The sequence below is a fragment of the Raoultibacter massiliensis genome (assembly GCF_900199545.1).
Classification (GTDB): Bacteria; Actinomycetota; Coriobacteriia; order Coriobacteriales; family Eggerthellaceae; genus Raoultibacter; species Raoultibacter massiliensis.
Genome location: NZ_LT962670.1, coordinates 565,888 through 673,869 on the forward strand (window position 1 = coordinate 565,888; position 107,982 = coordinate 673,869).

The window sequence follows — 107,982 nt, forward strand, 5'->3', positions numbered from 1 at the left end:
GAGGATTCGGTGCACGGGCAGCCGTGGCCCGATTTCGATCCCGAGCAGGCGAAAGCCGATGAGGTGGAACTTGCCGTGCAGATCAACGGCAAAGTGAAGAGCCGCATCGTAGTGGCAGCCGATGCTTCCGAGGAAGCGATCAAGGAAGCTGCGCTCGGTGCCGTATCCAACGCGATGGAAGGCAAAAGCGCCGTGAAGATCATCGTGATCCCCGGCCGCCTGGTGAACATCGTCGCAAAGTAACGGCGGGCTTCTGACTCGTCCGAAGGGGGCGCGTCGGCGCGCCGCAGAAAGATCGAGCCGCCTCCCATTTCTTGGACAGCGAGAGATGGGAGGCTTTCTTATGCCAGGCGATCTGGGATTGAGGTGCGATGAACCCGCATCGGGGATACGGGGGTCCTCATTAGGGATACGGGGGTTCGCATTGGGGATACAGTGGGTTCGCATCGGGATGTGGCGGGCTCACCAGAAAAATGCGGCAGGGCGGCGTTGCCATAGAGGCAATGCCTCGCATGCGGCGTCGGGCGCCCCGTTTCGACGCTGGAAGGCGTTTTGTGTTCCTGATTCTTCCGATTTCGGCACAAAATTGGACCTGTGGCAAAATGTAATACATTGATAAACATGAATAAGCAACTTGGTTTTTTCGCCATCAGGCATTTTGTTGATAATCATTTCAGAAACAATAAAGTAATGAATTGCATAATTGCCACAGGTCCAATTTTGTGCCGAATTGTGGTAATGTGAGAACATGGATGTGGTTGTTGGATACGAATCGGCCCTTGCTTTCTGGCGAACGGTCGGCCCTTCGCTTTTGGGCGATGGCAAAGCTCGCCGGAATGCGACGCTGCGCGCGCAAAAGGCGTTGGCGGCTGAGGGCAGGCCGCGGCTCGAAGGGGGAAACCGTCGACCGGCAGGTTGCACGCTTCCCGTGCATGTGCTGGTCGGTCGGGATGCGATGCGCGTTCGAACTAAAAGCGTTGCGAGCAGCGTATGCTCCAGCTTGCCGCAACGATCAGTCGTCGATGCGGGCACGGGCTTTCTTATCTGCTCTCCCGAGTTCGTTTTCTTGCAGATGGCGGCTTCGCTGACGCTGGTGCAGCTTATTCAACTGGGATTCGAGCTGTGCGGCACGTATTCGTTGGCTGAAAACGGCCCCGCTCGCACGCGCAGGGCTCCGCTTACCGCGGTCGCCAAACTCAAGGCGTTCGTCGAGGCGAACCAAAACGTGCCGGGACGCGTGAAAGCGCTGCGAGCGTTGCGCTATTGCATGGATGGATCTGCTTCCCCCATGGAAACAACGCTCGTCTTGTTGCTTTGCTTGCCATACGGTTTGGGCGGGTACGGCATCGAGAGACCTTTCCTCAACTACCGCATCGATGCACCTCTGGGCATGAGGAAGGCGACGGACCGATCGTATTGCAAGGCCGACTTATGCTGGCCGAAAGCCAAGCTGTGCGTTGAATATGATTCGAAGGAATACCATCTTGAGCCAGAGCGCCAAGAAAGCGATTCGAGGCGACGGAACACCTTGGTTGCGCTGGGGTTTACGATGATGGTTGTATCGTGGGGGCAGATTGCGGACAGCGGCGCCTTCAATCGGTTGGCGCAACAAGTTGCGAGAAAGACAGGCAAACGCCTCCGCTATAAAGACCCCGGGTTCACGCGAAAGCACCTTGCTCTTCGCGACGAGCTGCTGGATCCGTTGCGCCCCCCTTGCTAGCTGCTGAGGTTTTCATCGTCTCTCGATGGCTGCCGAAGTTGCGGGAGGCACGGTAAGGCGACCCGATGCGGGCGCCCTACGCGTCACTGCCGTCCTCGTCGGCTGCGGCTTCCACGATATCGATGAGCTCCTGCTGGGAATGGATGCCCATCTTCGTGTAGATGTGGCGCACGTGGGTTTTCACGGTGTTGTGCGAAAGGAACAGCTTCTCCTGGATGACGGGGCTCGTGCGTCCGCGAGCCAGCAGTTCGAGCACCTCCGATTCGCGGTTTGTGAGGCCGAAGCGTTCGGCAACCGTGCGGCAGTTGTCCTCGAGGCTCGGCAAATCATCCGCACCATCGCCGTCAGCCTCGATGGCTGCGGGCACGACGGGCACGATGTCCTGCATGGTCGATTCGAAGCTGAATTTCTTCAGCACGACGAAGCTGTAGAACATGAATCCGAACGTGATGAAGGCCGAAGCCCACAGTATTCCGTCCACATCGCCCGCCGTGATCCCGCTAATGGCTTGGCCGATCAGCGCGCCGATGCCGATGCCGCACCACGAGGCTCCCATGGCGAAAGCCACGGTGGTGATGCCACCGAGCATGTTGCGAGACCCCGCAACCGCCACAAGGAAGTACATAAGCAGGGTGAACGCGCTTGCACCTGCATGAAGGAACACGCTTGAGAACTGCAATCCTCCCATTGCGCCCGATCCGATGAGGACGAGCGGTGCGGTCAAAAATCCTGCGAACACAAGCAACGTCGATGTTTGGAACAGCACATCGGCGTTGAGCCGCATGCGCCCGATCACCACCATGAGGAATACGGCGGTTACGGGGACGAACGAGAGCAGCATCTGGGCAGGCGTCTCGATGGCGGCTTGAAGGTTGAGCGCATATCCGTAGGCGGCGTTGAACAGCAGGATAGATACGAATACGGGGTGCGAAAACGGCAGGTACGACGAGGGATTCGTCACATCGAGCACGATGGGGGAGTCGACGGTGCGGATGGTTTCGACCGTGTCGATCGCGTAGCCGCGCACGAGGGCGAACGCGGCGACGATCGTGAGCGCGTAGAGAGCGAGACCGAGCTCGAACGGCACCGGTGCAAGGGAAAGCGCAAGGTTGACGGCGTAGCTTGCGACGAACGCCGTCGGTATGCAGACGGTGCAGCGGGCGGGACCGAGCTTCATGAGGGTAAGGAAGGTGAGGACCGCGAACCACACCGTGCCGATTCCCCCGAACGGGCTTCCGATAGCAAGCAGCAGCGGGGAGCGCAGGGTGATGCCGAGGTAGAGAAACGCGATGCCTGCGAACAGTGCGAGAAAAGAAATCGCCGACCATGCCTTTTCGCGAAAGACGCTCGGCTTGCGGTATGCGGCAACGCCGAGCAGGAGAAAGAAAACGACGCCGCAATACGTCGACACCTCACGCGCCCCATCGTTGATTCCGATGAAATGGGGGAACAGCAGGTTGTTGAGCAAGAATCCGTTGACGAGCAGCAGCGCGAGGGCGGCGGTGGCCCTTGCCGTCATCGTTGCAGGCGATGCCTTGTCGCTCATTGAAGTTCCTCCCAACCGATTTCGCTACAAGTGTATACGACCCGCATCGGAAAATGTAGGTATGAAATGCCATTTTAGACAGTTCACCCTCTCAGGGCGATCGGCGTTCCGGTTTGCCTTCCACTGGTTGCCGTGCCGAAAAGCTGGATTTCGCGTCCTCAGGGTGACGGCAGAGTCGGCGGGGCGGGATAAGGTTGCGCCATGCGATGCGAACGAAAGCTCGCTCGATCGAAAAGCAAACTCTGTGAAGGAGGGATTCATGGATACCATGAACGAAAAGAGAACAGGCTTGACCCGTCGCGGCTTTATCGGCCTCGGTGCGCTTGCGGCGGCAGGTTCCGTCGTCGGGCTTGCGGGGTGCTCCCCCGCGGGCGATGGCAACCTTGCGGCCGATGCGGCTCCAAGCGATACGGCCGGTGCGACAACCGATTGGCTCGGTGCGGAACCTGAGGCTGGAGATATCGCAAGCACGGAGGAGACCGACTTCCTCATCATCGGCGCGGGCACGGCGGGCATGTGCGCTGCGGGCACGGCTGCCGACCTCGGTTTGGATTTCATCCTGTGCGAAAAGAACGACAGCGTGCAGGAAACGCGCGAGTACCTCGGTGCGGTCAACAGCATGTACGCCGAACAGGCTGGTTACAAGGTGGACAAGGCGAAGCTCTTGAACGAGCTTACGCGTTACGCTTCGGGCAAATGCGACCAGGAGGTCATCAAGGTCTGGATCGACGAGAGCGCCGAGATGATCGAATGGTTCGCTCCCATGATGGAGGCGGCTGGCAAGCCGACCGTGTTCGACATGCCCCCCGAGCACCCTACCGGCGGTACCGACTATTACCTGCCCTATCTGCAGCATGTCTACCTGACTCCCTATACGCCGCCCATGCGAAACGATATTCTCGCCGAGCACATCGAGCAGTTGGGCCACGAGATCCGCTACAAGCACGAACTCGTGAAGCTTCTGCATGAGGGAGGCAAGGTGACCGGCGCCGTTTTCAAAACGCCCGATGGCAACGTGCAGATCAATGCCAAAGATACGCTCTTGGCAACCGGTGGCTACCCTGCCAACCCCTCGATGATGCGCGCGTTGCAGCCTGCCGCCCTTCAATGCTGCACCGCTTCGAGCTATGCTCCCAACAACGATGGCTACGGCCTTAAGGCGGGGCTTTGGGCGGGCGGCATCAAGGATGCCGATCCGGCTCCCATGATCTTCGACCGCGGTGCGGTCGAGCCCGGAGTTGATTGCGGGTACGTGGGCGAAGGCGAGAAGGCGATGCTTCCCGGCACCATCTTCCAGGAAAACATCGGCAGCCAGCCGTTCATGAAGGTGAATCGCGAGGGCAAGCGCTTCGTAAACGAGTCGACGCCCTACGACTTCATGTGCTTTGCGGCGAGCTACCAGCCCGGCGGCGTGTGGTGCCAGGTGTTTGACGGCAACGCCTCTGAAGATATCCTGCGCTTCTCTACGGTCGGCTGCTCGGCCTTCGCGAATCAGATGATGGCCGCGGGCATGCCCATCGACGAGTTCTGCGCCGTTGCGCTCGAGCAGGGCGTGATGGCGAAGGCCGACACGCTCGAAGAGCTTGCCGAGAAGATGCAGCTTCCCAAAGAAGAGTTCTTGGCCCAGGTCGAACGTTACAACGAGATGTTCGACAACCAGGAAGACACCGAATTCGGCAAGGAAGCGTACCGTCTTTCCGCGCTTCGCACGCCTCCGTTCTACGGATGCTGGTTCGGCGGATCGCTTCTGACTACGCTCGACGGCCTGCGCATCAACAAGGATTGCCAGGTGCTCAGCAAGGATGGCGGCGTCATCGAAGGCTTTTACGCAGCGGGCGACGTTTCGGGAAGCTTCTTCTCGGGCAACTACCCCGAATACATCGTCGGATGCGCATCGGGCCGCTCCTCGACCCAAGGGCGTCATGTTGCGCGCTACCTTGCGGGAGACCTCGCGTAGCCGATTCCCTTGCGGTCTGCGCACGGAGGTGCAAGAACTCCTGCGCGAGCGCTGCAATCCACTCCCCGAAGAAGCGCCGGCATCAACCGGCGCTTCTTCTGCGTTTCAGCTTCTGGCCAAGCCTTATGAAAGACCTGTCCCTTTTCGGTAGGGGGCGGGAGAACTTTGCGATCTGCCGCAAACCCTTTGGTATCATCGATCTCATGGCTAAGGATAGGAAACATGGATTGATTGGCACCATAGTGCTTGCCGTTGTCGGGGTGATCGTCGTTGCCGTGGCGGTGGTGGGCATCACCAATGCCGTCGTCGTGAAAACGGGCGGCGATAGGATCGTCTCGATCGAAGAGGCTGCGACCGAAAACGCAGAGTGCATCCTTGTTCTCGGCGCGTCGGTTCTTCCCGATGGAACGCCGTCGGGGATTCTGCAGGATCGCATCGACCGGGGCATCGAACTCTACTTCGCCGGCGCTGCACCCAAGATCATCATGAGCGGCGATAACGGCACGGAATCCTACAACGAAGTCCTCGCTATGAAGAACTACGCCGTTTCGCAAGGCGTTCCAAGCGAAGACATCTTCTGCGATCACGCCGGATTCTCCACCTACGAGAGCATGTATCGCGCCAAACACGTTTTCGGCGTCGATCGCATGATCGTGGTAACCCAAACCTATCACCTCTATCGCGCCCTGTACGCGGCCACGGGCTTGGGCATCGAAGCGGTCGGCGTGGAAAGCGATCTGCATGTCTACGGCGGGCAGCCGTGGTTCGATCTGCGCGAGATACCCGCCCGCACGAAGGATTTCTTCCAAACGCTCATAGCGAACCCGTCCAAGTTCGTCGGCGATCCCATCAGCCTTGCGGGTTCGGGCGACGACGTCGAATAATGCGGCGGATTTGCGCCCTGTCGGCTATCCGTAGCGTTCGATGAGGTCGATGAGATCTTGCTTGGAATGCAGCGCGGTCTTCTCGAGGATGCGGCGCGTATGCGTGCGAATCGTGCTTTCGGATACGTAAAGCGCCCCGGCGATGACTTTTGCCGAGCGGCCTTTGGCAAGATAGGGGAGCACTTCGGCCTCGCGTCGGGTCAGCCCGTAATCTTCGGCGATAAGCTCGTAAACCGATTCGGGCGAATTGGTTTCGCTCTCGGTGCTCTCGGTTCCAGGTGCTTGGGCCGATGCGCTTCCCTGCTCGGTTCCGATCGCCCGATCCGAGTATGAACCGGCCTGCTTTTGCATGTGTTCGAAAGCCGTCCCCTCGGCGTCCTTGGCCAGCGTTCTGGTTTGGCGTCTGCGATAGAGGAGGAACAGCATGCCGAGCAGATAGACGGCGCCGAGGCTGATTCCCACGATGACGAGCGGCGGGCGATCGGGAATCATCATGACGATGTAGCCGATGCCGATGCCGAGCAGCCTCGATATGATCGAGAGCGCTCTTACGAGACCCCCGATGATGAAGCCGGAAGCTGAAAAGTCGTAGGCGGTCGCCACGACCATATACCACAGGATAACGTCGAACGCGCCGAAGCAGGCACTGACGACGGCGTTGAGCAGCACCGAGTTGTCCTCCCAGAAAAAAGGCATGACCACGAACGCCGCCACGATGACGGGCACGATGATGCGGTAGGCCATCGAGATATCGATGCGCTTGCGGCCGAGCAGCGCAAGCGCCGTCAGCGTGATGGCAACGATGAAGTTGAGGAAAAGCGGCATTTGATGAGCCGCATTCACCGACCCTACGGAAAACACGGTCATCTCCCACACGAACCCGAACAGGCACGACAGGATCAATCCCGCGAGGATAAGGCTCCAAAGCGAACTCATGGCCGCAAGGTACACGGGCGATTTATCGTGTTTCGGCGCTGCGAGCGTGACTTCCTTTCTGCTGCGGGCAAGGCAGGCAAGCGCGATGAGGGGAAGCGGCACCATAAGGGCGAGGATGGGAATCCCGAGCTGCTCGTCGGCGAAGGAAACAAGAAGGAAGATCGTGGTTGTAAGCAGGAAGACGGCGGGAATGTAGAACGAGGTGCGCGAGGGATGCATCTGGCCGTACACCTGCGCCCAGCTTCCCCAGAAGTACCCGTACCCGACCCCCGTGACCACCGATCCCGCGATCAGCGTCGGCATCGTCAAATGCACATCGAGCCGTCCAGAAACGTTGAGCAGCACAATGCCGACGATGATGAATGCTGCGAATACCCATGCGGGCATCTTCTCGTAGCGTTTGGGATCGCCTTCGATGATCGACGATATGGCGAACAGCGTCGCGGCGTTCGCGGCGAACGAGACGACGATCACGAGCGTTTCGTTTTCGGGCGTTCCCAGGGCATCGCAAAGCAGAAACGTACTGCGAAACGTGAGCATGCTGCATGCCCAGAAGAAGGCGAGGCCGAGGTGCCTCAGGCGAAGGGTCTTCCAAATCATACGCATGCTGCGCTTGTCTTCGGGTGCGGTTGCCGCTGTGGCCATAAACCCGTCATCCCCCTGCCGTTAGCCATTCTATCTGCGCAAACGTAAATCATCAGAAACTGATGACGATGCTTGCTGCCTCCCAGCATACCATGATCGCACCGCAGGGAAAGGGATTTTTCGATGAAACCGATTGCAGCTGAATGTTTGGAAGCGCTGAGCATGTGCGCAGTGCTGTTCTCGCGCGTCGAGCGCTGCGAGTACTTCGAACTGAGCGATGACAGCGTGTGGGAGAGCCTTGCCAAAACGGCTCTCGCTTATTTCGACGACGTCGAGCATAGGGACGAGTGCGCCCGCTTGGCCGTGCCGCCTGCGCTCCCCGTGATCGAAACCACCCAGAACAATCTGCTCGTCTCGGGCATGCCGCTTGCGGCGCTGCCGGTGGAATCGTTGTACAAGCAGTGGTCGGCGCAAAAGGGCGGCGATCTCGCAGCATCGAAGGGCCTTTACCTCGGCGATAGCGCGCAGCATATGGCGGCGCTCTACAAGTTGCTCGAAATCGAGGTTCCCGACGAGTTCGCTGCGATGCCCGATCATCTTTCGCTGTTGCTCGAATTCATGGTGCTGCTTCTCGAGCAGGGCAACGACGAGGCTGCGCGTCAGCTTGCGGCAGACCATTTCGATTGGCTCGACGGCTACTGCGAACTGCTTGCCGAGCGCGCCCGCGATGCGGCGAGCGTAGAGGCGTATGCGGAAGAGAAGCGCCGCGATCTCGAAGAGGGCATTCTGTTCTATCGGGCGCTCGCCCTGTTGGCGGCGATCGTGATCGGGCAACTTCATTGCAGCGATCGGGTTGAGTAACCGATCGCCTGGAATCAAGAGATAAGGGAGAAAGACGAGATGACGAAGAAGGAGGCAATGCATGCTTGAGTCGAAACTATCCAGGAGGACGTTTCTGAAGGGCTCGGCAGCGGCGGCAGCACTGGCGGGAGCCGGGACGGTGTCGTTTGGGGCATGGCGGGCGCAGAAGGCGGGAGCTGCGGAAAACGCAACGATCACCGAAGCGCCGACGTTGTGCAACGGGTGTTCGAGCAAGTGCGGTTTGGTGGCGACCATGCAGGATGGTCGCTTGTGGACGGTTCGAGGCAGCGCCGCCCATCCCTATTCGAAAGGGACCATCTGCGGACGCGGGCACGGCCTTGCCCAGCTGGCGTATTCCGAAGAGCGCATCACCCAGCCCATGCGGCGCACGGAGTCGGGCGATTTCGAACCGATCAGCTGGGACGACGCGTTTTCCGAAATCGGCCAGAAGGTAAAGGACATCATCGCATCCGACGGAGCCGACGCGCTTGCGATCATCCAGGATCCGCGCCCTTCCGGCAAGTACTATTCGAAACGCTTCATGAACGCGCTCGGCTCGCCGAACGTGTACGCGCACTCGTCTTCGTGCAACTTATCGAAGGAAAGCGCCTACCAGCTGACCATCGGAGCTTCGAACTATTCGACCGACTTCGGCAATGCCAAGATGGTCGTCTTCATCGGCCGCAGTTACGGCGACGGCATCCGTCCCTCATCGGTCATGAGCATCGCCTCGGCCGCCGAATCGGCGACGCGCATCGTCTTGGTTGATCCGCGGTTGAACAACACCGCCATCTTCGCAGACGACTGGGTTCCGATCAATCCGGGAACCGATCTGGCGTTTTTGCTGGCAATATGCAACGTGCTCATCGAAGAAGACCTCTACGATCACGATTTCGTCGAGCAGTACACGACGGGCTTCGAAGAATTTGCCGCTCAGGCCAAGGAGTATACGCCCGAGTGGGCCGAAGAGATCACCGACGTTCCGGCTGAGAAGATAGTCGAGCTTGCCGAGGCTCTTGCGAAAGCGGCGCCGGCGGCCTCTATCGAAGCCGGCTGGCGTGCGGTCATCGGCTGCTCCTACTTCAACTCCTTCGACACCGCCCGCGCGGGCACTGCGGTGAACGCGCTGCTCGGCAGCTGGGGACAGAAGGGCGGGGCGCTCTTGACCTCGTCGCCGAAGGCGGGCTCTCTCTCCGATACGCGATTCGCCGATCCCCCGAAGCCCGAATCCAAGGCCATCGGTGCCAAAGAGTACCCGCTTGCCCTCGCAAGCGCCGGTACGAACATCGCTGCCCTCGAAGGCGCTCTCGATGGCAGGATCAAGGGCATGTTTTTCTACAACTCGAATGCCGCCAAAGGCTATGCTCAGCCCAAGACCTGGGCCGAAGGCCTCGAAAAGCTCGATCTTGTGGTCACCGTCGACGTGCAGATGAGCGAAACGGCCCTGCTCTCCGATTACGTGCTGCCCGAATGCACCTACATCGAGCGCCTCGAGCTGCCCGAGTGGATCGGCGGCAAGAAGCACTTCGTCGGCATGCGCACCGCCGTGCTCGATCGCGTGCATCCTGAAACCAAGACGTGCGACGAGATATTCAACGGCTTGGCCGAGGCGTGCGGCGTGGGCGAGTATTTCCAGTTTACGGCTGAGGAGCTTGCCGCAGCGCAGCTCGAAAGCGTCGGCGTTTCCATCGACACCATGAAAAAGGAAGGCGTCGTGGAGCTTGCCGATCCGAAGTTCGAGTACAAGGTTCCCGCATTCAAGACGGCTTCGGGCAAGTTCGAGTTCAAGACCGACGCCGTAGGCGAAGCGGGCCTCAACCCCGTCATCGGTTACGTGCCGCGCAAGGTATTCCCGAAAGAGGGCGAATTTGCGATCATCGGTGGCAAGCAGGGCATCCATTCCCATACGATGACGCAGAACATCCCGGCGCTGAACGCCATATCGCGCCAGTACAACATGGAGCGCCTGTGGATGAACGCGGCGGATGCTGCCGAGCTCGGCATCGAAGACGGCGACATGGTCGAAGTGTCCTCGAGCGAGCACACCGGTCAGGTAGCGGTGCGCGTGACGCAGCGTATGAAGCCGGGGGTTGTGTTCCTTCCCACGCACTACGGCGGAAGCTCTCCGTATCAGACGCGGGCATATCAGTACGGCATAGCCCTGAACGATTTCATCCCGTTCGACGCCGAACCGGGCGTCGGTTCGATGATGAGCCAGGAGGTTGCGGTAACGGTGAGGAAGGTGGAGGCATAACATGGCACGTTACGGAATGCTTATCAATACGAAGAAGTGCGTGGGCTGCTACGCCTGCCGCATCGCCTGCCAGATGAAGAACCATCTCGAGCCGACCGAATCGTTCATCCATTACGAAGAGCGGGAAACGGGGGAGTACCCGAGCGTTTACAACGAGATAATCCCCGTCCAGTGCCAGCACTGCGAGGATGCGCCCTGCCAGGCGGTCTGTCCGACGCACGCGACTTACACCACCGAATCGGGCGTCGTGCTGGTCGAGGAAGAGAAGTGCATCGGCTGCAAGTACTGCATGGCCGCGTGCCCCTACGGCGCCCGCATCCAGATCGAGGCGACCGGCGTTATCGAGAAGTGCCGTTTCTGCTGGGAAGACGGAGAGCCGGGGAACCCCCCGGCGTGCGTGGGAACCTGCATCTCGGGTGCACGCGTGTTCGGCGACCTCGACGATCCCGAGAGCGAGATCTGCAAAGCGATCGCTCGCTACAACGCCCAGCCGATTGCGGGCGATCTGACGAAAACCAAGATATTCTACGTGAGGTGATGATAATGGTTTGGGGTCCTTTGATTGCTTGGTACCTGTTTTTGGCGGGTGCCGGAGCCGGGGCGTATTTGACGGCTGCGTTCGTTGAGGCGAAATATCCGGATAACCACAAGATGCGTTTAGCGGGCAGGATCATCGCGCCGATCTTCCTCGGCATCGGGCTGCTTCTCTTGATGCTCGACGCCGAAGCGGGCCTGCACAATCCGCTGCGGTTTTTCAACCTCATCGCGAACCCGGGTTCGGTTATGACGCTCGGCGTGTATGTAATCTGCGTTTTCATGCCCGTTGCGCTGGCGGTTGCCATCCTTGACCTGCTTAAGAAGCGCGTGCCCCGCTGGCTTCTGTGGATCGGCGTCGCGGCTGCGTTCGGCGTGGCGGCCTACACCGGGTTCTTGCTCGGCGTCATCAAAACGTTCCCTTTGTGGAACAACGCCATCCTTCCGATACTGTTCGTGGTGTCGGCGCTGTCTGCCGGCCTGGCGGCGACGAGCCTTGTCGGCCTGATTGCGGATCGGGAGCAGTTCGAGCACATGTGGCTCATCAAGAAAAGCCATGTGATCCTGTCGGTGATAGAGCTGATTGTGCTCATCACGATGCTCATCATCGTGCATACGGGATCGTCTGCCGGCGCGGCGACCGTCGATTCGCTTGTGAGCGGCCAATACGCGGTGCCGTTCTGGGCCGGACTCGTGCTCTTCGGGCTGGTGATCCCGTTTTGCATCGAAGGTTATCCGGTGTTCGTCACCAAGAAAGTCGAAACGTCGACTACCTCGCTTGTCCTTTCGGTGGTAGGCGAAGCGGGCGTGCTCGTGGGCGGTTTCCTTCTCCGCTTGCTTGTGGTTCTCGCTGCTCTGCCCATCGCGTTCGTGTGACGTATCAAGTACATGCAGCGAAAGGCACCCGCTTTCCTTTGAAGGCGGGTGCCCGCGTTTCGTGCGTCGGGTTCGTTTCCCTTGCGGGCGAAAGCGGGCAAGCGCGATTGGAGGAGGCCCTTTTCCTGCCGATAAGCTCGGGCGTGCGGTGCGCGGGCTTACGAATGCGCGTAGGCGCCCGCGTGCTTGAGCATGGGGATGGTTGCATGGTCGTTCCAGAACGTGATGAGCGGGCCGGTAAAGAACGCCGAAATCACCGTGAACACCCCGATGGGCCCGCCGACGAAAAACGCGATAGCGGCGACGAGAATATCCTGGGCCATGCGCGCAGGCGTGTAGGGGGCGGGGGTTCTATCGGCGATGATAAGCGCAACGGCGTCGTAGGGAGCCACGCCCGTATCGGTGTTCATATAGGTTGATACGCCGAATGTGAACAGCCCGACGCCGATGACAAGGCAGACGCCCGCTTGGAATATGCTGCCGTCGAGGGGCAGCATCGAGGTGAGAAGCCATGTGAAGAAATCGATGAGGAACCCAACGGCGACCATGTTTATGATGGTGCCGATGCCGATCTGCTTGCGGCCGAATATGAACACGAGCACGAGAAGCGCGATGTTGACGGCCAGCTGGTAGATGCCGAGCGACAATCCGAGAAGGCCGCTGATGCCGATGTTCATGGCGGTGAAGGGGTCGACGCCGACGCCGCCGATGCGGCAGATCGTGGTGCCGAGCGAGATGATCACGATTCCGATGGTGGAGAACGCCACGCGTTTCGCAAGCGCTTTGGTTTTTTCAGAATTTCTGGGATCCATGATGCAACCCTTTCCTGCCGAGGGCGGTTCGTTGACTTCCAGTATCAGCGAATCGGCTGGCGACGGCGGGAACCGTTGTGATGCGGATGGGTTGCGGTTGCCCGAGCGTTATGTTGTTGCCGGGTGGTTATCGTCGGCGGGGTTTTCTACAGCGGCTGGCAGGCGGGGCAGAAGTACACGTTGCCGCCGAGATACGCTTTGCGGGTAATGGGTCCGCCGCAGCGCGGGCAGGGGTCATTCTTTGTCTTTGTCGAAAGAACGGTCTTGTAGCCGCCTGGGTTTCCGAAGAGATCCTTGTCGGTGTCGCGCCCGCCGCGTTCGGTCATTTCGGCCAGCGTGTTTTTGATGCTTGCGAACAGGGCATCGAAATCGCTTCGATCCATGTCGCGAAGCTTCCTTTGCGGATGGATTCCCGCATTGAAGAGGATATCCTGCAACACGCCGTTGCCGAGTCCCGGGATACGCTGCTGAGTGGCGAGCAGGGCTTTAGCCGACAGTTTGTCTTCGGTGCTCTCGACGATGCCGTCGAAGTAGCGCCTGTCGAACGCATCGGTTAGAGGCGAGGGCTTTTCGAATACGACGTTGTAGTAGGAATTGTCGGTGATGCCTTGCGGGTACACCATCATGGCTCCGTACATCTGAACCGAGCAGGTGAAGCCGCTTCCGTCGTCGAACATCATACGGAACTGGTACTTCTTCGGCGGTTTCGCATCGGCCTCGAAATGGCGGATGTTCACGCCCTCGCTTAAGGCGAGGTGCATGTCTTCGATGGTTGCATCAACTATGCCGCCCACTCCTACGCAGGCGTCGAGCGTCTTGCCCACGAGGAGACTCGGGTACTCTTCGGCATCATGGCTGTAGAATGCGAATCCGTGGGCGGTGTGCGCCGCCTCGACCAGTGAGACGGTTCGGCCGGCGAACATGTCGGTCATCTGTCGGGCAACGGTTGCGCTCTCGGGCAGTTCCAGCATGGCGGCTCCTCTTCGCGGGATGATTCGTTCATTATACAGAAGAGGATGTCGTGAATAAGGGAATGTCTTGGATTTTCTTGACAGTCGGGGATTTTCGGCATTCAGTCGAGATCGCTCGGTTCGAACGACTCGATAAGGTCGAGCAGCTCCTGTTTCTTGTGGATGGCGAGCTTCGTGTAGATGCGCTTGCTGTGCGTGCGGATGGTATTTTCGGATACCACGAGTTCCTCGGCGATGCGTGCAACGCTGTTGCCTCGGGCGATGAATTCCATGACTTCCGTTTCGCGTGCCGAAAGCCGGTAGTGGCGCTGGAGCGCGGCAGCCTGCTTGGATATACGGTCGCGGTAGGCGGGCTCTTCCTGCTGGGCGCGCCCGCGGACGCTTTTCTTCGAATCTGCAGAAGCGCCGCCGTCCGGCAAAGCTTCCGTGCCTCCGCGTGTCCGCCGATGCGTCTGCGGCCGTTCTTTGCCAGAGGCGGCCTTACCGAGACGGGGCATGAGTGCGACGAGCTCGATGCTTTCGGCGCCACTGCGGTGTGGAGAGAGGATCTGGCGAAAGCCTCCCTGCCCGATGAAGTACATGAGCCCGAGCAGGTACAGCGCCACTACGGCGACGGCCGCGAGCGGCGGGATGTTCATCATGGCGAACTGCTCTGCGAAGGTTCCTGAAACGAATCCGACATCGTGGAGGAGGTAGACGATGCCGCCGAAGAACCCGTAGATGAAAACGGGATTGATGCCGCGATCGCGCGATGCCTGGGCGCATTGGATCATCATGAGCATGATGGCGCAGCTGTACACTGCGTAGAGAGCGCTGGCGAGCGGGCCCGAAAGCCCTTCTCCGAAAACGGGGAGCAGCACAAACGCCGATATGAGAAACGGGAAGAATATGCGGTAGGCGGCCGTTACGTTGAGGCGCACGTTCTTGACTTGCCACACCAACAGCAAGGCGACTGCCGCAACGAGCGAGGAGCCCATGGAAAGGATGTTGACGAGGGGTCCGATCTGGGGATCGCCGATGGCGAGCGACCGCATGATGCCGCAGCAGAAGCCGAGCGCACCGATGGCGAGCGCGCTGCGCCAATAGTCGTGCAGGATTTGGCGGTAGATGCGCGGGTGAGCGCGGGGGATGTCTTCGAACATCGGTTGGTTGGGGTCGATGGTTCGGCTTTTCAAGACAATGCACAGTCCGAAGAGGGGAAGGAAGACGAGCGGGATCAGGTAGACGGTGACTGCGCCGGGAATCAGGTAAAGCGAGAAATAGAACAGCGAAGCGTATGCAGTGCCGAGTATGAGGTCGCGGTTGCCCGTTTCGGCTTCCTGGCTGGCGAACAGCCGCTGCCACAGCATGTAGAATCCGGCAGACCCCAGTCCGAGCAGCGCTCCGCCAATCACGACGAGCGTCAAAGCGATCTCATCGATGTAGATGGCGCCGATGAGGCAGCACCAGCCGAGGAAGTAGGGTACGCTTGCCGCAACCACGAGGAATCGGCGGGTTGGACCGGGGAAGAAGTACACGCCGAGCGCGCTGGCGAAGTAGCTGAGCGAAACGACGAGCGACTGGGCGAGGAAGAAGCCGAACACGATTTCCTGCGTTTGAAATTCCATGGGCAGAAACGGGAACACGCCGCCCCATACCCCCGCTGCGTTGATGGCGAGAAACAGGGCGTAACCCAGCGATGACACGTTGGGTTTGAGAATATGAAGCAGATGTGCGGTTCCCATGCATCTCCCCTTGTTTCCCGTCTCCTTATAGGAAAGTATAGCGATACGTAGTGGTGCGTAGAACGACGATGCGCAAAATGGAAATCATCTGAGTATCGCCTGAACAGGGATTTCTCAAAATTCGCACGTTTTATGTGACAAGGGGAGTTGGCCGCTTTCTAGAATGGCGACATCTTTCGGCAGGAAAACGGACAATGCGGAAACGGCAAAGTCCTTTTTCGGCAGGAAGGTCGATGCTTGCACGGGAGGCAAGCTATGGGGCAAGACGAGGAAGATAGAGGAAAGGGAGAGAACATGCTTGGTTCACAAAACTCCGCGCTGTCACGCCGCACCTTTGTAAAGGGCTCGGCGTTGGCCAGCCTCGGCGCCGCAGCGTTCGGGAGCGGTATGCTGTTCGGGTGCTCGCCTGAAAGCGAGGCTCCGAAAGAAGAGGCTGCAGACGACGTACTCAAGACGGGCGCGACCACGGTTGGCGCCGAGGAAACGATCACCTGGGGCCACTGCGCCATCAACTGCCCAGGGCGTTGCAGTTTGAAGTTTCACGTACAAGACGACGAGGTCGTGTGGGTGGATACCTACACGAGTTCCGATGCTGGTTTCGACGATCCGCAACCGCGTGCATGTTTGCGTGGCCGCAGTTACCGTCGCTGGATGAACAGTCCCGATCGCATCAACTACCCTATGAAGCGTGTCGGCAAACGAGGCGAAGGAAAATACGAGCAGATCAGCTGGGACGAGGCTATCGAGACGGCGACAACCAAGCTGCAGGAAGTCATCGATAAATACGGTAACGAAGCCGTGTATGTGCCTTACGCTACCGGAGTGTCTGCGACGACGTCGCGACCGTTTAACCGCCTGCTGAATCTGATGGGCGGCTACTTGAACTTCTACAACAGCTATTCAACGGCGCAAATCAGCTGCATTACCCCGTACATGTACGGTTCCAAGGGCAATGGTGGAAGCTCGTTTAGCGCTGCCGAGGATGCCAAGCTGGTGCTCATTTTCGGCTCTAGTCCCACCGAGACACGACAGGGCGGTCTGACTACGCATTACGATTGGGTGCATCTGCGCGAGCGTACGGGAGCGAAGATCTACATGATCGACTACCGTATGAACGACTCGGTTATGGGCCATTCCGAACAATGGCTACCCATCAATCCGGGTACCGATGCTGCGCTTGTTGCCGGCATTGCACATGAGCTGATCGCGAACAACCAGGTTGATTTGGACTTTCTGCACACCTATTGCGTAGGCTACGACGAAGAGACCATGCCCGAAGCCTATCAGGGTAAAAACATGTCCTACCGTGCCTACATCATGGGCGAGGGCTACGATATGGTAGAGAAGACGCCCGAGTGGGCTGCTGCCATCACTGGAATCTCGGCGGATCGCATCCGCAGTCTGGCTGAGGAGATCGCCACCACGTCTCCGCTCTACGTGAATCAAGGCTGGGGTCCGCAGCGCCGCAGCAACGGCGAGTGGACCGCCTGGTCTATCATGGCGCTGCCGTGTTTGGTCGGCCAGATTGGTCTGCCCGGAACGAGCAACGGCACACGCGAGGCGCGCAACAGCCCCTCGCTCGCTTCGATGTCCGCAGGCGAGAATCCGATAAAGACGTCGATTCCGTGCTTCCTGTTTACCGATGCCATCGACCACGGCACTGAGATGACGTCGAAAAACGCAGGGGTGAAGGGCGCCGACGCGCTGTCTGTGAACATCAAGTACATGATCAACTACGCTGGCAACTGCCTGACCAATCAGCACTCCGACATTAACAAAGCTCATGAGATTTTGGCCGATGATAGCAAGTGCGAGTTTATCTTGGGAATCGACACGGTCATGTGCGATTCTATGAACTATTCCGACATCGTGCTTCCCGACCTGTTCCGTTTCGAGCAGACTTCGCAGATTGCGACTGGGTCCGATTGGGGCTATGTCATTACGGGTACGGCGTGCACGACGCCGAAATTCGAGCGCAAAACCGCCTACGAAATGGCTTCCCTCATGGCCGAGAAGCTTGGTGTGCAAGATGAATTCACCGAGGGTAAGACAGAGGAAGACCGCATCAAGGAGCAGTACGAGGAATCGCGAGAGAAAGACGACGAGCTTCCCACGTGGGATGAGATGGTCGAGCGGGGCGTTTACACGCGCGCTTACGATCCGGTCGTATCCATGAAGAAGTTCCGCGACGATCCGGCGGGCAATGCGCTCGATACGCCATCCGGCAAGATAGAGATTTTCTCGGAGAAACTGCTGCAGTTTACAGAGGGTTGGGAGCTGGCCGAGGGCGATACGCTTCCCGGCATGGAAACCCTGCCTCCGATCCCGGCCTATATCCCCGAATGGTACGGCGTCGAGACCACTACCGACGAGTTTCCGCTCGTGTTGGCAGGCTTTCATTATCGTGGGCGAATTCACTCCTCATGGGGCTTTCTCCCCGAGCTTAAGGAGGTCAATCCGCAGGAGGCGTGGATTAACCCGGTCGATGCCGAGGGACGCGGTATCAAGCAGGGCGATACGATTCATGTGAAAAACGAGTTCGGCGAGATTGAGCTTTTGGCGAAGGTCACTCCTCGCGTTGTCCCCGGTACGGTGGCGGTTTCGCAGGGTGCATGGTATGACGGCGACGGCCTGGGCAGCGTTGACAAGGGCGGTAGCATCAACACGCTGACCACCCAGCGGCCATCCCCTTTGTCAAAGGGCAACCCGCAGCATACTAACATCTGCGAAGTAACCAAGGCGTAAGCGGCGAGTTTCGGAAAGGATTATCCATTATGTCTCAATATGCATTCTATTTTGACGGCACTCGCTGCACTGGTTGCAAAACCTGCGAGATGTCGTGCAAGGATTTCAACGATTTGAGTACAGGCATTACATTTCGCAAGGTGCTCGAGGCAACCTTGGGAGAAACGGTGCGCGACGAGAGCGGTGTTATTACGACAACGTGCATAAGCTATCCTGTGTCGCTTTCATGCAATCATTGCGATAGCCCGATCTGCATGGCGAAATGCCCGCAGGGTGCGATTTCGAAAGATCCTGATACGGGCTTTGTGTCCAACGACCTCGAGAAGTGCATCGGGTGCGGAACCTGTGCTCTCGTGTGTCCCTATGGTGCTCCGAAAATCGACGAGGAAGCAAAGAAGGCGGTTAGGTGCCACGGTTGCGCCGATCGCGTCGCCGAAGGGACGAAGCCGGTGTGCGTGGAGGCCTGCCCTGCCCGTGCACTTGATTTCGGCGTGGTCGAGGAGATGGAGAAACTCGGCGAGCGCGCAAACATCGCACCCCTTCCCGATGTGTCGGAAACCACGCCGAATCTCTTCATCAAAGGATCTGCCGACGCACAACCCGTAGGAAGCGCCGAGGTGGCGAATCCGCTTGAGGTTGCGTAAGCGAAAATGCTGAAACGAGACGCGTGGCAGGGACATGCTTTGCCGAAGGTTTGCGTAATCTGCCGTGCGTTTCTCGGTATGGATGCGGGGTGCGCTAGAATAAGCGCGCCCCGTTTTTTACCAACGGGCGCTTTCGGCAATGGCGAGAGGAGGATTGCCCATGTCACAGCAGGCGTTCTTCTTTGATGCAACGCGTTGCACCGGGTGCAAGACATGCGGGTTCGCCTGCAAAGATGCGTACGACCTCGATGCGAAAACGGCGTATCGCAGGGTGTACGAGTATGCGGGCGGCGAGACGACCCTTGCTGGCGATGGGTTTTTCACAACGTGCTTCGGCTATTTCGTATCTGTCTCCTGTTGTCATTGCGGAGATCCCGCATGCGTGCAGGTATGTCCGACCGAAGCCATGCACAAAGAGGCTGACTCGGGTTTGGTGCTCGTCGACGCTCGAAGATGCATCGGTTGCGGATATTGCCATCTGTCCTGTCCGTACAATGCGCCGAAGGTCGATCGCGCAAAAGGCCATTCCGTTAAATGTCATGGGTGCTTCGATCGCGTTATCGAAGGTAAAAAACCAGTGTGCGTGGAATCGTGCCCCGCCCGCGCGCTCGATTTCGGCCCAGTTGAGGAGATGCTGGCGATGGGTGAGCGTGCCGATTTGGCGCCCTTGCCCGATCCGTCGGAAACGATCCCGTTTTTCTATGTGAAGCCCTGCGTCGATGCGCGGCCGTCAGGGTCGAAGGAAGGGCGTATCGCCAATCCGTTGGAAGTGCGATAGCTTGTTACCTGTTTCTGAGATTTGAAGAGTATCCGAGAGGGCGTTTGACATTCATGCGAGAGCCCAAGGTGAGCTCTTTTGAAGATTTTGTTACATTGGCATGTTAAACAGAGTAGAATCATAAGTGATCTATGCGTACGAAACGGGACGAGAGCACAGAAGCGGAGTGAGGCACATGTTTGAGGTTGGAAGCACGATTCTTTACGGTAGCGACGGCGTTTGTACGATTCAGGATATCACCCACAAAGAAGTCGGCGGCATTTCGGGGGAGTACTACGTGCTCGAACCGGTATATCAGAAGAAGTCGACCGTGTTCGTTCCTCTTGACAATGCGCGGCTGATCGGCAGGATGCGATGCATCCTTTCGGCCGAGGAGCTGCTCGATCTCATCAGCGCGGCTCCGGAAGAACCCCTCATGTGGATCGATGACGAATCGGAGCGCAAGCTAACGTACAAGGAGATCATCTCGCGCGGAGATTGCACGGAGCTTATGAGGCTCGTAAGGACCTTGTACCTTCACAAGGAAAAGCAGCTCGAGCGGGGGAAGAAGCTCCATGCGAGCGACGATCGGTTTTTGAAGACGGCCGAGAAGATGATCAACGATGAATTCGCCATGGTGCTTCATATCGAGCCCGATCAGGTTCCCGCCTACATCTCCAAGCGCGCCAAATCGGCCGAGTCGGCACGTCCGTCGCGTTCCGCCCGCAGGGGATTTCTCAACAGGTAAAACGAAAAATCGCATGAATTATGTGATAGCGTCTCGGCCCGGTTCGCTATGCTTTGAGCCGTGGTGGAGCACGGTACGCGTGCGCTACAATGGATGCACGCGCGAGCGTGTTCGAGGAGGAGACCGATGCACGAGAAACTCAAGCAAGACGATTTCCGCGGCCGGGTCGCTTTCGTGGGCGAAACCCTGGGACCGCTTTTTCTGCAGGATCCGGTCAAAGGCGATGCCCAAACGGTATTTGCGGCGATAGCCGATCTCGATCCGCTTCAGGCGGGTTGCGAGTGGCCGTTCGTCGACGATGCCTCTGCGCAGCGCCTTCTTGGCCTCATGGTCGAAGGGCTCGGCAAGGGGATCGACGACGATGCTCTGGTGTGGGAATACCGTCGCCTGTTCGTAGGTCCGGCAAAAAAGCCCGCACCGCCTTGGGGATCTGTCTACACCGATCGCGAATGCGTGGTGTTCGGGGAAAGCACGCTGGCGCTTCGCCGATGGATGCGCGAAAACGGAATCGAGCGCACAACCGATGAAAAGACCCCCGAAGATCATATCGGCCTCATGCTCGTACTGTTGGCCTGGCTTGCTGCAAACAAGTCGGAGCTGATCGAGCCGTACTTGCAGGATCACGTGCTTACCTGGTCATCGCACTTTCTCGATCAGCTGGCAGAAGCAGCCGAGCATCCGTTTTACGAGGGCTTGGCCCTTTTAGCGAAGGAGAGCCTCGAGGGTTTGCAGCGCGAACTCGATCTCGAGGTCGCGTATCCGAGGTACTACCGCTAGATGATGTCTTCCGGTTTTGAAACGGCTCTGGGGGAGATCACGCTCGTTTTGTTCACGACGCTCGCGCCCTCGGGGGCGTTTGCGTTCATGATCATGGCGGGCGTTCTGGCGTGCGGAAAACTCGATGGCGCCCTTCGCCGCCGCATCGATAAGTTCCTCTGCATCCCGCTTTCGGTTTCGATGGTGGGCCTCATCGCTTCGGCGACCCACCTGGGCAATCCGGCCAACGCGCTCTACGTGTTCATGGGCGTCGGTCGCTCCCCGCTCTCGACGGAAGTGTTCTGTGCGGTCATATTCTTGTTTTTGACGGGAGTGTATTGGCTGTATTCCTTTGCCCGCAAGCCGAAGGTTGCTTTGCAGCGCGTATGGGCTGTCGGCATCGTGATTGCTGCTGCGGCGTTCATCACGGCGGTGGCGTTTGCCTACGATGCGGAGACCATCGTATCGTGGAGCACCCCGTTCGTCCCGATCGGCGTGTGGCTCAATGCGATCGTGGGAGGCCCTTTGGTCGCGCTGCTGGCTTTTCGTGCGGCTCGGGCCGAAGACATCGTAGGGCATTGCGGTTCGATGCTGTGCGGATTGTCGTTTGCGGCGGTTACCGCAAATACCGTTGTCTATGCGCTGCAGGGGTTCGGACTGCCCGGCATCGAGAATTCGTTTGGGTCCGCTGCGGAACTCGTGCCTGCGTTCGGGTTCGTTGTGGCGGCTTTTTTCGCTTGCTGTGCGGCCGCGACGGCGCTGATGCATTCGAGCGTGCGTGCTGGTAAAGATTCGGGCAGCGGCCGCTCGCTCGCTTCGTGCGCGCTCGCCTTTGCCGGCATATTCCTTATGCGATTCGTCTTCTACATGATGCATATGACGGTCGGCCTAGGCGTCTGACCGACCGTCGCGATGGATCGCGAAACGGGCTTTCCCGCGGGCCTTGGCCTCGTAAAGGGCGCTGTCGGCGCGACGATACAGCTCGGTCATCTCGGTGCCGTCTGCGGGAACCGCGGCGATTCCCGCGGTTGCGCTCAGTTCGAGCATGTCCCCATCGGGAAGTTCGATAGGCCAGCGCTCTGCGCATATCTTCTCCACCTTGCGCTGGACCGCTTCCTTTTCGACTCCCGAACAGTACACGACGAACTCGTCTCCGCCCCAGCGGCAAACGATATCGCTTGCCCTGAAGGGACGGCTGAGATGCCGGGCGCTTTCGGAAAGAGCCTTATCGCCAGCGAGGTGCCCGTAACGGTCGTTTACCTGTTTGAAATCATCGAGGTCGAAGATGATGAACGCGCCCGAAACGCCCTGATCCTTCGCCTGGGCAAGCGCTTTGCGAATGCTCCGCGTGCCAGCCGAACGGTTGCAGAGTCCCGTTAGAGCATCGCGATCCGCCTTCCTTTTGAGGTCGATCTCGCGGCGCTTCGCATCGTCGATGTCCTCGAGGTAGCCGATGGCGTGGACGGGTCGGCCGTCGCCGTCGAACAGGATTTCGCTTGAAATCTTCACCCAATGCAGCGAATCGCTTCCGAAGTTCGCGACGATTTCGCATTCCGAATTGGTGCCGCCGTCAATGTGCGCGAACATCTGGGCAACCTTTTTCCTGCTCTCTTCGGGAAGCACGTCGAGTGCAAGGATTTCATCAAGCTGGGCTTCCGCCGATCCGCTGCTGGAAATCGGTATGCCGGGGGGCAGCAGGCGTATCGCAAGGCTTTCCTCGGAAAGGTTTTTGAACGAGATCGAGTGCGTTTCGACATCGTAGAGCCAAACGTTGAGATCGGCTTGTTCGATAACGCTTTTCAGCAGCCGGTCTTCGAGTTCGAGTTCCGACTGCATGCGCACAGTTTCCGATATGTCGACGCAGACGCTGGTTATTGCGAGTCTGCCGCTTTTCGTTTTGACTACGCGACCGCGCGCCGCCACCCAGATGACGCCATCGTCTTTGCGGATCATGCGGAACTGCGTGCTGTATTCCATGCCCTCGTAGAAGAAAGCATCGATATTCGATCCGAATCGCCGGTAATCGTCGGGGTGGATCAAGTTTGCCGCGTTGCCCCCGGTTGCCTGTACAAGTTCGGCGTACGAATCGCACCCGAGCATACGGGCCATCTCGCTGTTGGCGAAAAAGAGCGGAAAGCCCTCTTCGCAGTAGCCTCCGACGAGGCCGCTGGGCGTGCTCTGGGCGAAAACCTGGGCGGCGATCCGTTGGTTTTCGTCCGTGATGTCCCCGATCCCCTGGTCTGAGGAGTGCATCCCGATGACCTCGCTCAGCATTTCTTGCGACATGCGCAGCGCATCCTCTTGCTTTTTGTCGTGGGTGATATCGAGCAGGGTCGCATAGAACAGCTTTCTGTTCTCCTCGTTTCGAAGATGGAACGCCTTGAGGCGAATCCAGACGATCTCGCCCGATTCAGAGTAGCGGCGAAACGTGCCGAGAGATCCTGATACGGTGTGTTTTTCCGCGCGTTCGAACAGGTCGAGTACGTGCGCTCTGTCGTCGGGGTGCACGTACTCGAGAACCGCCTTGCGCCGGGCTGCCATTTCGCTTGGATCGCTTTGGGTGGTACGGTAGTACTGCTTGTTGACTTGCAGCAGTTCGAACCGATCGTCCGAAAGGGCGTACACCGCCATGGCGCCGACGATGTTGTCGATGATCGTTCGGCTGGCGAGATCGTTTTTGAAAATGTCGTGGATCTCGATGATTTCGACCGGTTCGTAGTTGATGCCCCGGTAATCGACCATGCCTTCCTGCTCGATGAGCTGTTCGAGCTCGTCGGCAGGCATTGGCTTGTGGAAGAAGTATCCCTGCGCGTAGGCGCAGCCGATGTCTCTGAGGAATTCGACTTGCTCCTTCGTTTCGGCTCCCTCGGCGACAACCGACAGCTCCATGAGGTGGGTCATGCTCACGATCGATTCGAGGATGCTTTCGCTGCGGTTGAGGCTGTCGCCGATCGCATCGAGGAACTTCATGTCGATTTTCACCACGTCGGCTCTGATTTCCCGCAATATGTTGAGGGAGGAGTATCCGCTGCCGAAATCGTCGATGAACACCGAGAATCCGAGTTCTTTGAACCGGCTTACGGCCTCGATCATCTTCTCGTCTTCCGCGTATGCGCTTTCGGTTATTTCAAGATGGAGAATCGATCGGTCGAGACCGTACCTATCGACGAGGTCGGTGATCTCCCGGACGATATCGATGGAGTACAGATCGCCCCGTGAAATGTTGACGCAGGCGGGGATAGGGGTTTTTCCACGATCGATCCAGTTTTTGATCAGCCGGCAGGCTTCCTCCCATACGTAAAGATCGAGGCTTGCGATAAATCCGTTTCTTTCGAGAATGGGGATGAAATCGGCTGGATGCACGAGGCCGCGTTGGGGATGGTTCCATCGGACGAGCGCTTCGACCCCGACGATCTTTCCCGTTCGCGTGTTGCATTGCGGCTGCCAGTGCAGGATGAACTCGTGGTTTTCGAGCGCCCGCTGAACTTCGATGAGGGTCTTGGGGTCTTCTTCGAGGCGATGGGTCATACCCTCGTCGTACCATGCCGTTCGTTTCGCGTAATTGCCCTTGATCGCCAAGGCAGCGGTCATGGCGTGGTCGCAGACGGTGCGAACGGGGATCTCGCTTCCCTGCATGAGACAGGCTCCGATCGCCGGCTGGAATCCTATGCCACGGTCTGCTAACGAGGTGAGTGCCTTAAGCTCGCTTTCCAGGCTTTCGATCTCAACGGTTTCGGACGGAAGCAATGCCACGAAATCATCGCCCCCAAGATACCCCGCAAGCCCCTTATGGGCCACGGCGAGGGTTCTGAGGCAGGTTCCGATCGCCTCGAGCAGCCGATCTCCCGTCGATCGACCGAACCATTCGTTGAAAACCTTGAAGTTTTCGATATCGACATAGAAGAACGCATACGAGCACTGGGGATTTGCCGCTACGAGTTCAGTGGCTTTTCTCATGAACACGCCCGAATTGTACAGACCTGTGACGGCGTCGATTCCTTCGATGTGCTGTCGAAGGGCATCGCTTTCCATCGTGAGGCTTTCGTCCCAATCGTTCGGCGCTTCGGCGATGAAGCACATGAGCACCGGCTCGTTGCCGGCGCCGCGCTTGACCGAGACAATCGTCTGCGCCGCCCACTGCCATCCGCCTCCCACAAGCTTTTTGCGGAACCGTTCCTGCAGCGTTCCGCCCGCTCGGGAAACCCGATCGACCACTGTATCGAATTCCCAGAACTCGATGAATCGATTGCGGTCGTCGGGATGGATCATGTTCTCGACGACGTCCTCGAACATCGCATCGAGCGCGCCTGCGGGAGGAGGCATGACGAACTTTCCCTCTTCGCTGTAGAGAACCTGGTAGCTGTTCTTTTCGATGTTGATTTCGAACAGTTCATCGTAGGTGGCCTCTTGGGAAAGGGCGAAAAACAGGCTCTTGCTGGTTTCATCGATCTCTTGCGAGGAGAACAGAACGCAGGGGCCATGGCCGGGCCATTCTGTTTCCAAGCTGAGAATGTCGAACCATCGTTCGAGCCGCTGGCTGTATATGACTTCCTGATTGAGGGGTTCGTCTGATTCGGGGTGCCAGGGGCAATCGGGGCAGGGAGAATCCCTGTTGCGGAAAGCTTCGTAGCAGATATCTCCAACGTGCCCGCGAGGGAAGAGCTTCTGAGCCGCGTCGTTCATGAAAACGACGCGGTACGAATGGTCGATGACGTACGAATGCCGGTCAGTATGTTTCGATGCAGTCACAGTCAGATCGTTTCGCTCCCTGGGCAGAGGTCCCCTGTATGCGTTCGCTGGCCTTGCTGAAAAGCATACCATGACTTATACGATAATAGTTGAAAACCGGGTTGGTTGGACTGCAGATTGATTGAGAATACCCAGTTGAACGGCATTGGATGGCCGTTTTGCAGCGCTTCTCGTCAATCGTCTTTGCGAAGCGCCGCCTCTATCTTGTCTTCGACGGCATCGATCTCGGCTACGAGAGCGTTTCTTTCCGCGCGCAGCGGCAGATACTCGCTGACGATGATGCCGGCGAAGATGAGTCCGAACCCGATGAAGAGCGGACCAGTGAGCATTTCGCCGAGAAAGAGGACGGAGAACACGACTCCGAACACCGATTCGGTGGCGAGGAAAAGCGAAGCGGGGGCGGGGTCCACATGGGCGACTGCGATGTTTTGCAGCAAGAGCGCGATGCATGAAGCGAAGACGATCAGGTATCCGAGGCTTACGTATGTTTCAAGTCCGAGCTCGGCGAATGCGGGCATCGGCTCGAAGACGAGGGCGGCTGCGAAGCCGAGCAACCCTGCAACGATGAATTGGATTATCGTGAGAACCATCATGTCGCGTCCGCCTGCGTACTTCGATGTGCAAACCACGTGGAAGCTCAAGAACACGGCCGATAGAAGGGTTATTGCATCGCCGAAGCGCAGCGAGAAGTCGGTTGATCCTGCAAATGAAACGCATCCCACGCCAGCCACGCAGACCAGTGCAGCGGCGATGTTGAACTTCGTCGGGCGCGGACCTGAGAGAGCCCACATGAGAAACGGTATGATCACGCAGTACAGCGAAGTGAGAAACGCGCTGTTCGAAGCGGTTGTATCGGTGAGTCCCGTCGAGTTGCTCCAGTAGGAAAGGAAGATGAACACGCCGAGCACGGCGCCCTTTTTCAGATGGTCGAGGTCGAGCGCCTTCTTGAGTCGGGGAAAGAGCACGATGGCGAGGATCAAGCCTGCAAAGGTGAACCGGACGCCGACAAGCCATGCAGGCGGAAAGGAATCGACCGTTGCCTTGATGACGACGGTTCCCATGCCCCAGATGGCAGCGGCGATGAGAAGATAACCCTTGTAGAGCCAGAGGGGCTTTGCGCTGCGCTGATCTGTTGCTGATTCCGACATAGCTCAGCATCATAGCACGGAGCAAGCGCGTTTGCGGCCATGCTCTCGAAAGCCGGGCATTGGCATGGCGGTCTGCTGGTGGGAGGCGGCGCGTTTCGAGGCGAGCGAGCCTTCGGGAAGCCGTCTCGATCATCTTGCCTTGCGATTATCGGTGTGCGAGAATACGACTTGTTTTGAGAATCGGGGGAGATATGATAGCACCAGTCCAGGGAAGTGTCGGCCAGACCATTACGCTCGAAGGATATGCTGATGATTTCGGCAGCCACATCGTCGCAATCGAGTTTTCGCTCGATGGGGGCGCGTCGTGGGCGAGCCATTCCACCGAGGAAAGCAATCCTGATCTCATGGTGCATTGGACTTTCTCCTGGAAGCCCGAAGAGCCGGGAGTCTACCAGCTTAAAGTGCGCTCCGTTACGGAAGACGGTCGCAAAAGCCCCGAGGCGGCGGTTACCGAACTCCATATATCAGAATGAGGGATGGCTCAAAAGCGTCCTCGCACGGAATCGGCCGACCTGTTTGTTGTCCTCGGGTTACAGGCGTAATTGCTCCCGCATTGCGACAGCTGTCTAGCGGGCGTTTGAACCAATGAAAAAGCCAGAAGCATGCAGCTTCTGGCTTGCAATTCCATGGTGGGCGATGAGGGATTTGAACCCCCGGCCTTGAGTGTGTAAAACTCCTGCGCTCCCGCTGCGCCAATCGCCCCTGTTACGTGCGAATAGCCATTCTCGCACAACAATCGATTTTCCGCAAACGCAACTTTGCCGACACCCAAAGCGGTCGGGACATCGACCTCCTTATTCGCCGAGGGGATTTCGAAATTCAAAAAGCATTCTTCGTGCGCGGCCTTGTTCCTCTTGGCCGTTTTTCGTTTTCCGCTGCGCGACAGGGATGGTGGCTTTTTGCTGACGGGACTCCGAGCTTGCGCATGTCTGTTTTGCGCTCAAAACGCGTAAGGCTTTCATGCGATGCGCGTTGGATCGTGCGGCGAATCGTATGCAGTTGCGGAGCAATCCGTGCAGAAAAGGTGAAAGGTCGCAAAGAGCGTGTGCGGATAATCCGTTGGATCGCGATGCAAAACCTCGGACTGCGGTGAAAGGTCTCTCTGCAATGCTGGTGGCGTTGAAATCATCGCGGATCAAGGAGCGCAAATGAGGAAGCCTGCAACGGTCGCCATCGGCATCATATGCGGCATCGTGTGCGCTGGGGCGGTGTTCGCTTTCATGCAGGACGTCAAGGGGGAGGCTGCGGCCGCACGCGCCGAAACCCTTGCCCGCTACGGTGGCGAGCAGATTGAAGTCTGCGTGGCAACGCGCGATATAGCCGCGGGCGAGAAGCTCGACTCTTCGAATGCCACGGAAAAGCTCTGGCTTGCGGATTTGCTTCCTCCCGATGCGGTGCGCTCGGTGCGGGACGTATCAGGCGAGCGGCTCGGCACTCCCATCTACGAGGGGGAGGTCGTTACGGCGAAGCGCTTTGCGCGGGAAGGTCGCGCGATCGACGTCCCCGATGGCCTGAGCGTGCTGAGCGTTCCGGTGAAGGACGTGCAGGCGATAGGCGGTGCAATCTCGGCGGGGCAGCGGGTCGACGTGTATGCGACGGGAGCGGCTGAAACCGAATTGCTTGCCTCTGACGTGCTTGTCGTCTCATCGAGCAACGAAGGGGAAAGCGGATCGGGGGGCGGCTCGATTTCGTGGGTTGCCCTCGCAGTCGAGCCCCAGGCGATCCAAGAGCTTGTTGCCGCTTCGCAGAAGACCGAGCTGTATCTGGTGTTGCCGGGGGGCGAAAGGAAAGGAGCGGAAGATGAAGCCTGAAATCGTGCTGTGCGTCGATTCCGAAAGCGCGAAGAACCCTGAGCTGATCGGACTCGGGGGAGAAAACCTTCTTTCCCAGCCGTGGTTGCGGTTGTTTTGCAGTGCGGTCGAGGCGCGCGCCTACCTCCGCGAAGCCGATGCCGTCAAGGAGGCATGGGTTGCTTCAAGCGACGAGATGGATCCGATAAACCTTGCGGCTGCGCTCAAAAAGGACGCAGGTGCAACGAGCGTTTGCCTGGTGACGTTCGGTGGTGGCGGTTCTTTGAAAAGCCGAGCCAGTGCGGCGGGCATCGATGCGACGTTGACAGGGGCCGATTTCGCCTCTCGATACAGCTCGGCGAAGAGCCGGCAGCCAGGTGCGCCTCGGCTATCCCGGGCGGGCGCCGATCGAAAGCCCGAGGCGGCGACGGTGTGCGAGTCTGTTGGCAGAAGCCTCGATCTTCCCACGGTTGCGTATCCCGCTGGAAGCGGCGACGAAACGGTCTGCCCCATCCAGGGCAATCCGGGGGCGAACCGGCCGCTCTCTGCGTCGGAATCCGTCGCGAGCGAAACGAAGGGCGATGCTTGCGGGGATGCACGAAAGGCGTCTCTGCGGAAAACCGCTTTTCTCATTACGGTTGTGAGCGCAACCGGCGGAGCGGGAAAGAGCACCGTTGCAGCCTTGTCGGCCTTCTTCGCTCAGGGATTCGGCTATAAAACGCTTCTGGTCGATGCGGATTTGCAGGCGGGGGACATGCGCCGCCTTGTAGGCGAGGAATCGCCTGTTGCGATCGACGAGGTCATCGCCGATCGATCCCGGCTCGAGAAGGCGGTACCCCGTGAATCCCAGCCCGCCCTTTTGGCCGCTCCGAAAAAGCTCGAGCAATCGGAGTCTGTGGCAAGCGGGCTTTCACGCGTGGTCGACGACGCGAGTTCGCTTTTCGACGTCATCGTTGCCAACACCTCGTCGCATTGGGACGAATCGCTCGTCCAGCTTCTCGAGCGTTCGTCGCACGTGCTGTTTCTGGTGGATCAGCGCCCTACGTCGCTCGGTTTGAGCAAGCATGTTCTCGAGATGTGCTCGCGGTGCGGCATCGCGACGACGCCGTTCACGTTCGTGGTGAACAGGTGCACGAAAAACGCGTTGATCACGTCGTTCGAGGCGACATGTTCGCTCGGCGGGTCTCGTGCGGTCGAATTGAAGGACGGCGGCAAGGAAGTCGCCGAGCTTTTGGGGGCGGGACTTCCTCTCGAGCTGATCGGCACCCGAAACGATCTGTGCCTGAGCATGGAGCACGTTCTCATCGACATTCTTCCAGGTAACGCAGCGTTGGGCCAGGCGCCCCCTTCTTCATCGCCGGAACGTACGAGGCGCTTCTTCTTGGGACGGCGGAAGGGGAGGGCGGCATGTCTTTGATGGGCCGCGCTCGCTGCGCTGAAGGCGAGGTGCCGGTCTATCCGACTGATCGAAGCGCGTTGGTTGGGCTTCTGCGCGAATCGGTGTACGAACGCATACCCGCAAACGACATTGCCGCCAAAGCGGCCCGTAACCTTCAGCTGGCGAGAAGCGAAGTGAAGAGCGCCTGCAGACAAGCCTTTCAGGACGAGCGATGGGCGACGGTGCCGGTGTCCGATCGCGAAGGGCTCGTGGGGGAATTGCTCGACGGCATGTTCGGGCTCGGCCCGATCGAGGCGCTCCTTGATGATGAATCGGTGTCCGAAATCATGGTCAACGCAACGCAGGCGGTGTATTTCGAGCGCCAGGGCGTGCTTTACCGGAGTTCGCAGAGGTTTGCTTCGGACGATCAAGTTAGAGCGTTGATCGATCGCATAATCGGACCTATCGGCAGGCGCATCGACGAGGCATCGCCGACGGTCGACGCGCGTTTGCCGCAAGGCCATCGCGTCCACGCGATCATTCCGCCTCTTTCGATCGACGGGCCGGTCGTCACGATCAGGAAGTTCACCGCGCATGTGATGACGCTTGAGGAAATGGTTGCAGGAGGATCGCTCGACGAGCGAACGAGCCGCTTGCTCGGATGGGCTGTCGAATTTCGAAAAAACATTGCCGTGTCAGGCGGTACGGGTACTGGCAAGACCACATTGCTCAACGCGCTTTCGTGCAGGATTCCGCAGCAGGAACGCATTATCACGATCGAGGATTCGGCGGAGCTCCGCTTTTTCGAGCACCCCCATGTCGTTCGTCTTGAGGCGAGGCCGAAAAACGCCGAGGGCATCGGAGAGGTGTCAATTAGGGATTTGGTGAGAAACGCCCTTCGCATGAGACCCGACCGGATCGTTGTTGGGGAGTGCCGAGGCGCCGAGGCGCTCGATATGCTCCAAGCCATGAATACCGGACACGACGGTTCGCTGACGACGCTTCACGCCAATGCCCCCGAAGAGGCTGTCATGCGTTTGACGACCATGGTCCGTTACGGCGTTGACCTTCCGGTCGATGTGATCGAATCCCATATCGCAAGTGCGATCGATCTGGTGATTCAGATAGAGCGAGGTGCCGATGGCGTGCGGTTCGTTTCGCAGATAGCCGAACTCGACCATGCGATCGGCTGCAGAGGCTGCTTTGTTCGGACGCTTTTCGAACGGAGCCATGCGGGGGCACCGGGAAGGTGGGAGGCGGTTCCCTCATGGGTCGATGATCTGCCGCAAAGAGGCGTGGCGAAAGAATCGGAGGTGACGCTATGGAAATCGCCGATGCTCTCATGCTGCTAGCCGGATGTGCGGCTTTTTTCGGGGGCGTTGCAATATTCGCCTCGATTGCTCCATCTGTGCGACGCGTGCGCGTGTCGAGTTCTTTTCGGAAAGAAGAAGCAGAGGAGGGCACCGGTTTGGCGCTGTTGCTGAGGCGGGGCGTTCCCTGGTGCATTCCCCTCGCCCGGGTTGCATTGCGGATCGCGTTCCTTGAAAGCGCATTCGATGAAGTCGTGGTGACGGTTCGGATTCGAGGATATGCGACGACGGTGGAAAGGGCCTGCTCGGTTTGGTGCGCCGTTTCGCTTGGCATCGTTGTTGCGGGAACGCTGATCGGCGCCTCGCCCGTATTCGGCGCGGCCCTTGCGGTTTGTCTGAGCATAGCGTGCCGGTTCGCTGCGGAGCGAAACCGGGAGGCCCGCATCAAAGCCATGCGCGAGGAAGTTCCGAACGCGCTTCGCGCGATGGAGTCGTGCTTCTTCGCCGGCCTTTCGCTCATGCAGACGTTTCAGCATCTTGCCGACGAAGCGTCCGAACCGCTTGCGGCGCTTTTCTCGCAGGCGGCTCATGGGCTCGAAGCGGGGCGCACCTCGCACGAGGTGCTCGGCTCTCTTCGAAACCGGGCGAGCATTCCGGAGATCTCCTTCATCGCCATCGCCCTGGAAATCCAGCACGATGCGGGTGGAAGCATGAAGCAGGTTCTCGAGGCGGCGCGTGACTCTGTGGAAAGCGATCTCGAGCTGCGTCGCGCGCTTCAGGTTCAAACCGCGCAAGCCAAGCTGTCCGCTCGAGTCGTAACCGCCATGCCGTTTGTCCTAATGGCGCTTTTCTCTCTTATAACGGAGGATTTCCTTGCCCCGTTTTTTGCGAGCGGCTTCGGGCTTGCGCTTCTTGCGGTGGCGATAACGATGCAGGTTGCGGGCGTCCTTTGCGTGCGGAACATGCTGAAAGTGGGGTTTGATTGATGTGGATATCCCATCGGTTGCAGAGATCGTAGCGTGCGCAAGCGCGGGTTGCATGGGATGCAGCACGTATGTCTTCCTGCGCCGCAAAGCAGTTGTTCGCAGGCGAAGGCAGCGCGTTCGCAGCGCGGAAAGGGAAATGGGCGTTGCCGGCATGCCCGAGACGGAGTGCGGCGGGCTTTCCGCATGGGCTCTCGCCCTTGCTTGCAGGGAGAGCATCAAGCCGACGTTCGCGCGTTCGGCGCAGAGGAGCGATCGCCTTTTCGCCAGCCGATCGAACTCTGGGATCAAAACCCTTGCGCTGAAGGCGGGGCTCGAATCGTCACTGACGGTTTCGGGGTTCGAGTCGGCGAGGGCGTGCTTGTCTGCGGCCTATCTGGCGATCGGCCTTCTTGTCGGGGCGGTTTTCTCGCTCGAGCTTTCTGCGCTGCTCGGTGCAGGCGGTGGGGTCGCGGGTTGGTTCGCTCTTCCCCGTGCATTGAAGTGCGAAGCCGCTTTGCGCAGGGAGCGGCTGGGGCCTCAGCTCGCAGAGATGTGCGAGGTGGTTGCCTTGGGCTTGCGGAGCGGGCTGTCGTTCGACCATGCGTTCTCCTTGTACTGCGAATACTTCGAATCGGGTTTTGCTCGGGACTGCGCTCAGGCGCGCCGGCAGTGGACGCTCGGCTTGGTGCCACGTGACAGAGCGCTGCGCGGTTTGTCCGATTCGTACGATTCGCCCATGCTGTCGAGAATCGTCGAAGGCATGGTCAGATCGCTGCGGTTCGGAACCTCCCTGGCGGAGACGCTCGAGTCGGCTGCGGCGGAGGCGCGCAGCGTTCATAAAGCGGAAGTCGAAGAGCGAGTGGCAAAGGCACCGGTCAAGATGCTTATCCCCGTCGGAGCGCTGATTCTGCCGGCGATGCTCATCTTCGTGCTCGGGCCGATCATGATAGATTTGATGGAAGGGATATAGGTGCAGGTCATGGGCTGGTTGGCAAAGGAATTCAAGCGCAAGGCGATCGAGGAGAGGGTGCGTATCGCACGGCGACTTTGCGATGCGCGCGGGCAGGGCACGACGGAGTACGCGATTCTCGTCGGGGTGCTCGTCGTGATTGCAATAATCGCAATCACCCTGTTCAGGCCGAAGATACAGGAGTTGTGGGATGCGATCGCGTCGGGTATCAACGGACTGTAGGCGGTGTGTGCCGAAGGCCGCTGCAGACGGTGCGCGATTTCGGCTTGCAGACGATCGGGGGCAATCGAGCGTCGAGTACGCCTTGGTCGTTTTCGCCCTGCTGGCGGTTATCGTTGCATGCTCGCTTTTATGGAGGACCCTCGACGAGGGGCTGTTCGTCTCCCATGCGGCAGCAGGTGCGTCCCACCACATCGGGCGAGGGTCGCCTGGCGCCGTTGCCGACGTGCTTCTGTACTGACGATGCTCTGGAAGGAAGACGATGATGCGTTTGATTCGGCTATGGAATTCGAAGAGGCGAACCGAGCTTCGGGCTCGCCTCGCTGGAAGGCGCGGAAGAAGCGGGCAGGCAACGGTTGAGGCCGCGTATCTGATTCCGGTGGTTTTCCTCTGCCTGCTGCTTCTTCTGCAGCCGGGGATACTGCTTTACGACATCATGGTCATGCAGGGGGCTGCGGCCGAGGGCTGCCGATTGCTCGCGACCAAAACCGATGCTGCGGGCGAATCGGCCGAAGCATGCGAGGCGTATGTGAAACGGCGCCTTGCATCTATCCCGCCGCAGGATCAGTTCCACATGCATGCGGGCGGATGTTCATGGGACATCGTCATCGACGGCGATGAAACGTCGGGTCGCGTTCGGGTGACTATCGCGAACGAGGTTCGCCTTCTTCCCCTGGTCGATGCTGCCGGAGTGCTGTTTGGTTTGGTCGATTCGACGGGAGCGTACTCGTTCGAGGTTTCAAGCAGCGCCCCGACGCAGCCTTCGTGGGCAATCTCATCGGAGTTCGGCCTCGATCCCGAAGCATGGGTCGGAGGCGATCGCTGATGCGGGGGCGTATCGGGTTGCACGGCAGCGCCCTATGCGGGTTGGAACGCTGCGTACCGAAGCCGCTTGCAGGAAGTGCGCCCGCTCGGCGCACCTTCTGCGATGTTATGCGCAGCGAAGAGGGACTCTCGACAGTCGGTATGGTGTTCGCCCTGCTTATCACTCTATCGCTTATCTTTACGGGTGCCCAAGTCTACGATGTGGAGTCGAAGAGCGCCCACATCCAAAACGTTGCCGATGCCGCGGCGCTTGCAGCGGAAAACGAGGTTGCGGAGTTCTGCATAGTGGTTAGGTTGTGCGATGCTCTGGTGCTGACGATGTCCCTCACGGGTATTGCGACGATGGGGCTCGGCGTCGCCGCGCTTTGCGCTCCGGCGACGGCGCCGCTTGCCGATCGGCTCATCAAAGCGGCGACGGATATCTTCGATGCGAGAAACTCGTTTGCGAGTCGGGCGGCATCGGGATTGAACGGCTTCCAGGCGATTCTGCCCTTCCTTTCGGCGGTGAACGCCTCATCGGTGGTGCAAGCGAATTCCTCGAATGCGGGGGAGGCGGCTTATTTCGGTTTCGCCGTCGTGTTGCCCGTCGAGGGGAGCGAGATCGAGGTGGGGCCGCTCGACGCCGCCGACGATCTTGTGCGGAGCGTTGAGGAAAACGAGGAGCGGATCAAGCAGGCGGCAGAACTCGCCGAGGAGGCAGCAGGCGAGGCGAAGGAGGAGAAGCGAAAAGCGTTTTTGGCCGATTGCGGCAACGATCCTGGTTTCTGCATGTACGAGCGAGCGGAAAGCCTTGCAGGCTTGTCGGGCCTTGACAACCCGTTGTACCGCTCCATCGATACCTGGAGCTTTTCAGTCGCCCTGAAGCGCGCCCAGGCATATTATCCGGCGCGTCTTGCGCAGGAGGCTCCCGAGGGCTCGTCGACAGAGGCGCTCGCCCGTTCGGCGCTTCGCAAGCGGTTCTACCAGTACGCTGTCAGGGAGATCGGAAGAGGCTACGTGCGCGAAACAGACGAGTCGTTCGAAGCGTCCTTTCCCTTGCTCGCGAAGAACACGGAGGAGATGAGGTCGACCGACCTTTACACCGAACCGGTCTATCCGATTTCGGTGGGTGACGAGGGGTCGACTGTCATGCACGCATGGAGCGGTTGCCCGAACGTTTCGGCGGGACAACCATCGAGTTTCGGTTCGATCTATCAGATGGAAACCGGTTCGTTCCAAACGTGCTCGGCATGCGGGTTCACGGCGGCGAGCTTGGGAAAGGTGGCTGCGGCGACAACATCGATAGAGAGCGGCTTCGAATACCATTACCGTATCGTTGCGACGGCCGCCGATGCGTATCAGAAAGCGAAAGAGAAGGAAAAACCCTATGCCGATGAAGCGAAATCGTTGACGCGAACGTTGCTCGACCAAGTCGGGGATGCTTTTTCGGGCGCCGCGTCTTACCGCATCGAAGCGAACCCGCCGGGAAGATACGGCGCCGTCTCGTTTGCCGCGGACGTCTCCGATCTCTCGGCTGCAGCGCGGTTTCCCAGCTCGTTTGTAAAGGGAGGCGATTCGGTTGGAGCTCGTGCGGCCTTGTCGGCGGCCACTCTTGCGAGCGACGATCCAGAGGAGGGAAAAACGGTCATCGCATCGGCGCTTGACTCTTTCGACTCGGGTGCGACCGGCGCTGCGGTGGGCGCGCTCGGCATCGTGGCCGACTTGTGGTCGTCGCTGCTGCTCTTCTATTCGGAGGGAATCGAAGCGCTCCAGCGGGGCACGGAACAGGCGCTTTCCCGTATGCCTCTTGCAAGCGAAAGCGGGCTCGGCACATGGGCGGCGCATGCGCTTTCGGGGGTGCTCGAATCGTTGGGGCTGAATCCGGCAAAGCTCGACTCTCCCAAGCCGGTTCTCGTGAATACGGCCCATGTGCTCATCGCCGATACGTCGGGATTCTCTTCGATGCTGCTGGCCGCAAAAGAACAGGGCATCGTCCTCGGGGATGCCGCCGATGCCGATCTGTACACCACGGCGCTTTCCGTGCTGGAAGCGTCGTCGCTCGATGCGCTGTTCGATTTCGAAGCCGGCATAAAGATCGCTGTCGTCCAGCCGTTCGGCGATGCGGGACCCTCGATTCCCCTGACGATCGCACTGCCGTCATGGGCTACGGCGGCTGCGGGCCAGGCGATCCGATCTTCGGTCGATCGGATGAAGGCGGTTTACGCGCAGACGGGAGGCGTTCGAAGATGGGAATGATGATGCTTCGCCGTGCGCGTTCCAAGGGGTTGCACGATCGTTGCGGGCAGATGACCGTCGAATTCGCGGTTGCCTTTCCGGTGTTCCTGATCGTTGCGGTCATATGCGTGAACGCATTGCTTTTCTTCGCCGATTGCGCATCGTTCGACCGCCTTTTTCGCGATGCCGTCCGCGTGCATGCGGCGTCGCCCTCCTACGGCCAGACGCTCGAAGACAGCCGCGTTTTGGTGCTGGGCACTCTCGAGGAATCGGTGCAGCGCGACAACCTTTCCATCGACGTTGCCGTCGAGTCCCAATCAGGGGGGCATGCGAAGTTCACGGCGACCGAGCGTTTTGCACCGACGCTGTTCGGCCTCGGCCTCAAGTCGTCGGTTTTCGGGGTGGCGTTGCCTCAGATCGAGCACTCGGCGTCTATGACGATCGACTGCTATAAACCGGGAGTCCTGCTATGAGAAGGCGCTGCATGGCGGCATGCGCGATCATCGTCATCGGCTTTGCGGCGGTGCTTGCCATCGATGCTCTCGTGGATTGGTTCGACTGCGCGGCGCAAAACGAAACGCCGAGGTCCGCGCAGACGGTGCCATCGGAGGCTGGCTCGGCGGATTCCGCCGCCGAGCCGGACGGCGGGGTTGCCGATCTCTTCGATGCGGATGGCGCGGCTGTCGGCTCTGAAGGCGATTCGGAAGGGCGGGCCGACGGTTTCGACGGCAGCGCTTTGCCAAAAGGTGCGGCAGATTGGGCTGAAAGCCCTATTGTGCCGACGATCGACGACATCGCGCGGGCACGAGGTTTCGAAAGAACGGTTTGTTCGGAGTTTCTCGAGGAGGTAATGGATCCTGCGGGATTCGACGAGGTGCTTGTGGCCGACGGAGGCTCGGTGGTGGGGCTCGTCGGTCGGGGTTCGGCGGCGCAGACGTTTTCCCGCCTGTCGTGCGAGCTGGCTGACAAGGGGTGGATCGGCGTCGATAGCGGTCTTTCCGGGGCGGGTACGTTCGTTAAGAGCGACGGATCGTATTCGTGGCTCATGCTCTCGTGTACCGATGCCGACGGGCTTGTCGGCGTGGTTATACAGATACGATAAGGAGGAGGATCTCTATGAACGAAAGAGCTGGCTGCGAGGCATCGGAAAAGCTCGAGCCTTCACCTGTTTCGATTGCGGCAACCGCAGCATCTCGAATGCGGGGTTTGCTTGGGACGGAATCTTGTTCTGAAACGCTGTTTTTGATTCCCTGTCGGGGAGTGCATACCTACGGTATGCGGTATCCGATAGATGTCGCCTTCGCAAACGGCGATGGCCTCGTTGTGGCGGTTCGACGCGGGCTTGAGCCGAACCGCCGGGTGATGGGCGGAAAAGCGGTGATGGCGCTTGAAAGGGAACATGACCCGAGCCGGACGTGGTTTAAGGAGGGGGACAGGCTGGCCCTTTCCATCTTTCGGGAAGCGAAACGAGAGGAGTCTCGATGAAGGAATGCCCTGTGTGCTCAGCGGTGACGTTCGACGACATGGATATATGCTACGGCTGTCTCCATCGGTTCGGCGGGGCGGATGCTATTGCGGCGTCTGCGACGGCGGGGGGAAAGGGCGCGTTTGCGGTTCAGCCTGCAAACGGCAGTCTTGCGGGCGGTGGGCCGTCGGGCTGCAAGCTGTCTCCGGATCGCCCTCGGGAACAAGGCGGTACGGATCGGCCCGCCCGCGCATACCGCGTGGAAATCACGCTCGTGCCGATAGACCAGGCTCGGTAGCGTCCTCGGGTTGCTGCGGATCCGCAGCAACGGGCACGGCAACGCTTTCGGATCGCTGTGCATCCCAGGCATCAAGGGTTTCTATGAGGTCATCGATGCAGTCTGCTCCGATTTTCTTGCATATCCTGCGAAGGTACGCCTTTGCGGTTTTGGGCAATACCCCGAGTTCTTCAGCGATTTCGTGGGCATCGAGGTTTTCGAGCAGAAGCAGCAGGGTTTCCTCTTCGCGGGGTGTGAGGGAGAACTCTTTTGCCGCATCGGAGCAGAAGTCATCGAGGGCGACGATCTGCTCGGGTATGGGAAACGCGATGGGCAGCGCGATTTGGCGTTCGGTCGAATGGCTGAGAAGGCATGCCGCGCCAAGCAGGAACAACACGATGCAGCTCGCCGAAAGAAGGGCTGCAAGATGGGGTCCGAGAGCTCCTCCGAACAGCGTGAAGTAACCGATGTTCAACCCGACGAGAAGACCGAGCCATTGAGCGAGCGCCACCCTCGTCCATCGCTCGGCGCGGATAACGAGGATGCTGAGAGGACAGGAGAGGACGACAAGCGCGATTCCGATGCTCCCGAGGACGGCATCGCCGATCCGGGCAGGTGCGAGGAGCGATATCATGCCGATGCCCGCAGCGCACGACACCAGCCCGATGCCCGCGAGTGATCTGACGGTGCTTCGATCAAACCCGTTTTGCACCCTCAACACGATGTTTGCGGGCAGCGAGAGCGGCGAAGCGTCGCCGGGCTCTACCGATGAGGCCGAAGCGGATGCGCTTTCATCGCGCGTGCGGCCGAATGCTGTGCGATACCAGCGGATCGATGTTATCAGGCATGCTGCGAAGCCGCCGGCGCAAAGCGCCGCCTGCAAGCAAACCAGTCCTCTGGCAAGAAGCGATTGGGATACATAGGGGGCAGCGGCGACAACGATCGCGGGCGCGCCGACGGCGAGGGCGAATCCGATTGCGAAGAGTCTTGCGCTCGGCCGTTTGCTGCGGGAGCGAGGAGTAAGCGGCCGGGAGGTGGCCTCCCCGATTGCCAAGAGGCATGCCATGATGTATGCGAAGACCAAAACGAAAGTTAGGGCACCGACTGGTTGATACGAAGCGGGAAGGATGGGTTTGACCGCCAGAAGAACGCCGATCGATAAAAACGGCATGCAGAGCGTGATTCCGAATGAGCAGGCCAATCCCAGCCAGCGAACGGCGCCGATGCGCTCGTCCCGCATCGGCTTGCGGGCAAAAGGTTTTGCCGCCGCCATGGTTGACGGCTCTTCCTGCGCGGTGGAGGATAGGGCTGCTGTGCTTTCTGCTATGGATTCCAGCTCGTGGCTCATCGTGTCCGTTCGGATAGTCCGCCGTGCGATGCCGCCGAAAATGCGACGGCTCTTACCATTATACCTGAAACTCGCCTGCCACCTCGGAATGCTCACGGAAGAGGTGCGATTGGGCAGTGATTCAAGTAAGAGTAGGGGTCGGGGCGAACAGCCGCCCACGGTGAAGGAGCGAGAGAGCTATCGGCGCAAGCAGGCTGGGTGAGCGCTGCGAACCCGCATCGGGTTCGCAGCGGCGGTGGTGCTGGAAGAAGACGTCGCTGCGGCAAGCTCGATCAATGGGCCGCCTGGGCGGCCGCGTTGCCTCCCGCCTCGGCGCTTCGTATCCGAAGGCGCCCGATTGCGAGGGCGATGGCGAAGATGGCCGCCGTGAACAACAGCATGATGCCCATGGCTCCGAAAACAGGCGCAAGGTTCGTCGCGCTGAAATCGCGAAGCGAAGTGATTTGGTCGATCGCATTGCCGTAGTAGAACGTCGGAGTGAAACGCGCTACCGTGACGATCGCGGAGGCGCCGAGGTACTCGAGCGGCACCCATAGGCCGCCCAAAAACGAGAGGACCAAGCCGGTGATGTTGCCGGCGGCGTTCATCACGATCTCGCTTGTCGTCAGTTGGCCGATCAAAAATCCGATCGAAAGGGCGACGGTGCAAAACGCAAGCGATGCCAAGGCTATGAGGCCGAGCGCGATCGGCGAGACGGCTGCAAGCGAATCTCTGAACACCACAAGTCCCAAGACGTTGACCCATGCCCATGTGATGAGGGCGATGATCACGCATGCCGCGGCAATTTGGGAGCTTATCGAGAGCGCGCTGACGGGTGAGGCGAGATCCCGCTTCTTAACCTCGGTTCTGTTGAACGTTCCCATGACTACGGCGATGCAGACGATGATGCCGAGCATGGCGGTGTATCCCGAAAACCGCATGTAAAGGATGTACTGCTGCGAGATCGGCACCGATTCGCCTAGTTGCACCATGGTGACGTCGGTCGAGTCCTCCATGCTGCGCGCGGCCATTTCCACCGCTTCCGCTTCGGTATTCGCGGCCCCGCTTTTCATCAGCGTTCCAACGATGTCGAGGTACTCGTTCACTCGGCCGTTCATCATGTTCGCAGCTATCGATTCATAGCTTACGATCGTGTCGATAAGGGGAGCTTCGCCGCCGTTTTCCAGGGATCGGGCGAAGTCTTCGCCGAATCCTTCGGGAATGATGGCTATGTAGGGCGCGAGGCTTTGGGCGGTTGCGTCTTGGAGGGCCTGCCGCGAATCCTCCAGCTCGACGACCGTTGTGCCTGTGCCGATGAAATCGGCGATGCCCTGCGACAGATCGCTTCCGTCGCGATCGATGACGGCGATGCTCGGGCGGTTCTCGACGAATTCGTCCTGCGGGGCATCGATGTTGCTCGTGCCGATGAACAGGCCCATGAACCCGAGGTAGACGATGTAGATGCTGATGTAGATCGGGTGTTTCGCGAATACGCGGAGCGCGGCCTTAAAGACTTGCATAGCGCTGCCTCCTCATGAAGATCGCCGCTACAAGGGCAAGCACGGCGGTTATGGCAAGTATCACCGTGATGACGGCGAAGAACTGGTCGAGCGTGTCGTAGTAGTACAGGCTGTAAAACAGGTCTGCTACCTGTTTGGACGGGTTTGCCGCCTGGACGAGAGGCGCCGTTCTCGCGAGCTCGTCGGCAAGTCGCTGGCTCGATGTGCCGTAGAGTCCGGCGAACAGGGCGAGCGTGCACGAGAGTCCGGTCAGGATGCCGCTTTTTGCATTCTCGGGCAGCTTGGGAATGCTGCCGATCGCAGCGCCGAGGGCGGTTGCCATGAGCGAGGCCGCGGCCAGCCCGAGCGTGCAGGCGGCATCTCTGCCGCCGAAATCGATGCCGAGGACGAATCGGATGTAGATGAAGCCGATCATCAGGCAGGCAAAAGAGAGCACCCAGCATGCACCAAGGGTTGCCGCTAGCGTTTTCAAGCGGCTTGTTGCACCGACCGCGCGTCGAGCGCCGATCGGGGAGAGGTTGGCCTGAGTTCGGGTGATGCCTACAAGCGAGATGTTCGCTGCCATGATCGCAGAGAATCCGAGCAGCGCATAGAAGTAGCGTACCGATTCAGACGATTTGTTGGCGGTGACCGAAATCTCTTGGGTATAGCTGCCGAGATCGGTGAGCGAGGAGAGAAAGCCAGGGTCGGCGAACGCGCTCGGGTTTTCTTCTGCGATCTGCTCGACTGCCTTTTGAGTGTGGAGGTAGCGGTCGATCATATCCTTCAGAATGGTCTGGGATACGCTGGTGCCGGTTTCGAGTTTCTGGGCGCTCGGCAGATAGAGCTGCGGTTTGCCGTCCGCGCCGACCTGGATGCAGGCTTCGACTTCGCCTTCGTCCATCAGCTTTCGGGCGGATGCGTCGTCTGCAACGAAGTGGGCGTCGAGCACCTGATCGTCGCCCGGTTCGCTGAGAACTTCGATCATCACATCGAAACTCTCGGCATCCTCGAAGGCGCCGTTGTCGACGATGGCGGTCGGAATAGGCTGGAACTCGTAGGCCTCTTCGATATTCGCGAACATGACGAAGAAAAGGCTTGCCAGCACGATGGGAAAGAGCAGTGCCCATAAAAGGACGTTCTTCTCGCGAAGCAGCGCGGCGATGGTGTATTTGAAGGTATTCCACATAGCGGCCGCCTAGTCGCGCAGTTCTTTGCCGGTGATTTCGAGGAAAACATCGTTTAAGGTGGGCGGTTCCGAATACACGCGGCCAAACGCGATGTTGTGGGTTTGGAGCACATGCAGGATGTCGCTGAGGTTGTGCGTGCCGCTCGAACAGGCTATCGTTACGGTTTTCCCATCGCATGAAGCGCGCCGCACGTGGGAAAGCGCCTTGACGTCGGCGAGCGCCGCATCGGAAAGGTCGAGCACTTCGAGTTCTATCTTCTCACCTGTTCCGATCATAGCCTTGAGCTCGTTGTTGGTCCCGCAGGCAAGCGTTCGGCCGTGGTCCATGATCATGATGCGCGTGCAAATCTCTTCGACCTCTTCCATGTAATGGCTCGTGTACACGACGGTCGAGCCCTCGCGGTTCAAGCGCTGGATGCCTTCGAGGATCGAATTGCGGCTCTGCGGATCGACCGCGACGGTCGGTTCGTCGAAGAAGATGAGCTCGGGCTTGTGCGCGATGCCGCAGGCGATGTTCAGTCGTCGCAGCAGACCGCCGGATAGCTTCCGAGGACGAAACTTCACGTAATCCTCGAGCCCCACGAACTCGATGGCCTCGCCGACGAGCTGTCTGCGTTTCGCCTTGTCGGAAACGTAGAGGGCGCAGAAGTAATCGATGTTCTCTCGCACGGTCAGCTCTTCGAACACGGCGACGTTCTGCGGAACGATGCCGATGCGCCGTTTGAGGTCGTAGCGGCTTGGCGCCATGGTCTCGCCGAACAGCTTGATCTCGCCTTTGTCGTAGGTGAGGAGCTGCAGAATGCAGTTCACGGCCGTGGTTTTGCCGCTGCCGTTCGGACCGAGCAGGCCGAACACCTCGCCTGGCTCGATGTGCAGATCGAAGTGATCGAGCGCGAGTACGTCTTTGTAGCGTTTGACGAGATTGTTCACGTCGACGATGTCCATAGTCCCTCCTGAGTGTCGTTACGATCATTGTGCATTAACGCCGCAGGCGGCGAAAGTGACCAGGGTCACTGCCTCCATGACAAATGTCACAACTTTGCAATCGGTTTCCCATGCTGCTGTTTCGTGCGGGTTCCTCGGATACAATAGGCTCATGGAGCGGCTCCTCGACAAAGCCATCGTCATCGCCTGTTGCCTGGCGACGGTTCTGGCCGCCCCGTTTTCAACGGGCATCGTCGTCGGCATGCTGATCGCCTTGACCGTTAGCGGCCTGTTCGAGCTTTCGTCGATCCCTCGGTTTTTTCGTTGGGCGGCGCTTGTCCTGTACTGCGCGTCGGCCCTGTTCGTTCATCAGTTCGTGCTGTTCGTTCCGCTGATCGCCTACGATTGCCTCCGAACCGAGCCCGCGGCGCTCAAAGGCTGCTGGATCGTTCCCCTGCTTGTTGCGTTCGCCTTTCTTCCGATGCAATCGTTCTTTTTCGTGCTGGTTCTCACCATCGCCGCGTGCGGCTTGTCGTTTCGCACGTCTCAAGAGAAAGACGAGCGCGAGCGCTTCACGGCGCTTCGCGACGAATTGAGGGAGGCATCGCTGTCTCTCGAGCAGAAAAACCGCGATCTGCAGGACAAGCAGGATTACGAGGTGACGCTCGCGACGCTCAACGAGCGGGGTCGCATTGCGCGCGAGATACATGACAACGTGGGGCATTTGCTCACGCGATCCGTTTTGCAGGTTGAAGCGCTGCAGGTAACGCATGCGGGCGATCCGTCGCTCACCGACGAGTTGGCGCAGGTGGGTGCAACATTGCACGAAGCACTCGATACCGTGCGCGTGAGCGTGCACGACTTGCACGACGATTCGTTCGACCTGCGGACCCAGCTGACGTCCATTGCTCGCGATGCGCGGTTCCCTGCCGTCGATATAGATTACGATGCCGATTTCGTGCCTGCGCCCATCGGATACTGTTTCATTGCCATCGTGCGGGAAGCCCTTTCCAACGCGGCGAAGCACAGCGATGCGGACCGCGTGCGCGTATCGGTTGCCGAATACCCGGCATTCTACCGCCTGATCGTGCACGATAACGGAAGCAAGCCTCCCACCGACGTGTTGGTTGACGATCTTTCCCGCATCGACGAAGGACGCCGGGGATCGGGCATCGGTCTTCGTACGATGGGGGATCGGACGTGTTCGCTCGGCGGTGTGTTCCGAGCCGAATACCAAAACGGCTTCCGCTTGTTCGCATCCATACCGAAAGGAGAATCATGATGCAGGGGGCTACCGCGATACGGGTCGTGATAATCGATGACGATCCGTTCGTGCAGACATCGCTCAAGACCATTCTTTCTGCGCAAGACGATATCGAGGTGCTTGCGACGGGCGGAAGCGGATCGGAGGCGATTCGCCTGTTCGATGAGCTCGGTCCCGACGTGCTGTTGATGGATATCCAGATGCCGGAAACAGACGGGCTTTCCGCCGCGCGCGGCATCCTCGGCGAGCATGCGGATGCGCGCATTGTCTTCCTCACGACGTTTTCGGATGACGAGTACATCGTGGAGGCGCTTCGCATGGGAGTGCGGGGCTACCTGATAAAGCAAGAGGTTGCCAACATAGCCCCCGCCGTCCGATCGGTTATGGCGGGGCAGAGCGTGCTGGGCGGGGAAGTGGTCGGCAGGGTGGATACGCTCATGCGCGGCGATGTCGGCGGCGGAGCCGGTGCACGTACCGAAGATCGCGGGGAAAAGGGTGCGGCAGCCCGCAGATCCGCAGCTTTGACACGGGGTCTTTCCGAGCGCGAGTACGATATCATCGAGTTGATCGCCCAGGGCTACGACAACAAAGAAGTAGCTGCGAACCTGTTCATCAGCGAAGGCACGGTGCGAAACCACGTAAGCGCCATCCTGCAGAAGCTCGATTTGAAAAACAGGACGCAGCTTGCGGTGTACTTCTACCGGGATCTTTCGAAGGCGGATGCTTAAAGCAGTTCTTCAAGGGCTTTCTCGGCCATGGCGCTCATGCGGGAATCGAGCTCGATGTAAGCATCGAGTATCCTGTCGCCGGCCTCGGTCAGCGTGCTGCCGTGCGCTCCGTCGCGATCGAGCAGCTGCACGCCGAGTGCCGCTTCAGTTTCCTTGATGATGCGCCAAGCCTTGCTGTACGCCATACCCATGCCCTTTGCCGCCGCGTTGAGCGAGCCCGTCTCGCGAACGCCCAGGCACAGGTTCGCAATGCCCCGCCCGAACACTGATCCGCTTTCCGATGCGGGGTTTTCGATGCTCAGACGAATACTGGGCTTTAAAGCGCTCAGATCTGCCATAGGTTTACCTGCCAATCCGGTCTTGGGCGGCCACACCGAACGATCGGCTGGTTACCGCTGGTCCAGAAACTCTGTTATCGCCTGCTCTATGTCTGCGGGCGCACTGTCGATTATATCCGTAAACCTGATTTCCGTCTCGTCGAGATTCGCAAGGTTTGCGGGAATATGATCGATTCCCGTTTCTTTCGCGATGAGCTCGTTGAGTTTGCACCCGCTGAGAGCCGAGACCTCGTCGGGAAGCGCGCCGCCCGGTTCGATGCCGTGCAGCGCCCGATAGACGTTTTCGCCGAATTTCGCCCAATGGGCGGTGCTTGCGATGAGCACGGGGTTTTCGCCGCGCAGGTTTTCGGCGGCTTGGTATGCGACTGCCGTATGGGGGTCGATCAGGTAGTTGTGGTGCTCGAACACGTTCTTTATGGCCGCAAAGCACGCGGCGCTGTCGATGGAATCGGCGGTGAAGTGGTTCCGCAGCTTGGCGAACGTCTCCTCGTCGATGCGAAACGCCCTTCTCTCGCGCAGGTCGTCCATCCACGAACGGATGGCATCTCCGTTGCGGCCCGTCAGTTCGAAGAGCTGGCGTTCGAGGTTCGAGGATACGAGGATGTCCATCGAGGGGGAGGGCGTCAGCATGAACTCGCGATGGGAGATGTCGTAGGTGCCGGTACTGATGAAATCGGCAAGCACGCGATTTTCGTTGCTTGCGCACAGAAGCATGTCGATGGGCGTGCCGACCTGCTTGGCATACCATGCGGCGAGGATGTTGCCGAAGTTTCCGGTGGGAACGCAGACGTCGATCGGCTGCCCCGGGGCCACCTTGCCTTCCCGAACGAGCATGGCGTAACTTGAAACGTAGTAGACGACTTGCGGCAGCAGCCTGCCCCAGTTGATGGAGTTCGCGCTTGAGAGGGCGATCTTCCGCTCGCTTGCGAGCGCCTCGTTGAACTCTCGATCGCCGAAGACGGCTTTCGCACCGGTTTGGCAATCATCGAAGTTCCCACGCACCGCCCAGACCATCACGTTGCCGCCCGATTGAGTTGCCATCTGTTTGAACTGGATATCGCTTACGCCGCCGTGCGGGTACATGACCGAGATGCGCACGCCTTCTTGGTCTTTGAATCCTTCGAGAGCGGCTTTGCCCGTATCGCCCGAGGTGGCGACGAGAATAAGGAAATCATTGTCGAGCTTGCCCTGCTCTTTGAGCGCCGCAGCGCTTGCCGAGAAGAAGCGGGGAAGGCATTGCAGGGCCATGTCTTTGAACGCGCTCGTGGGGCCGTGCCACAGCTCGAGCACGTGCGTGTTGGCGTCGAGGGTGGTGATGGGACAGATGTCCTCGTCGTCGAAGTTCTCTCCGTACGCCTGCGTCATGAGATTTTCGATTGTTTCGGGATCCAGATCGATATCGAACGCCTGGTAGATGCGCGCTGCGCGCTGGGCGTAAGGCACATCCGCGAGCGCCGTGATCTCGCCAAGCGAGAAGCGCGGCAGGTTTTCGGGCACGTAGAGCCCGCCTCCGTCGGCCAGCCCGTTGACGACGGCTTCGGTGAAGGGGACGGGGGCGTCGCAGAGTCCGCGGGTGTCGATGTAGCGATTCTGGTTCATCTGAGCAGTCCTTCTGTCTTGGTGAAAAGCCGTTTCAGTATAGTATGCGCCATGACGGGGCAATGCACGCAACGGAGTTGATTTCATGCAATACGCACGAGACGGATCGGGGCGCCGTCGCATAGCCGGCCGTCTCGCGATGGCGCGATGGAAAACGTCGATTCGGCGAAAGCGAGTGCGAGATCGGGGAAAAGGCCCTTCGACCCCGCCGTGATCCTTCCTTTCGAAAAAGCCGTTTCGGAGGCGTTTTTGCGCGGGGAATCGGGAACTTGCTTCCTATGCGTGCGGGTCGTTCGGGCCGTTCGGGACGCGCTGTTCCGCGCTCGATGCCGCACTGTCCGTCGCAACCTTGATCCAAGGGTCCTCCTTGCGCGCTTCCGCGATGATCTCGTCGCTCGATTTGTGCACCATGCTCACGATGATGGCCACCACGCCGCACAGGAGTCCTCCAACGGGAAAGGCAAGCCAGCTCACGGCGAACCCGCCGTTCAGGCCTTTGATGAAGTTCTTGATCTCGAACTTGTCCATTCCCCCTTGGGCGAATTGGTCGAAGCTCGGTAGAAAGCCCCCTACGAGAAAGACGATGACGGCGAGGATCATGATGATGCCGCAGAGCGATCCGATGATGTGGTCGCGATTGAGCTCTTCGGGCGTTTTGACGCGTGGACCTGGGGTTTTCGGCGATGATCCGTCGGCGATGTAGGTGATTTCAGAGCGGTTGTACTTCGATTTCTGCAGGCCTGCGTAGACGAAAAGCCCCACGGCTATGGCAAGCAGGAACATGAAGGGGCCGGCAATCAGATCCTCGTCGAAGGAGGCGAATCCCAGATCGATGACGTCGCCGTGCTCGGGGGCAAGGCCCACCATGAAGATAATGCCCAGCAAGACGATGCCCACGCCTGCGGCGATCATCAGCGTGAAGCGACGGCCGAATCGATCGAGAACCGCATCGGAGTAGACAGGGTCGATGGCGGCGTGCCTGCGCTTGAATTCGCTATGGTTGAGGCCTGCGATGATGCCGGTGACCACGCCGACGACGAGGAACGAGAGCATTGCGACGGTTGATACGTTGTCGGGGAACCCGAGCGCGTCAAGGGTGGTCAACACGCCGGTGCCCGTGATGATGATTGCGACGGCAAGCGCGGTGGTGATGCTAAGCCGGTTCATGTGCTCGTCGTAGATTTCGGTGTCCCTCTCGTCGGCGATGCGAATGCTGCCGCGCATGAGGTCGTCGAGGTTCGTATGGTAGATGTCGCACAGGGCGAGCAGCTTGTCGGTTTCGGGGAAGTTGATGCCCGCTTCCCATTTCGAAATGGTTTGGCGGGATACGCCGAGCTGCTCTGCAAGGGCTTCTTGGGTGACGCCGTAATGCTGGCGAATGTAGACGAGATTGTCCGCAAAGCTCATGGGTGATTCCTTTCGTGGTTTGTCGTATTGTATCCGAAGCGGAAGGATGCGGGCCCTGCACTCCGCGCTTCGGCATGACTTCACAATACGGTTGCAACCGCGCAACTCCCAGCAATCTGGTGTTGCGTTTCGTTCATTTTCGCGCGCGTTTAGGTTGCGGATATTCTGACCAGGCGTTTTACGTAGCGGGAAAAAGGGAATGCTCCGCGTTGCTTTCGGGCGGGAAAACAGTCGCCCCCAAAGTGCAGCATCTGCCGTTTCCTCCATGACACGGCAGCGGGTTTGTGCGACAATGAACCCGAAAGCAGACGACTCGCACGTAAGGTATCGATACACATGTCAGCCCAGTTCAACATTCTGGCGGCAAATCCGGCCGCCGTTGCCCTATTGCAGCAAGACCTCGGCTTGCCGCATTTCGTCGCCGCCACGCTTGTTGCGCGCGGAATCGATGCGCCTGAGGCTGCGAGGGAGTTCCTTACGCCTTCGCTTGAGCGCGATTGGCTCGATCCGTACATCATCCCGGGCTTGTCCGACGTCGCCGATGCGCTCGAATCGTGCATCGAATCGGATAAGCACATCATCGTGTTCGGCGATTTCGATCTCGACGGCATCTCGGCAACCGCGACGCTTACCCGAGGGTTGCGCGATCTTGGCGGCCGCGTCACGCCGTTCATTCCGCTGCGCTTCGAAGAGGGCTACGGACTGTCGGTCGAGGCGTTCGAGCGCATCAAAGAGCTGTCGCCCGATTTCATCGTTACGGTCGACTGCGGCATCGCGTCGAAAAACGAGGCGGAGGCCATCAAGCGGGAAGGCGTGGGTCTGGCAATCACCGACCATCATGAACCCGCCGATCTGGTGCCCGAGGGCGTGCCGGTGGCCGATCCCAAGTGCGTGCCCGACTGCCCGAGCGCCATTCTCGCCGGCGTGGGCGTCGCCCTCAAGCTCGTGCAGGTGCTTGGCGGGCGCTTGGGCAAGCCGCACCTGTGGCGCGAGTACACCGACCTCGCCACGCTCGGCACCGTTGCGGATCTCATGCCCATGCGCTCCGAGAACCGCGCGTTGGTAACCGATGGCCTTGCGCGCATGAACGAGGCTCCGCGCCCCTGCATCGCCGCACTGCTTGCCACGGCGGGTGTCGCCGATAAGGAGCTTACCGCTACCAACATGAGCTTCTCGATAATTCCCCGACTGAACGCGGCGGGTCGCATGGGCGATGCGCAGGCGGCTCTCGATCTGCTGCTTTCCGACGATTTCGAAGAGGCGAGCCGGAAAGCCGCCGAGCTTGAGAGCATCAACGATACGCGGCGGACCATCGAGGCCGAGCTGTCTGAGATCGCGAAGGTTCAGGCGGCCGAGCTGTATCACGGCCAACGCGCGCTCGTGGTGTCCGGAGACGGATGGCACGAGGGCGTCAAGGGCATCGTGGCGAGCCGGCTCGTCAACACCTACGGCGTGCCCGCCCTTCTGTTCACGATCGACGGCGATGAAGCGCGCGGATCGGGCCGCAGCGTCGGCCAGGTGAATCTGTTCAAGGCCGTTGAGAGCCTGTCCGATCTGCTTACGCGGTTCGGGGGGCATGAGGCTGCCGTCGGCGTCACGCTTCCAGCCGATAAGCTTCCCGAGTTCACCGAGCGCCTGTGCGCTTGCCTCGACGAGCTTCCGCCCGACAGCTTCCACCCGCGCATCGAGATCGATGCGTGCGTTGATCTGTCCGAGCTCACGCTCGAGAACGTTCAGGAGCTTTCGCAGCTTGCGCCATTCGGCCAGGAAAACCCAGTGCCCCGCTACCTTGCCCGCGACGTTACGCTGACGGGCTGCCGCGCGGTGGGAGCCGAGAAGAATCATTTCTCCTGTCAGCTTTCGGACGGGAAGCATTCGGTCGCGGGCATCATGTTCCACTGTTCCGATCTCGAAACGCTCATGCACTGCGACAGCGTGGTCAACGCTGCGTTCGAGGTGCAGATCGACGAATGGCGGGGCAGGCGCACGGTTAAAGCCATGCTTTCCTCGATAGCGCCCGCCCGCGCCTGCGCGGGGCTCGAAGCGTGCCTCAACCCCGAAAACGTGAGTTTCGTGGGCGATCTGTACGCGACGAGCGATGCCGAGATCTGCTCCGATTGCCAGGAAAGCGCCGAAGCGGTCGAAGCCTACGAGGCAAAACGCGATAAGAACCGCAGGTTCTGGGAACGGAAAGCCGCCGAAGACCCCGATGCGCTGCAGGCTGCCGTCATCGAGGCCCTCATCGGGGACGGCAGCCTGCACGAATCGCAGCGCGAAGTGCTCGATGCTCTGGGCCAGGGGCTTTCGACGCTTGCCGTCATGGCGACAGGACGCGGGAAATCGCTCACCTTCCAGGTTCATGCCGCATGCGAGGCGCTGTTGCGCGGCGGGACGAGCCTGTTCGTGTACCCGCTGCGGGCCCTGATCGCCGATCAGGCATTCCATCTCAGCGAAGCGCTCGAGGCGTTCGGCATCGCGTCGGCGGTGCTCACTGGCGAGAACACTCCCGAAGAGCGGCGTCAGGCGTTCGATGCCCTGCGCGAGGGTTCGTGCGACATCGTGCTGACGACGCCCGAATTCCTGGCTTTCCATGCAGACGAATTCGCCCGTGCGCGCCGCATCGGCTTCGTCGTGGTCGACGAGGCCCACCACATTGGCATGGCGAAGGCGGGGCAGCGCGTGGCCTACGCCTCGATCGGCTCGTCTATCGCAAAGCTTGGGAAACCCGTGGTGCTCGCCCTGACGGCTACCGCGAATTCCGAGGTGGCCGAAGCCGTCGTATCGACGCTCGGCATCGAACGCACGGTGCTCGACGGCACGCGCCGGGAAAACCTCGAAATCGACGACCAGCGCAACCTGAAGAACCGCGAGAGCTACCTGGCCAACATCATCGCCGGCGGCGAGAAGACGGTCATCTACGTGAATTCGCGTGAGCAATCGGTGGCGCTTGCGCGGGCGCTTCGCAAGCTTGCGCCGCATATGGCTCCGCTCATCGGGTTCTACAACGCGGGCCTTACCCGTTCCGATCGCAAGCGGATCGAAGAGCTGTTCAGAACCGATGCGCTTGCCGTGCTCGTGGCAACCTCCGCGTTCGGCGAGGGCGTGAACATTCCCAACATCCGCCACGTGGTGCTCTACCACATGCCGTTCAACGAAATCGAGTTCAACCAGATGAGCGGCAGGGCGGGGCGCGATGGCGAGCGGGCGGTCATCCACCTTCTGTTCGGGCGCGGCGACGCTGCCGTAAACGAGCAGCTTTTGCGCGATACGACGCCCGATCACGATTGCCTCGCCCAGGTGTACCGCGAACTGCGGCGCATGCAGCAGGAAAGCGCAGAAGAATATTTCGCTGCGACCAACGCCGACCTCGCCGCGAAAGCGAGCGCCAACCAGCATGCGCCCGTGAGCGCTGCGTCGGCCGCTTGCGGCGTGGCGGTGTTCCGGGAGCTCGGACTGATCGAAACGCACACCGCCTTCGTTTCTGGCGAAGCCATGCGTTCGATTCACGTGAAGGCAGCCGGCAGCAAGGTGGAGCTCACCGATAGCGTGCGGTATCGCGAAGGACTCGGCGAACGCGAGATATTCCAATCTTTCCGCGAATGGGCTATAAAGAGCCAAAGAGAAATATTGCACAAGCGCGTGTCCGGGCCCATCCTTCCCGGCAGCGCAAACCGATAGACGGAAGGGAGGACGCATGGAGCAATCCGAGCGAGGCGAAAGCCGCCGCGCAGGACGCGCTGCGACGAAGGACGTCGTGGTGCCGACCACGGTGCATGCGGTTCCCGACAACGATATGGCAAGCGGGTCTTCCGAAACGGAAGCCGTGCGCGGCGATCAGGCCGATGCGGCTAAGAAAAAACCCCGTAAAGAAAAAGAAGAGCTTATCGGAGAGCCCGCTAAGGCGAACAAGGCGGCCGCAGGCGAAGCCGATGGAGAGCTGCTCGGCCGTGCGCGCGCGACCGAAAAGAGCTTCGCCCCCGAAGCCAAGGCAGATCGCAAACGCGCCGAAACGCCCGAGATGCGGTTCGCCGAGCTCAGGCGCCAAACGTCGGCGTACATGAACGAACCCGACGAGGAGATGCTCGAAAAAGCGTTTCTGTTCGCGCGCGATGCACATGCGGGCCAGTGCCGCAAAAGCGGCGAGCCGTTCATCGCCCATCCGGTAGAGGTTGCGCTTATCCTCGCCGATCTGCGGATGGACGTCGAATCGATCTGCGCGGCGCTTCTGCATGACACGGTCGAGGATACCGACGTTTCGAGCGAGCAGGTCGCCGAACAGTTCAACCCGCAAATCGCCCAGCTTGTCGATGGGGTGACCAAGATCACCCGTATCGAAGTCGAGAGCCTCTCCGACGAGCAGGCTCAGACCATCCGCAAGATGTTCGTTGCTATGAACAAGGACATCCGCGTGATCGTGATCAAGCTTGCCGACCGTCTGCACAACATGCGCACGCTTTCGGCCTTGAAAGAGGATCGCCGCATCTTCAAATCGCGCGAAACGCTTGAGATCTACGCGCCGATCGCGCATCGTTTGGGCATCAACTCCATCAAGTGGGAGCTCGAGGACCTCGCGTTTTACTATCTTGAGCCGAACAAGTTCAAGCAGGTGTCGCGCATGGTTACCGAAAGCCGCGAAGAGCGTGAGAACTACCTCGAGCAGATCATCGACATCCTCCACGAAGAACTCGACAAGGTGAACGTCCAATCGCAGATCATGGGCAGGCCGAAGCACCTGTACTCTATCTATCAGAAGATGACGAAGAAGGGCAAGGGCTTTTCGGAGATATACGATCTCATTGCCGTGCGCGTGATCGTGAAATCGGTGAAGGATTGCTATTCGGCGCTCGGTGCAGTGCATACGCTCTGGCATCCGATGCCGGGTCGCTTCAAAGACTATATAGCCATGCCGAAGTTCAACATGTACCAAAGCCTCCACACCACGGTCATCGGTCCCGCGGGCCGTCCGCTCGAAGTGCAGATCCGCACCGAAGACATGCATCGTACGAGCGAGTACGGCGTCGCCGCCCATTGGCGCTACAAAGAGAAGGGCGGCAAGGGCGATATGGGCCTCGACCAGCAGCTCGCATGGCTGCGTCAGATGGTCGATTGGCAGGACGAAACCAAGGATTCGCGCGAATTCCTTAAATCGCTCAAGGTCGACCTTGCTCCCAACGAGGTGTTCGTGTTCACACCGAAAGGCGAGGTCATGAGTTTGCGGGCAGGTTCGACACCGGTGGATTTCGCCTATGCGATCCACACCGAGGTGGGCAACCATTGCGTGGGGGCGAAGGTGAACGGCTCGATCGTGCCCCTCACCTACGAACTGCAGCTCGGGGATCGCGTCGAGATCCTCACGCAGAAGAGCGCAAGCCCTTCGCGCGACTGGCTCAACGTGGTGAAGACGCCGTCGGCTCGCAGCAAGATCCGCTCGTACTTTTCGCGGATCAGCCGCTCCGACGATTTGCAGACCGGTCGCGACAAGCTGACGCGCGAGATGCGCAAGCACGGTTTGGGAATCTCGAGCGCCCAGAGCATGCGCGCCGTCAAGACGGTCTCCGAACATTTGGGCTACAACGATCCCGACGATATGCTCGTCCAGATAGGCACGAACAAGGAAAGCGCCACGCATGTGGCGAACCGCCTGCTGAAGATTCTCGTCGACCGCGCCGAAAAGGATGCCGAAACCCCCGGTCTTGGTTCGTCGGACATGTCGACGGGCAAGCTTCCTCCCATGCTCACAAGCGTGAAGCGCCCCAAGAAACACGAGGCGCACACCTCCAACGGTATCGTGGTGAAGGGTATCGACGATGTGCTCGTGCGTCTGTCTCGGTGCTGCAACCCGGTGCCGGGCGATGATATCCTCGGGTTCGTGACGCGGGGACGCGGCGTTTCGGTGCATCGGGCCGATTGCCCCAATGCCGTCGATCTCATGCAACACCCCGAACGCATCATCGAAGTATCGTGGGAAAACGCACCGACGCAGAACGCATCGTACAAGGTCGAGGTTTTCATCGAAGCGCTTGATCGCATGAACCTGCTTCGCGATGTTACGGTGGTGCTTGCCGATATGGGGGCTAACGTCCTTTCGTGCACGACTGCCTCGCATCGAGACGGAATGGTGGAGATGCGCTTCTTGTTCCAGGTATCCGATATCTCCTACATCGACAAGATCACAACGAAGCTGCGCGGCGTAGGGGGCGTATTCGATGCGCGCCGCATGCTTCCCGGTGAAACCTCCCGTAAGAAAGGGAAATAGCATGTCCGATAGGTATAAGGTGAACAGGGGCTGCGTTGACATCGAGTTTCTCGTGTTGGGCATGCTTTCGAACAACACGTACATCATAGGCGACGGCAAGGCGACGATGGTCGTCGATCCGAGCTGCCACGCCGACGAGATCCTCGAGGCGCTCGGCGAAAGAAAGCTCGATGCCATCGTGCTGACGCATCATCACTACGATCATGTGGGAGCCGCTCGCGAACTCAAGGATGCAACGGGCGCTACCGTTATCTCGTCGGTCATCGACGCCCCCTTGATCGAAGAGGGCAGCCCCGCGCTCGGCAGCGGCCGGCGGATGACGCCGTGTCCTGTCGATAGCTTGGTCGAAGACGGCGATATCGTTCAAATCGGCGATATGGCCTGGAAGATCATCATGACGCCGGGCCACACCAAAGGAAGCATGTGCCTGTTCATCGATCCCCGCTTCGGCAACCATCCCGAAAACGAGCCGGTGCTCCTCTCGGGCGATACGCTGTTCTGCGCTTCGATCGGGCGAACCGATTTCGAAGGCGGCAGCATGGAGGATATGCGCGCATCGCTCAAGCGCCTGGCTTTTCTCCCCGACGAAACGCTTGTCCTGCCCGGACACAACGACCTTACGACCATCGGCGCCGAGCGCAAGCGGATTTTCGCCCAGTTCGCGTAGGAGCTTCGAGGCGGGGCTCGATCCGTATGGCTTTCGGGAGGCGTCGGCCGTTCGCCTTTCGGGCGATTTCCGTTGTCTCGATGCGCGGCAACGACGACCGGATGGATAATCGACTTTACGAGAATTTTACACAACGGGCCGCCTTCCCGCGAAAAAGCGGGGCATGCGGCCTTTTTCTTTGTAAAAGATACGTTAAACTTATCCCTTGTCTGTGCCATGCCCAGATGCGGTTTAAACATCGTCGGAAGGTCACACGTGGTCATTGAATGGGGTGTATTCCTCACCGAGCTCATGTCCAATCCCGCCTTGGTCGCGGTTACCCTTTTGAACATCGGCGTCATCGTAGTCAACGGCGCAACCGATGCGCCCAACGCCATCGCGACGGTCGTGTCGACTCGTTGCATGTCGGCGAAGGCTGCCATCATCATGGCGGCCGTCTGCAACTTCTTCGGGCTTTTAGTCATCACGCTCGTCTCATCCGCCGTCGCCAACACGATATTCCACATGGTTGATTTCGGGGGAGACCATCATGCGGCGCTCATCGCGCTCATGGCCGCCATGGTTGCCATCATCGTGTGGGGTGCGGCGGCGTGGTTCTTCGGCATCCCCACAAGTCAGAGCCATTCGCTGATCGCCGGTCTTACCGGCGCGGCGATCGCGCTGCAGGGAGGCCTCTCCGGCATCAACGGCGCAGAGTGGATGAAGGTTATCTACGGCATCCTCTTGTCGACGTTCATGGGCTTCGGCTTCGGATGGCTGTGCGCCAAGATCATCGCCAAATGCTGTTCGGGAGCGGATCGGCAGAAATCCGACCATGTGTTCAAATGGGCCCAGATCATCGCAGGCGCAGGCGTAGCGTTCATGCACGGCGCGCAGGATGGGCAGAAGTTCATGGGCGTTTTCGTGCTTGCCATCACCCTTGCAACGGGCATCGGCCAAGCCGATCAGATGATCCTGCCGATCTGGCTGATGGTTTTCTGCGCGCTCAACATGGGCCTTGGAACCGCCATCGGCGGCAAGAAGATCATCAAGAGCGTTGGCATGGACATGGTCAAAATGGAGAAGTACCAGGGCTTTGCAGCAAGCTTCGCCGCGACGATCTGCCTCATCATCTCAACGTTCGGCGGTCTGCCGGTTTCCACGACGCACACCAAGACCACGGCCATCATGGGCGTGGGAGCCGCCAAGCGCAAAAGCGCGGTGAAGTGGGGCGTGGCGGTCGATATGGTTAAAACCTGGGTGCTGACGTTTCCGGGCTGCGGGTTGCTCGGTTTTCTCTGCGCCAAGCTATTCCTCATGATTGCGTAAGGAGCGACTGATGGGCAAGAAGAGCAAGAAGTTCGATTATTTCGAGGCGTTCGAGCGCCAGACCGCGCTTGCGGTCAAGGAGTCGGAACTCCTCATCGAAGCCATCGAGAATTTCACAACGGCCGAGGCCATCAAGGACATCATGCCGCGTGCTCAGGATATCGAGCACGAAGGCGACGAGATCAGCCATGACATGTATACGGCTATCGCGACCGATTTCATCACTCCCATCGAGCGCGAGGACATCATCTCGCTCACGCAGTACCTCGACGACATCGTCGATTACATCGAAGACGTGCTTCAGCGCTTCTACATGTACGACATCCACTTCATGCATGACCGGGCGCTTGAGTTCGCTCAGCTCATCAACAAGAGCTGCAAGGCGCTCGACCATGCGATGGAGGATTTCCGCGACTTCAAGAAATCCAAGACGTTCAAGCAGTCCATCATCGATGTGAACAGCTACGAGGAAGAGGCCGATGATTTCTACATGGCTACGATCCGCGAGCTGCACACGAAGGATCGTGACAACGCGCTGCGTGTGCTCATCTGGTCGCAGGTGTTCGCCCGCATGGAAAAAGTCACGGATGCCTGCGAGCATGCGGCCGACACCATGCGCACGATCATGCTAAAGAACTCGTAACAGGTCTCAGCACTTACGAAAGGCGCAGGGGGCGACAGTCGTTCCGCTTGAGGCACGGCGCGCTCATTCCAATCGATCGAACGTTTCCACCGGCTTCGGCCGGTGGTTTGCTGTGCGCTCGGATCTCGGATCCCGTTGCTATTCGTTTAGCGTGCGGTCGTTCGATGTGCGGGGGTCGGGCGTTTGCGGTTCGAAGGGGTCTTTCGGCTCGGCAGCCGTCTCTTCTCGGATTTCGGAGAGGTCTTTGACGAGTATCCGATCGCTCGGATCGCTTGGCTGCGACGCTTGCTCGAGGTCGGGTTTGCGCTTTCGTATTCGGATGAGCCTGCCGCTTGCCTGCAGCTCCTTTTCCTTTTCGCGTTCGATCTTGCCCTTCGGGGGCTTTACGCGGCGCGCTACGCTTTTCACCGGTCTGGCGACGGCCTTGGTGACCACATCGGAATAGTCGCGCGGCGGTTTCGTTCGCCACCCGAAGAGCAGCGAGGCGTAACGCAGGATGAGCACGAGGGCTACGCATGCGAACGGCGCCCATTGGTCGAGCATATGGCTAAGCGAAGAGAGCTGTTCGGGTAGGTGGTTCTGCTTCATGAGCGCGAACGCGGTGGAGCCGATGAGCGCAGCCGAGCCGTAGAGCGTTCCCGCCTGGAACGCTTCGGGTTCTCGGTTCATGAAAACGTCGCGCATGATGCCGCCGCCGACGGCGGTGATGGTTCCCAGGATGATCGAGGGGATGATGTCGAGTCCGGCTGAGAGGCCCTTGCCCACGCTGATGACCGCCCAGAGCGCAACCGAGATGTTGTCGAGCAAATCGACGATGGGATCGAGGTAGGTGGCGAGCTTGCCGAAATAGAACACCACGACGCCGGCTATTGCGCAGGCCAAGATGAGCGTCGGCTTCTGAAACGCGTAGATGCCGTAGTTCTGAAGCAGCACATCGCGGATCACGCCTCCGAGCAAGCCGCAGGTGCAGGCTATGCAGACGGTGCCGAATATGTCGTAGCGCGCCCGCACGGCGCTCATGGCGCCCGAAAGGCCGCCGGTTAGTGCGGCGGCCAGCTCGAGCCAGAACGGTACGGCGAGGACGGTTTCGAGCATGGCGCTATTCGTCGTCTACGATGACGAGCGTGGCGGTTGTCGGCTCGCCCGAGAAATCGAGGTCGTTCGTGATGGCCCGGGAGCCTTCCGCATTGAAGCCTTTCGCGGCGAACGCGGCGATGTTGCCCTTCGCTTTTTCGCGGGCGTTTTCGAATATCTCCCAGAATCCCAGATCGCTCGTCTCTCCAGTGAAGGGGTTTTCCCAGGTGGCTCGCTCGTGGTTGTCGAACTGGCTTTCCGTGATTTCGAGGGGGCGATGGCTCATCGAGCGGTAGAACGAATAGGGGCGCACAAGCTCCTCGATGCGGCTGATGACGGTCCGCTTGCTGCCGGTGGGCGAGTAGAAGAGCCCCTGGACGAAGCGGAAGCTGCGAACGGCAGTAGCGAACATGTCCGAGGGAATGAACAGGCCGTACACCGTCATGGCCGCATAGGCGTACATCTTCGAAATCGTTTCGAGGGCAAAATCGCTCGCTTTGAGGATTTCGACGGAAGGGTTGAACGAGGCTATGGTCTGATGGCGAACGGTGAAGAGCACCATTTCGTCGAACTCGCTTTCGATCGTGCCGTGGACCTCGTGGCCGTCTTCGCGGGAGAGGCCGTCGATGCCCGCATCGCAAATCGCATATTGCTGCGCGAACACGAGCGGGTGCATCGACGAGTCGAGCGTGTAGTGGCATAGGAATCCGAGCGCGTAGGCGCGCCCGACGGGGTATTCGTCTTCGGAAAGCACGGAAAGGGAATCCTTGAAGGCGGCGATGAGCTCGGTGGGCTTGACGCTGTGCATGGTCGAACCAAGCTGGTTGAACTCGCGCAGGCTCGGGTTGATAACGGTGTAGAACAGCGGGTCGGGACCCTGGTTCCCCAGAAGAAACGCTTCGTACTCATCGCGCGTTTCGCCGATGGATGCATGCAGCTCGTGGTAGACATCCTGACCGAATGCATCGTGGGTTATGATTGCCGGCATGGACGGCCTCTCATTCTTGTCATTTATTTTACTGAAGCGCCAGCCCCCATCATATACAATTGGGAGAGAGTTGAAAACTTGCTCGTTACGCTCTTGTTGAAAGGATCACACGTGGCTGCATTGAAGTTGACGAAGCAAGAGAAAAGCTGGGTTTTGTACGATGTGGGAAACTCAGCTTTTGTCTTGCTGGCTACTGCGCTTATTCCCGTGTATTTCCAAACGCTCGCCGAGCCGGGTTCCTCGGTGGTGGTGGCTTGGGGCTATGCCGAAACGGTGGCCTCCCTCTTGCTCGCGCTGCTCATGCCGATCCTGGGAAGCCTCGCCGATTTGAAGGGCAACAAGAAGAAGTTTTTCGTCGGGTGCGTGGGGACGGGCGCGGTGGCGCTTGCCGCCCTCGGTCTGCCTTCCACGGCTCTGCCGTTTCTGATCGTCTATGTGGTTGCCTCGATCATGCTCAACGGCTCGATGGTGTTCTACGATGCGTTCTTGGTCGACGCGGCGGCAACCGATTCGCGCTATGACGAGGTGTCTTCGCAGGGTTACGCTTGGGGATACATCGGTTCGTGCGTGCCGTTCATCGCGTCTTTGGCCATTGTTCTCGGCGGCGGCGCCATCGGCATCGACATGGCTCTCGGCATGAAGATAGCGTTCATCATCACGGCTGTGTGGTGGGTTGCTTTCAGCATTCCGCTGATCAGGAACGTTCATCAGACCCATTTCAAAGAGCGAACGGTGCATTTGTTCAAGGATACGTTTACCGGGCTTGTTTCCACGTTGAAGAAGATTTTCAAGGATAAGCAGCTGCGCCTGTTCATGCTTGCTTTCTTCTTCTACATCGACGGCGTCCACACCATCATCAAGATGTCGACGAGCTACGGCACCGATCTGGGCATCGATGCGACGCAGCTCGTGCTGGCTCTGCTGGTTACCCAGTTCGTCGCCTTTCCCTCGGCTATCGTCTACGGAAGGCTTTCGGGCAAAGTGGGAACGAAGCGCATGCTGCTTGTAGGCGTGTTCGCATACCTGTGCATCACGCTGTTTGCGGCGTTCTTCCTCAAAAGCGCGGTCGAATTCTGGATTCTCGCCATTTGCGTGGGTCTGTTCCAGGGCGGCATCCAGGCGCTCTCCCGGTCGGAGTTCGGGAAGCTCATTCCCAAAGAGCATGCCAACGAATACTACGGCTTCTTCGACATTTTCGGAAAGTATGCCGCTATCATGGGAACGTTCCTCGTATCGTTTTTCACGCAGATGACGGGCAATCCCTCGATCGGCGTGCTGTCCATCGCCATGCTGTTCATCGTCGGCTTCATCCTGCTGTGGAGGATGCCCGAAAAGGCATAGGGGTTCGCTTCCGGGCATCGAAAACGCTGGGAGACGCTGTCTGCGCCGAGCGCATCGCTTCTTGATGCGCCGATCGGAGAGGTGCGATGCCGAAGGGCATGGACGGGTGGATTTGCTTGCGCCCCCGTTCGGGTTTTGCCGCGAGCGCGCCGCTGCCGTGCTGATATCGTGCCGCTGCCGTGCTGCCGTCGCACCGTCGTCGTTGTGCTGCTGCCGTTTCTCCGTCGCGCCGCTTGTCGACCTCTTCGCGGGAAGGCAACGCGTCCCGATGTGCACATTTTTTCCCAGATTCATACAAAGCTGTGCCGACATGATGCCCCGGGAAGGAGCTTCCCGATTCGTGATCAGGGAAAACGCTCTTCTGCGCATCGGTAAGCGTCTCTTGGCTTGTTTTTCGGCCTCCGGCATGTATGATCTGCTGATTTTTGTGCATATTGACCCTCTTTCGCCGCCTTCGGCCAGCGAAAATCGGCGAACTCCCACCGTGAGCCTCGTTTTCGTCCGCTTGTCTTGGGGATTGTTCGATAATCGAAGGCCTGCGTGGGCTTGGTCCGTGTACTTTTGCTATAGTGTAGGGTCGTTGGCTTGATATTCAGAAAGACAGAGATATGTCGCTCATAGTTGCAAAATTCGGCGGTACCTCGGTTGCATCGCCGGAGCGCATCCAGATGGTTGCGAAGCGCCTCATCGCAAGCAGGCAAGCCGGCAACGACGTCGTTGCCGTTGTTTCGGCGATGGGTAAGACCACCGATGAATTGGTTGGTTTGGCCAGAGCGCTCAACACCGATCCCCCCGCTCGCGAAATGGATCGGCTCCTGTCGACCGGCGAACAGGTTTCCATGACGCTTTTGGCCATGGCCATCGAAGCGCGCGGCTACCGCGCGATGAGCTTCACGGGGCGCCAGGCCGGCATTGAAACCGATTGCGCCCATGCGCGGGCGAAGATCAGCCGGATTCACGCCGAGCGCATCAAGGAGGCCATCGCCGAGGGGTTCATTCCTGTGGTGGCGGGTTTTCAGGGCATCGATCAGAACGGCGACATCACCACGCTCGGTCGCGGCGGATCCGATACGACGGCTGTAGCGGTTGCGTGGGGCATCGGCGCCGACGTATGCGAAATCTATTCGGACGTCGACGGCGTGTACACGGCGGATCCCCGCGTGGCGCCGCGTGCCAAGAAGCTCGACGAAATCAACTACGACGACATGCTCGAGCTTTCGAGTGCGGGTGCGGGCGTGCTCCAGATGCGTGCGGTCGAGTTCGCGCGCAAGTTCAACGTGGTCATTCATTCCCGATCGGCGTTTTCCGACACGACGGGTACGTTCATCAAGGAGGCGACACCTTCCATGGAAGAAGCGGTCATCACGGGCATCGCTCACGATACATCCGAGGTCAAAGTGACGATTCGCGGGGTTCCCGATATGTCGGGCGTAGCGGCCAAGGTGTTTTCCGCGCTGGCGGGCAACGCCGTCAACACCGATATGATCATTCAGAACATTTCAAAGGACGGCATTACCGACATCAGCTTCACCTGTCCTGGTGCCGATCTTCCGCGAGCGAAGGAAACGCTCGATCGGATCGTCGGAGAAATCGAGGCGCGCGAATACCTTATCGACGATGACATCGCGAAGGTAAGCCTTGTCGGCACGGGCATGAAATCGAGTCCCGGTGTGGCTGCTCGGGCGTTTACGACGCTCGGCGAAAACCAGATCAACATCCTTGCGATTTCGACTTCTCCCATTCGCTTGTCCATGGTGGTCGACGCCGCCCAGGCGGCGGCTGCCGTGCAGTGCCTGCATACGGCTTTCGGGCTCGATTCCGATAGCGTCTTCGAGGAGACGCAGCTTTCGGCCGAAGAGATTGCGGCCAAGATGCAGAAGGGCCGATAAAGGCGCAAGGCGGCTAAGATGAAAATGAACGTGCGCAAACGAGATGCGCACGTGCGGAAGGGTGAAAGATATGTCTTGGAGTAAAGCGATGCCGGCGAACCCCGTGGTTGCAGTCGCCGGCGCGACCGGTGCCGTTGGCCAGGAGTTCATGCAGGTGCTGCACGACCTCGATTTTCCTGCTTCGGAAATTCGCGCGCTCGCATCGGCGCGGTCGGCGGGCAAGAAAATCGAATTTGCCGGATGCGGACAGGTTCCCGCAGGGGAGCTCATCGTGCAGGAGATGACGCCCGAGTCGTTCAAGGGCGTCGATATCGCGCTGTTCTCGTGCGGGGCGGGCATCTCGAAGGAGATGCGCGAGGCGGTCGTGGCGGCGGGCGCTGTGATGATCGATAACTCGAGTGCGTTTCGCATGGACGAGGACGTGCCGCTCGTAGTGCCTGAAGTGAACCCCGACGATGTCTCCTGGCACTCGGGCGTGATCGCGAACCCGAACTGCTCGACTATCCAAATGGTCGTCGCGCTGAAGCCGCTCTATGACATCGCTCCCATTAAGCGCGTGGTCGTTTCCACCTACCAGGCGGCAAGCGGCGGCGGTGCTCCGGCGATGGAAGAGCTTTACAGCCAAACCAAAGATTTCCTCAACGGCGAGGAGTTGAAGGTCGAGGTGTTCCAGCATCGCATCGCTTTCAACTGCATACCCCATATCGATGTGTTCATGGACGACGATTCCACCAAAGAAGAGTGGAAGATGGTCGTCGAGACGAAGAAGATCATGGGCGATGAGAGCATCGCGGTTGCAGCGACGTGCGTTCGCGTACCGGTGCTGCGCTGCCATGCCGAATCGGTCAACGTGGAATTTTCGGGCGAGGTGAGCGTCGAAGCGGCGCGGGAGGCCTACGAGACGGCCGAAGGGATCACGGTCATGGACGATTGCAGCTCCAACACCTATCCCATGCCCGGCTTGCTTGCGGGCACGAACGACACGTTCGTCGGGCGTTTGCGCAAAGATCCGACGGTCGAGCACGGGCTTGCGCTTTGGGTTGTCGCCGACCAGATTCGCAAAGGCGCTGCCTTGAACGCCGTGCAGATCGCGCAACTGCTTCTTCCGTAGCCGCGCCTCTGCGCGTCGCAAGCGATACCGCGAGCCCGCCATCCGGCGGGCTCATTTGTTTTGGCGGGGCCTTCCGAAGTGGAAGTCCTCGTTTTCGGGCGAGAACAAAAGAACCGAGAGCAGAAACGCTCCGCATAGCAAAATGAGAATACCGAATATCGTTGCAACCATGAGCGGCTCCTTCCTGTGACCTGCATCATAGACGAGGCCGCATAAGCGAAGCGTTAAGGTTTCGCGGCGAGGATTAGAAACGCGTAAAGATACGAGCATGCGCCGTCGTGTGCAAATAATGTGCGGCGAATAACAGAAGTTCGCTTTCGCTATACTGAATGCATCAAACGTACGGAGGAGGATTGATGGAAGAGGAGCTCAAGGGCCTTTCTTCTTCGGATGTCGCTGCGCGCGTCGCCCGGGGCGATGTGAACGTCGATGCGTCGGTCAAGACGCGTTCGGTCAAGCAGATCATCGCCTCCAACGTCTGCACGCTGTTCAATGCGATCAATCTCGTTCTCGCGTGTTTCGTGCTTGTTACCGGGTCGTACAAGAACATGCTTTTCATGATCGTGATCGTGTTGAACACGGCGATCGGCATCATTCAGGAGATTCGCTCCAAGCGCACGACCGATCGGTTGAGCATCATCGCAAGCACGAAGGTCGAGGTTGTTCGTGACGGCGTTCGCCAAGAGATAGCCGTCGACGAAATCGTGCTCGGCGATCTCGTCGTGCTTGGCAGGGGAGATCAGATCCCTTCGGATTCAACGGTGGTGCACGGCACGTGCGACGTGAACGAAAGCCTCCTCACCGGCGAAAGCAAGCTTGTACGCAAAGAGCCCGGCTCGCAGCTTATGAGCGGCAGCTTCGTGAACGCGGGAACGGTTTATGCCCAGGTGACGCATGTGGGCGCCGATAATTACGCCGCGAAGATCAGCGCCGAGGCGAAAGAGCACAAGGCTGTCAACTCCGAAATCATGAACAGCCTGAACGGCATCATCAGGTTCGTGAGCATCATCATATTCCCCCTCGGTGCCATACTTTTTGCGCGCGAGTACTTCACGGGGGCCTATATCGAGCTCAACCAGGCAATCCTTTCGACGGTGGCAGCCCTTGTGGGAATGATTCCCGAAGGGCTGATACTGCTCACCTCGACAGTGCTTGCCGTTGCGGTCGTGCGCCTTTCAAAAAGCAAGGTGCTTGTCCAGCAACTGTACTGCATCGAAACGCTGGCGCGCGTCGATACGCTGTGCCTCGATAAGACCGGCACGATCACGACGGGAAAGATGGAAGTCGATCGCGTGGTTACGCTGGGCGATTGCGGCATCGACGAGGCTCACGGCGCGTTTTACTCAATCGCTGGAGCCGATGAGGATCCCAACGAAACCGCGCAGGCTATCATCGATTACTATCAGGATGTCATACCCGAGCCCGGCGCCGCAAGGGTTGGGCGAAAGCGCGCGAACGGTCCCGCGCAGCCCGTGAAGCGCCTTGGCATCAAGCGGGCCATCCCGTTCTCCTCCGACAAGAAGTGGTCGGGGGCGGTGTTCGACACGGGTGCGAGCTATGCGATGGGCGCGGCGCAGTTCGTACTCGGCAAGAAATACGAGGCGGTGCGCACCCAGGTTGAGGAGCTTGCGCAGAACGCGCGCGTCATGGTGCTCGCCCGCGTCGAAGGGTTTGACGGAGATGGGAAGATGCTCGGCGATCCTCAACCTCTCGCCCTCATCGCGATCAAGGACCAGATCCGGCCTACGGCCGAGCAGACGATCAGGTACTTCATCGATCAGGGCGTCGATCTTAAAGTCATATCGGGCGACGATCCGCGTACCGTTTCGGGCATAGCGCAGATCGTCGGCATTCCCCATGCCGATTCCTACGTTGACGCTACGACGCTGCTTTCCGACGCGGCGCTCGAAAACGCGGCAACGTGCTATCAGGTGTTCGGGCGCGTGACGCCTGAACAGAAGAAGAAACTTGTGCAATCGCTTCAGGCAGCCGGCCACACGGTGGCCATGACGGGCGACGGCGTGAACGACGTGCTTGCGCTCAAAGCATCGGATTGCTCGGTTGCGATGGCCGCTGGTTCCGATGCTGCGCGCAACGTGGCGCAGCTTGTGCTTGTGAACAACGATTTCGCCTCGATGCCCAAGGTCGTTGCCGAGGGAAGGCGGGCTATCAACAATTTGCAGCGATCTGCATCGCTCTTTTTGGTGAAGACCGTGCTGTCTATGGTGCTTGCCGTGTGCTTTATTGTTTTGCCGTGGCAGTATCCGTTCCAGCCGATCCAGATGACCCTCATATCGGCGTTCACGATCGGGTTGCCCTCGTTCGTGCTTGCGCTCGAGCCGAACAAGGATCGCGTCAAAGGGAAGTTCCTCGTCAACGTGATCGTGCGTTCGCTGCCGGGTTCCATCACGGCGATTCTCGCCGTGCTCGGCCTCAACATCGTGTCGTATACGACGCTCGGCCTCGATTATGCGCAGGTGTCGACGATGTGCGTGCTTGCGACCGCATGGGTGGGCCTGCTTCTTATCGTGCGTCTGTCATTTCCGTTCACGCCGATCAGAGCTGCACTTATCGTCGTTGTCATCGGTGGCGTGATCCTCGGCGCGACGGTGTTCCCGACGCTGTTCGGCATCGAACCGTTCACGCAACCGATGATCGTCGCGTTCGCGGTTGCAGCGCTTGCGGCCGTGCCGGTGTTCAACGTGCTGTATCAGGCCTTCGGCTCGTGGCATGCGAAAAGGCAGGACGAGCTTGTTTAGCGGATCGATGCGGCGAAGCCGGCTCTTTGGCGCCGCGGTATAATGCTGTCATGAAAAAAGTCAGACTGGATACGCTGCTCGTGGAGCGGGGCTATTTCTCGGATGCCGATGCGGCGTTGCGTGCCGTGCTCGCCCATGAAGTCAAGGTGGACGATGCGTACGCGACGAGTGCGGCTGCCAAGGTGGATCCCGACGCTTCCGTGGTCGTGAAAAACCGCAAACGATTCGTCTCGCGCGGGGGGCACAAGCTCCAAGGCGCGCTCGATGCGTTCGGGCAGGATGCGAGCGGTTTGCGCTGCATCGATATCGGATCGTCCACAGGGGGTTTCACCGATTGCCTGCTGCAGGCCGGGGCCGAATCGGTTGCATGCGTCGATGTGAACTACGGACAGCTTGCCTGGTCGTTGCGCCAGGATCCACGGGTATCGGTTTTCGAGAGGACGAACATCAAACTCGCCGATCCTGCTGAGGTAGGGGCGCCGTTCGACTTGCTGGTCGCCGATCTGAGCTTTATCGGGTTGGCCCAGCTCGCCTCTGTGTTTGCTCGATTTTCGCATACGGGTTCGGTGTTCATCGGGTTGGTGAAGCCGCAGTTCGAATCGCGTCCAGGCGAAACGGAGGGCGGCGTTGTTCGAGACGAGGCGGTGCGCGAGCGCGTGATAGAAGAGGTTCGAAGCGCTCTGCTTGCAGCTGGTTTCGAGCCGACCGGTGTGGTTGAATCGCCCATCAAGGGGCCCGAAGGCAACGTCGAGTACCTGGTGCGCGCGGTGTACGGCCGCTGATCTTTCAGGCCGTGCAAGCGGGCGGACCGACAGGCGGCAGACGGGCAGGCGGTGGCCGATATCTGCAATGCTCGAAATCCGACGCCTAGCTTTCGCGGGCGTCGGCGGCCCTGCGCCCGAGCGTCCGCTTCATCTCCGCCTTATCTGCATACATCTCCCTGTCGACGCGACGTAGCGTTTCTTGCGGGTCGTCTCCTGCGCGGTGCGTCGTGAGCCCGTAAGCGAATCCGACCCCGTTCTTTTTCGTTTCCTCGAGCGCAGCAGGGAGGGATTCGATGACCTCTTTCTCGTTTTCAAGAGAGGAGAGCAGCATGAATTCGTCTCCGCCCGTGCGGTAGAGCTCCGCGCTTCTGCCGAGGGATTTTGCAACCGTTTCGGCGAAGAGAACCAAAGCGCGGTCTCCCGCTTCATGTCCTTCGGTATCGTTGATGTTCTTGAAATCGTTGATGTCGAGCAATCCCACGAGCATCGGTTTCTGCGATTCGCTTGCCTTACGGAATTTGAAATCGAACATCTGCCTGTTCATTATGCCGGTCAGCGGGTCCTTCGAGAAGTAATTGATGTTCTGTAGCAGATAGTACGCCGAAAAGCCGATTGCCGAGGCTGCGTAGTTGAGGAAATGGAATCGGAAGACGATTTCGAGTATGACGGTGGTTAGCAGTACGGCCATCATGGAACGAAGTATGCATACACGATCGTTTTCACGAGACCCCCTCTGAGTAAAGTTAAGTCATTATAGGGCCAAGGGCCTTCCTCGTGCGTGTAAATATGATCAAACAGACCAATATTTATCTCGAGCGATTGCGTGCTATGGCCGGTCCGCGCCGATGTGTGGCGATATGCCGATGACCGAGACGAAAACGCTTGTTTCGAACAGCTGCGAAAAAGGGGGACGCGAGCATGCTCGGGCGTAGCCTTTGGCATTCGGTTGTCGAAGCGCGCGGATTGAGCCCGCGCGCTTCGACTAGTTCTTCAGGGAATTCAGCGGGGCGGGGAATCTGCCTCCGCGATGGGCGAAAACGGTACCTGCGTACTGGTTGACGGGCATGACGGGCGCATAGCCCAAAAGGCCGCCGAAATCGAGCCTGTCTCCAACCGTTTTGCCGATGGCTGGAATGATGCGCACCGCGGTGGTCTTGTTGTTGATCATGCCGATGGCGCACTCGTCGGCGATGATGCCGAAAATGGTTTCGACCGTCGTGTCGCCGGGGACAGCGATCATGTCGAGCCCAACCGAACACACGCAGGTCATAGCTTCGAGCTTCTCAAGCGAAAGCGCCCCCTGCTCGGCAGCGCGAATCATTCCCGCGTCTTCCGAGACGGGGATGAAGGCGCCCGAAAGGCCCCCGACCGAAGAAGAGGCCATAACTCCGCCTTTCTTAACGGCATCGTTGAGCATGGCGAGCGCGGCTGTTGTGCCCGGTCCGCCGCAGGTGCCCACGCCGATGGCTTCGAGGATCTCGGCAACCGAATCGCCTTCCGCCGGGGTGGGGGCAAGCGAGAGGTCGAGGATGCCCTGGCTGACACCGAGCCGCTTGGACGCTTCGCGCGCCATGAGCTCGCCTGCGCGGGTGATCTTGAACGCCGTGGCCTTGATGGCTTCGGCGACGCTCGTGATATCGGCGTCTTTCGGCATGTCGGCCAGCACGGCGCGCACGACGCCCGGACCCGAAACTCCCACATTGACGACGGCATCCGCCTCGCCCGATCCGTGAAATGCGCCGGCCATGAACGGATTGTCCTCGACCGCGTTGCAGAATACGACGAGCTTGCCCGCTCCGATGCATTGGCGATCGGCGGTAGCTTCGGCGGTAGCCTTCACGATGCCGGCCATTTTCAGCACGGCATCCATGTTGATGCCCGCGCGCGTCGAGCCGACGTTGACCGAAGAGCACACGTTGTCGGTTGCCGATAGGGCATGGGGGATGGACTCCATGAGCCTGATGTCGGCGCTGGAGGCCCCCTTGTGCACAAGGGCGGAAAAGCCGCCGACGAAATCGACACCGACCTCTTTGCCGGCGCGGTCCATTGCAACGGCGATGGGGGTGAAATCTTGAGCATCGGTTGCGGCGCAGATCTCCGCGATTGGCGTAACCGAGATGCGTTTGTTGATGATGGGGATGCCGTATTCGCGCTCGAGCTGTTCAGCGGTGGGTACGAGCATTTCGGCTGCGCTTGTCATGCGGTCGTAGACCTTGGCTGCCATAACGTCGATGCTTTCGTGCGTGCAGCCTCTCAGATTCAATCCCAGCGTGATCGTGCGGATGTCGAGGTGCTGTTTGCTCACCATCGCAAGGGTTTCGCGTATTTCGGCTGGTGTGATCTGCATGGGGTCTGTCCTTCTCTTCGCAAACTATGGTGTTGTCCGAAGCGCTCGCGCCGCTCGGCAACGCGCTACAGCATAGCAAATAACCCGAGTTCGGTTACCGAAGACGAGACATTATCCCTCAATCCCCCAAGACCTTTGTGCACCCGTTAAACAGGGCGCGTGCTGACTTCGCCGTAGGGAAGCTCAAGCGTGCTTTTGTCGGGAAGTTCGATGACGAGTTTGAAATCGGAGGTAATATCGATCGCCTTGGCGCGAACGCGCGAACCGTTGTGCGTGATGACGAGGGGCTTTCCTAGAAGAAAGCAGCGGTGTCGGTACTCCTCGTAATACGAGCGCGACTCGATATCTTGGTACAGATCCCAAAACTCAATCAGAATCCGGGCGGCAAGTTCGCTTCGCACGGCACCTTGCCCATCGTCTATGAGGGCTCCCGCAACGTCGATGAGGTCGGCGGGGAAGCCGCCTTGGGGTCTCTTGACGTTTATTCCGATGCCGAGCACGGCGTGCTCGAAGCGTCCCGATTCCATATCGATGGAGCCCTCGGTGAGGATGCCCGATACTTTTTTGCCTTCGCAGTAGATATCGTTCACCCATTTGATGAGCGCTTGTTTGCCGGTAACGCGCTCGATGGCCCGAGCTCCTGCGACGGCTGCGGCGGTCGTCAGGTATTGCGCTTGGTCGGCTTGCAGGCGGGGGCGCAAAACGATGCTCAGGTACAATCCCGTCGAAGCAGGCGAGTAAAATGATTTTCCAGGGCGGCCTTTTCCCTTCGTCTGTTCTTCGGCGATGATGACCGTGCCTTCGCGCGCTCCTTCGAGAGCCCGTCTTCGGGCTTCCGAATTCGTCGAATCAACGCGCTTGCGCACGGCGATATCGAAAGGGTGATCGCATGGAAGATACCGTCCGATGCTCTGAGGGGAGAGAAGGTCGTTTTCTTGGGAGAGCGCATAGCCTTTGTTGGTTGCGGCTGTGATGGTGTAGCCCTCGCGGCGCAGCGACTCGACGGCTTTCCATACCGCATTGCGGCTGACGCCGAGGGATCGGGCGAGCTTTGCGCCCGAAATATGCTGGCCTAAGCTATCTTCCAGCATTCGGAGCAGTGTGTCTTTGGTCGATGTCATGCGCCCTTCCGATCGGTATACGCATGGTAGGAGAGCGTCCGTTTCCTGTCAACGTTACTAGGGGGCAACAGGTGACAATCGGACTGGCTCGGGCTATGCGCAAGCCAGTCCGATCGATGCGCGCGGGCTTCGATGCAGGGGCGGTTTAGCAACGGGGGCTCGATGCGACCCTTTCAATAGCGTCGAACACCGAAGACAGCGCGGGGATGTCGACCCTGAGCGCAATGCGCACGAATCCTTCTCCCGCCGCTCCGAATGCGCTTCCGGGGATAACGGAGATGCGCTCCCTCGCGAGCAGCTCGGCGGCGAATCCTTCGCTCGTAAAACCGGTCTTTCTGATATCGAGAAACAGGTACAGGCTGCCGCTTGCAGCCGCCGCATCCAAGCGCTCGATCCGCCTGACCCTGTCGAGTGCATAGGCCATGCGTTTGCCGTAAACCTCATGCACGCGTCCCTCGATCTCCTTTCTCAACCGAAGGGCATGCAGCGCCGCTCGCTGCGAAACGATGGGTGCGGTGAACACGTTGCCCTCGTTGACTTTGCGCATGGCGGCGATGACGTCGGCGGGAGCGACGACGTATCCGATTCTCCATCCGCTCATGCAGTAATCCTTCGAGAACGACTTGACGGTGGCAACGCGCCCCTTTGCCTGCTCAAGCTGGGCGAAGGGAACGAAGGGCGACCCGAAGTCGTAGGCGGTGTAGATATCGTCGGCGATGAGCAGCAGATCGTGCCGCGCGCATACGGCGAGCAGGGGTTCCATATGCGTGCGGGTCAAGCACGCGCCGGTCGGATTGCAGGGCGTATTGACGATGACGGCCTTGGTCTTCGGCCCGATCGCCGGTTCGAGGCTGTCGACATGGGGGATGAACCCCTGATCGGGATCGGTTTCGACGATGATCGGCTTGCCGCCTACAGCCTTGATCTGATCGGGGTAGGGCGGGAAGAACGGCGAAAAGACGACCACTTCGTCATCGGGGTCGATGATGGCGGAAAGCAGCAGCCACATCGCGTGGCAGCCGCTTGCGGTAACCATGGCCTGGCCGTTTTCAACGACGATGCCGTAATCGTCGCGCCAGACCGAGCGGATCGCTTCGAGGAGTTCGGGATCGCCGAGGGCGGGTGCGTAATGGGTGAAGCCGCGCTTTGCATCCCCGAAAGCCCCTGCGATGACGCGCGGGTCGGTATCGAGATCGGGGTCGCCGAGCGATAGGTCGATCACTTCGTCGAGAAGGGCCGCATCGGACGCGGCCATCATGGCTTTGAGCCCATCGCTTCCGAGCACCCGTTGCGAAGAAAACCGTTTCATGCTTGCTCCCGGTCTAATCGAGGCTGTCGAGGAATTCGGAAACGAGTTCGAGGCCGCGTTCGAGCTGCGCGGTGTCGGCGGCGAAGCAGTATCCGATGCGCAGCCATCCGTCCATATCCATGGCTGAGCCGGGAAGCAGAAGCACGCTCTTCTCGTCGAGCAGCCGCTTGCAGAACGTTTCGCTATCGATGTCCGCGTCGTAGCGCAGGAATGCGGTTGTGCCTCCCTGCGGTTTTACGTATTCGATGCGCGGTTCGGATGCGACCCACGCATCGAGGACCGCGGCGTTGTCGGCGACGATCTTGAGATTGCGGCGCAAAAGAGCTTCACGGTTCTCGATGGCCATCGTTGCCAGATAGTCGTCGATCATGCCGCAACTGATCGTGTTGTAATCGCGTCTGTGGCTGATGCGCTCCACGAGTTCCTGCGGAGCGGCGACCCAGCCGAGTCTGAGCCCGGCAAGCGAGAAGGTTTTCGAGAACGAACCGACGCTCACCCCCTTTTCGTAAAGGTCGGCCATGGCGGGGGCGAAGTTCTGACCGTAGGGAGCGTGCGTCAGGCCGCGGTAGGCTTCGTCGCAGAGCACCCAGGCATCGTGTTCGCGTGCGATGGCGACTATTTCGCGCATGAACGCTTCATCCATGACCGCTCCCGAAGGATTGTTGGGGTTGTTGACGCAGATGAGATCGACTCCGGCTTCTGCGAACGCGCGCATCTCGTCAAGGTCGGGCAGAAAGCCGTTTTCGGGCTTGAGCTGGCAGATGCTTACCGTTGCGCCCAGCGATTCGGGGATCGAGTAGAGCTGCTGGTAGGTTGGCAGCACGCTGATGACGCGATCCCCTGGTTCGACGAGCGCGTTGATTACGAGGTCGTTTGCGCCGATGGCTCCATGGGTAATGGAGATATTGGAGATGTCCATCGTTTCGTACAGGCCGCAGATGCCCGACCTGAGGCGATCGGATCCTTCGATGGCGCCGTAAGTGAGTTGCATCGACCGGATGTCATCCCAGACATCGTCGCCTCTGCCGGCGAGCGCCACCAGCTCATCGACGGTAAGCGATTTCACGCATGTTTCGGCAAGGTTGTACGTGCAGTCGTTTTCGTAGGCGTTCATCCACATTTCAACGCCGAAGTCGCGGATTTTCATCGGTATCCTCCTATGGAACGATTTGGTTTTTCATCAGGATGTTCGTGCATTTTGGGGCTTTGCCCGAGCCGGCGGACGTGGCGAATGCGGGCGGGGCTGAGGCCGAGGAAGGAGTCGAGGGGCTTCGTCGTTTGAAGCGGGTTGACGCGGTGCGTTCCGCGTCTGCCGAAGGCTTGTTTGCGCGGAAGGCGGAAAGGGAAAGAAGCCGAGAGCTGCTTGTTTCCAGACAGGGTTTTCCCGTGTGCGGAAAGCGGTTTGGGCGGTGCAGGGAGATTGTCGATCGGTGCTGAAAAAGGCATGAATCGTAGCGGCGCGAGCGCCGCCGGTTAGCATACTTGTTCTGACCTCATATCTGATCCTTTCATTCGATTCGTGCAGACACGACCCATTATAAGCCGATCGCCACCGCAATGGGAGCCCGGATTGGAAAACGCATTACCTATAGGAAGCTATGGAATCGAGGGGAGCTGCGGGGCCGGCGTTTCTTGCGAAACAGGTGAACGTATGTAACAGATACCCCGTTTCGGTTGAGAAATCGCTTCCTTTCCCCTACAATACACTATTGAACAAAGTGTTGATTATTGATCTAAATGTTCATTATTAAGATGAGCAGGGGCAATGCGCATACGGTGCCGTGCAGCCTGCGGAAGGAAGGTGTCATGGCCGAAGCCGCAGCGGCGCTTGATCGCGCAACAGCGGAAGGGCTGGCGGGAATCGAAGGCAGGCGGGTCCCCGTCGCATGCACGGTCGACAGGCGCATCACGCGCTCGAAGAAGGCGCTGCGCGATGCGCTCATCGTGCTTATGGAAGAGCGCGGGTTCGATGGCATCACCGTGAACGACCTGTGCGTCCGCGCCGATTTGAATCGGGGCACGTTTTACAATCATTACCAGGATAAGGAAGACCTCCTCGAAACGTTCGAGGACGAGATCATGGAAGAGCTCGATCGCTTTCAGGCCAAGATGAAGGACCTGAGCTTGAAGGAGATACTCTACTTCCAAGTTAAGAAGAAGCCCCTTCCGTTCCTCGTAGAGCTGTTCGATTACCTGCGCGAAGAGGGCCGTTTCCTCCATGCAGTGCTCGGGCCGGGCGGCGATGTCGGCTTCGGTCCCCGTCTGCGCGATTCGGTATGCGGCAACCTTATCCAGTCCATCCTCCACGAACGCTATCGGAACGATCCAACTCCGTTCGTGAACTACTACATTGCGTTTTTCGCATCCGCCTACCTCGGCGTGATCATGCAGTGGATCGAAACGGGTATGCGGGAGAGCTCGGAGGAGATGGCGCTCATCGCAATGAGGCTTCTTTTCATCAAGCCAGGCGAATCGATAAAGCTTTAGACAAGCAGTCAGTATGCAGCTGAAGGAGAAAATCGTGACCACCGAGTCCGTACAACAGGGAAACGAAATCCTGCACATCGGCATCGATGTGGGGTCGACCACCGTGAAGCTGGCGATTCTCGACGACAAGAACGCCGTCCGCTATTCCATATACCGTCGTCATCATGCCGACGTGCGTGCGACGATCATCGAGGTGCTCGAGGAGGCGGCGCGGGAATACGGCGATAAAGCCATGACCATCGCCATCACCGGATCGGGCGGGCTGCTGCTTGCCCAATGGCTCGGCATCGAGTTCGTCCAGGAAGTCATCGCAAGCAAGACCGCAGTTGAAACCTTTATTCCCAAGACCGACGTGGCCATCGAGCTCGGCGGTGAGGATGCGAAGATCATCTACTTCGACCAGGGTATCGAACAGCGCATGAACGGTACGTGCGCAGGCGGTACCGGCGCGTTCATCGATCAGATGGCGGCGCTGCTCAACACCGATGCGGGCGGCTTGAACGAGCTCGCTCAGAACCATACGACCATCTATCCCATCGCGAGCCGCTGCGGCGTGTTTGCGAAAACCGATGTGCAGCCGCTTTTGAATGAAGGTGCCCGCAAAGAGGACATTGCGGCATCCATCTTCCAATCGGTCGTGACCCAGACCATCTCGGGCCTTGCGTGCGGCCGCCCCATCCGCGGCAACGTCGCGTTCCTCGGCGGCCCCTTGCAGTACCTGCCCGAGCTGCGCAAACGTTTCTACGAAACGCTCAGCCTCGATGACGAGCACACCATTGTTCCCGAAAACGCCCATCTGTTCGTTGCCTGCGGCTGCGCCCTGGCGGGCCACGAAGCAAAGGCGGAGCGCCTTGAGGACGTGGTCGGAAGGCTGAAAAACCTCGGCGACATCCAAGGTTCCGAGGTGGTCAGGCTTGCTCCGCTGTTTGCGAGCGAAGCCGATTACGCCGAATTCAAGGAGCGCCACAGCGGCGAGCGCGTGCGCCGCGGCGAGCTTATGGAGTACGAAGGGGTGGCGTATCTCGGCATCGATGCGGGATCGACTACCTTCAAGGCTGCGCTCATCGCGGAAGATGGAAGCCTTCTTTGGACGCATTATGCGAGCAACAAGGGCGACGTGCTCGGATGCGCGAAGTCCGCTCTCGCCGATATGTACAATGCGCTTCCCGTCGATGCCGAAACGGGCGAACCGCTCGTGCGCATAGGGCATGCGACCGTCACCGGTTACGGCGAGGGGCTTTTGCTCGAGGCGCTGCGCGTCGATTCGGGCGAAATCGAAACGGTCGCCCACCTGCGCGGCGCCCAGGAGATGCTGCCCGGTGTCGAGTTCATTCTCGATATCGGCGGTCAGGATATGAAATGCCTGCGCGTCAAAGACGGCGTGATCGACCACATCATGCTCAACGAGGCGTGCTCGTCGGGTTGCGGAAGCTTCATCGAGAGCTTTGCCACGGGTCTCAATCTCGATGTCGCGAAGTTCGCAAGCACGGCCATCGAGGCGGAAAACCCCGTCGATCTTGGCAGCCGTTGCACCGTGTTCATGAACAGCCGCGTCAAGCAGGCGCAGAAAGAGGGCGCGACGGTTGGCGACATTGCAGCTGGCTTAGCGATTTCCGTCATCAAGAACGCCCTGTTCAAGGTCATCAAAATTCGCGATCCCCACGATGTGGGCGAGAAGGTCATCGTGCAGGGCGGCACCTTCCTGAACGACGCCGTGCTGCGCGCCTTCGAGCAGCTCTCCGAAGTGAACGCGGTGCGCCCCGACATTGCGGGCAACATGGGCGCCTACGGTGCCGCCCTCCTCGCGCGCGATCGCTACGACGAAGACGTTCTTCGCATGGGCAGCCGCGGGACCGTGGAAACATCGATGCTATCGCTTGCCCAGCTCGAGAGCCTCAGCCCGACCCACCGCACGGTTCGCTGCAAGGGCTGCTCGAATTCATGCCTGCTGACGGTGAACGATTTCGGTAAGGATGAGGCGACTGGAAAACACCGCCGTTTCATTACGGGTAACCGATGCGAGAAGGGTGCGGGAACGCTCGACGAGAGCAAGAACGTGCCGAACCTCTACGAGTACAAGAGCAAGCGGCTGTTCGACTATGCGCCGCTTGCGGCCGAAGAAGCCCCTCGCGGATCGGTCGGTATTCCGCGTGCGCTCAACATGTACGAGAACTACCCGTTTTGGTTCACGTTTTTCACCCAGCTCGGATTCCGCGTGGTTCTTTCCGACCCCTCGACCAAGAAAACCTACGAGGCGGGCATCGAATCGATGCCGTCCGAAAGCGTGTGCTACCCGGCCAAGCTTTCCCACGGCCATATCATGAACCTGCTCGACAAGCACCCCGATTTCATCTGGTTTCCCTGTTCGAAATGGGAGCGCCAGGAAGACGAAGGCGCCGGTAACCACTTCAACTGCCCGATCGTTGCAAGCTATCCCGAAGCCCTGCGCCTCAACGTTGACGAGCTGCGTGATTCGGAAACGGTGTTCCTGAATCCGTGGTTGCCTTACGATCAAAAAGAGCACCTCAAAAAGCGCCTGTTCGTGGAGCTTGTCGAAGAGCATCCCGAACTCATGGGCGCAGGCGTTGCGGCTCCGACGCAGGCCGAGGTCGATGCCGCAGTCGATGCGGCCTGGGCCGAAGACGAAGCCTTCAAGCGCGACATCCGCGCCAAGGGCACCGAAACGCTTGCCTGGATGGAGGAAACCGGTACGCACGGCATCGTGCTGGCCGGCCGTCCGTACCATAACGACCCCGAGATCAACCATGCGATTCCCGAGCTTCTGACCAGCTTCGGCCTTGCCGTGCTCACGGAAGATTCGGTTGCTCATCTGGGAACGCTCGAGCGGCCGATCCGCGTGGTCGACCAGTGGATGTACCATACGCGCCTCTACGCGGCCGCGAAGGTCGCCACGGAGCGCAAGGACCTCGATCTCATCCAGCTGAATTCGTTCGGGTGCGGGCTCGATGCGCTCACGACTGACCAGGTGCAGGAGATCCTCGAAGCGGCCGGCAAGGTGTACACCGTGCTCAAGATCGACGAGGTATCGAATCTCGGAGCTGCGCGCATCCGCGTTCGGAGCCTGTTGGCCGCGCTGAAGGACCAGGCCGACGAAGAGGCGGAATCCGCAGACATGAACCGGGGCTGTCCGGCGGCAAGCGCCATCCTCGAATCGCTTTCGGTTACACCCGAAGCCGCGCTCGACAAGAAGACCGGGGCGACCGAAGGGCGGATCGCTTCCGAGCTCGCGGGTGCGCAGGTCGTTCCCGATACGTTTACCGAGAAGGCCGACCCCCAGGCTGCCGAAGCCCTCAAGCAGCGCGAGGGCTCGCCGACCGAGTTTGCACGCGTGCAGTTCACCGAGGAGATGAAGGAGCAGGGCTATACCATTCTCGCCCCGCAGATGGCCCCGATTCACTTCGAGCTTCTGATCGATATCTTCCACAGGTTCGGATACAACCTCGAACTGCTTCCCTCGGTCGATCACGGTGCGGTCGATGCGGGCTTGAAGTACGTCAACAACGACATCTGCTATCCGTCCATCCTTACGACCGGCCAGGTTATGGAAGCGGTCATGAGCGGACGCTACGACACCGACAAGCTGGCCATCATCATCACGCAGACCGGCGGCGGCTGCCGTGCAACCAACTACATCGCTCTCATCCGCAAGGCGCTCAAATCGGTGGGACTCGAACATATCCCGGTCATCTCTCTTTCGTTCAAGAAGCTCGACGAAGAGAATCCGGGCTTCAAGATCACGCCGAAGATGCTCTTGCAGGCGATCTACGCGCTCTGCTACGGCGATCTGCTCATGATGTGCCTGTACCGCACGCGTCCCTACGAGGTTGAGAGCGGCAGCGCGACGCGCCTGTTCGACTACTGGATGGACACGTGCAAAAAGCAGCTGGCCAAGGGTACGACGCGCGGGGATTTCAAGCGCACCGTCCGCAAGATCGTCGAGGATTTCGATACGCTGCCGCTTGAGGGCGAGGGCACCAAGCCCCGTGTCGGCGTGGTGGGCGAGATCCTCGTCAAGTTCCATCCTACGGCGAACAATCAGATCATCGACGTGATCGAGCGCGAGGGATGCGAGGCTGTCGTTCCCGGCCTGATCGAGTTCTTCCTGTTCGGCATCGCAGGCGCGATCTTCCAGAAAGATCCGCTCGGGCGCAGTTCGAAGGGGGCGTTCGGCAGCCGCATCGCGCTCAAGGTGCTCGAGAAATTCCGCTCCCCGGTGACGAAAGCCCTTGAGAGATCGAGCCGATTCGAGCCTCCCGCGAGCATCTACGAGCTCGCCGAGTATGCAAGCGAGATCCTTTCCCTGTGCAACTCGATGGGCGAGGGATGGCTTTTGACGGCCGAAATGGTCGAACTCATCCGTACGGGCGCGCCGAACGTCGTGTGCACGCAGCCCTTCGCGTGCCTGCCGAACCACGTGGTGGGCAAGGCGGTTATCAAGGAACTGCGCCGTCGCTATCCCGAAAGCAATATCGTCGCGGTCGATTACGATCCGGGCGCTTCGGAGGTCAACCAGCTCAACCGCATCAAGCTGATGATTTCGGTTGCGAAGGCGAACCTCGCTGAAAAGGTGGGCGAGGCGAAGGCGACGCGCGACGCGTTCGTGAAATCCGAGAGGCCGGCACCGGAAAGCGAAGCTGTGGGTAACGTGGAATACGAAACCGAGAAGGCGTAAGCGCTACACGGAATCAAGCTGTCTCGGCTAATCATCCAAAGTGCACCTGTCGGCGCATCAACGGGCCCCACGCGTTGATGCGCCGATATACTATGAGCAAAAAGCTTATATTTGAGGTACCATAAGGGTGATGCTGTTGCTCGGCGATTTTGCCGACCGATCAGGGATGGCCGACGTGAAGAAAGCTGCGAGAAGACTCGATGTGTCCGTCGATTCCGGGTTTCGCCCCCGGTCTTCGATGCTGACGCGGCGCTCTTTCGCAATGCTGGCCTGCGCTGCCCTGGCATCGGGGTGCTTTCCTTCGCTGAGCGGATGCTCTTCGGGCAAGAACGTCGTCGTCGACGCCCCCGAAGTCGAAGAGGCTGCCGTCCGTCTCACGTTTTTCGGATTCAAGTACGAATCGCTGAACGTCGTCGCCATCGAGGGCATTCTGCGCGCTTACATGGACGCGCATGCGGATGTATCCATCGTTTACGAGGGCGTTAAGAGCCGCCCCTATTTCGACGCCCTTGGAAAGCGCCTCTCGTCTGGCTTCGGCGATGATGTGTTTATGGTCGACCATGATACGGCGCTTGCGTTCGAGGAGGCGGGATACCTCGCCGACCTCTCGGATCTTCCAACGATCGACCTGATGAGCGATCTCGCTTTGGGGCAAATGCGATCCGAGGGCGTTATCGATTACGTCCCCACTTCGATTTCCGCATTCGGTTTGTACTGCAACACCGACCTGCTTGCATCTTACGGAATCGATGTTCCCGAAACCCTTCCCCAGTTCGAACGGGCCTGCGAAGCGTTCGCTGCGGCAGGGGTCGTTCCCCTTGTCGCCAATAACGACATCTCGCTCAAAACGGTGGCCATCGCCTGCGGTCTCGCTTCGGTTTATGCGAGCGACGGCGAGGCGGCCATCGCATCCTTCAACGACGATCCGGCGTTGCTCGCCTCTGCCCTTCGCAAGGGGTTCGATGTTGTCGAGCGCATCGTCGCCAACGGCTGGGTGGATGCCCCGCTTGCGCTCGAAACGGAAAAAACAGCCGATGACCTCGAGCAGTTCGCAACGGGCGCCTTTCCGTTCATGCTCACCGGGGCATGGGCCGCTGCTCGCATGCGCGATCTGGCTCCCGAGCTTGCCTTTGAGGTGCATCCCTATCCCGTGCTCGACGATCGATCGGTTCTCGTCGTGAATGTCGACACCCGCGTGAGCGTGAACGCCGACAGTCCGCACGTGGACGAGGCAAAGGATTTCGTGTCGTTTTTCACGCAGCCGGATTCGATCGAGAGCTTCGCGGGCAGCCAGTGCTCGTTCAGTCCGCTGAAGGGCAATGCGGCTCCCGGGGAGCCATCGGTGCAGCCGCTTGCCGCGGCGTTCTCCCAGGGCGGGGCGGTTATCGCCTCGGACGACAATCTGCGTTTCCCCATTTGGGAAAACGCGCGCCAGTGCGTCGTGGCGATGCTGGGCGGCGCCACCGCCCAAGAGGCCGAAGCGATGCTTCTTTCCCTGATTACTGCAGAAACCGGCGATGCTTCGTGAAACTGCGCGCGTCGGTTACCGTGACAACCGTTTTCGTTACTCTGTGCATCGTGGCGGGGTTGCTTGCGTTTGCGGCTTTCGTGCACGATTCGCTGTGGGAAAAATCGGTGACGGATATCCTCGAGGTGACGACGCAAGGCCAAAACGCGCTCGATACGTATTTCGAAAAAGACCTCGATACACTCGATCTGTTCGCTGACGAGCTGGCTGCGCAGAGCTCTTCCGATGCAGAGATCGTCGACGAGAAGATCGCGCTGTTCGACGGAAACGATAGCGAATCGACCTATCTGTGCGTTGATCTCGAGACGGGGGAAGTGCGGCGAACCAGCAGCGGCGACCACGCGGTAACGATCACCGAAGAGCAGTTTGCCGAGATCGAACAGCATGCCGAGCGCGGCGTTCAGGATCCGTTTCTCGACGAGGCTACCGGAGTGAAGTCGATCGGCGTCTACGAGAAGTTCACGTTTGCCGACGGGGTGCCGGGGCTCGTGCGCAAGTCAAAACCGCTGCAGGAAGTCGCCGATCGGTATTCGCTGTCGTTTTTCGCCAACCAGGGGTTCTCGTATGTTGTGAACGCGGGGGGGGGCGACATCGTAATACGATCGGCTCATCGCAACAGCAACCGCACGATTACGAGCATTTACGATATCGTGGGTGAAGAGGGCAACGATCCTGAAGTGATCCAGTCTTTTCGATCGGCTCTCGAACAGGGAAAGAGCGGCGTGGCCCTGTTTACCTACCTTGGGGAAGACTACGTGTTCTGCTATGCGCCGCTTGACAGCACCGATGGCTGGGACCTCGTTTCGGTCATTCCGAACAACGTGGTCATGGAACAGGCGAATACGATTCTCGAAGCGACGTTCGCCCTGTGCGCCGCCGTGCTCGTCGGGTCCGTTATCGTGCTTGCGATGTACTGGCGCACGAGCAGCACCCATCGCAGGGAAATCGAGCGCATGGCCTATTTCGACAAACTGACGGGGCTCTACAGCAGCAGCAAATTCGAACTTGAGGGCAACGCCCAGCTGAATGCGTGGCGCGAGCGCTCCCGCCGCTTCGTCGCCTCGGCCGATGCGACGGGCCATCGTGCTGCCGGCGGTTTCGCGGTTGCTTATCTCAACATCGCCGACTTCAAGCTTATCAACGATGTCGATGGCTATCGCCGCGGCGACGAGGTTCTTTGCGAAGTCGCAGCCATTCTCAAAGACGTTTGCGGCGGCGATGGCTTTGCCAGCCGTACTGCCGCCGATCATTTCATCATGTTCTGTTCGTGCGGCAAGCCCGCCGACATGGTTGCGCGATGCCGTGAGATCGTCAAACGCGCCGAGGACATAATCGCTGCCGGAAGGCCCCTTTCGCTTCATGTGGGAGTATGCTGTTCGGAGGATTCGCCGGATGCTGCGGTGAACGAGCTGACCGACCGTGCGCGCATGGCGAAAACCGAGGGTCGGCAAACGGGAGAGAACGTGTGCATGTTCAACGCCTCCATGCGCGATGCGATGCTGCGGAAGGCCGATATCGAGGCCGCTATGGAGGCCGCGCTGGCTGCGGGTGAGTTCTTCCCGATGATCCAACCGAAGTTCAGCACCGATGGCACGTGCGTTCTCGGCGGCGAAGCGCTTGTGCGATGGAGCAGGCCGGGGGAGGGCGTAGTGGGTCCGATAGAGTTCATTCCTCTTTTCGAGCAGAATGGATTCGTTCTCGAGCTTGACGAGTACGTGTTCCGTGCGGTTTGCCGCGATCTGAAAACATGGATCGACAAAGGCAAACCCGTTGTCCCCATCTCCATCAACGTATCGCGACTCCATCTGTACCAGGCCGATTTCGTGGCGAGGTACATCGGGATCAAGGATGAATACGGCATACCCGACGGCATAGTAGAACTCGAGTTTACCGAAAGCATGGTGCTCGAGGATATGGATAGCGCAATCGATGTGATCGATCGGTTGCGCGCGGCGGGATTCGGCTGCTCTATCGATGATTTCGGGTCGGGAGAATCGTCGCTCAACGCGCTGAAGGATCTGCCCGCCGACGTTTTGAAGCTCGATCGCGCCTTCCTGTTCGATCGCACTGCTTCAGACAAGGGCAAGGTCGTGGTGAAAACCATCATCGACATGGCGCAGAAACTTGAAATGAAGACGGTCATGGAAGGCGTCGAAACCTCCGAGCAGCTCTCGTTCATCCAGACCACCTCGTGCGATATGGTCCAGGGATTCGTTTTCTCGAAGCCGCTTGCGGTTGAGGAGTTTTACCGGCTGCTCGATGACGGACGGTAGAGCCGACGCCTTTCTGCGTTCGTTTAGGCTTTGTCAACCGCCTCCTTGACGGCATCGCCGGCGTCGTGGGCGACCGTTTTCGCAGCTGCCGACGCCTTCGAAGCCTTTTCCTTCGCATGGGAGACGGCTCGGGTTGCTTTTTTCTTTGCTCCGCCGATTGCATTCGAGGCGCTTTCGGCCATCGCTCCGGCGGTTTCTTTCGGCCCGTTGCCGAAGATCTTCGATCCCACGATAAAGGCTGCGCCGATGGCGGCTGTAAAAATGAGTACGTTTTTCATAGTGTTCCTTCCGTTGTTGCTTAGAACCGCATGGTGCTGCGTGCGGAGATGGCTTTCGCTCTGCGGGCGAAGAGCCTTTGGAAAAAGCCTTGCTTGTAAGTCCAGAGGTTGACGGCGAATGTTCTCGATACGGGGTCGTACATGGCTCCTCCTTCCAGGGCTGCGTCGGCAACGGTGCCGAAATCGTTTATCAGACCCTATCAGATCGTGGCTGGCCAAACGGTCTGGCATATCGATTGGAGATGAGGTGAAAGCCGTCTGTGAAGGAGCCGTTGGCTAATGCGGCGAGCCGATACCGTATCGTTGCCAGGATGTCGGGCCGCCGTCTCAGGCGGACAAACTGTTTCCTTTGGCCTGCGCCGCCATGCGCGCGGACTGACGCCGGGATGGCTTTTCTTCGGTGGCGAGTCCTATGATGCGGCCGCTGCGGTAGCGGATGGGGCGCTGTTCGGCGGGCTGGTGCGATGGGCGGGCTCGAACAGGCAAAGCGGTGGGGGTTCGAAAGGCAAGGCGGGCGCCCGTAAGAGTTTCGCTGTTCGGGCGCCCGTGCTTCTTTGTTGTTCGTGCGGCAGTTTCGCGTCGCGTCGCCGATTCGGCTTGCAAGCGGATTTACGCGTCGTGCTCGGCGAGCCACTCGTCTTTGCGGTAGCCCTCGGCGTTCTTGGTTTCCTCCCAGCTTGCGGGATGGCTGGGAACGAGGTCGCCGGTGAGCGCGTGGATGGTGGCGTAGCGCCCTGAGGTCATGCACGAGCCGCATGACATGTTGCCCATGTACAGCGACCAGTCTCCGTCGCCGCACATGTCGCCCGCGCCGAAGCCGACGGCGTAGAGGCCGACGATCGGATTATTCTCCGTGTCGACGACCTGGTAGTTGGCATCGACCTTGATGCCGCAGCACATGGCGGTGAGGCGGATCCACTGGTGGATTCCCCAAAATGGCGGCTCCACGATGGGGCTGAGGTACTTCTTCTCCTTGCCAAAATCGGTGTCTTCGCCCGATTCGCACAGCTCGTTGTAGCGGGCGACGCTCTCTTTAAGGTTCTCGGCGGGGATGCCGAGCTCTTCGGCCAGTTCGTCAAGTGTGTCGCAACGATGCGTATCGATGAGGTCGGTTATGACTCCCGTGGGATTTTCGACGGCGCCGGGAACGTACTTGAGCAGAGATTCGCGATCTGTCGGCTTGTAGCCCCATTCGGTAGCCGCCTCCACGTAGTTGTTGTCGAAGATGCGGCAGAATTTGCCGGGATCCTCGGCATCTTGGTATCGCAGCGTCTCGTCCCAATAATGCATGGGAACCTGCTCGTTCATGAATCGCTCGCCGTTTTCGTTGACGGCCAGAAACGGGATGTCGATCATCATGTAGGGGCCCGCGTCCATGTCGTGCATCTGCTTGCTGTGCCCGACGGGACTCATATAGCCGCCTGCCATCGCCGACATGAGGATGCCGTCGCCGGTCTTGTTCGTCTGTTTGCAGGTGAAGCGGGAGAGGTCGGGCGCGAAGCGCGAGATCATCGACTTGTTGTTCTGGTAGTCGCCCGTTGCGAGGATGACGCCTTTCGTCGCGTTGAATTTGATGTATTTGCGGTCTTTGGTTTGGCCTACAACGCCTGCAACGCGATCGCCGTCCATAACGAGTTGTACGCCGGGCGTGCTGTAGTACATGTCGGCACCAAGTGTTTCAGCGTAGTCGGCGAGCGCGCGCACGAGGTTTCCGTTGTTCTCGGGCTTTACACCGAATGCGTTTTTGGTCTGCGTGACGTAGTTTCCGTCGGCGAATTCGAAGTGGAGCGACCAGGAGTCGACGGGCGGATATCCGGCGGCCTTCGACTGCTTTGCCATCCACATTGAGGTTTCGCCCGAGTGATAGGCGAAGAAGCGAGCGAGGTCCATGTTCACGCGGTAGTTGCACGATTCGCGCCAAGCCTGAAGCCATTGCAAAACGCCGACTTCAGTTGATGCTTCGAGGCAGATGCCGCCGTCGCCGCCGCCTTGCGCGATGGCAGTGGATTCCTTTTGTAGGCAGGCGACGGTTGCGCCTTCTTCGAGTGCGGTCAAGACGGCGGGCATGCCCGCCGTACCCGCTCCTACGACGACGATGTCATAGGTTTTCTCTTCATCGAAGCTCGTGATCGGTTCGAGGATGACGCTCGAATCGTCGAAATCCGCCTGCGTAAAGCCTTCGGGAAGCGAAGACGTGTCCGAGTCGACGGTGGCGTTGGCGCTTTGGCTTGCAGCGCATCCCGTTAGGCCGAAGGCTGCTATTCCTGCGGCTCCCGCGACGGCGGCTCCCGTTGTCTTGAGAAAACTGCGGCGACTCTGGTTGAATTCCATGGTGCATCCCTTCCTTATGTACGATGACGATCGGTGTTGCATCTTGCGGCCTCCCACGGTTGGGACCGCATTCCGGTGCGCATTCATCATGCGAGGCGAGGCGTTGTCGAACCAGCTCCAGAAGGGGGCAACGCCCTCCCCCTAAAAGGGGTGTTTTGGGTTTGCGTACTTCGAGGTACGCAGAGAAGCGGGAAAAACGCTACACTTCGTAGCAGTGCAAGAGCAAGGAGGTGGGTGTGGCTTCTGGTGTTCGCGATCCGCAAGCGAAAGCCTCTCGAAGCAAAGGCGGGCTGTGGCTCCATTGGTCGTATTTCGGGCTTTGGACGCTTTATGTGTGGCGGCTTTGGGTGAGCAACAACAATTCGAATCTGCCTGACGGGTTCGTGTGGCAGGGTTTGTTCGGCGTTATGTCGGCTGTTTTCATCGTGGCTATCGGGATTGTTCTGGGTTCGGGCCGAGCGGGCAAGGTAGCTTTGGCGGTCGGGACGTTGGCTGCGTGGGCACCGGGGTGCTGCATGGCCGTTGCGACGGTGTTTGTGGCGATAGCGAATATGGATGCTGCGAATACGCTGTTCGGTGGTGCGGCCATGGTTGTGGGAGGCGCGGGGATTGCCGTCGCCTATCTGCAATGGGGCATTTTCTTTTCTCGGATAGACGTAAAGCGGGCAGTGCTCTATTTGTTTGGAAGTGGGATTATCGCGTCGGTTGCGAAGATGGCGCTGTTCTTCCTTCCGTCCGTGGCGAGCACTGCGGCGATAACCGTTTTGCCCCTCGTGTCCTCGTGGTGCATTGGACGCTCGTTGCGCCATGTTCCACCATACGAGCCCGTTCGCATTCGCTATAGTGCGAAAAACTATGCGAGCCTTTGGAAGGCGGTCATCGTGATCGTCGCTTTCAGCTTGACGAACGCCGTTCTTCTGGCGCTGCTCAAAAGCCCGGCGGAAACATCTTCACCGCTGATATTCTTCGTTGGCAGAGCCGTCGAGGTCGTATTCTCGACGCTCGTGCTTGTATGGGTGTTCAAATGGAACGGCTCGTTCGATTTCGTACAGCTTTGGCGGTTCATCCTGCTCGCGCTTGGTACGGTGTTGTTGATGAACGTGTTGCTTGGCGATTTCTACTACGAAGACGCCCTTATTTCGGCCTCGTTCAACTTTATCACTTTGTTCGTCTGGCTTACCTGCGCCGACATCGCCCGGCACAGCGATTTGAATCCAGTGCTCGTGTTCGCTTTCGGGTGGCTTGCCTATGCCGTGCCGTTGTTCGGCGGTGCAGTCGTTGTTCCCGCTTTCGCCTTGGGCCAACTAGGTGATTTCAGAGTGGCGTTTGTTCTCATGTACGCGATGTCGATCGTCGTCGCCGTATGTTTGGGCAATAGGGATTCCGATATGCGCTACATCTTCGCCGATCTCAATGCGCGTACGACCCCACCTGAGGATTTTGCTTCGATCGATGAGCGGTGCAGCGCGCTTGCCGAGCAGTACGGGCTCAGTCCCCGCGAGCTTGAAATCATGCAGATGATCTGCAAAGGCCGGTCGAAAGCCTATATTGCCGAAACGCTCTTCATCGCTGAGAGTACCGTCAAGGGGCACTCCAAGCATTTGTATGCGAAACTGGGCGTGCACAGCAAGCGGGAGTTGCAGGAGCTGGTCGAGGCATAGCTTTCGGGTGCTTTCCCTTGCGTTTTCCGTCGCAGGCGATTTCGGGGTGGCGTTCGTCCCCATGTGCGCGATGCTGGTCTCGCCAGCGCTAGCCGTGTCGGCCCGATCGCTTCGATCTGCACGGTTTTTGCCAGATTCATACATTTTTTAGCACCTGGTGCTGCCCCAAAGTGCGTTTGGGGGAAACCTACGATCCGTTTCCCCAGTTCATAGGAGCGAGAGAACGATACAGGGAAAGCAGGCTGAATCTGCGTGTATGAATCTGGCAAAAACCGTGCAGATTCGCCGCTTTCCGCTGCCGAGCCGCTTTCGGTGTGCGCTTGTTTATCGGTTCGGATCTCCGAGTCGCCGTCGGGCGCCTCGCGAGGTGGCGTCGGTATCGGCGCAACGGCGGAAGGATGCTCTTCGCTGCGGGGTTTGTTGCTCTTTTGCTGTATTGGGTGTTGCATTGTGGAGTCGTACCCGAAAAGAAAGGCGGTTATGGCTCGCGATTTCAGCAATCCCAAGAAGCTCGGCTTCATGCGTTTTCTGCAGGTGGTATTTCTTTTCAACATCCTGCTCACCTTGGCGTTGTCGGTGTTCCTCATCAAGGGCAACTACACGCTCGGGTTCGCAGACGTGCTCGATTACCTGAACCTCATCTTCGAGGCGATGAGCTTTTGGCTCATCTGGCAGCGCAAGCGCGCGGCGCGTGTGCTCATCATTTCGTTTTGCCTGTTCAACATTGTTATCGGTACGGGTGTCAACATCGGGGCGGGCACCTTTGACGTGCTCGACCAAGCGCTGCTTTCCTTCTTCGACATCATCCTGATCGCGTACTTCCTCACGTCGCGCCGCGCGAAGGCGGTGCTCACGGAGCCGTTCACCGCCGCCGCCAAAGGCGAGGAGCTCGAGCGCGAGATCGGCTACTATCGGCCGCGCACCTGGGAGTTTTGGCGCAACCTCATCATGTACTTCTGCGTGTTCAGCGTCGTGGGGCACTGGATGGAGGCAGCGTACTGCACGCTTATCAAATACGGCATCCTGCCGGGCATCTACGATCCCGCCTCGCAGATCTGGTCGGATTGGCTCTATCCCTTTCCCGTGTACGGCGTGGGTGCGGTGGCATGCGTGCTCCTGTTCTACCCCATCAAGAACGCGCTTGAGAAGCGCATCAGGAGCCGCGTGGCCCCGCTGCTCATCAGCTTTGTGATCAATGCGTTCGTGTGCACGCTCATCGAGTTGGTGATGGGCCTTGCGCTCAACATGGACTACGCGCTGTGGGACTACCGCGGCATGTTCGGCAACTTCATGGGGCAGGTGTGCCTGCAGAACGCCGTGGCGTTCGGCGTCGCGGCAACGCTCATGACGTGGGTAATCTACCCTGCGATGGAGTCGGGCTTGCGCAAGCTGCCGAAGGATGCGGTGAACACGGCGTTCGCGGGCATTCTGGTAGGGTTTGCCATTCTCGCATTTTTGTATCTTGCGACCTTCGCGTCTTCCGGCGTAGAGGTGTCTTCCGACGGCATGGATACCACGTTGACGCTCGATCTGGGCGGCAAGGAAGCGGAAGGCTGATTCGGATGCGGCTGATCGGGGGATTTGCGGCTAGCCCGCCCGCTTGTCCAGCCATTCGATTGCATCGCGGATGACGAGATCGCGGTCGAACTCGTTGAATATTTCGTGGCAGAGCCCTGCGTATACGCGAAGCGATTTATCCGTCGACGAGATTTCTTCGAACATGTCGAGGCTGTCTTCGGGGGCGACGAGCCCGTCGTTGCCGCCGTGAAGCAGGATCACCGGATCTGAAAATGCGGCGGCGTTCTCTTTGAGCCAGCTGTGCCCTTGATGCACGGCGCGCAAAAGGCCGACCGACATCTCTTTGGCGACGAACTTGTCCTCCTGATAGGCCTTCACGACCGCTGGGTCGGAGCAGACGCCGTCTCCAAGTTCGTTGGGCAGGTATGAGGCGCTATCGAGGGAGTCGTCGACGAGGGCAAGGCCTTTGTGATCGCGCGTCCATGCGCCGGAGAGCACGTAGCCGGAGAGCTTTTCCGGGTGCGCCGTGCCGTAGCTCGCCGCGCCGAAACCTCCCATGGAATGGCCGATCATGTAAATCGGCAACCCGGGAAACGCCCGCTTTGCCGCTTCGACGAACAGATCGATGTCCTTGACGATAACCTCGCGGTCGGCGAAGTACACGAGCTTTCCCATGGATCGCCCATGGCCGCGATGGTCGAAGCGAACCGTGGCATAGCCGGCGGCGTTGAGCTTGGCGACGAGGTAGTCGTATCGGCCGTAATGTTCGCAAAGTCCGTGCACGATGACGACAACGGCTTTCGGATCGCTCGGTGCATCGTTCTTTCCGCAGAGCAGAACGTTGTCGAAGGTCGCTTCGGTAAATTCTTTGTTCATTGCCACTCCTGTCGGGTCGGTGGATTCTCGAAGGATCCGGTGAAAAACGCACAGTGCAGATGCCGTCTGCTTTCGTTGGGTTCATTCTAGCGTATGGAAGCCGTGGTTATGCGGGCGGTTGCGGTGGCAATGGAGTGGTTTTTGTGCCACGATATGCTGATCCGATGAAAGGAGGCGGCAATGGAGTTGGAATCGTGCACGGCGGCATGTTTGGGCGACGGCCTGATGCCGCTTGCAATCGGCGGAGTCATCGTTGTCGCGCTTGTCGCGCTTGTGATCGCATTCGTGTTCATGAAGCGCAAGGGGTAAGGATACGTCATGTCGCAGACCGGTAAGCTCGTCATATGCCCAACGCCGCTGGGAAATCTCGGCGATATGCCCGCGCGTGCGCTCGACGCCCTGCGGGAGGCCGATACCGTATGCGCCGAGGACACGCGCATAACGGGCAGGCTCCTTGCCGCTTTCGAAATTTCGAAGCGGCTTGAGCGTCTTGACGAACAGGCGCTCTCGAGTCAGGCCGAGCGCATAGTCGATCGCGTGGCGTGCGGCGAGGTCATTGCGTATTGCAGCGATGCGGGCATGCCCGGCGTGTCCGACCCGGGGCTGAGGCTGGTCCGTGCCGCTCAGGAGGCAGGCGTGCCGGTAGAAGTGCTTCCGGGACCGACCGCCGTTGCCACCGCCTACGTGGCGAGTGGAATCGAGAGCGCCCGATTCTACTTCGGCGGATTCTTCCCGCGCAGGGAGGCCGAACGAACGGAGCTGCTCGAACAGCTCAAGCCGCTCGACGCCGCGTTGCTGTTCTACGAAAGCCCGAAGCGGCTTGCCTCGGCGCTTGCCGCGATCGCTCAAGCTTATCCAGAGCGAGAAGCGGCGGTTTGCCGCGAGCTTACTAAACTGCATGAAGAAGTGGTGCGCGATCGGACGGGAGAGCTTGCCGCTCGGTTCGCCGAGCGCGAGCGCGCGGGCGCTCTCAAGGGCGAGATCGTCATCGTTGTCGGCGGTCCTTCGAAGCGGGAAAGCGCGCTTGATGCGAAGCGGGCTCTCGATGCGGCACGCTTGCGTGCTTCCGAGCTCAAGGCCGAAGGCGGGCATACGAAGAAGGATATCGCCGCTGCCATTCAGGCCGAGTTCGGCATAACCCGCAACGATGCCTATGCCATTGCGATCGGATAGGCCGATTTGATGGACGCCTCGCTGGAAGGGCCGGTAGGCAGGCAGTTTGTACGCTACGTGACGCCGAACGTGCTCGGCATGATTGCCATGTCGGCCTATATCCTGGCCGATACGTTCTTCATTGCGAACGGGGTGGGGCCAAACGGGCTCGCGGCGCTCAATTTTGCAATCGTCGTATGGACCGTCATGCAGGCGACGGGCCTCATGCTCGGCATAGGCGGCGCGACGAAATTCCAGGTGTTCAAATCGCAAGGCGATGCAGACGCGGCGAGCCGCACGTTTTCAAATGCGGTCATGCTCGCGCTGTTCGCTGCCGCCGTGTACCTGGTTGCGGTCAACCTGTTCGCTGCCCCCGTTTCTTACGCGCTCGGCGCGGATTCCGATACAGTGGGCCTTACCGAAACATATCTCAGGGTTCTTTTCGGCTTTGCTCCGTTCTTCCTGATGAACAACGTGCTTTTGCCGTTTGTTCGCAACGATGGGAGCCCTCGGCTTGCGATGGGCGGCATGGTTTTGGGCAGCATGGCCAATATTGCGCTCGATTATCTTTTCATCATGGTGTTCGGGTGGGGCATGTTCGGCGCGGCGTTCGCCACGGGCGTCGCCCCGATGCTGAGCATGGCGGTGCTTTCTGTGCATTTCCTCAAGCGCCGCAACACGTTCGAGTTCGTAAAGACGTTGCCTGACGTTCGTTTGATGGGAGGCTTCGCTGTGCTCGGCGCCTCATCGTTCATCGTGGAGATCAGCGGAGGCGTCGTTCTGCTCATCTTCAATCTCATCATCCTTTCGTTCGAAGGTAATATCGGCGTTGCCGCCTACGGCATCGTTGCGAACATCGCATTCGTGGCAACGGCCCTGTTCGTGGGTACCGCCCAGGGGATTCAACCCCTTGCTTCGCATCATTATGCGCAGGGCGATGAGCGCAACCTCAAACGCGTTTTGCGGTATGCGTTGTTGACGGCTCTCGTCATATCGCTTGCTCTGATCGCGGTCGTCTGGGCTCTATCCGAGCCCTTGGCCGCTGCATTCAACCGCGATGACGATCCTCGTCTGACGGCGCTCGCCGCCGAGGGCATGCGGCTGTACTTTGCAGGCTATCTGTTTGCGGGCGCCAACATCGTTTCGGCGGCGTTTTTCAGCGCAGTCGAACAGCCGGGGCGCGGGCTCGCCATTTCGATCGGACGCGGATTCGTAGCTATCGTCGCATTCGTGTTCGCGTTCGCCGCGCTGTTCGGCATGGTTGGCGTGTGGATCACGTTCCCGGCGGCCGAAGCGGCAACCGCCTGCCTGACGGCGTACTTCCTTGTTCGGTTTTCGAAAGCGATGGGGTGTCGGCATGCTGGGTAGAAATGGAAGGGCGGATCGGGGCAAAGGCCCTGCGACTCATGCGCAAAGGGGCAGACGGCCCGTGCGAAGGGGCGCCGGCACAAAGCTCGAGGTTCGAGAGCTTCAGGTTGACGATCTTTCGGTGGCGCTGACCGTCAAGCGCATCAAGAACGTCAACCTCCGCGTGAAACCCGATGGAACGATTTCCGTATCCGCTCCGCCTTGGGTGGGAGATCGTCAGATTGCGGCGTTCGTGCGCGAAAAACGCGGCTGGATCGAGGCAAGAAGGCAGGCGGCTGCGGATTCTCCCCGAAGCCTTGCAGAAGACGCCTCCCCCGAAGAGGTTGCGGCGTGGCGCTCGGTTGTCGAAGCGGTCGTGCCGGCTCTTATCGGCAAGTGGGAGCCCGTTATGGGCGTGCGTGCGGGAAAAATCGCATATCGCAATATGACGAGCCGATGGGGGAGCTGCAACCCTAAGACGGGTCGGATCTGCATCAACGTACAGCTTGCCAAGTATCCGCCCGAGTGCCTGGAGTACGTGGTCGTTCACGAGTTGTGCCATCTGCTCGAGCGGGGCCACGGGCCGCGGTTCAAGGCTTTGATGGACTCGTTTCTGCCCGATTGGCGCAGTATAAGAGCGCAGCTGTGATCGTGAGGCGCCTCCTCGGGTTGTACCGCTGCGAGTGCACCTCGTCCGCATCTTTTTTGAATCCTGCCATAAGGCGAGCATTGCGGCGAAGCGCCAATTTCGTGACGGGCGGGCAACCGAACGGTTGGCAGCGGGAATGCCTGTTCATAATGATGATATGAAACGTGCTGCCGAAACATCCCGTCAAGCCGCAGAAGCGCAAACCGATCTTGCCGAAGGCGAGGTTTCTGACGTGCGTTTTGACGATGCCCCCATCGAAGCGGGAATGCCGAAACGCAAGCGGATGATCGTTCTCGGCGTCATGATAACGGGCACCTTCTTCGCTTCTCTTTCGCAAAGCATGCTCATTGCTGCGCTGCCGACCATCATGGAGCAGTTCGGCGTCGATGCGACGCTCGGGCAGCTGCTTACGACGTCCTATATCTTCACTCTTGGCTTGATATCGGCTATGACGGCTGCCCTTATCGGCAAATTCAACACTAAGTACCTGTTTATCGCTGCTATGGCCTGCTTCGTTATCGGATGCGCGGCAGCCTTATTCGCGCCGAACTACTGGCTTCTTCTCGGCGCGCGCCTTCTGCAGGCCGGGGGAGCGGGCGTGGCCCTTCCTCTTGTGCAGGTGGTTGCGTTATCGGTGTATCCGAAGGAGCAATACGGGCGGGCCATGGGGCTTGTCGGCCTCATCATCGGGTTCGCCCCCGCCATCGGCCCGACGGTTTCGGGCTTCATGATCGATTTCTGGGGATGGAAGTCGATCTTTCTGATCCTGGGTTCTATCGTTGCCTTCATCACGATGGCTTCGGCCTTTGTTCTCACCGATGCGGCGGAGCACGAGCGCGAACGGTTCGACGGGCTTTCGGCCGTACTGTACACGGTTGGATTCGTGTCTTTCATGATCGGCGTAACGGCGGCCGAATCGCTGGGGCTGGGTGACGTGCGCGCATACGTTTTTCCCGTCATCGGAACCGTGGTTCTGTTTGCATTTGCGCGCAGGCAGTTTAAGATCGAGAACCCGCTGCTGAAGCTGCGATGTCTGAAAAACAGGCAATTCGGCATCGCGACTGTGCTCGTCGTGGTTACGCAGATCGCGCTTATGGTGGGAGCCATTATGGTTCCACTGTTCGTGCAGGACATTCAAGGGAAAAGCGCCATGGAATCGGGCCTGACGATTCTTCCCGGCGCCCTGCTTCTCGGTTTTCTGAACCCGCTTACCGGGCGCCTGCTCGACAAATACGGGCCCCGTCCGCTCATCGCTGCGGGATGTGCGCTTCTTATCATCGGCACGCTCGTGTTCGTGAAACTGGGGACGGGGGCTCCCGCCTGGATCGTGACGGTATCGTACGGCATCCGCATCGTAGGCGTTGCCTGTCTCATGATGCCGATGACGGCGCATGGATGCGCGGCTCTTCCCGCCGACGATCTTGCCCAGGGCACGGCCATCATGACATCGTTTCGGCAGGTGTTCGGGGCGATCGGCAGCTCTATTCTCGTTGCCGTCATGACGGGAAACGCCGAAACCGCTACCGGTATCGATCTCTTCGGTTTCGGGGTGAGCTTCGAGGTGCAGGCCGCTGTCGTGTTCGCAGGACTCGTCATCGGGCTTGCTTTCATTCCTCGAAAAGATAAAACTGGCGTAAGACACGCCTGAGGAAAGCGAGCGATATGGGAAGCGATAGACGGAGCTTGATGGAAAACATGGCCTTGGGGGCGTGGTGCGACGTTGCGGAAGAGTCGATCGAGAGAGATCTCGAGCGGGCTCGCGCCCTGGCCTGCCGCTTCAACAGCGAACAGGGCCTTACAACCGAGCAGCGAACTCGGCCGCTAGATCATTTCCATCTGGGCGAGGGTGGTGTTGTACCAATGCTCCCAATTGGGCGGGCAGTATTTCTTGGCCGACTCGACCGAGATCGTGTATCCGTAGCCGCGTGCGAGGCCGCGCACGTGAGCATCGATTGCTTCTTCCCAGCTTGACCAGCTTACGCTGCCCCAGCCCCATGCGTTGTACGGGTAAGCGCAATGCGCGCCCTTCGAGCTTTCGGTGAGTGAGATGGCAGGAGACCAGCGAGGGTCGACGCCGTAGTTCCACGCGGCTTCGGCGAAGGTTTCCCCTGTCCCGCCAAAGGCGATCCCGCCAGATACGCGTCGATGCGGGGCGTCCATTCGCTTACGAACGCCTGCTTGTCGGTCGACCAGTCAACGTCGTTGCTCGGAGGATCGGCAACTTCACTGCCGCCGCTTGGCGATTCGGGTTGCTGTTCCGAGGCGCTGTTCGCGGCTTCGTCGGCCTTTTCCTGCTCGATTTCGGCAGCCTTTGCCGCTTCTTCGGCTGCCTTCTGCTCGGCCGCCGCCGCTTCAGCTGCTTTCTTCTGAGCTTCTTCGCGCGCTTCCTGCGCAACCTTCAGAGCGTCTTCGGCGCGAATCTTTTCCGTTTCCGCATCCTGGCGTTTTTCCTCAAGCGCTTTTTCGGTTTCTTCGAGTTCGTTTTGCATATTCGCGAGCTGGTTGATCTCGTTCACGTTCTTCGTGTAGATGCGATCGATGTACTCGTAGGTGGTAAGGAAGTCTTCAAGCGTGCCCACGTTAAGCAGCATGTCGATCAGCGAATAGCCCTCGTTCTGCAAATTGTAGAGGGCTTTCATGGCGTCGCCGCTCTTCTCTTGCTGGCCGGGGAGCGAGGCGGCGAGCTCGTCGATTCGGGCTCGGGTGTCTTCGATTTGCCGCTCGACCGATTCGAGGTTGGCGACGGCTTCATTGTAATCGAGGGCGGTTTGCTCGACCTTTTGCTGCAGCTCGTCGGGCTCGGCGTCGATTTCGGTGGTTTCGGCTTTGGCTGTGAGGGGGGCGGCAAGAGAGAACGCTAAGACGCATGCGACGATGCAGGCGAAAGCCTTGCGGGCGTCGAACGTTGGCGTAGTGCGTTTGTTAAGTAAGGTAGCCATACGAATCTCGAAGTATACCTGACGTCGTTTTGCGGGGCCTCACCCGTCATGAAAGGCACATAAGCACGGTTGCTTGCGAAGGAGGCTGCGAAGGGCCTTGTTTCTCCGAAGAAAGAGAAAGCCCATCGATCGGCTTTGACGTCTATCGACCATAGGGGATAAACCCTACATTTACCCTGGGAAAAGGGCTATATCGGACGGCCGTGGTATCATTTCCGCGAGGAGACGCCACAGATGGCGTGCTCGTGTCGGCATTCGCGCCGAGGGCGCGCCGCCTTGGTGCGAGGGGAGACGAGATGAAAAAGGCGCAGCTGCCGCTTCAAACATTAGATCTGATCGCAGGATTCATGGTTTGGGTGATCCTGTCGTCGCTTCTGCCGTTCATCAGTCATGACATATACATTCCCGACGATATGCTCGCCCTCGTAACTGCAGTGCCTGTGATACTCGGCTCCGTTTTGCGCATTCCATTCGGGTATTACGCCAATCTTCTCGGTGCACGCGCGGTGTTCCTTGCGAGCTTTATCGCGCTCCTGTTCCCCGTTTTCTTCTTGAGTGAGGCAACGACATACATCGACCTGCTTATCGGGGGAGTGTTTCTCGGTTTCGGCGGGGCGATCTTCTCGGTTGGCGTCACATCGCTTCCAAAGTACTATCCGAAAGAACGCCACGGTTTCGTGAACGGAGTCTACGGATTCGGGAACATGGGCACGGCGGTCACCACTTATCTTGCGCCGGTGCTCGCCGTTCGGTTCGGATGGCAGATTGCTGTGAAATTCTATCTGGGTCTTTTGCTTGCGATGATCGCCCTGAACTTCTTTTTGGGCGATCGCAGCGAGCCTAAAGTGAAGACGCCCATCGTTCAGCAAATCAAGCAGGTGTGGAAAGACGAGAAGCTTTGGTTCTTCTCGCTGTTCTACTTCGTCACGTTTGGGGCGTTCGTTGCGCTCACGGTGTTCTTGCCCAACTTCCTCGTGTCGACCTACGGGATCGACGGCGTGACGGCGGGTGTTCTGACATCGGCGTTCATCGTCGTTGCGGCATGCGTGCGCGTGCTTGGCGGTTGGCTTTCCGATCGGCTGAACTGCTGGAGGCTTCTTGCGGGGGTGTTTGCCGGCATGGCCGCAGGCGCACTCGTGCTTGCCGCGATGCCGGGCCTCGAACTGTTCATGGCGGGCGTGTACATTATCAGCATCGCCTGCGGCATCGGCAACGGCGTGGTGTTCAAGCTCGTGCCGACGTATTTCATCGGTCAGGCGGGGCCCGTCAACGGTATCGTGTCGATGATGGGCGGACTGGGCGGCTTTTTCCCGCCGCTGGTGCTTGCGGCTTTTCTTAGAGCTACAGGGTCCTGCTCGCTCGGGTTCGTTGCGTTTGCGGGTTCCGTCCTCGTATGTTTGGCGGCGGCTGCTTGGCTCGGCAGGTCCGAGTCGCGAAAACACCGTGGTGCCTCCGCCGAATAGCAGGCGTTGCGGCTGTGCCGTGCTAGAATAGCGGGCACGCACCCATACGCACAGGCGCGCGATGTCATCGGTCGCGAGAGCCGAATGAGAGGAACACCATGTCAAAAGGAACCTATTCGTTTACCACGCCCATCTACTACGTGAACGCCGCTCCGCATCTCGGCACGGCCTACACAACCGTTGCGGCCGATACCGTGGCGCGCTATCAGCGCATGAACGGCTACGACGTTGCATTCGTTACCGGTCTCGACGAGCACGGGCAGAAGGTTGCCGAGGTTGCCGGGAAAAACGGCATGACGCCTCTTGAGTGGTGCGACTCCATGGAGCCGAAGTTCCGCGATGCGTGGGATATGCTCGATATCACCTACACCGATTTCGTGCGGACAACCGAGCCGCGTCATGCCCGTACCGTGCAGAAATTCTGGACCGACCTCTACGAGAAAGGCTTTCTGTACAAGGGCGCCTACGAGGGTTGGTACTGCGTGCACGAAGAAACCTACTACGCCGAAAGCGACCTCGAGAAGAACGAGGAGGGCGTGTTCGTGTGCCCCGACTGCAAGCGCCCCGTGCAGCAGGCATCGGGTGAGGAGAACTGGTTTTTCAAGCTCTCCGAATTCGAGGACAAGCTGCTCGCTTTCTATGAGGAAAACCCCGATTTCATTCGTCCCGAAACGCGCAGGAACGAAATCGTCTCGTTCGTGAAGAGCGGGCTGAAGGATCTCTCGATCTCTCGATCCACGTTCGATTGGGGCGTGCCGCTGCCGTTCGATCAGGGGCATGTGGCCTATGTGTGGGCCGACGCGCTTTTGGCCTACATCACCGGTATCGGATACGCCGATCCGGAGCGCGAAGGCGAGTTCGACGCGCGCTGGCCCATGCAGTACCACTTCGTCGGCAAGGACATCATCCGTTTCCATTGCGTGATCTGGCCCGCCATGCTCATGGCGGCGGGACTGCCCATCACCCATACGGTGTTCGGGCACGGCTTCCTTCTGACCAAGGGCGAGAAGATGTCGAAATCAAAGGGCAACGTGCTTTTGCCCGAAGACCTCGTGAAGGTTTTCGGCGTCGATGCCTATCGTTACTATTTCATGAGCGATGTGCAGTTCGGTCACGATGGTTCGATTTCGGTAGAGCGCATGGTGCAGGTGTACAACGCCGATCTCGCCAACACGTGGGGCAATCTGTGCTCGCGCGTGTTCAACATGACCAAGAAGTACTTCGATGCGAAGGTGCCCGAGGCGCCCGCTTCGGCTGCCGAGAACCCGCTGAGGGAGATATCCGACAAGCTGTACGACGAATACGATGCCTGCATGAGCCTCGTGGACTTTTCGGGTGCGGCCGCGGCGGTGCAGAAACTTGCAAGTCGCGTGAACCTCTACGTTGAGGAATCCGCGCCGTGGAGCCTAGCGAAAAGCGAAGAGACCGCAGGCGAGCTCGCTGCGGTCATCTACAATGCGCTCGAAGCCATTCGCATCATCGCCCTGTACATGGCGCCGTTCATGCCCCATACCTCAGCCGAGGTCTACAAGCGCCTTTCGCTTGGCGACGTGACGGCGGTCGAGGATATCGAGGCGGCAACTTCTTGGGGCCAGCTTCCGGCGGGAAACGACGTTGAGACAGGGGATCCGCTCTTTCCGCGCCTCGATGTCGAGGCGATCGACTTCGGCGTCGAATAGGGCGTTAGGTTGTTTGGGCCGCGCAACGGACGATACGGGTTTCGGGTGCGATGAGATGACGAGGATCGATGCAATGACTGAAAAAGCCGAACAAGCCGAAACGCCAACAGGCGAAACGGAGTCCGAAGAACCCGTTTTCTTCGATACTCTGTTCCGCCAAAAGCGAAAGCACGGGAAATATCGTGTGGTAGACGTGCCTGCAACGGGGGCCCCGATAGCGGACACCCACGCCCATCTGCAGCTATTAAGCGACCCTGCGCTCGCGCTTGCGCGCGCAGGCATGCGCGACGTTCGGTTCCTCTGCACGATAGTCGATGTGTCCGAAGACGGGTCGACCACGTTCGACAAGCTCGATGAATGGAAGTTTCAAGGTGCGCTTATCATCAGGCGGCTCCTTACGCGACGGTGTTGAGGGCAGCCCATTCCGTGCGTGCCACGGATTCGAATTGCAGTTGGGTGCCATCCGCATAACGCAAAAGATTACGATGAGTCGCTTGAAGCCGAGCTGTTGCGTCGCTTGGCCGATCCGCGTGTGGCTGCGCTCGGCGAGGTTGGGCTCGATTACCACTACGATTTCTCGCCGCGCCCGGTACAGATCGAGGTGTTTCGCCGGCAGATCGAAATTGCCCACGAAACGGGGCTTCCCCTCGCGCTTCATCTTCGCGAAGCGCATGAGGAGGCGTTTCAGATCATGAACGAAGAGGGATTTCCCGAGGCCGGTGTTCTGCTTCATTGCTTCAACCTCGATTGGGACACGCTTAAGCCGTGGCTCGACAAGGGCTGCTATGCGGCGTTCGGCGGTTCGCTTACGTTCAAAAAGAGCGATGACACGCGTGAAGCCGCGCGGCGAATGCCGCTCGATCGCATTCTTACCGAAACGGATGCGCCGTACATGACTCCCGAGCCCATGCGCGGCATGGAATGCGGGCCCGACCATGTGATATTTACGGCGGCGCGGCTTGCCGAGGTTCTCGGCTGCGCTCCCGGGCCGGAGCAAATCGATACGCTGTACAAGGTTTACGATAACGCTTTGTCGCTGCTCGATCGCGAGCCGACAGCGTGGCAGCGCGAGCATGGCGAGGTTGCGCGATGAACCGCCTTGTAGTGTGCGGCTCCGTTCGCCCCGAAGGAAAAAGCGCTTTGCTTTCGGCGGTGCTGATCGAGCGGATGCACGAGCTGTGGCCCGAAGATGAGCTCAACCTGTTCAGCCTTGCCGAGGATATCGATGTCGATCCGTGTTTGGCCTGCGATTTCTGCAAGCTTGGCGAGGGGTGCATCATCGATGATCCGATGCAGGATCTCTACGGGATGCTCGATGGCGCCGACAGCTTGGCGGTGGTTTCACCGATTTACTTCGCAGGTCCGCCAGCGCAGTTCAAGGCGGTGCTCGATCGTTTCCAATTGTATTTCTGGACTGATTTTCGCCAGGCGAAAAAACGACCCGCCGAGCTGTTCGCCATTGGCGATGGGGGAGACCCCCATGGATACGAGCCGCTGGTCGGCATCCTGAGATCGGCGCTTGCGGTTGCGGGATTCAGGCTCGATGCGGTGCATGATTGCGTCGGAAGATCGTTCGACGACCTTCGCGCCGTTGCCGATTCGTGGGCGCCTGTGCAAAAGGGGAGCGAATGACGAAGCTCTCGCCGCTCGCTTCTCCTTCGGCCACCCGTGCCGTTTTGGAATCCCACGGGCTTGCTACTAAGAAGGCCCTCGGGCAGAACTTTCTCGTTAACGATGCGATCCTCGCCAAGATCATCGATTTGGCGGATGTGGCCGAAAGCGATTTCGTGCTCGAAGTGGGACCCGGAATCGGCACGTTGACGATCGCCCTTCTCAAGCATGCAGGGCATGTGATCTCGGTCGAACGCGACAAGGATTTGCCCCAAGTGCTCGAAGAGACGCTTGCTTCATGGACGGATCGGTTCGCCCTTATCGGAAAAGATGCGTTGGGCCTGACGAGCGCGGACTTGGCTGTTGCGGCAGAGCAGCTCGGCATCATTCGGGGGGATGATGAACGATCGCTTCCCAACAAGTTCGTCGCAAATCTGCCCTATGCGGTTGCCGCAACGCTCGTGCTCGATTACTTCGAACGGTTCGAAAGCCTTGAGAGCGCAACGGTTATGGTTCAGGCCGAGGTTGCCGATCGCATGGCTGCGAAGATCGGAACGAAAAACTACGGTTCCTATACCGTTAAGCTGTCGATGTTCGCTGAGCCTGCAGGGCGGTTTTCGGTGAGTCCCGGCAATTTCTTCCCTCCGCCGCGCGTTGAAAGCTCGGTGTTGCGCCTCAATCGCAGAATCCCCGTTGACGATTCGGGGGCGCCCCTCGATTCCGATACGGTAAAGGCTGCATGCGTTATGGCCGACGCCGCATTTGCGAGCAGGCGCAAGACGATTGCGAACTCATGCAAGACGTACTTTGCGGGCAGGGGTGAGGCGGGTGCGCGCGCGATAGAGGCACTGCCCGCCTTGTTCGCACGTGCGGGCATCGATTCCGGGCGTCGCGGAGAATCGCTTTCCCATGCCGAGTTCGTGCGCCTCGGAACGGAGTTCGCTCGCCTCTAGGCGTCCTCTTTGGCATCTATGGCCGCGCTTCGACGACGTTCGCCGAAGCGCTAGAGCGGCTGGTTGCCCATCGTCTGCTTTATCGGACTCTTTCTCCCGTCGACATCTTTGCTGAACCCCTCCCCCTAGCTTCATCCGCGTGCAAAAGCGATGTTGTAAGCAATTAATATCCTATAGCACTTAATTGATTTGATAAATTAGTAGATATAATCTACTATATGGGAGTTACCAGAATGTAACAATCGCATGAATAAGGGAAAGAGGGATTTATGGAGCGGAAAAGCATGACGCGTCGTGTATTCGTGAGGGGCGCCGTTGCGAGTGCGGCGTTTGTCGGCATGGGAGGATTGCTTGCTGGCTGCGCCACCAATGCTTCAAATTCGAGTACGGCGCAAAGCGACGCATCGGCGGTCGAAGAGCCTGCGGCTTTTACGGTTAGCGACGAAGTCGAATCGCTCAAAGTGGCGACGCTTGGCAAAGATATCAAGATCGCATGCGTTCTCGTTGCGAAGGAAGAGGGCCTTTACGAGGAGGAAAAACTCGACGTTACGTTTGAGACGGTTGCGAACCTTTCCGATGGCATCACGGCGGTTTCCGAAAACAAGCTCGACGTGCTTCCCTTTGGCGTGATTCCCACCTGCACATTCGTTGGGCAGGGCGTCGAAAACGTTTGCGTGTTCGGCGGCACGATCGCCGAGGGATCCGAATGCATAGTGCTTCCCGAAAACAAGGACAGATTCAAAAAGATCGAGGATTTCAGGGGTGCCAAAGTCGGGTTCTTCCCTATGGAGACCGGTCATATCGTTATGCAGGCTCTTGCTGAAAAAGCAGGCATTATGGATGAGATCGAATGGATCATCTACAGCGATTCTAATTCCGCTATAGAGGGTGTTCGCAAAGGCGAATTCGATTGTGCGTTCGTGAATAGCGGCGGCGGGTACATCGCTTCCAAATCCGATATCGCGGTATCCATGCAGCCCGGCGATCTCAAGCCCGATTTTCCGTGCTGCCGCCAAACCACGAACTTCGACAACCTCGAAAACAATAAGAGCGCGCTCATCAAGTTCATGATTGCGAATTTGCGTGCTTACGAGATCATACAGAATGATCGCGAACGCGCCATTGCGGCTCTTATGGGCTATTCCGGGCAAGATCATGAATATGTCGAGAGCCTGATTTACGGCACCGATGTCTACGATGCGGCGATGATCGTTGAGATGGATCCGTATGCCGATGCCGTTTGCGATTTCTACGAGGACATGAAGACCACGGAAAATATTCCCGCTGATGCAGTTTGCAAGATGGAAGAGCACGTCGATACCACGGTATATCGCGCCGCACTCGACGAAATGATTGCGCGCGGCGAAAACGCCGATTTGTGGACCAAGCTCGACGCGGATTTCAAGAGCCATAACACGATCGTATAGCCTGCGATCCGAGTTGGAAGAAAGGCGGATGACGCGCGCTTATGGGTGCAATCGACATCGAGGACGTTTGCTATGCGTACCCGGAATCGGAAACAGGAGAATTCGCGCTTAGCGACGTGAGCCTTGCCATCGCGAGCGGTGAGTTCATCTGCCTGATAGGCCATTCGGGATGCGGCAAATCGACGCTGCTTTCGCTTCTTGCAGGTTTAAGCGCCCCCTCTCGGGGCTTCATTGCAATCGATGGAGCCCCTATCGAGGGTCCGAGCACTTCGCGAGCCATGGTGTTTCAGCATTACTCGTTGTTCCCTTGGATGACGGCCGTAAATAACGTGGCGTTCAGCATTCGTCGCGCCGACAGAAGCGTTTCGAAAAGCGATTCTTTGAAGAGAGCGCATGCGTATCTGGAAAAGGTCGGCATGGATGGCGAGGCCGGCAAATACCCCTACCAGCTTTCCGGCGGCATGCAGCAGCGCGTTGCCATCGCCCGTGCTCTGTCCATGGAAAGCGATATCCTCTTGCTCGACGAGCCCTTTGGTGCCCTTGATGCGAAGAACCGCGCCGAATTGCAGGAGCTGTTGGTTGAGCTTTGGTCGGGTGTCGATCGGAAGAAAACCGTCGTGTTCGTTACCCATGATCTGACCGAAGCGATCCTTTTGGCCGATCGAATCGTATTCATGCGACCCGGCAGAATAGAGAAAACCATACCGGTTGATTTTCCGCGTCCGCGGGATTTATCGGGGCTCGAGCACGATTGTTGCTACCAGGCCCTTCGCTCGGAGCTTCTTTCGCTGTTCTATCTCGATGAGGAGCAAACGGACGGTGCGGGGGAGAAGGGGGTTTGCGATGGCTGCCGATGATCGTGTGGGCGAGAAAGCCATCAGGCGTTCGCTAGGCATCGGAGGGCGGGTGCCGGGTGCCGTGAAAACGAGGGCGGCGAAGCGCAAACGCGTGGGATGGGTCCTGTTTTCACTCGCACATGTTCTCGGTGCGGTGCTGGTTGTGCTCGTGATGCTGCCCGGAAGAAAGACGGTGCCTTCGCCCATCCCCTTTTTAGTTGCCATTGCGCTTATCGAGTGTTTCTATCTGGTTCAGTTCAAGCGGAGGGAAAAAAGCCGTGGCGCGGCCTCGCGGATCGTCGTTTTGCTGTGGGCCTTCATGATCGTATGGGAAGTTTTTACGACCAAGCTCAATCAGTTGCATCCAGTGCTCATGCCCGCGCCTGAAGCCATTTTCAACGTATTCGCCACGCAGTATCCCGAGCTTCTGCTTAACGTGAGTTCGTCGCTTCAGCTGCTCGTCATGGGTGCGGTTACGGCGCTTGTGGCGGGAGTTGTGCTTGGAACGATTGTGGGTTGGATTCCGTCGCTGCGCGATGTTCTGGCGCCGATTGCACGCGTGCTCGCACCGATTCCCTCGGTTGTGTTCGCCCCCTATCTCGTTGCACTGACGCCTTCGTTTCGTGCCGCATCGGCGCTCATAATCTTTCTGGGGGTTTTCTGGCCGACGTTTATCTCGGCGATCAATCGGGTTGCCTCCATAGATCGGCGCATCATCGAATCGGCTCGAATGCTCGAGATGGGCAGTTTTTCCATGGTAACGAAAATCCTTTTGCCCTATATCATTCCCAGTGCGCTCGGTGGGTTGAATATGCAGCTGACGTCTTCGATAACCATGTTGACGTTCGCCGAGATGCTTGGAGCTAGCTCGGGTATGGGGTATTACATTATCAACTACACGAACTTTGCGAATTATACCAACGTGATTGCGGGGATAATCGTGGTAGGCATCGTTGTCACGCTGCTTAACTGGCTGATCAACGTTGTAAAGCGGCATGCAATAAAGTGGCGATGAGCCGTTTGCCGCATTGGCTGAGAGCTTTGAGGCCAAACACTGCGATGAGGGCAATGCGGGGTATGGCATAGCGAAAGGGGTTGCCGCGTGAATGGCAGCCGAGAGGAGAGAGCATGTCCATAGGATTAGCTGTTTGCTTGGTGTGCGGGAACCCGCTCGATTATTTCGAGGAGGCGCAGGAAGTCACGTGCCACATCTGCGGAAAGAAAGAGACGGGGCATTCCGTTTGTTCTTCGGGGCACTACGTATGCGATGAGTGCCATCGCGCGGGCGGCGTCGAGCAGACGATGTCGTACTGCCGCGCATCCGATTCGAAAGACCCCATCGGGATAGCCATGAAAATCATGGACGACAAATCCATTTTTCCAAACGGCCCGGAGCATCATACCCTGGTGGGAGCTGCGTTGCTAACCGCGTATAGCAACGCCGGGGGAGAAATCGATCTTGATCGCGCGCTCGAAGAGCTTCGTGCGCGAAGCTTGAACGTCCCTGGGGGAACCTGTGGTTTTTGGGGCACCTGTGGCGCGGCGGTGAGCGCGGGCATGTATATGAGCATCGTGAGCGGCTCGACCCCGATGTCGCGCGAACCGTGGGCGCAGACCACGCGATTGACGGCGTGCATTCTCGATCGCCTTGCCGACCTCGGGGGGCCGCGATGCTGCAAGCGCACGTCGTTTACGGCCATCAAAACGGCTGTCGAATACACGGATGAAGTATGCGGAGTGAGCATGGAGCTGCCTGAAAAGATCGTATGCACGCACTTCGCGCGCAACAGGGAGTGCTTGCGGGCCGATTGCCCGTATTTCCCGAATCGTCAGAGCGGGAAATAGCGGTTCGAAGAGCGCGAACCACGGCAGATGCTGCGGTAGATATCGAGCTGCAGCAGGGGTTTCGGCAGATTGTCTGCATATTATCAATAAAATGTCATCGAAACATGCAGATTCTGTTAAGCATTGACTCCCATGGTATAATCCCATGCTGTTATTTCTGTAATATGAGTCACATGTGAGGAATGAGTGAGCATGGATTTAGCTAAGCAGGCGAAAATCGTGGATGGAATCCACGATACGTTGCATGATTTCGTCGGCCAGCGGCTGAAGGTGCGCGCCAATATGGGTCGTTCCAAGATCGTCGAGAGCGAAGGCGTTTTGACGCAAGTGCATCCCCAGCTGTTCATCCTGGAAGTTGATCGCAAGCGCGGTCGTACCGCTCGTCAGTCGTATCAGTACGTCGACGTGTTGACCGGTATGGTCGAGCTTTCGCAGGATGGCGAGCCGCTGTTCGAGCCCTTTATCGAGGAAACCCCTATCGACGAGGCGCCGATGGTGCTCGAAGAGGACGCCGAGGAAAAAGAGACGGTTCTTTCGTAGAGCCAGTCCGAAAACAATCATGTTCAACAGAGGCGCCCGTCATCGACGGGCGCTTTTTGCGCTCAAGGCTCTTGCAGGCAAGCTCTTCCGTGCGTGTTCAGGGAAAAATGTCGCATGGGCTTCGATGCGGCAAGCACCGAACGACCGCCAATCTGGGGGTGCGGACAATTTCTTGGACCGCCTAAGCGGCCAGTCCGAGGCTTCTTCGGAATGCATTGGGGCTCATCCAGCCGAGAGATTCCTTGATGCGCGAATCATTGTACCAGTCGATGTAGGCGCCGAGCTCCTCGACGAACTCGGGCATCCCCACCCCTTCCCAGCTCCGGTGGTAGAAGAACTCGTTTTTGAGCCGTCCGAAGAACCCCTCGCACGCGGAGTTGTCGGGCGAGCAGCCCTTCTTCGACATCGAGCGCACGAGACCGGCCGCCTCGCAGCGCTCGATCCATCCCGGCCAACGATAGTGGGCGCCCCTATCCGAGTGGACGACGGGACGCTCGCCGGCGCGCAGGGCGGCTACGGCATCGTCGAGCATGCCGTTGACGAGCGCGGCATCGGGCCTTTCGGAAGCGCGCCATGAGACGACCTTCCCGTCGAAGCAGTCGATGACCGGCGACAGGTAGCATCTGAACGAAGGCAGGTTGAACTGGGTGATGTCGGTGAGCCACAGGTTGCCCGGCAGGGCCGCGCGGAAGTTGCGTGCGACCAGGTTCGGCGGCGCTTGGCCGTTCTCCCCCGCGTACGAGCTCCATTTGGGGCGCTTGGGCTCGTAGCGCACGACGAGGCCCTCCTGGCGCATGATGCGGCGCACGACCTTCTCGGAGATGCGGACGCCCTTCGCGCGAAGGAGCGCGTTCATCCGGCGATAGCCGTAACGGCCCCCGCTCTCCCGGAAAAGCCCTCGCAGGAGCGCTCTGGCGCCGGCGAGGGCGTCCGGCGCGTCCAGCCGCGCCCTATGGTACTCATAGGAGCTCTTCGATATCCTCAAGAAAGCGGTGATCTCTCGGAGGGAGGGCCCTCCGTCCCGCCTCAGCCTCTCGCCTAACTCGGCCTTTTTCCTGTTCGAGATCGAATCCAGGTTCGAGGAGCCCTCTTTTAGGTCGTCCAACACCGCCCTCAGCAGCTGGTTCTCGAGCAGCGCCGCCTCGAGGGCCTGCGGGTCGGCGGAGCCTCCGTTCGCTTGCTTCTTCGCCATGCGGGCGCCCTTTCCGCCCTCCCGGGCGATCGGTTTCGGCGCGAACGCGTCTCCGGCAAGCTTACCCGATTCGCGCGCCTTCTTCCACCAGGCGCGAACGTTCGCCCGGCAGTCGATGCCGAGCAGGCGGGCGATCTCGGCAGGGCGCCTCCCCCTCTCGTAAAGGGCGACCGCCCGGGCCTTGGTCTCGTCGGAGTGGCGCTCGTGGCGCTTGCGGGCGCCGACGTGGCCG

At 59.2% G+C, this 107,982-nt stretch carries 89 protein-coding genes and 1 tRNA gene (1 of these 90 only partly in view); 62 read left to right on the top strand and 28 right to left on the bottom strand.

The features are described from left to right. Both leuS and C1719_RS02325 read left to right on the top strand, forming a co-directional pair. Window positions 1-243: the final stretch of a leucine--tRNA ligase gene (gene leuS, locus C1719_RS02320; protein ID WP_102373615.1), read on the top strand. It extends 2,328 nt beyond the left edge of the window; 243 of the gene's 2,571 nt are visible here — the last part of the coding sequence; its start codon lies beyond the left edge, outside the window; it ends in the stop codon at window positions 241-243. A 505-nt stretch (window positions 244-748) separates the two neighbouring features. After that, the gene (locus tag C1719_RS02325) at window positions 749-1,720 is read left to right on the top strand and encodes a hypothetical protein (protein ID WP_245874267.1); all 972 of its coding nucleotides are present in this window, start codon (window positions 749-751) and stop codon (window positions 1,718-1,720) included. 76 nt (window positions 1,721-1,796) lie between these two features. On the opposite strand, the gene C1719_RS02330 is transcribed toward C1719_RS02325, so the two are convergent. After that, window positions 1,797-3,266, bottom strand: a complete 1,470-nt coding sequence (locus C1719_RS02330) for a helix-turn-helix domain-containing protein (protein ID WP_102373616.1) — start codon at window positions 3,264-3,266, stop codon at window positions 1,797-1,799. Window positions 3,267-3,525: 259 nt separating this feature from the next. On the opposite strand from C1719_RS02330, the gene C1719_RS02335 reads away from it, so the two are divergent. Both C1719_RS02335 and C1719_RS02340 read left to right on the top strand, forming a co-directional pair. Further along, window positions 3,526-5,223 carry an FAD-dependent oxidoreductase gene (locus tag C1719_RS02335; protein WP_342745889.1) on the top strand — a complete coding sequence of 566 codons (1,698 nt, stop codon included), beginning with the start codon at window positions 3,526-3,528 and terminating at the stop codon, window positions 5,221-5,223. Between the two features lie 227 nt (window positions 5,224-5,450). Further along, on the top strand, window positions 5,451-6,107 hold the full coding sequence (locus tag C1719_RS02340; RefSeq protein WP_245874269.1) for a SanA/YdcF family protein: 657 nt from the start codon (window positions 5,451-5,453) through the stop codon (window positions 6,105-6,107). Window positions 6,108-6,131: 24 nt separating this feature from the next. On the opposite strand, the gene C1719_RS02345 is transcribed toward C1719_RS02340, so the two are convergent. Then, the gene (locus tag C1719_RS02345) at window positions 6,132-7,688 is read right to left on the bottom strand and encodes a helix-turn-helix domain-containing protein (protein WP_245874270.1); all 1,557 of its coding nucleotides are present in this window, start codon (window positions 7,686-7,688) and stop codon (window positions 6,132-6,134) included. Window positions 7,689-7,811: 123 nt separating this feature from the next. Between C1719_RS02345 and C1719_RS02350 the strand changes: the two genes are divergently transcribed. The 4 genes from C1719_RS02350 to nrfD all read left to right on the top strand — a co-directional run bounded on the left by C1719_RS02350 (window position 7,812) and on the right by nrfD (window position 12,153). Beyond that, window positions 7,812-8,489 (top strand): molecular chaperone TorD family protein, encoded by a 678-nt coding sequence (locus C1719_RS02350; RefSeq protein WP_102373617.1) that lies wholly within the window; start codon window positions 7,812-7,814, stop codon window positions 8,487-8,489. Between the two features lie 61 nt (window positions 8,490-8,550). Continuing rightward, complete coding sequence (locus tag C1719_RS02355; RefSeq protein WP_102373618.1) at window positions 8,551-10,743, top strand: molybdopterin-containing oxidoreductase family protein; 2,193 nt, start codon at window positions 8,551-8,553, stop codon at window positions 10,741-10,743. 1 nt (window position 10,744) lies between these two features. Then, entirely contained in the window at window positions 10,745-11,281 is a 537-nt protein-coding gene (locus C1719_RS02360; RefSeq protein ID WP_102373619.1) for a 4Fe-4S dicluster domain-containing protein, read from the top strand. A 5-nt stretch (window positions 11,282-11,286) separates the two neighbouring features. Continuing rightward, on the top strand, window positions 11,287-12,153 hold the full coding sequence (nrfD, locus tag C1719_RS02365) for an NrfD/PsrC family molybdoenzyme membrane anchor subunit (protein ID WP_102373974.1): 867 nt from the start codon (window positions 11,287-11,289) through the stop codon (window positions 12,151-12,153). A gap of 158 nt (window positions 12,154-12,311) precedes the next feature. Here nrfD and C1719_RS02370 read toward each other — a convergent pair whose 3' ends face one another. The 3 genes from C1719_RS02370 to C1719_RS02380 all read right to left on the bottom strand — a co-directional run bounded on the left by C1719_RS02370 (window position 12,312) and on the right by C1719_RS02380 (window position 15,660). After that, a complete protein-coding gene (locus tag C1719_RS02370; RefSeq protein WP_102373620.1) occupies window positions 12,312-12,965 on the bottom strand; it encodes a YczE/YyaS/YitT family protein in 654 nt (217 codons plus the stop codon). Window positions 12,966-13,111: 146 nt separating this feature from the next. Further along, a complete protein-coding gene (locus C1719_RS02375; RefSeq protein WP_102373621.1) occupies window positions 13,112-13,936 on the bottom strand; it encodes a zinc finger domain-containing protein in 825 nt (274 codons plus the stop codon). Window positions 13,937-14,037: 101 nt separating this feature from the next. Further along, the gene (locus C1719_RS02380; protein ID WP_102373622.1) at window positions 14,038-15,660 is read right to left on the bottom strand and encodes a helix-turn-helix transcriptional regulator; all 1,623 of its coding nucleotides are present in this window, start codon (window positions 15,658-15,660) and stop codon (window positions 14,038-14,040) included. Window positions 15,661-15,954: 294 nt separating this feature from the next. Between C1719_RS02380 and C1719_RS02385 the strand changes: the two genes are divergently transcribed. The 6 genes from C1719_RS02385 (at window position 15,955) to C1719_RS02410 (ending at window position 22,210) form a co-directional block, all read left to right on the top strand. Then, the gene (locus C1719_RS02385; RefSeq protein WP_102373623.1) at window positions 15,955-18,405 is read left to right on the top strand and encodes a DMSO/selenate family reductase complex A subunit; all 2,451 of its coding nucleotides are present in this window, start codon (window positions 15,955-15,957) and stop codon (window positions 18,403-18,405) included. 29 nt (window positions 18,406-18,434) lie between these two features. Next, the gene (locus tag C1719_RS02390; RefSeq protein ID WP_102373624.1) at window positions 18,435-19,049 is read left to right on the top strand and encodes a 4Fe-4S dicluster domain-containing protein; all 615 of its coding nucleotides are present in this window, start codon (window positions 18,435-18,437) and stop codon (window positions 19,047-19,049) included. A gap of 160 nt (window positions 19,050-19,209) precedes the next feature. Further along, a complete protein-coding gene (locus C1719_RS02395) occupies window positions 19,210-19,827 on the top strand; it encodes a 4Fe-4S dicluster domain-containing protein (protein ID WP_102373625.1) in 618 nt (205 codons plus the stop codon). A 175-nt stretch (window positions 19,828-20,002) separates the two neighbouring features. Beyond that, on the top strand, window positions 20,003-20,554 hold the full coding sequence (locus C1719_RS02400; RefSeq protein ID WP_102373626.1) for a CarD family transcriptional regulator: 552 nt from the start codon (window positions 20,003-20,005) through the stop codon (window positions 20,552-20,554). Window positions 20,555-20,680: 126 nt separating this feature from the next. Continuing rightward, window positions 20,681-21,331 (top strand): Tat proofreading chaperone DmsD, encoded by a 651-nt coding sequence (dmsD, locus tag C1719_RS02405; RefSeq protein WP_102373627.1) that lies wholly within the window; start codon window positions 20,681-20,683, stop codon window positions 21,329-21,331. Further along, complete coding sequence (locus C1719_RS02410; protein WP_245874272.1) at window positions 21,332-22,210, top strand: dimethyl sulfoxide reductase anchor subunit family protein; 879 nt, start codon at window positions 21,332-21,334, stop codon at window positions 22,208-22,210. Here the strand turns inward: C1719_RS02410 and C1719_RS02415 are convergent. Continuing rightward, on the bottom strand, window positions 22,199-26,059 hold the full coding sequence (locus tag C1719_RS02415) for an EAL domain-containing protein (RefSeq protein WP_180963430.1): 3,861 nt from the start codon (window positions 26,057-26,059) through the stop codon (window positions 22,199-22,201). The two genes, C1719_RS02410 and C1719_RS02415, sit on opposite strands and share 12 nt — an antisense overlap. Before the next feature lie 173 nt (window positions 26,060-26,232). Then, the gene (locus tag C1719_RS02420; RefSeq protein ID WP_102373630.1) at window positions 26,233-27,207 is read right to left on the bottom strand and encodes a DMT family transporter; all 975 of its coding nucleotides are present in this window, start codon (window positions 27,205-27,207) and stop codon (window positions 26,233-26,235) included. A 191-nt stretch (window positions 27,208-27,398) separates the two neighbouring features. Between C1719_RS02420 and C1719_RS02425 the strand changes: the two genes are divergently transcribed. Continuing rightward, window positions 27,399-27,680, top strand: coding sequence for an Ig-like domain-containing protein (locus C1719_RS02425; RefSeq protein ID WP_102373631.1), 282 nt, complete (start codon window positions 27,399-27,401; stop codon window positions 27,678-27,680). Window positions 27,681-27,834: 154 nt separating this feature from the next. Here the strand turns inward: C1719_RS02425 and C1719_RS02430 are convergent. Then, window positions 27,835-27,909: transfer RNA gene (locus C1719_RS02430), tRNA-Val, on the bottom strand. A gap of 446 nt (window positions 27,910-28,355) precedes the next feature. Here C1719_RS02430 and cpaB point away from each other — a divergent pair. The 13 genes from cpaB to C1719_RS02495 all read left to right on the top strand — a co-directional run bounded on the left by cpaB (window position 28,356) and on the right by C1719_RS02495 (window position 38,641). Next, a complete protein-coding gene (gene cpaB, locus C1719_RS02435) occupies window positions 28,356-29,018 on the top strand; it encodes a Flp pilus assembly protein CpaB (RefSeq protein ID WP_102373632.1) in 663 nt (220 codons plus the stop codon). Next, window positions 29,008-30,414, top strand: coding sequence for a CpaE/TadZ family protein (locus tag C1719_RS02440; protein WP_102373633.1), 1,407 nt, complete (start codon window positions 29,008-29,010; stop codon window positions 30,412-30,414). The genes cpaB and C1719_RS02440 overlap by 11 nt, the downstream gene beginning before the upstream one ends. After that, window positions 30,405-31,727, top strand: a complete 1,323-nt coding sequence (locus tag C1719_RS02445; protein ID WP_102373634.1) for a TadA family conjugal transfer-associated ATPase — start codon at window positions 30,405-30,407, stop codon at window positions 31,725-31,727. The genes C1719_RS02440 and C1719_RS02445 overlap by 10 nt, the downstream gene beginning before the upstream one ends. After that, window positions 31,697-32,671: a type II secretion system F family protein gene (locus tag C1719_RS02450; protein ID WP_102373635.1), complete on the top strand. Its 975-nt coding sequence runs from the start codon at window positions 31,697-31,699 to the stop codon at window positions 32,669-32,671. Before C1719_RS02445 ends, C1719_RS02450 begins: the two co-directional genes overlap by 31 nt. A 136-nt stretch (window positions 32,672-32,807) precedes the next feature. Further along, window positions 32,808-33,620 (top strand): type II secretion system F family protein, encoded by an 813-nt coding sequence (locus C1719_RS02455; RefSeq protein WP_245874273.1) that lies wholly within the window; start codon window positions 32,808-32,810, stop codon window positions 33,618-33,620. Between the two features lie 9 nt (window positions 33,621-33,629). Next, on the top strand, window positions 33,630-33,842 hold the full coding sequence (locus C1719_RS15960; RefSeq protein WP_245874275.1) for a hypothetical protein: 213 nt from the start codon (window positions 33,630-33,632) through the stop codon (window positions 33,840-33,842). A gap of 7 nt (window positions 33,843-33,849) precedes the next feature. After that, window positions 33,850-34,080, top strand: coding sequence for a hypothetical protein (locus tag C1719_RS02465; RefSeq protein WP_102373636.1), 231 nt, complete (start codon window positions 33,850-33,852; stop codon window positions 34,078-34,080). Window positions 34,081-34,101: 21 nt separating this feature from the next. Then, on the top strand, window positions 34,102-34,665 hold the full coding sequence (locus tag C1719_RS02470; RefSeq protein WP_245874276.1) for a TadE/TadG family type IV pilus assembly protein: 564 nt from the start codon (window positions 34,102-34,104) through the stop codon (window positions 34,663-34,665). Further along, a complete protein-coding gene (locus C1719_RS02475) occupies window positions 34,665-36,899 on the top strand; it encodes a molybdenum cofactor biosynthesis enzyme (RefSeq protein ID WP_245874278.1) in 2,235 nt (744 codons plus the stop codon). Before C1719_RS02470 ends, C1719_RS02475 begins: the two co-directional genes overlap by 1 nt. Beyond that, complete coding sequence (locus tag C1719_RS02480) at window positions 36,890-37,351, top strand: TadE/TadG family type IV pilus assembly protein (RefSeq protein WP_245874279.1); 462 nt, start codon at window positions 36,890-36,892, stop codon at window positions 37,349-37,351. Before C1719_RS02475 ends, C1719_RS02480 begins: the two co-directional genes overlap by 10 nt. Before the next feature lie 11 nt (window positions 37,352-37,362). Continuing rightward, window positions 37,363-37,980 (top strand): hypothetical protein, encoded by a 618-nt coding sequence (locus tag C1719_RS02485; protein ID WP_102373638.1) that lies wholly within the window; start codon window positions 37,363-37,365, stop codon window positions 37,978-37,980. Between the two features lie 14 nt (window positions 37,981-37,994). Beyond that, a complete protein-coding gene (locus C1719_RS16300; RefSeq protein ID WP_102373639.1) occupies window positions 37,995-38,363 on the top strand; it encodes a DUF192 domain-containing protein in 369 nt (122 codons plus the stop codon). Next, window positions 38,360-38,641 (top strand): DNA-binding protein, encoded by a 282-nt coding sequence (locus tag C1719_RS02495; RefSeq protein WP_102373640.1) that lies wholly within the window; start codon window positions 38,360-38,362, stop codon window positions 38,639-38,641. Before C1719_RS16300 ends, C1719_RS02495 begins: the two co-directional genes overlap by 4 nt. Here C1719_RS02495 and C1719_RS02500 read toward each other — a convergent pair. The 4 genes from C1719_RS02500 to C1719_RS02515 form a co-directional block, all read right to left on the bottom strand. Next, entirely contained in the window at window positions 38,610-39,968 is a 1,359-nt protein-coding gene (locus tag C1719_RS02500) for a helix-turn-helix transcriptional regulator (protein WP_102373641.1), read from the bottom strand. The genes C1719_RS02495 and C1719_RS02500 overlap by 32 nt on opposite strands. 272 nt (window positions 39,969-40,240) lie before the next feature. Continuing rightward, on the bottom strand, window positions 40,241-41,467 hold the full coding sequence (locus C1719_RS02505; RefSeq protein ID WP_102373642.1) for an ABC transporter permease: 1,227 nt from the start codon (window positions 41,465-41,467) through the stop codon (window positions 40,241-40,243). Then, entirely contained in the window at window positions 41,454-42,635 is a 1,182-nt protein-coding gene (locus tag C1719_RS02510; RefSeq protein WP_102373643.1) for an ABC transporter permease, read from the bottom strand. Before C1719_RS02510 ends, C1719_RS02505 begins: the two co-directional genes overlap by 14 nt. A gap of 9 nt (window positions 42,636-42,644) precedes the next feature. Then, window positions 42,645-43,580 (bottom strand): ABC transporter ATP-binding protein, encoded by a 936-nt coding sequence (locus C1719_RS02515; RefSeq protein WP_102373644.1) that lies wholly within the window; start codon window positions 43,578-43,580, stop codon window positions 42,645-42,647. 76 nt (window positions 43,581-43,656) lie between these two features. Here C1719_RS02515 and C1719_RS02520 point away from each other — a divergent pair, with 76 nt between their 5' ends. Together C1719_RS02520 and C1719_RS02525 are read left to right on the top strand one after the other, a co-directional pair. After that, window positions 43,657-44,841 (top strand): sensor histidine kinase, encoded by a 1,185-nt coding sequence (locus C1719_RS02520; protein ID WP_245874280.1) that lies wholly within the window; start codon window positions 43,657-43,659, stop codon window positions 44,839-44,841. Continuing rightward, a complete protein-coding gene (locus tag C1719_RS02525; protein ID WP_245874281.1) occupies window positions 44,838-45,551 on the top strand; it encodes a response regulator in 714 nt (237 codons plus the stop codon). Before C1719_RS02520 ends, C1719_RS02525 begins: the two co-directional genes overlap by 4 nt. Here the strand turns inward: C1719_RS02525 and C1719_RS02530 are convergent. The 3 genes from C1719_RS02530 to C1719_RS02540 all read right to left on the bottom strand — a co-directional run bounded on the left by C1719_RS02530 (window position 45,548) and on the right by C1719_RS02540 (window position 48,895). After that, window positions 45,548-45,889 (bottom strand): winged helix-turn-helix domain-containing protein, encoded by a 342-nt coding sequence (locus C1719_RS02530; protein WP_102373646.1) that lies wholly within the window; start codon window positions 45,887-45,889, stop codon window positions 45,548-45,550. The genes C1719_RS02525 and C1719_RS02530 overlap by 4 nt on opposite strands. 51 nt (window positions 45,890-45,940) lie before the next feature. Then, window positions 45,941-47,488, bottom strand: coding sequence for a threonine synthase (gene thrC / locus C1719_RS02535; protein WP_102373647.1), 1,548 nt, complete (start codon window positions 47,486-47,488; stop codon window positions 45,941-45,943). Window positions 47,489-47,764: 276 nt separating this feature from the next. Continuing rightward, a complete protein-coding gene (locus C1719_RS02540; RefSeq protein ID WP_180963431.1) occupies window positions 47,765-48,895 on the bottom strand; it encodes a helix-turn-helix domain-containing protein in 1,131 nt (376 codons plus the stop codon). A gap of 336 nt (window positions 48,896-49,231) precedes the next feature. Between C1719_RS02540 and recJ the strand changes: the two genes are divergently transcribed. From recJ to C1719_RS02565, 5 genes are all read left to right on the top strand, one after another. Next, window positions 49,232-52,573: a single-stranded-DNA-specific exonuclease RecJ gene (gene recJ / locus C1719_RS02545; protein ID WP_102373649.1), complete on the top strand. Its 3,342-nt coding sequence runs from the start codon at window positions 49,232-49,234 to the stop codon at window positions 52,571-52,573. A 16-nt stretch (window positions 52,574-52,589) separates the two neighbouring features. Beyond that, complete coding sequence (locus tag C1719_RS02550) at window positions 52,590-55,151, top strand: RelA/SpoT family protein (RefSeq protein ID WP_245874282.1); 2,562 nt, start codon at window positions 52,590-52,592, stop codon at window positions 55,149-55,151. Between the two features lies 1 nt (window position 55,152). Beyond that, window positions 55,153-55,818 (top strand): MBL fold metallo-hydrolase, encoded by a 666-nt coding sequence (locus C1719_RS02555; RefSeq protein ID WP_102373650.1) that lies wholly within the window; start codon window positions 55,153-55,155, stop codon window positions 55,816-55,818. Between the two features lie 255 nt (window positions 55,819-56,073). Beyond that, on the top strand, window positions 56,074-57,126 hold the full coding sequence (locus C1719_RS02560) for an inorganic phosphate transporter (RefSeq protein WP_102373651.1): 1,053 nt from the start codon (window positions 56,074-56,076) through the stop codon (window positions 57,124-57,126). A gap of 10 nt (window positions 57,127-57,136) precedes the next feature. Then, window positions 57,137-57,769: a DUF47 domain-containing protein gene (locus C1719_RS02565; protein ID WP_102373652.1), complete on the top strand. Its 633-nt coding sequence runs from the start codon at window positions 57,137-57,139 to the stop codon at window positions 57,767-57,769. A 138-nt stretch (window positions 57,770-57,907) separates the two neighbouring features. Here C1719_RS02565 and C1719_RS02570 read toward each other — a convergent pair whose 3' ends face one another. Together C1719_RS02570 and C1719_RS02575 are read right to left on the bottom strand one after the other, a co-directional pair. Continuing rightward, window positions 57,908-58,864, bottom strand: a complete 957-nt coding sequence (locus C1719_RS02570) for a trimeric intracellular cation channel family protein (RefSeq protein ID WP_102373653.1) — start codon at window positions 58,862-58,864, stop codon at window positions 57,908-57,910. Window positions 58,865-58,868: 4 nt separating this feature from the next. Further along, on the bottom strand, window positions 58,869-59,831 hold the full coding sequence (locus C1719_RS02575) for a zinc dependent phospholipase C family protein (protein WP_102373981.1): 963 nt from the start codon (window positions 59,829-59,831) through the stop codon (window positions 58,869-58,871). 111 nt (window positions 59,832-59,942) lie between these two features. Here C1719_RS02575 and C1719_RS02580 point away from each other — a divergent pair, with 111 nt between their 5' ends. The 5 genes from C1719_RS02580 to C1719_RS02605 all read left to right on the top strand — a co-directional run bounded on the left by C1719_RS02580 (window position 59,943) and on the right by C1719_RS02605 (window position 67,713). Beyond that, window positions 59,943-61,172 (top strand): MFS transporter, encoded by a 1,230-nt coding sequence (locus C1719_RS02580; RefSeq protein WP_180963432.1) that lies wholly within the window; start codon window positions 59,943-59,945, stop codon window positions 61,170-61,172. A gap of 608 nt (window positions 61,173-61,780) precedes the next feature. Beyond that, window positions 61,781-63,061 carry an aspartate kinase gene (locus C1719_RS02590; protein ID WP_102373655.1) on the top strand — a complete coding sequence of 427 codons (1,281 nt, stop codon included), beginning with the start codon at window positions 61,781-61,783 and terminating at the stop codon, window positions 63,059-63,061. 70 nt (window positions 63,062-63,131) lie between these two features. After that, window positions 63,132-64,172, top strand: coding sequence for an aspartate-semialdehyde dehydrogenase (locus C1719_RS02595; RefSeq protein ID WP_102373656.1), 1,041 nt, complete (start codon window positions 63,132-63,134; stop codon window positions 64,170-64,172). Between the two features lie 356 nt (window positions 64,173-64,528). Then, window positions 64,529-66,931: an HAD-IC family P-type ATPase gene (locus C1719_RS02600; RefSeq protein ID WP_102373657.1), complete on the top strand. Its 2,403-nt coding sequence runs from the start codon at window positions 64,529-64,531 to the stop codon at window positions 66,929-66,931. A gap of 50 nt (window positions 66,932-66,981) precedes the next feature. Then, window positions 66,982-67,713, top strand: coding sequence for a TlyA family RNA methyltransferase (locus C1719_RS02605; RefSeq protein WP_102373658.1), 732 nt, complete (start codon window positions 66,982-66,984; stop codon window positions 67,711-67,713). 85 nt (window positions 67,714-67,798) lie between these two features. Here the strand turns inward: C1719_RS02605 and C1719_RS02610 are convergent, their stop codons facing one another. The 5 genes from C1719_RS02610 to C1719_RS02630 form a co-directional block, all read right to left on the bottom strand. Then, window positions 67,799-68,386, bottom strand: a complete 588-nt coding sequence (locus C1719_RS02610; RefSeq protein WP_102373659.1) for a GGDEF domain-containing protein — start codon at window positions 68,384-68,386, stop codon at window positions 67,799-67,801. A 291-nt stretch (window positions 68,387-68,677) separates the two neighbouring features. Further along, a complete protein-coding gene (locus tag C1719_RS02615) occupies window positions 68,678-70,042 on the bottom strand; it encodes a PFL family protein (RefSeq protein ID WP_102373660.1) in 1,365 nt (454 codons plus the stop codon). Between the two features lie 146 nt (window positions 70,043-70,188). After that, the gene (locus C1719_RS02620) at window positions 70,189-71,163 is read right to left on the bottom strand and encodes a biotin--[acetyl-CoA-carboxylase] ligase (RefSeq protein WP_245874283.1); all 975 of its coding nucleotides are present in this window, start codon (window positions 71,161-71,163) and stop codon (window positions 70,189-70,191) included. 145 nt (window positions 71,164-71,308) lie between these two features. Next, the gene (locus C1719_RS02625; protein ID WP_102373662.1) at window positions 71,309-72,472 is read right to left on the bottom strand and encodes an aminotransferase class I/II-fold pyridoxal phosphate-dependent enzyme; all 1,164 of its coding nucleotides are present in this window, start codon (window positions 72,470-72,472) and stop codon (window positions 71,309-71,311) included. Between the two features lie 13 nt (window positions 72,473-72,485). Beyond that, a complete protein-coding gene (locus C1719_RS02630) occupies window positions 72,486-73,619 on the bottom strand; it encodes an aminotransferase (protein WP_102373663.1) in 1,134 nt (377 codons plus the stop codon). Between the two features lie 659 nt (window positions 73,620-74,278). On the opposite strand from C1719_RS02630, the gene C1719_RS02640 reads away from it, so the two are divergent. The 4 genes from C1719_RS02640 (at window position 74,279) to C1719_RS02655 (ending at window position 83,453) form a co-directional block, all read left to right on the top strand. Beyond that, entirely contained in the window at window positions 74,279-74,959 is a 681-nt protein-coding gene (locus C1719_RS02640; RefSeq protein WP_102373665.1) for a TetR/AcrR family transcriptional regulator, read from the top strand. A 13-nt stretch (window positions 74,960-74,972) separates the two neighbouring features. Continuing rightward, window positions 74,973-79,652: a 2-hydroxyacyl-CoA dehydratase gene (locus C1719_RS02645; RefSeq protein WP_102373666.1), complete on the top strand. Its 4,680-nt coding sequence runs from the start codon at window positions 74,973-74,975 to the stop codon at window positions 79,650-79,652. A gap of 175 nt (window positions 79,653-79,827) precedes the next feature. Next, entirely contained in the window at window positions 79,828-81,180 is a 1,353-nt protein-coding gene (locus C1719_RS02650; RefSeq protein WP_245874285.1) for an ABC transporter substrate-binding protein, read from the top strand. After that, window positions 81,177-83,453, top strand: a complete 2,277-nt coding sequence (locus C1719_RS02655; protein ID WP_102373667.1) for a putative bifunctional diguanylate cyclase/phosphodiesterase — start codon at window positions 81,177-81,179, stop codon at window positions 83,451-83,453. The genes C1719_RS02650 and C1719_RS02655 overlap by 4 nt, the downstream gene beginning before the upstream one ends. Before the next feature lie 23 nt (window positions 83,454-83,476). On the opposite strand, the gene C1719_RS02660 is transcribed toward C1719_RS02655, so the two are convergent. The 3 genes from C1719_RS02660 to C1719_RS02665 form a co-directional block, all read right to left on the bottom strand. Then, on the bottom strand, window positions 83,477-83,731 hold the full coding sequence (locus C1719_RS02660; protein WP_102373668.1) for a hypothetical protein: 255 nt from the start codon (window positions 83,729-83,731) through the stop codon (window positions 83,477-83,479). A 20-nt stretch (window positions 83,732-83,751) separates the two neighbouring features. Further along, entirely contained in the window at window positions 83,752-83,874 is a 123-nt protein-coding gene (locus tag C1719_RS16155; RefSeq protein WP_281255964.1) for a hypothetical protein, read from the bottom strand. Between the two features lie 466 nt (window positions 83,875-84,340). Next, window positions 84,341-86,062 (bottom strand): FAD-dependent oxidoreductase, encoded by a 1,722-nt coding sequence (locus C1719_RS02665; RefSeq protein WP_102373669.1) that lies wholly within the window; start codon window positions 86,060-86,062, stop codon window positions 84,341-84,343. A gap of 236 nt (window positions 86,063-86,298) precedes the next feature. Here C1719_RS02665 and C1719_RS02670 point away from each other — a divergent pair, with 236 nt between their 5' ends. After that, complete coding sequence (locus C1719_RS02670) at window positions 86,299-87,723, top strand: helix-turn-helix transcriptional regulator (protein WP_102373670.1); 1,425 nt, start codon at window positions 86,299-86,301, stop codon at window positions 87,721-87,723. Between the two features lie 480 nt (window positions 87,724-88,203). Continuing rightward, on the top strand, window positions 88,204-89,280 hold the full coding sequence (locus C1719_RS02675) for a putative ABC transporter permease (RefSeq protein ID WP_102373671.1): 1,077 nt from the start codon (window positions 88,204-88,206) through the stop codon (window positions 89,278-89,280). 30 nt (window positions 89,281-89,310) lie between these two features. On the opposite strand, the gene C1719_RS02680 is transcribed toward C1719_RS02675, so the two are convergent. Beyond that, the gene (locus C1719_RS02680; RefSeq protein WP_102373672.1) at window positions 89,311-90,117 is read right to left on the bottom strand and encodes an alpha/beta hydrolase; all 807 of its coding nucleotides are present in this window, start codon (window positions 90,115-90,117) and stop codon (window positions 89,311-89,313) included. Window positions 90,118-90,297: 180 nt separating this feature from the next. Between C1719_RS02680 and C1719_RS16160 the strand changes: the two genes are divergently transcribed. The 5 genes from C1719_RS16160 (at window position 90,298) to C1719_RS02700 (ending at window position 94,913) form a co-directional block, all read left to right on the top strand. Next, window positions 90,298-90,426 (top strand): hypothetical protein, encoded by a 129-nt coding sequence (locus tag C1719_RS16160; RefSeq protein ID WP_281255965.1) that lies wholly within the window; start codon window positions 90,298-90,300, stop codon window positions 90,424-90,426. Window positions 90,427-90,435: 9 nt separating this feature from the next. After that, complete coding sequence (rsmI, locus tag C1719_RS02685; RefSeq protein WP_102373673.1) at window positions 90,436-91,290, top strand: 16S rRNA (cytidine(1402)-2'-O)-methyltransferase; 855 nt, start codon at window positions 90,436-90,438, stop codon at window positions 91,288-91,290. 9 nt (window positions 91,291-91,299) lie between these two features. Next, the gene (locus tag C1719_RS02690; RefSeq protein WP_102373674.1) at window positions 91,300-92,637 is read left to right on the top strand and encodes an MATE family efflux transporter; all 1,338 of its coding nucleotides are present in this window, start codon (window positions 91,300-91,302) and stop codon (window positions 92,635-92,637) included. 61 nt (window positions 92,638-92,698) lie between these two features. Then, on the top strand, window positions 92,699-93,265 hold the full coding sequence (locus C1719_RS02695; RefSeq protein ID WP_245874286.1) for a M48 family metallopeptidase: 567 nt from the start codon (window positions 92,699-92,701) through the stop codon (window positions 93,263-93,265). A gap of 157 nt (window positions 93,266-93,422) precedes the next feature. After that, window positions 93,423-94,913: a DHA2 family efflux MFS transporter permease subunit gene (locus C1719_RS02700; RefSeq protein ID WP_102373676.1), complete on the top strand. Its 1,491-nt coding sequence runs from the start codon at window positions 93,423-93,425 to the stop codon at window positions 94,911-94,913. A gap of 328 nt (window positions 94,914-95,241) precedes the next feature. Here C1719_RS02700 and C1719_RS02705 read toward each other — a convergent pair whose 3' ends face one another. Further along, window positions 95,242-96,204, bottom strand: a complete 963-nt coding sequence (locus tag C1719_RS02705; RefSeq protein WP_245874288.1) for a coiled-coil domain-containing protein — start codon at window positions 96,202-96,204, stop codon at window positions 95,242-95,244. A gap of 296 nt (window positions 96,205-96,500) precedes the next feature. Between C1719_RS02705 and C1719_RS02710 the strand changes: the two genes are divergently transcribed. From C1719_RS02710 to C1719_RS02760, 11 genes are all read left to right on the top strand, one after another. Next, entirely contained in the window at window positions 96,501-97,667 is a 1,167-nt protein-coding gene (locus C1719_RS02710; RefSeq protein WP_102373677.1) for a nitrate/nitrite transporter, read from the top strand. A gap of 98 nt (window positions 97,668-97,765) precedes the next feature. After that, a complete protein-coding gene (gene metG, locus C1719_RS02715) occupies window positions 97,766-99,346 on the top strand; it encodes a methionine--tRNA ligase (RefSeq protein ID WP_102373678.1) in 1,581 nt (526 codons plus the stop codon). A 73-nt stretch (window positions 99,347-99,419) separates the two neighbouring features. Beyond that, a complete protein-coding gene (locus tag C1719_RS02720) occupies window positions 99,420-99,758 on the top strand; it encodes a nitrate ABC transporter substrate-binding protein (protein ID WP_102373984.1) in 339 nt (112 codons plus the stop codon). Between the two features lie 18 nt (window positions 99,759-99,776). Then, window positions 99,777-100,439 carry a TatD family hydrolase gene (locus tag C1719_RS02725; protein WP_102373679.1) on the top strand — a complete coding sequence of 221 codons (663 nt, stop codon included), beginning with the start codon at window positions 99,777-99,779 and terminating at the stop codon, window positions 100,437-100,439. Continuing rightward, window positions 100,436-100,978, top strand: coding sequence for a flavodoxin family protein (locus C1719_RS02730; RefSeq protein WP_102373680.1), 543 nt, complete (start codon window positions 100,436-100,438; stop codon window positions 100,976-100,978). The genes C1719_RS02725 and C1719_RS02730 overlap by 4 nt, the downstream gene beginning before the upstream one ends. Then, window positions 100,975-101,910: a 16S rRNA (adenine(1518)-N(6)/adenine(1519)-N(6))-dimethyltransferase RsmA gene (rsmA, locus tag C1719_RS02735; protein WP_102373681.1), complete on the top strand. Its 936-nt coding sequence runs from the start codon at window positions 100,975-100,977 to the stop codon at window positions 101,908-101,910. Before C1719_RS02730 ends, rsmA begins: the two co-directional genes overlap by 4 nt. A 269-nt stretch (window positions 101,911-102,179) precedes the next feature. Beyond that, window positions 102,180-103,337: an ABC transporter substrate-binding protein gene (locus C1719_RS02740; protein WP_102373682.1), complete on the top strand. Its 1,158-nt coding sequence runs from the start codon at window positions 102,180-102,182 to the stop codon at window positions 103,335-103,337. Window positions 103,338-103,378: 41 nt separating this feature from the next. Next, window positions 103,379-104,194 carry an ABC transporter ATP-binding protein gene (locus C1719_RS02745; RefSeq protein WP_102373683.1) on the top strand — a complete coding sequence of 272 codons (816 nt, stop codon included), beginning with the start codon at window positions 103,379-103,381 and terminating at the stop codon, window positions 104,192-104,194. Then, window positions 104,181-105,188 carry an ABC transporter permease gene (locus tag C1719_RS02750; RefSeq protein ID WP_180963433.1) on the top strand — a complete coding sequence of 336 codons (1,008 nt, stop codon included), beginning with the start codon at window positions 104,181-104,183 and terminating at the stop codon, window positions 105,186-105,188. Before C1719_RS02745 ends, C1719_RS02750 begins: the two co-directional genes overlap by 14 nt. 113 nt (window positions 105,189-105,301) lie before the next feature. Beyond that, a complete protein-coding gene (locus tag C1719_RS02755) occupies window positions 105,302-106,018 on the top strand; it encodes a DUF5714 domain-containing protein (protein ID WP_102373685.1) in 717 nt (238 codons plus the stop codon). Window positions 106,019-106,210: 192 nt separating this feature from the next. Continuing rightward, window positions 106,211-106,558: a Veg family protein gene (locus tag C1719_RS02760; protein ID WP_102373686.1), complete on the top strand. Its 348-nt coding sequence runs from the start codon at window positions 106,211-106,213 to the stop codon at window positions 106,556-106,558. 181 nt (window positions 106,559-106,739) lie between these two features. On the opposite strand, the gene C1719_RS02765 is transcribed toward C1719_RS02760, so the two are convergent. Next, on the bottom strand, window positions 106,740-107,982 hold a 1,243-nt coding region (locus tag C1719_RS02765), incomplete at its 5' end, for an IS3 family transposase (protein WP_102373687.1).

Bases quoted from the DNA above. Each gene is read 5' to 3' on its own strand.
- C1719_RS02480 (WP_245874279.1), top strand. From the start codon at position 36,890: ATGGGAATGATGATGCTTCGCCGTGCGCGTTCCAAGGGGTTGCACGAT.
- C1719_RS02620 (WP_245874283.1), bottom strand. From the start codon at position 71,163: ATGACATCGACCAAAGACACACTGCTCCGAATGCTGGAAGATAGCTTA.
- C1719_RS02575 (WP_102373981.1), bottom strand. From the start codon at position 59,831: ATGCCGGCAATCATAACCCACGATGCATTCGGTCAGGATGTCTACCAC.
- C1719_RS02495 (WP_102373640.1), top strand. From the start codon at position 38,360: ATGAAGGAATGCCCTGTGTGCTCAGCGGTGACGTTCGACGACATGGAT.
- C1719_RS02410 (WP_245874272.1), top strand. From the start codon at position 21,332: ATGATGTCTTCCGGTTTTGAAACGGCTCTGGGGGAGATCACGCTCGTT.
- C1719_RS02610 (WP_102373659.1), bottom strand. From the start codon at position 68,386: ATGATGGCCGTACTGCTAACCACCGTCATACTCGAAATCGTCTTCCGA.
- C1719_RS02660 (WP_102373668.1), bottom strand. From the start codon at position 83,731: ATGAAAAACGTACTCATTTTTACAGCCGCCATCGGCGCAGCCTTTATC.
- C1719_RS02375 (WP_102373621.1), bottom strand. From the start codon at position 13,936: ATGCTGGAACTGCCCGAGAGCGCAACCGTTGCCCGACAGATGACCGAC.
- C1719_RS02540 (WP_180963431.1), bottom strand. From the start codon at position 48,895: ATGAGCTTTGCGGACAATCTCGTCTACATTCGCCAGCATTACGGCGTC.
- C1719_RS02700 (WP_102373676.1), top strand. From the start codon at position 93,423: ATGAAACGTGCTGCCGAAACATCCCGTCAAGCCGCAGAAGCGCAAACC.
- C1719_RS02570 (WP_102373653.1), bottom strand. From the start codon at position 58,864: ATGCTCGAAACCGTCCTCGCCGTACCGTTCTGGCTCGAGCTGGCCGCC.
- C1719_RS02640 (WP_102373665.1), top strand. From the start codon at position 74,279: ATGGCCGAAGCCGCAGCGGCGCTTGATCGCGCAACAGCGGAAGGGCTG.
- thrC (WP_102373647.1), bottom strand. From the start codon at position 47,488: ATGAACCAGAATCGCTACATCGACACCCGCGGACTCTGCGACGCCCCC.
- C1719_RS02475 (WP_245874278.1), top strand. From the start codon at position 34,665: ATGCGGGGGCGTATCGGGTTGCACGGCAGCGCCCTATGCGGGTTGGAA.
- C1719_RS02630 (WP_102373663.1), bottom strand. From the start codon at position 73,619: ATGAAAATCCGCGACTTCGGCGTTGAAATGTGGATGAACGCCTACGAA.
- C1719_RS02520 (WP_245874280.1), top strand. From the start codon at position 43,657: ATGACAAATGTCACAACTTTGCAATCGGTTTCCCATGCTGCTGTTTCG.
- C1719_RS02325 (WP_245874267.1), top strand. From the start codon at position 749: ATGGATGTGGTTGTTGGATACGAATCGGCCCTTGCTTTCTGGCGAACG.
- C1719_RS02720 (WP_102373984.1), top strand. From the start codon at position 99,420: ATGACTGAAAAAGCCGAACAAGCCGAAACGCCAACAGGCGAAACGGAG.
- C1719_RS15960 (WP_245874275.1), top strand. From the start codon at position 33,630: ATGGGCTGGTTGGCAAAGGAATTCAAGCGCAAGGCGATCGAGGAGAGG.
- C1719_RS02420 (WP_102373630.1), bottom strand. From the start codon at position 27,207: ATGTCGGAATCAGCAACAGATCAGCGCAGCGCAAAGCCCCTCTGGCTC.
- metG (WP_102373678.1), top strand. From the start codon at position 97,766: ATGTCAAAAGGAACCTATTCGTTTACCACGCCCATCTACTACGTGAAC.
- C1719_RS02450 (WP_102373635.1), top strand. From the start codon at position 31,697: ATGGAAATCGCCGATGCTCTCATGCTGCTAGCCGGATGTGCGGCTTTT.
- C1719_RS02755 (WP_102373685.1), top strand. From the start codon at position 105,302: ATGTCCATAGGATTAGCTGTTTGCTTGGTGTGCGGGAACCCGCTCGAT.
- C1719_RS02740 (WP_102373682.1), top strand. From the start codon at position 102,180: ATGGAGCGGAAAAGCATGACGCGTCGTGTATTCGTGAGGGGCGCCGTT.
- C1719_RS02515 (WP_102373644.1), bottom strand. From the start codon at position 43,580: ATGGACATCGTCGACGTGAACAATCTCGTCAAACGCTACAAAGACGTA.
- C1719_RS02625 (WP_102373662.1), bottom strand. From the start codon at position 72,472: ATGAAACGGTTTTCTTCGCAACGGGTGCTCGGAAGCGATGGGCTCAAA.
- nrfD (WP_102373974.1), top strand. From the start codon at position 11,287: ATGGTTTGGGGTCCTTTGATTGCTTGGTACCTGTTTTTGGCGGGTGCC.
- C1719_RS02710 (WP_102373677.1), top strand. From the start codon at position 96,501: ATGAAAAAGGCGCAGCTGCCGCTTCAAACATTAGATCTGATCGCAGGA.
- C1719_RS02395 (WP_102373625.1), top strand. From the start codon at position 19,210: ATGTCACAGCAGGCGTTCTTCTTTGATGCAACGCGTTGCACCGGGTGC.
- C1719_RS02600 (WP_102373657.1), top strand. From the start codon at position 64,529: ATGGAAGAGGAGCTCAAGGGCCTTTCTTCTTCGGATGTCGCTGCGCGC.
- C1719_RS02330 (WP_102373616.1), bottom strand. From the start codon at position 3,266: ATGAGCGACAAGGCATCGCCTGCAACGATGACGGCAAGGGCCACCGCC.
- C1719_RS02595 (WP_102373656.1), top strand. From the start codon at position 63,132: ATGTCTTGGAGTAAAGCGATGCCGGCGAACCCCGTGGTTGCAGTCGCC.
- C1719_RS02355 (WP_102373618.1), top strand. From the start codon at position 8,551: ATGCTTGAGTCGAAACTATCCAGGAGGACGTTTCTGAAGGGCTCGGCA.
- C1719_RS02445 (WP_102373634.1), top strand. From the start codon at position 30,405: ATGTCTTTGATGGGCCGCGCTCGCTGCGCTGAAGGCGAGGTGCCGGTC.
- C1719_RS02390 (WP_102373624.1), top strand. From the start codon at position 18,435: ATGTCTCAATATGCATTCTATTTTGACGGCACTCGCTGCACTGGTTGC.
- C1719_RS02750 (WP_180963433.1), top strand. From the start codon at position 104,181: ATGGCTGCCGATGATCGTGTGGGCGAGAAAGCCATCAGGCGTTCGCTA.
- C1719_RS16160 (WP_281255965.1), top strand. From the start codon at position 90,298: ATGGAGTTGGAATCGTGCACGGCGGCATGTTTGGGCGACGGCCTGATG.
- C1719_RS02385 (WP_102373623.1), top strand. From the start codon at position 15,955: ATGCTTGGTTCACAAAACTCCGCGCTGTCACGCCGCACCTTTGTAAAG.
- C1719_RS02690 (WP_102373674.1), top strand. From the start codon at position 91,300: ATGGACGCCTCGCTGGAAGGGCCGGTAGGCAGGCAGTTTGTACGCTAC.
- C1719_RS02350 (WP_102373617.1), top strand. From the start codon at position 7,812: ATGAAACCGATTGCAGCTGAATGTTTGGAAGCGCTGAGCATGTGCGCA.
- rsmA (WP_102373681.1), top strand. From the start codon at position 100,975: ATGACGAAGCTCTCGCCGCTCGCTTCTCCTTCGGCCACCCGTGCCGTT.
- C1719_RS02745 (WP_102373683.1), top strand. From the start codon at position 103,379: ATGGGTGCAATCGACATCGAGGACGTTTGCTATGCGTACCCGGAATCG.
- C1719_RS02440 (WP_102373633.1), top strand. From the start codon at position 29,008: ATGAAGCCTGAAATCGTGCTGTGCGTCGATTCCGAAAGCGCGAAGAAC.
- C1719_RS02590 (WP_102373655.1), top strand. From the start codon at position 61,781: ATGTCGCTCATAGTTGCAAAATTCGGCGGTACCTCGGTTGCATCGCCG.
- C1719_RS02665 (WP_102373669.1), bottom strand. From the start codon at position 86,062: ATGGAATTCAACCAGAGTCGCCGCAGTTTTCTCAAGACAACGGGAGCC.
- C1719_RS02470 (WP_245874276.1), top strand. From the start codon at position 34,102: ATGATGCGTTTGATTCGGCTATGGAATTCGAAGAGGCGAACCGAGCTT.
- C1719_RS16300 (WP_102373639.1), top strand. From the start codon at position 37,995: ATGAACGAAAGAGCTGGCTGCGAGGCATCGGAAAAGCTCGAGCCTTCA.
- C1719_RS02455 (WP_245874273.1), top strand. From the start codon at position 32,808: ATGGGCGTTGCCGGCATGCCCGAGACGGAGTGCGGCGGGCTTTCCGCA.
- C1719_RS02345 (WP_245874270.1), bottom strand. From the start codon at position 7,688: ATGGCCACAGCGGCAACCGCACCCGAAGACAAGCGCAGCATGCGTATG.
- C1719_RS02360 (WP_102373619.1), top strand. From the start codon at position 10,745: ATGGCACGTTACGGAATGCTTATCAATACGAAGAAGTGCGTGGGCTGC.
- C1719_RS02370 (WP_102373620.1), bottom strand. From the start codon at position 12,965: ATGGATCCCAGAAATTCTGAAAAAACCAAAGCGCTTGCGAAACGCGTG.
- C1719_RS02550 (WP_245874282.1), top strand. From the start codon at position 52,590: ATGGAGCAATCCGAGCGAGGCGAAAGCCGCCGCGCAGGACGCGCTGCG.
- C1719_RS02505 (WP_102373642.1), bottom strand. From the start codon at position 41,467: ATGCAAGTCTTTAAGGCCGCGCTCCGCGTATTCGCGAAACACCCGATC.
- C1719_RS02615 (WP_102373660.1), bottom strand. From the start codon at position 70,042: ATGCAGATCACACCAGCCGAAATACGCGAAACCCTTGCGATGGTGAGC.
- C1719_RS02400 (WP_102373626.1), top strand. From the start codon at position 20,003: ATGTTTGAGGTTGGAAGCACGATTCTTTACGGTAGCGACGGCGTTTGT.
- C1719_RS02525 (WP_245874281.1), top strand. From the start codon at position 44,838: ATGATGCAGGGGGCTACCGCGATACGGGTCGTGATAATCGATGACGAT.
- C1719_RS02680 (WP_102373672.1), bottom strand. From the start codon at position 90,117: ATGAACAAAGAATTTACCGAAGCGACCTTCGACAACGTTCTGCTCTGC.
- C1719_RS02485 (WP_102373638.1), top strand. From the start codon at position 37,363: ATGGCGGCATGCGCGATCATCGTCATCGGCTTTGCGGCGGTGCTTGCC.
- C1719_RS02705 (WP_245874288.1), bottom strand. From the start codon at position 96,204: ATGGCTACCTTACTTAACAAACGCACTACGCCAACGTTCGACGCCCGC.
- C1719_RS02380 (WP_102373622.1), bottom strand. From the start codon at position 15,660: ATGGGAACCGCACATCTGCTTCATATTCTCAAACCCAACGTGTCATCG.
- C1719_RS02565 (WP_102373652.1), top strand. From the start codon at position 57,137: ATGGGCAAGAAGAGCAAGAAGTTCGATTATTTCGAGGCGTTCGAGCGC.
- C1719_RS02605 (WP_102373658.1), top strand. From the start codon at position 66,982: ATGAAAAAAGTCAGACTGGATACGCTGCTCGTGGAGCGGGGCTATTTC.
- C1719_RS16155 (WP_281255964.1), bottom strand. From the start codon at position 83,874: ATGTACGACCCCGTATCGAGAACATTCGCCGTCAACCTCTGGACTTAC.
- rsmI (WP_102373673.1), top strand. From the start codon at position 90,436: ATGTCGCAGACCGGTAAGCTCGTCATATGCCCAACGCCGCTGGGAAAT.
- C1719_RS02335 (WP_342745889.1), top strand. From the start codon at position 3,526: ATGGATACCATGAACGAAAAGAGAACAGGCTTGACCCGTCGCGGCTTT.
- C1719_RS02555 (WP_102373650.1), top strand. From the start codon at position 55,153: ATGTCCGATAGGTATAAGGTGAACAGGGGCTGCGTTGACATCGAGTTT.
- C1719_RS02645 (WP_102373666.1), top strand. From the start codon at position 74,973: ATGCAGCTGAAGGAGAAAATCGTGACCACCGAGTCCGTACAACAGGGA.
- C1719_RS02510 (WP_102373643.1), bottom strand. From the start codon at position 42,635: ATGTGGAATACCTTCAAATACACCATCGCCGCGCTGCTTCGCGAGAAG.
- C1719_RS02730 (WP_102373680.1), top strand. From the start codon at position 100,436: ATGAACCGCCTTGTAGTGTGCGGCTCCGTTCGCCCCGAAGGAAAAAGC.
- C1719_RS02760 (WP_102373686.1), top strand. From the start codon at position 106,211: ATGGATTTAGCTAAGCAGGCGAAAATCGTGGATGGAATCCACGATACG.
- C1719_RS02425 (WP_102373631.1), top strand. From the start codon at position 27,399: ATGATAGCACCAGTCCAGGGAAGTGTCGGCCAGACCATTACGCTCGAA.
- C1719_RS02500 (WP_102373641.1), bottom strand. From the start codon at position 39,968: ATGAGCCACGAGCTGGAATCCATAGCAGAAAGCACAGCAGCCCTATCC.
- cpaB (WP_102373632.1), top strand. From the start codon at position 28,356: ATGAGGAAGCCTGCAACGGTCGCCATCGGCATCATATGCGGCATCGTG.
- recJ (WP_102373649.1), top strand. From the start codon at position 49,232: ATGTCAGCCCAGTTCAACATTCTGGCGGCAAATCCGGCCGCCGTTGCC.
- C1719_RS02530 (WP_102373646.1), bottom strand. From the start codon at position 45,889: ATGGCAGATCTGAGCGCTTTAAAGCCCAGTATTCGTCTGAGCATCGAA.
- dmsD (WP_102373627.1), top strand. From the start codon at position 20,681: ATGCACGAGAAACTCAAGCAAGACGATTTCCGCGGCCGGGTCGCTTTC.
- C1719_RS02675 (WP_102373671.1), top strand. From the start codon at position 88,204: ATGGCTCGCGATTTCAGCAATCCCAAGAAGCTCGGCTTCATGCGTTTT.